Genomic DNA, 92,458 nt, shown 5'->3' with positions numbered 1-92,458 from the left:
CAGGGGCGCTTTCAGGCAGGCTCGACCAGCTTTGAGTCGTACGCCAGGATCACCGCCTGGATTCTGTCCCGGGAGCCCGTCTTGGCGAGGATGCGGCCCACGTGTGTTTTGACCGTGGATTCCGCCAGATGCAGGCGGGCGGCGATCTCGCTGTTCGTCCACCCCTTGCCGATGACCGTGAGGATCTCGCGTTCCCGTTCCGTGAGGGCGGAGAGCCTCGGGTCGACCTGGGAAGCGCCCTCCGCGGCGCCGCCCGCCGGCAGGTGGTGGGCGTACGCGTCGAGGAGGCGGCGGGTCAGGCTGGGGGCGACGACCGCGTCCCCGGTGGCGACGGAGCGGATGCCGGAGAGGAGCTCCTCCGGCTGGGCGTCCTTGATGAGGAAGCCGGAAGCTCCCGCACGGAGGCCCGCGTGGGCGTACTCGTCCAGGTCGAACGTCGTGAGGATGAGGACGCGGGTACGGTCCCCGGTGGCGACGATGCGGCGGGTCGCCTCGATGCCGTCCAGGCCGGGCATGCGGATGTCCATCAGGACCACGTCGGGGTGCAGCTGGGCCGTCATGCGGATCGCCTCGCTGCCGTTGGACGCCTCGCCCAGCACCGTGAGGTCGTCCTGGCTCTCCAGGAGCATGCGGAAGCCGAAACGCTGCAGGGGCTGGTCGTCGGCGATGAGGACGGTGGTCACTGCGGGTTTTCCTCCGGTAGGTGCAGGTGGACGCGCCAGCCGCGCTCGGGGTGCGGGCGTGGACCGGCCTCGAGTGTGCCGCCGTACAGGGCCGTGCGCTCGCGCATTCCGGGGATGCCACGGCCGTCGGACGGCACGCTGGGCCGTGTGGCACTCCCGGTGTCGGTGAGGGTGACCGTGACGGCGCCCTTGTCGCCGTAGGCGATGGCGAGGTCCGAGGTCGCGTCGGGGCCGGCGTGTTTGAGCGTGTTGGTGAGGGCTTCCTGGACGACCCGGTACACGGTGAGCTGACGGCCCGGGGCGAGGGCCGCCCGGCCCTCGACGCTGGTGTGGACGGGCAGTCCCGCGGTGCGGACGCCGTCGACGAGCCGGTCCAGGTCGGTGAGGCCGGGCTGGGGGGTTCGTGCGGCGGGGTGGGCGGTGTCGTCGTCGCGGAGGACGTCCAGGAGGCGGCGGAGCTCGGCGAGGGCCTGACGGCTGGTGGTGCCGATGGCGTCCAGCGCCTGGGCGGCGCGTTCCGGGGACTTGGCGGCCGCGTACCTGCCGCCGTCGGCCAGACCTGTGATGACGGACAGGTTGTGGCCGATGATGTCGTGCATCTCGCGGGCGATACGGGCGCGTTCGGCGGCGGTGGCGATGCGGGCCTGCTGGTCGCGTTCGATCTCCAGGCGACGGGCGCGGTCCTCCAGGGCCTCGGTGTAGTTCTGGCGGGTGCGGACCGTGATGCCGATGAGGACGGCCACGGCGACGGACGTCAGGTGGGAGCCGATCTGCTGGTTCCACTCACCCTCCCCGTGGCGGGCCGTGGAGACGACCACGGGGGCGAGCGTCAGGGCCGCCGCCCACCACAGAGTGCGCAAGGGGGTGCGCAGGGCGATGTGGTAGATGACGACGAGCTGGAGCAGCGCCGCCTGGAGTGCGGTGCCGGACCAGGCGTTGGCCAGGGCGAACGGGGTCATGACGAGCAGGACCGCCGCAGGGTCGGTGCGGCGGCGGAGGAGCGGGACGGAGAGTCCGAGGCTGAGGGTGAGCAGGAACCAGCCGGGGGCGTCGGGGTTGTGGGTGACGTTGCGCCAGCCGTCGCCGGCGTAGTCGATGAGGGCGGCGGTCACCCAGAAGGCGGTGAAGTGCAGGTCCCACAGCAGCGGGTGGCGCCGGTCGAAGGCGCGCACCCGCTGGTTGACGCGCTGCATGTACTGGGTGAGGGGTTCCGTCGTCCGTCCCGCCGGTGTCGGGGCCCCCTGGTCGTCTGCCACGGGGTCCATGGTGGTGGGTCGTTCCGGCGGGGGGAACACGGGGGACGGCATGGGTCAGACGTCCCGGCGGCGGAGCGTCGACGCGGCCGCCGCGAGGGACACCGCGGCCCAGAGGGCGAGGGTAAGCAGGGCCGCGCCGGGGGAGAGGGCGTCCGGGGCGGGACGGGCGGCGGTGAGGGACTGCAGGGCCTGGGCGGGGAAGTAGCGGACCGCGTCGTCGACGACGGCGTACGGGAGCACCGTGAGGACTTCCGGCACGATCATGACCAGGCCGATGTACGCGCCGATGGCGATGGGGATCGAGCGGGTGACGGCGCCGAGGCCGAGGGCCATGACCGTGAGGAGGGTGAGGGCGGCGGCGTTGCCCGCGAGGCCGCGCAGGACGCCCGGGTCGCCGAGGGCGGCCGACTGGTCGGTGTCGGTGAGGAAGGCCTGGGCCAGGGGGAAGGTGAGCAGGTTGGTCCACAGGCACAGGGGGAGGGCGACCGCGGCGAGGACGGCGGCCTTGGCCCACAGGACGGGCAGGCGGCGCGGCACGGCGGTCATGGTGGTGCGGATCTGGCCGGTGGAGTACTCGCCGGCGGTGGCGAGGATGCCCAGGACGGCCAGGTTGATCGTGGCGAACTGGGTGCCGAGGAGGACGAAGACGACCGTGTCGAGGCCGCCCTCGCCCGAGCCGTCGTAGGCCGCGCCGATGCCGACGCCCATGCCGAGGGTGAGGACACTGGTGGCGACGAGGTTGATCCAGGTGGAGCGGATCGTCCACAGCTTGTGCCACTCGGAGCGCAGGACGCGGGCGGGGGTGACCCGGTGGGGTCGGACGGCGGTGGCGGTGGTCATGCGGCCGCTCCTTCCAGGGTGGCGGGGTATTCGACCGCGTCGTGGGTGAGGTCCATGAACGCCTCCTCCAGGGAGGCGGTGCCGGGGGTGAGTTCGTACAGGGGGATGCCGTGGGCGGCGGCCGTGCGGCCGATGTGTTCGGCGTCGGTTCCGTGCACGGTGAGGTGGCCGGGCGCGTCGGTGGTGACCGTGACGCCGGGCGCGGTGAGGTGGCCGGGCGCGTCGGTGGTGACCGTGACGCCGGGCGCGGTGAGGTGGCGTACGAGGTCGGCGGCCCGGGGGGTGACGACCTTGACGGTGCCGGCGCCGGAGCGGCGTACGAAGTCGGTGACCGTGGTGTCGGCGAGGAGCCGGCCGCGGCCGATGATGACCAGGTGGTCGGCGGTGAGGGCCATCTCGCTCATGAGGTGGGAGGAGACGAGGACCGTCCGGCCCTCGGCGGCGAGCGACTTGAGGAGGGTGCGGATCCACAGGACACCCTCGGGGTCGAGGCCGTTGACCGGCTCGTCGAGGATGACCGTGGCCGGGTCGCCGAGCAGGGCGGCGGCGATGCCGAGGCGCTGGCCCATGCCGAGGGAGAAGCCCTTGACCCGGCGGTGGGCCACCTCGGTCAGGCCGGTGAGGCCCAGGACGTGTTCGACGCGGCTTCTGGGGATGCCGTGGGTGTGGGCGAGGGCGCGCAGGTGGTGGAAGGCGGTGCGGCCGGGGTGGACCGAGCGGGCCTCCAGCAGCGCGCCGACCTCGGTGAGGGGTGCGGGGTGGGCGGCGTAGGCGCGGTCGCCGATGGTGGCGTGACCGCGGGTGGGGGCGTCCAGGCCGAGGATCATCCGCATGGTGGTGGACTTGCCGGCGCCGTTCGGGCCGAGGAATCCGGTGACGGTGCCGGGGCGGACGGTGAAGGACAGGCCGGTGACGACGGTGCGGTCGCCGTAGCGTTTGGTGAGGTCCTGAGCCGTAATCATGGGTCGATGCTCGTCCGTGCGGGGGCGGCGGGCGTCGGACCGCGGGCCGTATTCGGGGTGAGGGGCGTGGTACCGCGGTACTACGGTGGCGGCCATGAGTGCGATGCCCTTCGAGGACTGTGTGATCCGGCCGGTGCGTGCGCGGGAGTGGAGCGCGGCGAAGGAGCTGCGGCTGACCGCTCTGCGGGATCCGGTGGCGCATCTCGCCTTCCTCGACAGCTACGAAGAGGCCGTGGCGCGGCCGGACGCGTACTGGCGGGAGCGCACGGCGAACGGTGCGGAAGGGGCGAGCGGGGGGCGGCAGTTCGTCGCCGAGGCGCGGGACGGGAGCTGGGTGGGCACGGTCGCCGTGCTGATCGAGGAGGCCGGTACGACGGACTGGGCCGGGAGCCCCGTTGAGCGGCGGCAGGGGCATCTGGTGGGGGTGTACGTGACGCCCGGGCACCGGGGGAGCGGGCTGACGAAGGCGCTGTTCGATGCCGCGCTGGAGTGGGCGTGGGGGCGTGGGGTGGAGCGCGTGCGGCTCATCGTGCATCCGGGGAACGCGCGGGCGCTGGGGTTCTACCGCAAGGCCGGGTTCGTGGAGAGTGGGGTGACCGTGCCGCTGGCGGGCAGGCCGGACGAGCGGGAGCTGGAGATGGTCGTCGGGCGCCCGGGGTCAGACCGGTAGTTCGTCGTGGGGCCAGCGTGCCCTGCCCTGTTCGCGGGACCGGAGCAGGGCCAGTGTGGGAATGCCCTGGTCGGTGCCGGTGGCGAGCAGCGCGGGCAGCTGGGGGAGCGGGGCGACGGCCGCCACGTCGTCCAGGACGAGGGTGAGTGGTGGGTCGAGCCGACCGGAGGATGACCGTTCGGCCATGCGCCGGCCGTGCTCGACCACGTGTGAGGCGAGCGCCGTCAGCAGGGGCATCGCGCCCGGGTTGGTGCGGGGATCCTCGATGGATTCGCCCACAACATAAAGCGTGCCCCCTTCGTGGATGAAGGAATCCAAGGCGAGGGCATCATTTCGGTGGGGGGTGCAGGCCTCGCGGACGTTGACCGTGGAGAGGGCGGACAGGGCGCGGGTGGTCACCTGCTGGGCCATGTCCCGGCGGTCGGGATGTGCCGTGAGGGCCGCCTCGAGTTCGCCGGCGGCTCCGGGGGCGGCCCTGGGGTGGGTGCGCAGGACGCGTACGGCGTCGTGCACCTGGATGCCCTGGGACCAGCGGTGGACGTGGCGGACGGTACGGCCGTCGACGGCGGCGGCGTGGAGGTAGCTGCGGAGCAGTGTCTCGGCGGTGTCGCCGACCGCCTGGTCGAGGCGGGAGGTGGGGCGTACGGGGGCGAGGAGTGCGGCTGCTCTGGCTCTGGCCGTGTCCTTGTCCTCGCAGCCGGCGGAGGGGGACCAGTGGAGGCGGGCCGGGGTGTCGCAGAGGTGCGTGGGGTCGTAGAGGTGGGTGGGGCCGAGTTTGGCGCGGGCGTCCTTGGTGTCGTGCCAGAGGGCGGGGTGGGAGGTGAGGACGAGGACGGGTCCCTCCGCGTCGCGTACGGCCTGGGCCGCGGTGGGGTGGCGGGTTGCGGGCGGGCCGAAGTGGACCCCCGCGCCGACGGGGCGGGGGGTTTCCGGTCCGCCCGCCGTTTCCCCGGCGGCGGCAGGTGCGGCCGGGGATTCGGGTTCATCCTTCGTCGGAGCCGTCTCCGCGGGCTCCCTCGGGGCCGGTACCTCGTGGGCAGGTTCCGGCGTCGGCTGCGGCTCTGGCTGGGGCAGGTGCTTCGGCTCCGGCCGCTGCCGCGTGACCGCCGTCGCCCGCTCCGCCCGGCGCCGTGCCCGTACCGCTCTCCAGCGGGCCACCGTGCCCACGACGAACACCGTCAGGACGGCGAGGACCATCAGCTGGCTGATGAACAGGCCCCAGAAGAGGCCGTACCCCGAGAGGGCGGCTTCCGGGGTGTCCGGCCAGGCGCCGGGGACGTCCCGCGGTTCGGCGACGAGGTGGCGCATGGCCACGGGGGTGCGGGCGAAGGTGACGCCGGGCGGCCAGTGGCCGTGGGCGAAGAGGCCGGCGAGTCCTGTGGCCGTCCACACCATCACGGTCACGCCGATGAGGAACGCGAGGATGCCGAGCAGCAGCCCGTCGGGGATGCCGCCCTGGCCGGTGCGGCCCTGCCCGCGGTGATCGTCCGGTCTCACCCGTACTCCCTCTACGCCACCGTCGATTCGGAGTCGCCGACGTGCTGCTCCACGAAGGCGGCCGCCCGCTCCTCGGCCTCCCGTTCGGCGGCGCGCAGGGCGTCGTCGGAGAGGTCGGCGGAGGACTCGGTCATCGCGCGGTCGGTGAAGACCAGCGGGCGTTCGGTCTCCGTGACCAGGTGCTTGACCACCTGGACATTGCCGTTGACGTCCCAGACGGCGATGCCGGGGGTGAGGGTGGGGATGATCTCCACGGCCCACCTGGGCAGGCCCAGGACCCGGCCGGTGGCTCTCGCCTCGTCCGCCTTCTGGGCGTAGATGGTCCGGGTGGACGCCATCTTCAGGATGGCCGCCGCCTCCTTGGCCGCCGCTCCGTCGACCACGTCGGACAGATGGTGGACGACCGCGACGAACGACAGGCCGAGCCGCCGGCCGAACTTCAGCAGGCGCTGGAAGAGCTGGGCGACGAACGGGCTGTTGATGATGTGCCAGGCCTCCTCGACCAGGAAGATGCGCTTCTTCCGGTCGGGGCGGATCCAGGTGTGCTCGAGCCAGACACCGACGATCGCCATGAGGATCGGCATGGCGATGGAGTTGCGGTCGATGTGGGACAGGTCGAACACGATGAGCGGCGCGTCGAGGTCGATGCCGACGGTCGTCGGGCCGTCGAACATGCCGCGCAGGTCACCGTCGACCAGGCGGTCGAGGACCAGGGCGACGTCCAGTCCCCACGCCCGTACGTCGTCTATGGCGACGTTCATCGCCTCCGCCGACTCGGGTTCGGGGTGGCGCAGTCGCTCGACGATGTCGGAGAGGACCGGCTGGCGTTCGACGATGGACTCGTTGACATAGGCGTGCGCGACCTTGAGGGCGAAGCCGGCGCGCTCGTCCAGGCCGTGGCCCATCGCGACCTCGATGATGGTCCTCAGCAGCGCGAGCTGCCCGGTGGTGGTGATCGCCGGGTCCAGCGGGTTGAGCCGGATGCCCTGGTCGAGCGCGGCCCTCGGGTCCAGGCGGATCGGCGTTATCCCCAGCTCCTGGGCGATGAGGTTCCATTCGCCGGCGCCGTCCTCGCCCTGTGCGTCCAGGACGACGACCTGGCGGTCGCGGAACCGGAGCTGGCGCAGGACGTAGGTCTTCTCCAGCGCGGACTTGCCGTTGCCGGACTCGCCGAGGACCAGCCAGTGCGGGGCGGGCAGTTGCTGGCCGTAGAGCTGGAAGGGGTCGTAGATGTAGCCCTTGCCGGAGTAGACCTCGCGGCCGATGATGACGCCGGAGTCGCCGAGGCCGGGGGCGGCGGTCGGGAGGTAGACCGCCTGCGCCTGGCCCGTGGACGTGCGCACCGGCAGCCGTGTCGTCTCGACCTTCCCGAACAGGAAGGACGTGAAGGCGTCGGTGACGACGGACAGCGGATCCCGCATATCGGCTCAGCCCCTACCTTCGAATGCCGGTGGCGAACGGGAGTGTGTTCACGAACGCGCGGTGGTGCTCGCGGTCGCACCACTCCAGCTTCAGGTACGACTTTCCGGCCGACGCCCGTATGGTCCGCTTGTCGCGGGCGAGGGCCTCGGGTGTGCGGGAGGAGACGGTGATGTAGCCGACGAGGTTGACGCCGGCGGCGCCGCTGGCGAGGTCCTCGCCGCGCTGGTCGAGGCGGCTGTGCGCGGCGACGTCGCGCGGGTCGACGGTGCGGTTCATCTTGGCGGCGCGGGACGCCTCCGCCTCGTCGTTGGTCTTCTCGGTCAGCATGCGCTCGATGGCGATCTCGGTGGGTTCGAGGTCCATCGTGACGGCGACCGTGCGGATCACGTCCGGGGTGTGGACGAGGAGCGGCGCGAGGAAGTTGACGCCCACCGGGGTCATCGGCCATTCCTTCACCCAGGCCGTGGCGTGGCACCAGGGGGCGCGGGTGGCGGACTCGCGGGTCTTGGCCTGGAGGTAGGTGGGCTCCATGGCGTCGAGCTCGGCCGGCCAGGCGTTGCGCTGGGTCATCGCCTGGATGTGGTCGATCGGGTGGTCCGGGTCGTACATGGAGTGGATCAGCGAGGACAGCCTGCTCTGGCCGAGCGGCTGCCGTACGCGGATGTCGGCCTCCTGGAGCCGGGAGCAGATGTCGGTCAGCTCACGGGCCATGACGACGGCGAGCCCCGCGTCCCGGTCGACCTTGCCGCCGCCCTGGCTGCGCATCGCGCGGGCCATGGCGTTGGCCTCGGCGGCCAGGTCGCGCGTGTAGTGCATGCAGGCGACGAGGTAGGCGCGGTGCTGCTCGCTGCTGGTCGACACCATCGACTGGAGCTGGTCGTAGGACTGCTGGAGCCACGGCGGTGACGTGTCGTCGCCGCGGACGGCGACGTCCTTGGCGTGGGCGTCGGGGTCGGCGGGCAGCGTACGGGCGAGCATCTGGATGCGGGTCACGAAGCCGTCGCCGTTGGCGACGTGCTTGAGGAGGGTGCCGAAGCGGTCGACGAGGGCTTCCTGGTCCTCGGAGTCGCGCAGGCCGACGCCCGGGCCCTCGATCTCGATGGCGGCGGTGACGGTCTTGCGGTCCGCGTGCAGCAGGACGGCGATCTCGTCCGGCCCGAAGGGTGCGGCGAGCCAGGTGATCCTGCCGATTCCGGGCGGCGGTCCGACCTCCACCTCGCGGCCGTCCAGCCGGGTGCCGGCCTCGACGACGCCGGAGCGGTAGGTGGCGCCGCGGCGCACGGTGCGCTTGTAGCTGCGGTTGATCTCGAACCACTTGTAGAAGGTGCGGCCCTTGTACGGCACGTACACCGCGGCCAGCGCCAGCATCGGGAGGCCCGCGAGCAGCACGATCCGCACGGACAGGACGGGGACGAGGAGCCCGCACATCATGCCGAGGAACGCGCCCACGACGATCAGCGCGATCTCTCCGGTCTCGCGATTGCGGCCGACGATCGCGTTCGGCCGGGCGCGGCCGATCAGATACGTACGGCGGGGCGTGACCGGATGGGACAGGTGGGACTCGGTCGTCAACGCCCTTCACCTCCCGTGCGGTTGGTACTGCTGTTGCGGGTGCTGCTGGCGTGGGGGGTGTTCACCGGGCTGCTCGTGCGGGGTGCGGGGGCGGCGGAGGGGACGGATCCGCCACTGTTCGACGTGCGCGAGCTGTGCGCGGCGACTCCGCCGGAGGCGGGGTTGGAGGCGCGGGGGCCGGAGGACTGGCCGCCACCGCCGCCGTTGTGGTCGGCGCGGGTGCTGTGGGTCTTGATGCCCTGGGCGACCAGGGTCGCCGGGGAGCTGATGACGGCGGCGGCCTTGCCCTCGGCGCCCTGCATGATGCGGTTGTTGCGGGAGCCGGCGATCTCGTCGCCGAAGCCGGGGACGAAGCGGTAGATCATCGCGGAGGCGAAGATGGCGAGCAGGATGATCGCCAGCCCGGAGACCACGGCGGAGAAGGCGTCGGGGCCGTCGTCGGCGGAGAGCGCGCCGGCCAGGCCGAGCACGATGACGATCACCGGTTTCACGAGGATCACGGCGATCATGATGCCCGCCCAGCGGCGGACGTGGCCCCAGAGGTTCTTGTCGACGAGGCCCGCGTAGACGACGGTGCCGAGGAGGGCGCCGACGTAGAGCAGGGCGGCGCGGATGACCAGCTCCAGCCAGAGGACGCCGGCGGCGAGGATGGAGACGAGGGAGACGACGATCAGCATGATCGGGCCGCCGCCGATGTCGTCGCCCTTCTCGAGCGCGCCGGAGAAGGTGCCGAAGAAGGTGTCCGTCTGGTCGCCGGTCGCCTTCGCCAGCACCTCGGTGACGCCGTCGGTCGCGGAGACGACGGTGTAGAGGATGAGGGGCGTGAAGGCGGAGGCGAGGACGGTGAGCCAGAGGAAGCCGATCGCCTCGGAGAGGGCGGTGGTGAGGGGGACGCCCCGCACCGCGCGCTTGGCGACCGCGAGCAGCCACAGGAGGAGCGTGAGGATCGTCGACGCGGCGAAGACGACGGCGTACTGCTGGAGGAACGTGTCGTTGGTGAAGTCGACGTTCGCCGTCTCGTTCACGGCGTCGCTGAGCTTGTCGACGGTCCAGGCGGCGGCGTCGGCGCAGCCCTGCGCGAGGGAGGCCAGGGGGTCGAGGGTGGAGCTGGGGTCGTTGAGCGTCCCGGCGTCGCCGCCCTCGCCTTCTCGGCCGCGTTCGCAGTAGTCCTTGGCGGGGCCGTGGATCAGGTCGCAGGGGTCGTTGCTGTCCGTGGGAGTGGGCGTGGGCGTAGGAGCGGCGACGGCCTGCGTGGCGAACAGAACGATCGTCGCCTGTACGGCGGCGACGGTTCCCGTCAGTGTCAGCAGGCGGTGGTTAGCGGGCATACGTGAACCCTCCGTACTCCTGGACGGCCTTCGCCATCTCGTCGGCGCTGGAGGCCCGCTCATCGCCGGGAACCGGCGCCGGGCCGTCCTTCTGAGAGTGGGTCACGATCTTCCAGTCATCGGTGGTCCACTCGAGCTGCATGGTGATGGTGAACCAGCTGCTGGTGACCGGGTTGGTGGAGCTTTCGCCCGCCAGACCCAGGAGGCCGCTGCACCAGACCTCGACCGTTGCGGTGTCTGCGGACGACTTGGTGACCTTGGTGCCGATCGGGCTCGTGCGTGAGACGAACGTGAAGCCCTTGGGTGTGGTGCCGTCCTCGTTGAGGCCCACGTTCTTGTTGAACTGCGGCGTGTACGCGTCGTCCAATGTTGTCTCGAAGTCCGATACCCGGGCCGGCACGATGATCGACTGGAGGATGGCATCACGCCGGGCCTTGTTGAACATCTCGCCGGAGCCCAGTGCCACCGCGTAGTTCGCCGCCGCGCTCTGCGCGCCCTGGCGGTCGTGGGGGAAGCCCGAGGGGATGCCTGTCGTCTGCGCGTCCACCGGCTTCCGCCCCGAAGGGGCCGTCGCCGCCGCCTTGGGGGAGTCCCCCGCGCTCTCCCCGGCGTCGGAGTCGCCGCCTCCACGGTTCGCGAAGGCGATCGCGGCGATGAGGAGGACCACCACGCCGACCACCGTGACGAGGCTGCGCGAGGACGAACGGCCGCCTCTGCGCGCGCCGCCGTACGGGTCGCCGCCTCCTTCCGGCAGGCGGGTGCGGGTCTGGCCCGTGTCGTCTCCGAGACTCATGCCGCGTACGCCCCCTCAGCGTCGTGCGGAAACACCTCGTACTCCGGGTACTCCACGTACGACGGTAGCCGTGTCGGCTCCCGTTCGGGCGCGGTGTGGTGACTGGACATCAGGGAGACGCAACCTCAGCCGGTGGGCACGACGGGCGGGTGGGATGGAGGGGAGCCGGGCGTGCCCGGTGGGGACCGATGGTGCGGAACCTATACGGCCATGCCGTACACGATGGTGAACAGCGTGCCGAGTGAACCGATGATGAAGACACCCGTCAGCCCCGCGATGATGAGGCCCTTGCCCTGTTCGGCACTGAACGTGTCCCTCAACGCGGTGGCGCCGATGCGCTGTTTGGCCGCCCCCCAGATGGCGATGCCCAGGCAGATGAGGATGGCGACCGCCATGACCACTTCGATCATGATCTTGGCCTCGTTGCCCAGGCTGCCGAAGGGGCCCCAATCCGGAGCGATCCCGCCGATAATGGTGTTGATGTCTCCCTCGTCGGCCGCGAAGAACATGTAAGTCACCGCCCCTGTATGGGTAGTTCCGCATCCCCTGCGGTGGTGCAGAGGTCAGGCCTCATTGTCGCCGACAATGACGCTGTCGTATGTCGACTTGGCGTCATCCGTTGGCGGGTTTCGTACAAATAGCTTGCCACCGGCGCGCGCCGGACTCCGGCAGGGGCGCGCTCCGAAGGGTGAAGAGTCGTATCGTCACTCTGTGTATCACGGTGTGTGACGTCGGGCAACGAGGCTCCGGCTGGGGGGAGGCGTGGCCGACCGCGCATCTCGTCGTACGTGATCACCCCGAATGGCCGGTGCCGCCTCTACACTGTCGGGCGGCGGTGGACTGCCGGACGGTGAGGGGTGGTTGACGGTGCGTAAGGTGTGGGTCGGCGCGACTCTCGCCGTCGGTTCCGTGCTCGCCTTCGTGATGGTGCTCGTCGTCGGGGTCTACGTCGTCGCCGGGAACCTGGTCAACGGGGTGGGCGGCGGGGCGGCCAAGGCGCTGGCCAAGGGGAGCGTGCCGGCCGCGTACCAGCAGCTCGTCTCGACGTGGGGCAATCTCTGTCCCGCCATCAACCCCGCTCTGCTCGCCGCCCAGCTCTACCAGGAGAGCGGATTCAACCCGAAGGCGCAGAGCCACGCGGCGGCGCAGGGCATCGCCCAGTTCATCCCCGGCACCTGGGCCACGCACGGGATCGACGGCGACGGGGACGGGGACCGTGACGTGTGGGACCCGAAGGACGCGATCCCGTCGGCGGCGAAGTACGACTGCACGCTCGCGTCCTATGTGAAGGACGTCGGCGGGAATCTGACCGAAAACATGCTCGCCTCCTACAACGCCGGGGCCTACGCGGTGATCAAGTACGGGGGAGTTCCGCCGTACGAGGAGACGCAGAACTACGTCAAGCGCATCCGTGCGCTGGAGGAGAGCTTCGCGGCGCCGGTGGGGCGGGTCGATCCGTCGGAGCAGGCCGCCGGGGCCATCGCGTACGCGCAGAAGAAGCTCGGCACCCTGTATCTGTGGGGCGGCAACGGCACCGCTGAGCAGGGCGGACGTTTCGACTGCTCCGGGCTGACGAAGGCGGCGTACGAGAGCGTGGGGATCACGCTGCCGCGGGTGGCCAACGACCAGTACAACGCGGGTCCGCACCCGAAGCGGGAGGAGCTGCTCCCGGGCGATCTGGTGTTCTTCTCGGACGACCTGACCAATTCACGGGCCATCCGGCATGTGGGCATTTATGTCGGAGGCGGGTACATGATCGACGCGCCCCGGCCGGGTGCCGTGATCCGATTCGACCCGATCGACACGCCTGACTACTTCGGTGCCACCCGTGTCACCGAAGATGGCGCGAAAGCGTTGCCCACGACCGTGTGAGCGCAGCGTTAACCCTCCCCCTGAGCTGCGGAGATGCATCTCTCTTCGATAACGTCTGCGTGATCATTCGGTGGAGTGTGGAACGTATCAGCGGGAGCCGTGCGTTCCTGTTGTGGTAGCCGAAACCACGGGGGTGGCAGCAGCGGCGTGCACACCGTGCGCCGAGAGAGATGACGAAGGGGCCGCAGCACCATGGCTGGACTCGCCGATTCCGGGTCGAACCCCGACGTCGACCTGCTGTACGACATCAACGGCCTCGCCAAGGCCGCCCCGCCGTGGTTCGACCACCTGATGGAGTTCGTGGGCGAGTTCGGCCTGCTGTTCGCCCTGGTGGCGCTGCTGGCGTGGTGCTGGTGGGGCGTCAGGAAGCGGGGCGGGGAGGACGCGGCCCCGACCGTGGCGGCCCTGGTGTGGGCCCCGCTCGCGGCCGGAGTGGCCGTCCTGGTGAACGTGCCGATCCGCGGATTCGTGGAGCGGCCACGGCCGTTCAACGACCACGAGGGGCTGGAAGTCCTCGTCCAGGGCAAGACCGACTACTCGTTCGTCAGCGACCACGCGACGCTCTGCATGGCGCTGGCGGTGGGGCTGTTCCTGGCCAACCGGCGGCTCGGGCTCATCGGCCTGGTGTTCGGACTGCTGGGCGGGTTCATCCGGGTCTACATGGGCGTGCACTACCCGACGGACGTGGTGGGCGGGCTCGCGCTGGGTACGGCCGTCGCGCTGCTGCTGTCGCCGCTCGCCATGGCGCTCCTGACCCCGCTGATGCGGGCGGTCGAGCGGTCGCCGCGCGGTGCGTGGCTGATCACGGCCCGGCCGCAGCACGAGGGGCGGAGGGTGGTCCAGGGGGCCCGGAACGGGACGGCGGGCGTCGGCGCGGACGCGGACGAGAGGGATCTGGCTGCCTGAGCCCGCAGCGTGTGACCACGGACGGTCCGCCCGGTCTCCCCGGGCGGGCCGTTCTGGCGTTCCGGGGGCCGGGTGGGGGCGTCGCCCCTGCCGGTTCCGTCACCCGCCCGTGTGGTTCTGGGCGTCCGTGCGGGCCTGGCTCCTGGCTCTTCTGGCCGGGCCCCGCCAGCCGCAGGTGCAGCGGGCCGTGCAGAAGGGGCCCTGCTCGGTGGTGGTCGTGAGGTGTCGGGCGGAAGGCTGCTCGTCGTCCTGGTGCGGCACGCCGACCACGGTAGCGCCCGGCGTGTCGGCGTGACGGGGTCACTTACCGGTCGTTGACCCCGACGACAGGCGGCCCGTGTCGGACGGAGCGGGGGTAGGCAGGCATGGCTCGACGACAGCAGCACTGGCGGATGCGCGGCGTGGTGGCCGGGGTCGGGGTCGTGTGCTGTCTGGGGTTCGGGGCAGCCGGGTGTGCGCGGAGTGACGCCGTGACCCACGGCGCGCCGGCCGGGGACCCGGTCCGGGTGCTGCGGGAGGCGGCCGGGGCTCTGGTGGAGGCCGGAAGTTCCAAGGCGCGCACGTCCCTGGAGATGGCCACCGGCGGAACCCGGGTCACCATCCGGGGCGAGGGGGTCTACGACTACCGCAGGGGGCTCGGGCGGCTGAAGGTGCTGCTGCCGCCGGATCCCGCGGGGGAGACCGTCCGGCTGCCCATCACCGAACTGCTCGCGCCCGGTGCGCTGTTCATGAAGAACCGGGGGGCGGGGGTGCCCGCCGACAAGTGGGTGCGGGTGGACACCGGGACGCTGTCCGACGGGAACCTCGTCACCGGCGGGGCCACCGATCCGTTCGCCGCGGCGGAGGTGCTGCGCGGCACGCGTTCGGCTACGTTCGTCGGGCGGACCGAGGTCGCGGGGGCGAAGGTGCGCCACTACCGGGGGACCGCCGACCTGGGGAAGGCCTCGCTGGCCGCCTCGGACGCGAACCGGGGGCCGCTGGGCGCGGCGGCGAAAGGGTTCGCCACCGCGCGGGTGCCGTTCGACGTCTACCTCGACGACCAGGGGCGGATCCGCAAGGTCCGGCACCGGTTCAGCTTCGTCAACGGCCGGCAGGACGAGCCCGTCGCGGTCGCCTCGACGACGCTGCTGTACGACTTCGGGGCGCCGGCCGACGTGCGGCTGCCCGGGGAGGCGGACATCTACGCCGGCCGGATCGCCGCGGGATGAGCCCCTGAGTGACCGGCGCGAACTAGCCCTTCCGTGCCATGCGCGGTGTGTGGGGCGCTCCCTACTCTAGGAAGTCGGTGACGACGGAGATGGGGTGAGGCGCGTGGCTCCGCTCAGGGGCGGGACGGTTCAGGACCACGTGGCGCTCGCCGAGATCGAGCTGTGCGGGGAGCTGATCATCGCCGCCTCGGCCGCCGAGGACCGGCTCAGTCTCGAGAGCATCGACGAAGTGCTGCGGGTGGCCGAGGCGCGGGCCGAGTCCGGCGGGGGCTGACGGCGCCGGTCCGCGCGGGCCGCCGCCCCCTGGTCAGGTGCGCAGCATGCGGGCGATGGCCTGCGTCGCCTCCTTCACCTTCGCGTCGATCTCGTCGCCGCCCTTGACGGCCGCGTCGGCGACGCAGTGGCGCAGGTGCTCCTCCAGCAGCTGCAGTGCGAACGACTGCAGGGCCTTGGTGGAGGCGGACACCTGGGTGAGTATGTCGATGCAGTAGACGTCCTCGTCGACCATGCGCTGCAGTCCGCGGATCTGGCCCTCGATGCGGCGCAGGCGCTTGAGGTGTTCCTGCTTCTGGTGGTGGTAGCCGTGGATGCCCCGGTCGTGGTCGGTCACGACCTCCGTGGAGGAGGGCGTGTCCGCGCCGGTCTCGGTGGTCGTCATCGCGTCCTCCTGATGATGGTGGCCGACATATACCCCTGGTGGGTATATGGTACCGAACTTCGCTGGGTATACGCCCGGTGGCCGCCGACATGCGCCACGGCCGGATACGGGCCTCGGGCCGCCCCCGTGCCCATCACTGTGCCCGATGGGCGACACTGGGGACGGCCCGTTACACGTGGCCGGATGGTGCGCCTAGCATCAGCCTGACCGACACCGATGCATACCGAGGACCCCACGTGCGCTTTCGTCTGACCCCCAGGGAGACGAGCTTCTACGACATGTTCGCCGCGTCCGCGGACAACATCGTCACGGGCTCCAAGCTCCTGATGGAACTGCTCGGGGCGGACACCTCCGCCCGGGCCGAGATCGCGGAGCGGATGCGGGCCGCGGAGCACGCAGGTGACGATGCCACGCATGCGATCTTCCACCAGCTGAACTCCTCGTTCATCACGCCGTTCGACCGTGAGGACATCTACGCCCTGGCGTCCTCCCTCGACGACATCATGGACTTCATGGAGGAGGCAGTCGACCTGGTCGTCCTCTACAACGTCGAGGAACTGCCCAAGGGTGTCGAGCAGCAGATCGAGGTCCTGGCGCGGGCCGCGGAGCTGACCGCGGAGGCCATGCCGCATCTGCGCACCATGGAGAACCTCACCGAGTACTGGATCGAGGTCAACCGTCTGGAGAACCAGGCCGACCAGATCCACCGCAAGCTGCTGGCCCACCTCTTCAACGGCAAGTACGACGCCATCGAGGTACTGAAGCTCAAGCAGATCGTGGACGTACTGGAGGAGGCGGCCGACGCCTTCGAGCACGTGGCGAACACGGTGGAGACCATCGCCGTCAAGGAGTCCTGAGCCCTTCATGGACACCTTTGCTCTGGTCGTGACCATCGGGGTCGCGCTCTTCTTCACGTACACCAACGGTTTCCACGACTCCGCCAACGCGATCGCCACGTCCGTGTCCACGCGCGCGCTGACGCCCCGGGTGGCGCTCGCGATGGCGGCCGTGATGAACCTGGCCGGCGCGTTCATGGGTTCCGGGGTCGCCAAGACCGTCAGTGAGGGTGTGATCCAGACCCCCGAGGGCTCCAAGGGGATGGGGATCCTCTTCGCCGCGCTGGTGGGGGCGATCGTCTGGAACCTGATCACCTGGTACTTCGGGTTGCCGTCGTCGTCGTCCCACGCGCTGTTCGGGGGCATGGTGGGGGCCGCGCTGGCCGGCGGGACGACCGTGTACTGGCAGGGGGTGCTCGACAAGATCGTCATCCCCATGTTCGTGTCGCCGGTCGTCGGTCTGATCGCCGGTTACCTGGTGATGACCGCCATCATGTGGATCTTCCGCCGGGCCAACCCGCACAAGGCGAAGCGCGGCTTCCGTATCGCGCAGACGGTGTCCGCGGCGGGTATGGCGCTGGGGCACGGTCTGCAGGACGCGCAGAAGACGATGGGCATCGTGGTGATGGCGCTGGTCATCGCCGACGTCGAGGACTACGGCGATCCGATCCCGGTGTGGGTGAAGATCGCCTGTGCGGTGATGCTGTCCGCGGGGACGTACGCGGGTGGCTGGCGCATCATGCGGACGCTGGGGCGGAAGATCATCGAGCTGGATCCGCCGCAGGGGTTCGCCGCGGAGACGACGGGTGCGTCGATCATGTTCGGGTCGGCGTTCCTGTTCCACGCGCCGATCTCCACCACGCACGTGATCACTTCGGCGATCATGGGTGTGGGGGCGACGAAGCGGGTCAACGCCGTGCGGTGGGGCGTTGCCAAGAACATCGTGCTCGGGTGGTTCATCACCATGCCGGCGGCGGGGGCGGTCGCCGCGTTGTCCTACGGGGTTGTGAATCTGGCGTTCCTGTAGCGGCGGGCGCCCCGGCGGCGCGACCGCCCGCAGCGACGCAGGGATGGGGAAGGGCCCGCCTCCGGACAGGGGGCGGGCCCTTCGGCCTCGCGGTGGCACCGCCATGCAGCACCGCGAGGGGATCGGTCAGCCGAAGCGGCCGGAGATGTAGTCCTCCGTGGCCTGGACGGACGGGTTGGAGAAGATGCGCTCCGTGTCGTCGATCTCGATCAGCTTGCCGGGCTGGCCGACCGCCGCGAGGTTGAAGAACGCGGTGCGGTCGGAGACGCGGGCCGCCTGCTGCATGTTGTGCGTCACGATGACGATCGTGAAGCGCTCCTTCAGCTCGCCGATCAGGTCCTCGATGGCGAGGGTGGAGATCGGGTCGAGGGCGGAGCAGGGCTCGTCCATCAGCAGGACGTTCGGCTCGACCGCGATGGCGCGGGCGATGCACAGGCGCTGCTGCTGGCCGCCCGACAGGCCCGAGCCCGGCTTGTTCAGGCGGTCCTTGACCTCGTTCCAGAGGTTGGCGCCCCTGAGGGACTTCTCGACGACGTCGTCCAGCTGGGACTTCTTGTACTTGCCGTTCAGGCGCAGGCCCGCCGCCACGTTGTCGTACACCGACATCGTCGGGAACGGGTTCGGGCGCTGGAAGACCATGCCGACCTCGCGCCGCACGGCCACCGGGTCGATGCCGGCGCCGTACAGGTTCTCGTCGTCGAGCATGACCTTGCCCTCGACCCGGCCGCCGGGCGTCACCTCGTGCATGCGGTTCAGGGTGCGCAGGAAGGTGGACTTGCCGCAGCCGGAGGGGCCGATGAAGGCCGTCACGGAGCGGGGTTCGACGGTCATCGAGATGTCCTCGATGGCCAGGAAGGAGCCGTAGTAGGCGTTGAGGCCGCTGACGTCGATGCGCTTGGCCATGGGTATCACTTCTTCTTTCGGGTCCGGGGAGGCCTTCAGCGACCGGTCTTGGGGGCCTTCCAGCGGGCGATGCCGCGGGCCGCCAGGTTGAGGATCATGATGAACGCGATGAGCGTCAGGGCCGCCGCCCAGGCACGGTCGTACGCGGGGTCGGAACCGGCGCCGAACTGCAGGTAGATGTACATGGGCAGCGATTCCTGCGGGTCCTGGAACGGGTTGGCGTTGATGAAGTCCGTGCCCCAGACCAGCAGCAGCACGGGGGCCGTCTCACCGGTGATACGGGCGATCGCCAGCATGATGCCGGTGATGATGCCGCCGATCGACGTCGGCAGGACCACCTTCAGGATCGTGCGCCACTTCGGCACGCCGAGCGCCAGGGACGCCTCGCGCAGCTCGTTCGGGACGAGCTTGAGCATCTCCTCGGTGGAACGGACGACGACCGGGATCATCAGGATCGACAGGGCCAGCGAACCGGCGAAGCCGGACGGGCCCATCTTCAGGATGAGGACCCACAGGCTCAGGATGAACAGACCCGCGACGATCGACGGGATGCCCGTCATGACGTCGACGAAGAAGGTGACGGCCCTGGCGAGCTTGCCGCGCCCGTACTCCACCAGGTAGATCGCGGTGAGCACCCCGACCGGCACGGAGATCAGGGAGGCGAGGCCGACCTGCTCCAGGGTGCCGAGGAGGGCGTGGTAGATGCCGCCGCCGGGTTCCGCGTCGGCGACCACGCCCATCGAGTGGGTGAGGAAGTAGCCGTCGAGCACCTTCACGCCGCGCTCGGCCGTCTCCCACAGGAGGGAGGCCAGCGGGGTGACGGCCAGCAGGAAGGCGACCCAGACCAGGCTGGTCGCGGTGCGGTCCCTGGCCTGGCGGCCGCCCTCGACCTTCGCGGAGACGGCGTAGGAGCCGACGACGAAGAGGACCGCGGCGATCAGGGCCCACTGGATGTCGCTGTGCAGGCCGGCCGCGGCGCTGATGCCGTAGCCCAGGGCGAGGGAGCCGGCGGCGACCGCCCAGGCGAACCACTTGGGCAGGGTCGCGCCGCGCAGGGAGCTGCGCTTGGGGGAAAGGGTTGCGTGGCTCATGCGTTGGCCCCCGAGTACTCCTTGCGGCGGGCGATGATCAGGCGGGCCGCGCCGTTGACCAGCAGGGTGATGACGAAGAGCACCATGCCGGAGGCGATCAGCGCGTCCTGTCCCATCACGGTGGCCTCGTTGAACTTGCTGGCGATGTTCTGGGCGAAGGTGCCGCCGCCCGCGTCGAGCAGGCTGGCGCTGATGTCGAAGGACGGCGAGAGCACCATGGCCACGGCCATCGTCTCGCCGAGCGCGCGGCCGAGGCCCAGCATCGAGGCGGAGATGACGCCCGAGCGGCCGAAGGGCAGCACCGACATGCGGATGACCTCCCAGCGCGTGGCGCCGAGAGCCAGGGCCGCCTCCTCGTGCATGCGCGGGACCTGGCGGAAGACCTCGCGGCTGACGTTGGTGATGATCGGAAGGATCATCAGGGCGAGCAGGATGCCGACGGTGAGCAGCGACCGCGCGGGGCCGCCTTCCCACGCGAAGACGCCGGTCCAGCCGAGGTAGTCGTCGAGCCAGCCGTAGAGGCCGTCCATGTGCGGCACCAGGACGATGGCGCCCCACAGGCCGTAGACGATGGAGGGGACGGCGGCGAGCAGGTCGATCACGTACGCGACGGTGCCGCCGAGCCGGCGGGGGGCGTAGTGCGTGATGAACAGGGCGATGCCGACCGAGATGGGAACGGCGATGACCATGGCGATGATCGACGACACGATGGTGCCGAAGGCCAGGACGGCGATGCCGAACTCCGGCGGGACGCCGGTGGGGTTCCACTCGAAGGAGGTGAAGAAGTTGGCTTCGTCCTTGCTGATGGCCAGCGAGGCGCGATAGGTGAGGAAGGCCGCGATGGCGGCCATCAGGACCAGGACGAAGATGCCGGATCCGCGGGAGAGCCCGAGGAATATCCGGTCACCGGGGCGGGTGGCACCGCGAGCGGCGCGCTTGTCCTCGGGCGCGGCCGGTCCGGGTGCGGGGGGAGCGGCGGGTTTCTGTGTGGTGATGTCCATCGGGTTCTCCGGTCTGCGGAGCCGCCGGGACGGACGGCTCGGTCGGAGCCTTCCGGGTCCGGGGGCTCCTGATGGCGGTGCACCGGACGGTGCGGACCGGCACCGTGGTCGGGGCCGGTCCGCACACTCGGGTCAGGCGAGGCTCGAGATGGTCTCGCGGACCTTGGTGATGATCTCCTCGGGCATCGGGGCGTAGCCGGCGTCCGCCAGCAGGCCCTGACCGTCCTCCGAGGCGATGTAGTTCAGGAAGGACTTGGTGGCGGGCAGGGTGTCGGCCTTGTTGCCCTTGTCGCAGACGATCTCGTACGTCACGAGGACGAGCGGGTAGGCGCCGTCGGCCTCCGGGGTGTAGTCCAGCTCCAGCGCGAGGTCCTTGCCGGTACCGACGACCTTGGCGGCGCCGATGGCGGCGGTAGCGTTCTCGATGGTGGCCTCGACCGGCTCGGCGGCCTCGGTCTTGAGGGAGACGGTGTTCATGCCGTCCTTGGCGTAGGACAGCTCCATGTAAGAGATCGCGCCCGAGGTCTGCTTCACCTGCTGGGCGACACCGGCGGACTGCGGAGCGGACTGGCCGCCCTTCGCCTGCCAGGCCTTGCCGCCCTCGTACTTCCAGTCGTCGGGCGCGGCGGCCTTCAGGTACTTGGTGAAGTTGTCCGTGGTGCCGGACTCGTCGGAGCGGTGGAAGGCCTGGATCTTCAGGTCGGGCAGCTTGGCGTCGGGGTTGAGCTTCGCGATCGCCTCGTCGTTCCATTTGGTGATCTTGCTGTCGAAGATCTTGGCGAGGGTCGGGGCGTCCAGGACGAGGGTGTCGACGCCCGGGACGTTGTAACCGATCGCGATCGGGCCGCCGACCATCGGCAGGTCGATGCCCTGGCCGCCGGAGCAGATCTTCTTCGAGGCCTCGATCTCCTCGGGCTTCAGCGCGGAGTCCGAACCGGCGAAGGCGGTCTGGCCCTGGGTGAAGGCCGTGATGCCGGCGCCCGAACCGGTCGGGTTGTAGTTGACCTGCACGCCCTTGCACGCCGCGGCGTACTGCTTGACCCAGGCGTCGATGGCGTTCTTCTGGGCGGAAGAGCCGGAGGCCTGGAGCTGACCCTTGGCGTCGCCGCAGTCGATGTTGCCGGCCTGCGCGGTGGCGGAGGCGTCGCCCCCGTTGCTGTTGCCACCGGTGTCGTCGGAGCCGCACGCCGTGAGGGCCAGGGCGCCCGAGACGGCGAGAGCACCGAGAGCGAGGGCCCGCCGGTTCTTGCGCTGAAGCTTCACTTGAGTTCCTTCCAGTGGCCGCCGTCCTGAATTCGGCGGCGTGCGAAGTGTGGGTGACGCGGTTGCCCCCTCTTTCATCGGGCGGTCCGCATCGCGTAAGGCCGAAATTAGGCAGAACAGGTGAAGCGGCCGATTGGCGTACATGAACGAGGGGTGAACCCCTGTGGACGGTGCGGTGAGGTCACGGAACGCTCACGTCGAGGACACGGGCTGATACCGGGCGGGAACGGGACACCTACTCCGCGGGGCGGAGGGAGGCGAGGAGGGCGTCCACGAGCTCGGCGTCCCTGTCCTCGGTGAGGAGGGAGCGGGCGGCGTCCGGGGAGAGCCAGAGGATGCGGTCCACCTCGTCGTTCGGGGTGAAGGCGCCGGAGACCGCTTCGGCCGCCCAGTAGCGGACGCGCTTGGGGCGGCCGTTCGCCAGGTAGTGCGCGCTCGGGAGCTCGGCGGCCGGCACGGCGGTGTGGCCCGTCTCCTCGGCGACCTCGCGCAGGGCGCCGGACAGCGGGTCCTCGCCGCGCTTGAGCTTGCCCTTGGGCCAGGACCAGTCGTCGTACTTGGGCCGGTGGACCAGGCAGAGCTCCAGCTCACCGGTCACCGGGGAGCCGCGCCACAGGACGCATCCGGCGGCCTGGACGGTGAGGGTGCCGTCCTTGGCGGAGTCCGGGGTGCTCACCGTGTGCCTCCCTACGACATGCCGATGGTTTCCTTCTGCCAGGCGCGCTGGAACGCGTACCGCGCTGCCTCCACCTCATGCCGCTGGTCGGCGTGGAGCACGCCCAGCGCGTACGCCGTGGCCGGGGCGATGCGCGGGGTGCGGGCCGCCTGCGCGGCGGCGCCCGCCGCCTCCGAGGCGTCGCGGTGCCGGTCGAGTGCCTCACCCGCGGAGAGCAGACGCGGGTCGGCGGGCGGGGTGGCGACCGCGCCGGTGTGGAGGACCTCGCGGGCGTAGCGGTGCAGGCGCAGCAGGAGGCGGACCTGGTGCCAGGGGGCGTCCTGCGGGTGCGGGGCGGGGTCCGGGGACAGCCCGTGGATCAGCGCCTCCGCGTTGTACGGGCTGCCGGCGGTGAGCAGGGGCAGCGCGGCGACGGCGTCGGCGAGCCGCTCGTGTGCGGCGTCGGCGAGCGGACGCAGGTCGGCGCCGGCCGCGGCCGGGGACAGCGGGACCTCGCTGGCCAGTAAGGCGACCTTGTCGGTGATCCCGTGGAACCGGGAGGACCCGAGGGCCTGGAGCGCGGTGGAGTGCGCCCGGGTCCTGGCCAGCGTGAGCTGCCGGTCCAGCAGGGCACCGGCCTTGGCGGCACCGACGGTGAGGTTGCCCCGGTCGGGCGCGGGTCCGGTCCTCGTGGCACGGGTGGCCTCGGCGGCGAGCACGGTGCGGGCTCCCGCGGGCGCGGTCGCGGTCGTGCCCCGCGTGCCCGCCGTCCCGTCGGCCGCGGCGACGGTACGGACCGGGCGCCCGCGGACGGCGGCCGTGCCGGTGGGGCGGGGCGGGCCCGGGTTCGCCGGTGCGGTGGCCGGGACCGCGCCGCGGACCGCCGTTCCCGGGCCGGCCGTCGTCTGCGGCGGGAACGACGTCGCCCCCGACAGACGGTGCAGGGCCAGGAGGAGCTGGTCCAGGCGGGAGGCGCAGGCGTGCTCCTGGGCCAGGGTGCCCGAGACCCACGCCAGTTCGGGGCGCAGGGCCTCCGACCAGCCGGGGTCGAGGACCGGCTGGAAGGTGTGCAGACTGGCGCTGATGCGGCGGGCCGCACGCCGCAGCGCCCGGGCCGCCTCGACGGAACCCTCCGACGCGGCCGCGCCCGCACCGGTCTCCCGGTGGAGGCGCAGCGCGCGGAGGAACTCGGTCGCCTGGGCCCGCAGATACCCGGCCAGGGCGTCCGCCGGAACGGGTCCGGCCGTCGGGTCAAGGTGTCGCTGTGCCACGCCGGCGCCTCCGGGCGTCTATGAGCATCTCCTGGACGTTGCGCAGGGGCTGGCCGTCCGCGTCCGTCGCGTGCCGGGTCCACTCGCCGTCCGGGCCGAGGTGCCAGGACGCGGTGGTGTCGGCCATGCCGGTCTCCAGCAGCCGGTTCAGCGCGGCCCGGTGGGCGGGGTCGGTGACCCGTACCAGCGCCTCTATCCGGCGGTCGAGGTTGCGGTGCATCATGTCCGCGCTGCCTATCCACACCTCGGGCTCACCGCCGTTGCCGAAGGCGAAGACGCGGGAGTGCTCAAGGAAGCGGCCGAGGACGGACCGCACCCGGACGTTCTCCGACAGGCCCTCCACGCCGGGCCGGATCGCGCAGATGCCGCGCACCCAGATGTCGACCGGCACGCCCCCCTGCGACGCCCGGTAGCAGGCGTCGATGACGGCCTCGTCGACCATCGAGTTGACCTTGATGCGGACGAAGGCGGGCCGCCCCGCGCGGTGGTGCTGGGCCTCCTTGTGGATCCGGGAGACCAGGCCGTCGCGCAGCGACTTGGGGGCGACGAGCAGACGGCGGTAGGTCTCGCGGCGGGAGTAGCCCGACAGGCGGTTGAACAGGTCGGACAGGTCCGCGCCGACCTGCGGGTCGGCGGTGAGCACGCCGAGGTCCTCGTAGAGGCGGGCCGTCTTCGGGTGGTAGTTGCCGGTGCCGACGTGGCTGTAGCGCCGGAGCGTCTCGCCCTCCTGGCGGACCACCAGGGACAGCTTGCAGTGCGTTTTCAGGCCGACCAGGCCGTAGACGACGTGGCAGCCCGCCTCCTCCAGCTTGCGCGCCCACTTGATGTTGGCGTGCTCGTCGAAGCGGGCCTTGATCTCGACCAGGACGAGGACCTGCTTGCCGGACTCGGCGGCGTCGATGAGCGCGTCGACTATGGGGGAGTCGCCGGACGTGCGGTACAGGGTCTGCTTGATGGCCAGCACGTCCGGGTCGGCCGCCGCCTGTTCCAGGAACGCCTGCACCGACGTCGAGAAGGAGTCGTACGGGTGGTGCAGCAGCACGTCCCGGCTGCGCAGGGCGGCGAAGATGTCCGGCGGGGACGCCGACTCGACCTCCGCCAGGTCGCGGTGGGTGCCCGCGATGAACTTCGGGTACTTCAGCTCGGGCCGGTCCAGGCCGTGGATGCGGAAGAGACCGGTGAGGTCGAGCGGGCCGGGCAGCGGGTACACCTCGGCCTCGCCGACCTTCAGCTCGCGCACCAGCAGGTCCAGCACCTCCCGGTCGATGGACTCCTCGACCTCCAGGCGCACCGGCGGTCCGAAGCGGCGCCGCATGAGCTCCTTCTCCAGTGCCTGCAGCAGGTTCTCCGCGTCGTCCTCCTCGACCTCCAGGTCCTCGTTGCGGGTGAGCCGGAAGGCGTGGTGCTGCAGCACCTCCATGCCCGGGAACAGCTCCTCCAGGTGCGCGGCGATGACGTCCTCGATGGGGACGTAGCGGCCGGGGGAACTCTCCAGGAAGCGGGACAGCAGCGGCGGCACCTTCACCCGCGCGAAGTGCTTGTGGCCGGTCACGGGGTTGCGTACGACGACGGCCAGGTTCAGCGACAGGCCGGAGATGTACGGGAAGGGGTGCGCCGGGTCGACCGCGAGGGGGGTCAGGACCGGGAAGATCTGGTGCCGGAACAGCGTGAACAGGCGGGCCTGCTCCTTCTCGGTCAGCTCGTTCCAGCGGACCAGGTGGATGCCCTCCTCCGCGAGCGCGGGGGCGACGTCCTCGTGGTAGCAGGCGGCGTGCCGGGCCATCAGCTCGCGGGAGCGGGCCCAGATCATCTCCAGCACCTCGCGCGGCTGGAGCCCGGACGCGGAGCGGGTGGCGACGCCGGTGGCGATGCGGCGCTTCAGACCGGCCACGCGGACCATGAAGAACTCGTCCAGGTTGCTGGCGAAGATCGCGAGGAAGTTCGCGCGCTCCAGCAGGGGGGTGGCGGGGTCCTCGGCGAGTTCGAGGACGCGCTCGTTGAAGGCGAGCCAGCTGCGTTCCCGGTCGAGGAAGCGGCCCTGCGGCAGGGGGGCGCCGTCGGACTGCGCCTCCTCGTACCCGTCGAGGTCGGCGTCGATGTCGGGTTCCAGGTCGGAGACCACTCCGGCCACGGTGTGCGGGCGGTGGGCGGCGATGGAGCCCACGGAGGGCTGCGGGTGCTGTACCTGTGCCTGGGCGTCGGGCTGGCTCATGACCCCATTGTTCCGCGCCGGCGGCGTCACGGGCGCGTCGGACAGCGCGGGTGGGAGCGGTGGTGGCCCTGAGGCGTCCCCGTTCCCCCCGTTCACCCGTCGGGGCGGTGCGGGCTCTGGCGCGGCGGGAGTCATTGGCCGAGCGTCGCAAGCCTGTCTGAATCGACGGTTACGGAGACATGACGTGCGGGATAGCGCGGGGCGGCCCACGGGGTGCGGCTCAGGGGGTCGCGGGCCCGCAGGGTGCGGTCACCGTCCCGGGCCCTCGGGGAAGGGTGCGCCGTACGTCCCCAGGGCAGGGACGTACGGGCAGGGACGTACGGGCGGGCCCGTCGGACCGTGCGGCGGCGCAGTACCGCGAACGCGGCGGCCGTGACCAGGCAGGCGACGGCCGGCACGATGCCCCGGTCTCCACCGGGTGCTGCCGACCGTACGGACCGTGCCCTGGCGGGCGATCGGCACGGCCGGTGCCCTGGCCCTGCTGCTCGCCGCCGTCCCGGGGCTGATGGGCGACCGGGCGTCCGGCTGGCTCGCGCTGTAAGCGCTGCGGGCGTCCGCCGTGGCCTTCGCGCTGGGAGCGGCCTTCCTGCTCGGCGACCCGGCCCGGCACACCACGGCCGCCGCCCCCGTCCGGCGGGCCGTATGGCACGGACTGCGCCTCCTCTGCCCGGCCCCGGTCGCCGCCGCGGCGGTCCGCCGGGGTGACGGCGCCCGGCCGGGTCAGGCGGTCGCCGGGTCCCTGCTCGCCCCGGCGGTGCCGGGCCCGCTGCCGGTACCCGGGAGCCGGGCCCTGTTCGTCACCCCGGACGACGCGAGGTGGGCGGTGCTGCTGTGCGCGGCGGTGGCGGTGGGCGCGGCGGAACCGGTACGGCGCGGAATCCCGCGGAGGCTCAGGTCTCCGTCCGGTACATCAGGTCCGTCTCGTACGTGACGAAGCCCAGCCGTTCGTAGACGGACACCGCGGCCTTGTTGTCGGCGTCGACGTAGAGCATGGCGGTCGGCAGGCCCCGGCCCGCCAGATGGCGCAGCCCGATCGTGGTGAGGGACTTGCCGAGGCCGCCGCCCTGGGCGTCCGGGCTCACGCCGAGGACGTACACCTCTCCCAGCCCTTCGGCGCCGTGCACCTTGGTCCAGTGGAAGCCGACGAGCCGGCCGTCCCGTTCGGCCAGGAAGAACCCCTCGGGGTCGAACCACGGCTCGGCCTTGCGGTCGTCGAGGTCGCGCTGGGTGAGTGAGCCCTGCTCGGGGTGGTGGGCGAAAGCGGCGGCGTTCACCGCGAGCCAGGCCGCGTCGTCCTGCCCGGGGGCGAACGTCCGTACGGTCACGCCCTCCGGCAGCACCGGGTCGGGCAGGTCGAGCCCGGCCAACGGCCGCCGCATCTGACGCAGTTCCCGGAACAGCGTCAGCCCGAGCACCTGCGCCAGGTGCCGGGCGGCGGAGTGACCGCCGTGCGCCCACACCCGCAGCCGCTTCCCGGAGGCGGCGAGCAGCGCCGAACCGAGCGCCCGCCCGTGCCCGTTGCCCCGGTGCGAGGGGTGCACCACCAGTTCGGCGGCCGGCGGCTCCACCGGATCGGTGTCCTCCAGCTGGGCGTACCCGACGAGTTCGTCGCCGACGGACAGCAGCAGGTGCGAGACGCCTTCCCGCTCCCCGCCGCGCAGTTGCAGGCGTCCCTGCTCGGACACCGCCTGCTGACCGTCGGCCCGGGCTGCCTCCGCGAGCAGGGCGAGCACCGCGTCGACCTGGTCCGGGTCGAGCGCGGCATGGGTCTGGAGCGAACGGGGTCGGCCGGGCCGTGCGAAGTCGTCGCTGGTCATGCCTACGAGAGTAAGGGGACGGCGCGGAGGGGCGCGGAAGGGCGGCACAAAACGGACGGCAACGGTGTCGGCGAAAGATAAACCAGGTCGTAACCAGGAAGCCTCTGTCGCGCTACGCGCGTTGACCCTAGGCTGCGCCGGTACCCACTCGGACCCACAGGGGGGCGCATGCCAGCCACATCCCCGGCGCACCACCAGCGCCGCAGACGCCGTACCAACCGCCTTCTCGCCACCGCCGCCGGTGTGCTCACCGCCGGTGCGCTGGCCGCTGCGGCCCTGCCCGGGTCGGCGAGCGCGGACGAGAGCCGCGGGAGCGAGGACACCTCGGGCGGTCACCACGGCCGCTACCAGGACGTGCAGTTGCTGTCCTTCAACGACCTGCACGGCAACCTGCAGCCGCCGTCCGGTTCTTCCGGCCGGGTCACCGAACTCCAGCCGGACGGCACGACGAAGACCGTCGACGCGGGCGGCGTGGAGTACCTCGCCACGCACCTGCGCGAGGCCCGCAAGGGCAACCGCTACTCCATCACCGCCGCCGGCGGCGACATGGTCGGCGCCTCCCCGCTGATCTCTGGGCTCTTCCACGACGAGCCCACCATCGAGGCGCTGAACAAGCTCGACCTGGACGTCACCTCCGTCGGCAACCACGAGTTCGACGAGGGCGCCGCCGAACTGGGCCGTCTGCAGAACGGCGGCTGTCACCCGGTCGACGGCTGCTACACGGACGAGGAGTTCGAGGGCGCCGACTTCCCGTACCTGGCGGCGAACGTCCTCGACGAGAAGACGGACAAGCCCCTCCTCGAGCCGTACTGGGTGTGGCAGCGGAACGGCGTCAACGTCGGCTTCATCGGCGTCACCCTCGAGGGCACCCCGGACATCGTCTCCGCCGAGGGCGTGAAGGGCCTGTCCTTCAAGGACGAGGTCGAGACGATCAACAAGTACGCCAAGGTGCTCCAGGGCAAGGGCGTGAAGTCCATCGTCGCGCTCATCCACGAGGGCGGCTTCCCGGCTTCGTCCGCCTACAACTACGACTGCGACTCCCCGGGCGCCGGTGACGGCATCTCCGGCCCGATCGCGGACATCGCCAAGAACGTCACGCCCCAGGTGGACGCGCTGGTCACCGGGCACACCCACGCGGCGTACGCCTGCACCATCCCGGACCCGTCGGGCAAGCCGCGCACGGTCACCTCGGCCGCGTCCTTCGGCCGCCTCTACACGGACACCACGCTGACGTACGACCGTTGGACGGGTGACATCGCCCGTACGGCGGTGAAGTCCGCGAACCACGTCGTCACCCGGGACGTCCGCAAGGCGCCCGACATGACCCGCCTGATCGACGAGTGGAACACCCTCGCCGCCCCCATCGGCAACCGCCCGATCGGCTACATCTCCGGCGACATCGTGAAGGACGGCACGGAGTCCCCGCTCGGTGACCTCATCGCCGACGCGCAACTGGCGTACGGCAGGACGCTGGACGCGGAGACCGACCTGGCGCTGATGAACCCCGGCGGCATCCGCGCGTCGCTCACCTACGCGGCCGGCGGCGGCGAGGGCGACGGCGTGGTGACCTTCGCCGAGGGGTTCACCGTCCAGCCGTTCGCCAACACGGTCAACCTCCAGGACTTCACCGGCGCGCAGCTGATCCAGGCCCTGAAGGAGCAGGTCAGCGGCCCGAACGAGGCGGCCCCGAAGATCCTGCAGATCTCCTCCGGCCTGACCTACACCCTGGACCTGACCAAGACGGGCGCGGACCGCGTGGTCACGGACTCCATCGAGCTGAACGGATCCGCGATCGACCCGGCCGCCACCTACCGCGTCGCGACGAACAGCTTCCTCGCGGGCGGCGGCGACGGCTTCCCGACGCTGGGTCAGGGCACCAACGACCGGGTCGGCGAGGACGACCTGACGGCCCTGGAGCGGTACCTGACGGCCAACTCCTCGGCCACCACCCCGCTCGCCCCGCCGGCGGCGGACCGCATCACCATCGTGCGGTAATCACGGCCGAGGGGGCCGGTACGGGGCGCGTCATCGCCTCGTACCGGCCCCGCCGCACGCCCGGCCCCCTACCCGCCCCACACGACGGCCTGCGCCACGATCACCCGCTCCCCGTCGAAGGTGACGGCAGGCCCCGCGTGGAGCCTGTACCCCATCTCCAGCGCCTCGCTGACGCGCCGGCAGAACGCGGCGTCGTCGGGCCCGGTCAGTACGCGGTACACGGGCAACCCGTCCGGTGGTGTCGACATGCCCCCACCGTCCCACAGGACTCACCCACGCGGGCGAACGAGTGCGCGGCCCCCGGTGTCAGAAGCGGAAGCCGATGACGCCGAGGCCCGGCTGGGCCTGCGCGTGCCGGCATCCACCCGATGCACTGCATGACCGCGTCCACGACATCGGGCTCGAGGGGCGGCGGGTCCTGGCGGGACTCGTCGACTGCCCGCTTGGTTGCTTCGAACTGTTCGAGTGCCTCGGCCATGCGTTCCGGCGTCCACTCACCACGGTCCACGACGTGGGTGGACGGCAGCGGGGCGGGCAGGCTGCCGAAGCCGAAGCTCTCGACGGTACGAGCCGGCGGGCGGGCCGGGGAGGCCGGGTCAGGACGCCGGGGGTGTCCAGCCCGCCGGCCAGTCCGCGATCTCCTGGGCCGCGGCCTCCCGGTGCGGTTGCGTGCGCACGGGGACGGTCCTGCCCTCCCGGCCCCCGTACGCGCCGTTCCGGCCGAGCGCGTCGACGGAGGCGAAGCCGTCGGCGGTGGCGGTGGCCCAGCGGTGGCGGCGGCCGCCTGCTGGGGGACGGCGCCGGTGCCGTACCAGGAACCGCCCGCAGCCCGGTGGGTCTAGGGCACCTCGGGTGGCGGTGTCGGGGCGCCCGGGAGGCGGATGGTGGCCGTCGTGCCGGTGCCGTCGGCCGGGGCCAGGACGACCTCGCCGCCCGCCTGCTGGACGGTGCGGGCCACGATGGACAGGCCGAGGCCGGAGCCGGGGAGGGCGCGGGCGGTGGGTGAGCGCCAGAAGCGGTCGAAGACGTGCGGGAGTTCGTCGGCAGGGATGCCGGGGCCGTGGTCGCGGACGGTGAGGACGCCGTCGGCGAGGCGGACGTCGACGGTGCCGCCCGGCGGACTGAACTTCACCGCGTTGTCGAGGATGTTGACCACCGCCCGTTCCAGGGCCGCGGGTTCGGCCCGTACGTACCAGGGGTGCACGTCGGCCGTGATGGTCAGGTCCGGGCCGCGCAGGCGGGCGCGGCGCAGCGCCGACTCGACGGTGTCCTGCCACGCGACGATCCGGGTCCGGCCGGCGTGCTGGCCCGTGTCCGGGCGGGACAGCTCCTGCAGGTCGCCGATGAGGGACGCGAGTTCCGTCATCTGTGCCTTCACGGAGGCGAGCAGGGCCCTGCGGTCCTCGGGGGGCAGCGGGCGGCCCGTGTCCTCGCTGCGGGTGAGGAGCTCGATGTTGGTGCGCAGCGAGGTGAGCGGGGTGCGCAGTTCGTGTCCGGCGTCCGCGATGAGCTGCTGCTGGAGGTCGCGGGAGCCGGCCAGCGCGGACGTCATGGAGTTGAAGGAGCGGGAGAGCCGGGCGACCTCGTCGTCGGCGTCGTCCTCCACCGGGATGCGGATGCCCAGGTCCTCGGTGCGGCCCACGTGTTCCACCGCCTCGGTGAGCCGGTCGACGGGGCGCAGGCCCGTGCGGGCGACGGCGAGTCCCGCGGCGGCGGAACCGAGGACGCCGATGCCGGAGACGAGGAGCAGCAGCAGGGCCAGTTCGTTCAGCGTGGAGCGGGTGTTGCTGAGCGGCAGGGCCGCGACGAACGCGTAGTCCTGTGCCACCGCCCGGCTCAGTGGCCCGGTCTTGACGGTGACGGCCGTCGTCAGCACGCGCACCCGCGTGCCGTCGCTGTCGGTGCCGTTGCGCAGGACCCCCTCGCCGGGGTCGGGGTTCGCGGCCACCTCCTTGTCGCCGCCGGTGACGTCGACCGCGGCCGCGGAGTAGGGCAGCACGCACACCCTGCCGTCCGAGCGGACGAGCTGCGCGTACTGCTTGCTGCGCGGGGTGATGGTGCCCGTGTCGGACGGCTCCCGGACACAGGCGTTGGTGAGCTGCTCGAACTCCTCCCGCTGGAGCGTGAGGACCGACGACCGCAGATCGTCGTCGATCTCGTCGTACAGCTTGCCCCGGACGATGAACCAGCAGGTCACCGACACCGCCGCCACCGCGAACGCCACCGCCGCGGCCACCAGCAGGGAGAGCCTCGCCCGGATCGGGAGCGAGCGGAAGCGGCGTACCGGTCCCGTCACTCCGCGCCGCCTTGCCGCAGCGCGTACCCCACCCCCCGCACCGTGTGCACCAGGCGCGGCTCGCCGCCTGCCTCGGTCTTGCGGCGCAGGTACATGACGTACACGTCGAGGGAGTTGGAGGACGGCTCGAAGTCGAAGCCCCAGACCGCCTTCAGGATCTGCTCACGCGTGAGCACCTGGCGCGGGTGGGCCATGAACATCTCCAGCAGGGTGAACTCCGTGCGGGTCAGTTCCACCGGGCGCCCGCCGCGCGTCACCTCCCGCGTGGCCAGGTTCATGCTCAGGTCGGCGAAGGTGAGGACGTCGTCCGACTCGGCGGAGGCGGCCACCGCCGCCGCGTACGAGCTGCGGCGCAGCAGCGCGCGGATGCGGGCGAACAGCTCGTCCAGCTCGAACGGCTTGACCAGGTAGTCGTCGGCCCCGGCGTCCAGCCCGGTCACCCGGTCGCCGACGGTGTCGCGGGCCGTCAGCATCAGGATGGGTGTGGTGTCGCCGGTGGCGCGGATGCGGCGGGCGGCGGTGAGGCCGTCCATGCGCGGCATCTGGATGTCGAGGACGACGAGGTCGGGACGGCACGCCGCCGCCTTCTCCAGGGCGTCCGTGCCGTCGACGGCGACCTCGGTGTCGTACCCCTCGAAGGCCAGGCTGCGCTGGAGCGCTTCGCGCACCGCCGGCTCGTCGTCGACGATCAGGATGCGCTGGGGGGCACGGTCGCCTTCTGCGGGGGTCATGGTGTGTCGGGTTCCTCTGTCTGCGACGGGAGCGTGGCCGCGGGAGCTCGTTCCGGGGTCTTCAGCCTGCCACGTTCCCCGGCGTGCGCGTCAGTCCGTCGCACCGGAGCGCAGGGCCGGCAGGTCCGCCTTGACCGTGTCGACCGGGATGGCGAAGCCCAGGCCCACGCTGCCCGCGGCGGACGCGTCCGCGCCGCTGGGCGCGTACATCGCGGAGTTGATGCCGATGATGGCGCCGTTCATGTCGATCAGCGCGCCGCCGGAGTTGCCGGGGTTCAGGGACGCGTCGGTCTGGATCGCCTTGTACGTGGTCGTGGAGCCTCCCGTGTCGCCGTTGAACTCCCGGCCGCCGTACTCGAAGGGCCAGCCGCCGCCCTGCTGGTCCTGCCCCCGGCCCTGGCTCTCGTCCGTCGAGACGGTCACGTCGCGGTCCAGGGCGGAGACGATGCCGCTGGTGACCGTGCCGGTCAGACCCTCGGGCGAGCCGATGGCCACGACCTGGTCGCCGACCTGCACCGCGTCGGAGTCGCCGAGGGTGGCCGCCTTCAGGCCGGACGCGTCCTCCAGCTTGATCAGCGCCAGGTCCTTCTTGCTGTCGGTGCCGACGAGCTCGGCCGTGTACGTCGTGCCGTCGTCCGTCCGCACCTTGATCGAGGAGGCCCCGGCGACGACGTGGTTGTTGGTGATGATCTCGCCGTTCTCGGTGATGATCACGCCGGAGCCGGTGGAGGAGCCGGAGTTCGAGGTCGCCTTGATCTCGACGATGCTCGGGCTGACCGCCCGGGCGACGCCGGACACCGTGCCCTTCTGGCTCGACGGTACGACCGCGGTGCCGGTGGAGCCGGTGGAGGCGACGGTGCCGTTGCCGGTCAGCTCCTGCACGCCGTAGGCAGTGCCGCCGCCCACGGCCGCCGCGACGATCGCCACGGCGGCGAGCAGGGTGGAGGGGCCGCGGGTGCGCCTGCGCCGCGCCGGCCGGGGGGCGGCCGGGTCCGAGGGCTGCGCGGGGGTCGGCGCGTACGCCGGCGGGGGCGGCCACTCCGGAGTCACCTGGTGGGGGCTGCTGCTCTCGTACGCGCCGCTGGGGCGGGGGCTCTCGGTCATGTTCATGAGCGTCGCGCCCGAGGATGAGAGCATCCTGAGCGCTCGCTGAGAAGCCCGACAGAACCTCGTATGCCCGATATAAGGGTTCGCCCGGTGGGGCGGTTACGCGCAGCCGCAGGACTGGCGTACCACCAGGCGGGAGGGGAACACCTTCAGGCGCTCGCGGCGCGAGCCCGCCACCCGCAGGCCGTCGTCGAGGACGAGGTCGACCGCCGCGCGGGCCATCGCCGGACGGTCGGAGGCGACCGTGGTCATGGGCGGGTCGGCGAGCGCCGCCTCCTTGATGTCGTCGAACCCGGCGACCGCGAGCTCGCCCGGCACGTCGATGCGCAGCTCACGCGCGGCACGCAGGATGCCGATCGCCTGGTCGTCGGTGGAGCAGAAGATGGCCGGCGGGCGGTCCGGGCCGGAAAGGATGTCCAGCCCCACGCGGTAGGCGTCGTAGCGGTTGTACGGGGCCTCGAACAGCCGGCCCTCGGTCGGTATGCCGGCCTCCTCCATCGCGCGCCGCCAGCCCTCGACGTGGTCCGAGACCGGGTCGCCGACGGCGGGGGTCTCCGCGGTGCCGCCGACACAGGCGACATAGGCGTTCCCGTGTTCCAGCAGGTGGCGCACGGCGAGCTGGGCGCCACCGAGGTCGTCCGTGACGACCGCCACGTCGTCGATCGCCTCCGGGCGCTCGTGCAGCAGGACGATCCGGGCGTCCCACGCCTCGATCTCCGCCGCGGCCAGGTCGTTCAGCGCGTGGCTGACCAGGATCAGGCCGGAGACGCGCATGCCGAGGAAGGCACGCAGATAGTGGACCTCGCGCTCCGCGATGTAGTCGGTGTTGCCGACCAGCACCATCTTCCCGCGCTCGGAGGCGGCCTGTTCGACCGCGTGCGCCATCTCGCCGAAGAACGGCTGGCGGGCGTCCGGGATGATCAGGCCTATGAGGTCCGTCCGCCGTGACGCCATCGCCTGGGCGACGCGGTCGGGCCGGTACCCCAGCTCCTTGATCGCGGCGAGAACGCGCTCGCGCGTGGCCGGGGCGACCGGCCGGGGTCCGTTGTTGATGACATAGCTGACGACGGCGGTGGACGTACCCGCCAGCCGCGCCACATCATCCCTGGTTACCTTGGCCACGCGCGGAGTCTACGCGGATATATTCCGCCCGGGCAGGGCGTGCGGAGGGTTCCGGGCGGCACGGAAACGGCTCGTATGTGCGAACGCAACGCTCATGCGTGCGGTTCTCAGGCCCGTGAGCGGGCGTCGGCGGCGTTCCTCGTGGTCGTCTCGTCCGTGTCCGACGCCTTTTGCCGGTCGGCCTTGGCCTTGGCCTCCTCGGCCGCACGGTCCACCTTTTCGGGCGTAACGAATCGATAACCGACGTTCCGGACCGTGCCGATCAGCGACTCGTGTTCGGGGCCGAGCTTGGCGCGCAGCCGCCGTACGTGCACGTCGACCGTGCGGGTGCCGCCGAAGTAGTCGTAGCCCCACACCTCCTGGAGCAGCTGGGCGCGGGTGAAGACCCGGCCGGGGTGCTGCGCGAGGTATTTGAGCAGCTCGAATTCCTTGAAGGTCAGGTCGAGGACCCGGCCCTTGAGTTTCGCCGAGTAGGTCGCCTCGTCGACCGACAGGTCGCCGTTGCGGATCTCCATCGGGGAGTCGTCGTTGACGATCTGCTGCCGGCCCGTCGCCAGGCGCAGACGGGCCTCCACCTCGGCCGGGCCCGCGGTGTCCAGCAGGACGTCGTCGATGCCCCAGTCCGCGGTGACGGCCGCCAGGCCGCCCTCCGTCACGACCAGGACGAGCGGGCAGCCGGGGCCTGTGGAGCGCAGGAGCTGGCACAGGCTGCGCACCTGCGGGAGGTCGCGGCGGCCGTCGACCAGGATCACGTCGGCGCCGGGGGTGTCCACGAGGGCCGGGCCCTCGGCGGGGGCCACGCGCACGGTGTGCAGGAGCAGGCCGAGGGCGGGGAGCACCTCCGTCGACGGCTGGAGCGCGTTGGTCAGGAGCAGCAGAGAGCTCATCGCACCCCACCCGCCCGGGTCGTCGTCGTCGGCTCGTGCACGGTTCGCTCGCCCATAACGTCTGGTTCCTCCTCGGTCCCTGCGAGGACGTTTACGGCATTGCTCGTGCGTTCGACGGCTCGTACACCGGCGGTTTCCCGCGTTCGTATACAACGCTTCCGAAAGCACAAAAGGACCCGGGGGCTTCGCTGCCCGAGTCCTCTTCGCAGCAGAATAGCCGACATGAGCACCGGCCCGGCAGGTCATGTGGCGCGATCCACCGCGCGCTCCGCCATCCGTCCGTATTCCGAGACGCGTGCGGTAACGCCCGGCGTAACACCGGGCGCGACGGGCGGGGCGATGCGCGGTGGTCCTTTACGGACGTTTCTGCGCACGGAGGACGGGGTGGCGATCGATTCCGTATACGAACCGGGTGCCGGGCGTTTCGGCGATCTCGTATTCGTCGTCGCACACGGATTCACCGGGGACGCGGACCGGCCGCACGTGCGGCGGGTGGCGCGCGTCCTCGCCCGGTACGGCGGTGTCGTGACGTTCTCCTTCCGCGGGCACGGGGCGTCGGGCGGGCGGTCGACCGTCGGGGACCGGGAGGTGCTGGATCTCGCGGCGGTGGTGGGGTGGGCGCGTGGGCTCGGGTACGCGCGCGTGGCGACCGTCGGGTTCTCCATGGGGGGCTCCGTGGTGCTGCGGCACGCCGCGAGCAGCCGGGACGCGGGGGTCGACGCCGTCGTGTCCGTGAGTGCGCCGGCGCGGTGGTTCTACCGGGGGACCGCGCCCATGCGGCGGCTGCACTGGCTCGTGACCCGGCCGTCCGGGCGGCTGGTGGGGCGGTACGGGCTGCGGACGCGGATCCATCACCGGCAGTGGGACCCGGTGCCGCTGTCACCGGTCGAGGCGGTGCCGCGGATCGCGCCGACACCGCTGCTGATCGTGCACGGGGACCGGGACGGGTACTTCCCGCTCGACCATCCCCGGATGCTGGCGGCCGCCGCCGGGGAGCACGGGGAGCTGTGGGTCGAGGCCGGTATGGGCCACGCGGAGAACGCGGCGCCGGAGCCGCTGCTGGGGCGAATCGCGGACTGGGTGGTCGCTCGGGCGGGCTAGCCTGACGGTGTTCACCGTCAACCGATCTCCGACGTGAGGAACCAGCAGATGGCAAAGGTCACGGTGCGGTACTGGGCCGCCGCCAAGGCCGCGGCCGGGGTGGCCGAGGAGGCGCACGAGGCGGACACGCTCGCCGAGGCGCTCGACGCCGTGCGGGGGCGGCACTCCGGGGAACTGGAGCGGGTGCTGCTGCGGTGCTCGTTCCTCGTCGACGGTGATCCCGTGGGTAAGCGCGCGCATGAGACGGTACGGCTGGCCGACGGCGGCACGGTCGAGGTGCTTCCGCCGTTCGCAGGAGGGTGAGCGATGACTAACCAGCCGTACGGGTACGGGCACGGGTACGGGCAGGGGGCTGGGCAGGGAGCTGGGGAGGGGTACGGGGCGTATCAGCAGCCTCAGCCTCAGGCTTGGCCCGGGCAGCAGCCGGCTCATGACGATCCGTACGCCGATCAGCAGTACACGCAGCAGTGGCAGGGGCAGACGTGGGAGACGCAGATGCAGCCGCCGGTGGCTGCCGCCGCGGCTGTCGAGGAGACGTCGTATCTGCCTCCGCAGCAGGCGCCTCCGCAGCAGGCGCCTTCACAGCAGGCGCCCGCACAGGACGGGCCCCCGCAGGGGGGCGGGCCCGAGTACGGGCCCGCCACGCTGGGCGGTAACGCACGCGTCACCGACGCGCAGCGGGCGCGGGCGGAGGGGCGGTCGCCGATCATCGAGCCCGGGACGCAGCCCGCGGTGCTCACGGCGCTGCTGGGGGTGCTGCTCGCGGGTGGGGCGGCGCTGGGGACGTATGCGCTGCTGGTGCCGTTGGTCGTGTTGCAGGGGGTCACAGCGGCGGGCTGGTTCCGGCTGAACGGCATGTGGCCGGCTCGGCAGGGCATCGCGCTCGGGTTCCTGGGCGCGCTGGCCGCGGACGCGGCGCTGTTGGCGTCGGACCGGTCGCCCGGGGCGATCCTGGGGACGCTGGGGGTGTGGGTGCTGCTGTCGCTGGTGCTGCAGCTGCGGTCCCACGCGGATCCCGACGAGCGGATGTACGGCCTCATGGCGACGGTCGCCGCTGCCGCGCTGGCCATCGCTGCGGGCGGGTATCTGGCGGCGGACGCGGACGCGGTGACCGTGGGAGCGGTTGCTGTGGCGGCGGCGATGGTGGCGCGGGCGCTGCCCCTGCCGACCGCGGCGTCCGTGGTGGTCGCGCTGCTGGTGGCGGCGGGCACGGGGTTCGCGGTCGGGGGGATGGAGGTCTCGGGTGCGGGGCTGGGCGCGGGGGCCGCGGTCTGTGCGCTGATCGGTCACCGGGTCGCGAGCTATGACTATCCGTCGAGGTTCGTGCACTTCACGGCGGGCGTCGCGCTGCCGCTGGCGGCGGCGGGGCCTGCGGTGTACGTGCTGGGCGGCATGGCCGCCTGATGCCTGCGGCGCAGCGGGCTGTGCGGTGGGGGTGCGCGTAGCGCCTTCGGGTGGTGGGTGGGTCGGGGTCGGGTCGGGGGTGTCCGTCCTCGGACCGGCGCGACCGGGTCGGCCGGTGGAGGTGCGGGGCGTTTGTTCGCACCGGCCGCTGCGGGCGCACACCCCCGCCCCGCCCCCTTCCCGCCGTAGGCGGCTGTCCCACGCCCACCGCACCCCGTGCTCCGCGCCGTACGCGCCTGCCGCCGCTTCCGCGCTCCGCGCCTGCGGCCGCTTCCGCGCTCCGCGCCTGCGGCCGCTTCCGCGCTCCGCGCCTGCGGCCGCTTCCGCGCTCCGCGCCTGCGGCCGCTTCCGCGCTCCGCGCCTGCCGCTGCTTCCGCGCTCCGCGCCTGCCGCTGCTTCCGCGCTCCGCGCCTGCCGCTGCTTCCGCGCTCCGCGGGCCGCGCCTGCCGCCGCTTCCGCGCTCCGCCGCCCCCGCTGTCTCCGCGGGCCGCCGCCTCTGCTGTCTCCGCGTTCCCGCATGCCGCGTTCCCGCGGGCAGTCGTGCCGCTGGGGTGATGGGGGTACCTCCCGCTCATGGGGGTCCCCCCGCTCGAGCGAAGCCGAGAGTGGGTGAGGAGCCGAGAGCGGGGGAGGGTGGGCGCGACGGCACCCCGTTGGCGCCGGGCTGCGTGACCTCCCCCCGCCCACACCCACGCGGAGCACCCCGCAGGCACCGGGAATGAGCAGCCGCCCGCGGCCCACACCTACGCCGGGCACCCCGCGAGGGGCAGCTGCGCAACACGCCCCGGCCCCACCTGTCACAGCTGATCCACAAATTCCCGGCCTCCGCACATGTGCGAGTTACCCTCGCGCAGGACGGCCGCCCGGTCGTCGGGGACCGCCGTCGTCACAGCCACGTGGGGGAAGCACCGCATGCGCGCACTGCGAATACTGCTCATCGTCGTCGTGATACTGGGCGGAATCTTCGTCATCGTGGACCGCGTCGCGGTGAACCTCGCCGAGAGCGAGGCGGCGGACCGCCTGAAGGCGACCGAGAACCTCGCGTCCACCCCTGACGTGTCCATCAAGGGCTTCCCCTTCCTCACCCAGGTCGCCGACGGCACCCTCGACCAGGTGCAGGTCGGCATCGAGGGCTACGAGGCCGACGCCGGCGACGGCGCCGAGAAGATCCGCATCGGCGACCTGCGCGCCGACATGAGGGGCGTCGACTTCTCCAGCGACTTCAGCTCCGCCGTCGCCGACAGCGCCACCGGGACGGCGACCGTCGCCTACGACGAACTGCTGAAGAGGGCCAAGGCCGAGCCCACCCAGGTGGCCCCCGGCGTCACCGCCGAGGTCGTCGGCCTTTCCGACGGCGGCAACGGGAAGATCAAGGTCGCGGTCGAGGCCACCGTGCTCGGCAACAAGCTGCCCGAGCCGGTCTCCGTGCTCAGTTCGGTGACGGTCGTGGACGGTGACACCGTGCGGGTGCAGGCCGACGCGCTGCCCGCGTTCGGCGGGGTGGAGCTCGCCGAGGCGCGGGTGCGGCGGATCACCGACTTCCAGCAGAAGATCGACGGACTGCCCGGCGGGATACGCCTGGACAAGGTCGAGGCGGACGAGAACGGCGTGGACATCAAGGTGAAGGGGTCCGACGTCCGTCTGGTCGGATAGGCAGGCATGTCCGTCAGGCGAGACGGGGGTGTCCGTAGGGCAGATGGGGCTGTGGCCGTCCGGGGCCACGAGGGCGCGGGGGGAGCGTGTTCGGGGCGTATGAGTCCCGTATCGCGGACGATCTCGTCTCAGTATGCGACACGTCGGTGACATGCCCGCCCTGTCCTCCCTACGATCGACCTCATGCAGTGTCGGACGAGCGTCCCCGTGCCGCGGGGACAGGCGGATCTCACGAAGCGGCGGGCAGTGGACCTGTGCCGTGTCGCCGCCATGCTCTGTCGCACCTTCTGAGCGGACGCGTCGACCGTCCGCATTCCCCCGCCCGATGAAGGGCACCCGTGCGCCCGCCCGTCCTTGGGCGCGCACTCCCTCTCACTCGCACGCCCCGCCGCACCTGCCCCGGAGGAGAAACAGCATGAGTCGCAGCGACGTCCTGGTCGACGCCGATTGGCTCCAGGAGCACCTGGACGACCCGACCATCGCCATCGTCGAGGTGGACGAGGACACGACCGCCTACGAGAAGAACCACATCCGGAACGCCATCCGGATCGACTGGACGCAGGACCTCCAGGACCCGGTCCGCCGCGACTTCGTCGACCAGGAGGGCTTCGAGAAGCTCCTGTCGGACAAGGGCATCGGCAACGACCACACGGTCGTCCTCTACGGCGGCAACAACAACTGGTTCGCCTCGTACGCCTACTGGTACTTCAAGCTGTACGGCCACGAGAACGTCAAGCTTCTCGACGGCGGCCGCAAGAAGTGGGAGCTGGACGCCCGCGAGCTGGTCCCCGGCGACGAGGTGCCCGAGCGCCCGAAGACCGACTACAAGGCCAAGGCGCAGGACACCTCGATCCGTGCCTTCCGCGACGACGTCGTGGCCGCCATCGGCAGCCAGAACCTGGTCGACGTGCGCTCCCCCGACGAGTTCTCCGGCAAGCTGCTCGCGCCGGCCCACCTGCCGCAGGAGCAGTCGCAGCGCCCGGGCCACGTCCCGACGGCCGCCAACATCCCGTGGTCGAAGAACGCCAACGACGACGGCACCTTCAAGTCGGACGAGGAGCTCAAGGAGCTCTACGCCGGCGAGGACGTGGACCTGGCCAAGGACACCATCGCCTACTGCCGGATCGGTGAGCGCTCCGCGCTGACCTGGTTCGTGCTGCACGAGCTGCTCGGCGTGCAGAACGTCAAGAACTACGACGGCTCCTGGACCGAGTACGGCTCCCTCGTCGGCGTGCCGATCGAGCTCGGCTCCGGCAAGTAGTCCCTCCCGACCGACCTTTCCAGACCCTTCAGGAGTAAGACATGTGCGGTGCGAAGGCCGGCGGCCCGGACGCCTCGACGATCAAGCCCGGTGAGACCACCATCCAGGGCCAGGTGACCCGCGACGGCGAGCCGGTGACGGGTTACGTCCGTCTGCTGGACTCGACCGGCGAGTTCACCGCGGAGGTTCCGACCTCCGCCACCGGACAGTTCCGCTTCTACGCGGCGGAAGGCACCTGGACCGTCCGCGCCCTGGTGCCCGGCGGCACCGCCGACCGTACGGTCGTCGCCCAGCAGGGCGGCCTGGCCGAGGTCGCGATCGCGGTCTGAGGACGCGAGGACGGCGGAGGGCCGCATCCCACGGGTTGGACGCCCGGGATGCGGCCCTTCCGCGTGCTCCGGATCTACGCTGGACGTATGTACGCGCGCAGGCGGCATGCCTACTTCGTCATGATGGGCACCTGTATCGTGCTGTTCGTCCTGGCGTGGGGCGTGGTGCGGCTCTGGTCGGTGCCGGCTGCCGTGGGGATGTGCCTGGTCGCGATGGTCATTCCGCCGCTCGCAGCGGTGGTCGCCAACCGGCGGGGACCGGACGACCGCTGGTGGGACGATCCTCCCCCGAGCTCTCGGCTCCGCTCGAGCAGGGGGGACCCCCATGGTGATCCGCAGTCCGACGAGTGGTGGGACGAACTCGACGGCAGGAAACGGCCCCGGTAGCGCCCCTCAGTAGACGAGCGCCTGCGTCCCCTCCGCCATCGCCTCCTGGACGAAGACCTGCGCGCCGGCGATGCGGACGCCCTCGATGACGTCCTTCTCCGTGATGTCGCGGCGGGCCGCGCACTGTGTGCACAGGGTGACCCGTCCGGCCGCCAGGACCGAGTCCAGCAGGTCGGGCAGCGGCGCGGCGTGCGGCAGGTCGAACTCGGCGGCACGGTCCGGCAGGGCGAACCACGCGGACTCCCCGGTGAGCCACAGGGAGACCTCGACACCGCTGGCCGCCGCCACCGCCGCCACCGTGAACGCCTGCGAGCAGCGTTCGGGGGCGTCGGATCCTGCGGTCACCTTGATCACGAGCTTCTTGGCCATGCCCGAATCGTAATCATGATCGCCACAACTCCGGTCGGCGGCCGTGGGTCTCCTGTGCACGCGCAAGAAGCAGCCGGCGCCCCGGATGCGCCGAGATCGACGGATGGCCGGCGACGTCCTAGCCGTCGTGCTGCGGTCTCGGGAGGGGGCCGCGCGCGCCGTGCCGTTCCGGCAGACGGTGGTGTGGCAGAGCCCGCTGCCGGGCTGACGGGCGTGAGGCGGCACCTCGCCCGCCGGGGGCCGGTCCCGGCCGCGTAAGCTGGGAACCGGCCCTGTGCACACCACCGCACCCCCCGCTCAAGGAGCACCCCGTGGTTATCTTCTTCGAAGCCCTGCTGGTCCTCGTCGCCATCGGCGTTCTCGCCTTCGCAGGACTGACCGTGAAGAAGCTGTACCAGGGCCAGCGCTGATCACCGACGCCAGGAAGTTCCGCTCATGATCGAGATCCCGTCCGACCTGCACAAGGACCTCGTCCCCCTCGCCTTCCTGCTCGGCGACTGGGCGGGCGCCGGCGTGCACGACTTCCCCGGCGCCGAGAAGTGCAACTTCGGCCAGGAGGTCACCTTCAGCCACGACGGCCGGGACTTCCTGGAGTACAGCTCCCGCACCTGGGTGCTGGACGGCGACGGCAACAAGACGCGGCCGCTGGAGTCCGAGCACGGCTTCTGGCGGATCGACGCCGCCCGCAAGATCGAGGTGACGATGACCCGCGACGACGGGGTCATCGAGATCTGGTACGGCGAGATGGCCGAGGGCAAGCCGCAGATCGACCTGGTGACCGACGCCGTGGCCCGGACGGCCGCCGCGCAGCCCTACAGCGGCGGCAAGCGGCTGTACGGCTATGTCAAGAGCGACCTGATGTGGGTCGGCGAGAAGCAGACCCCCGAGGTGGAGCTGCGCCCCTACATGTCGGCGCACCTGAAGAAGGTCGTCACGCCGGAGGAGGTCGAGCGCTGGGCCAAGGCCCTGCCCGACGACATGCCGGACGACGGGATCGCGTTCTTCAAGTAGGTCCTAGACTCGTGGTGTGGTGAGCACCGACTGGAAGAGCGACCTCAGGCAGCGCGGCTACCGGCTGACGCCGCAGCGCCAACTCGTGCTCGAAGCCGTCGACACCCTTGAGCACGCGACCCCCGACGACATCCTCGTGGAAGTGAGGAAGACGGCGTCGGGGGTCAACATTTCCACCGTGTACCGCACGCTGGAGCTGCTGGAGGAGCTGGGCCTGGTCAGCCACGCCCACCTCGGGCACGGCGCCCCGACCTACCACCTCGCCGACCGGCACCACCATCTGCACCTGGTCTGCCGCGACTGCACCAACGTCATCGAGGCGGACGTGGAGGTGGCCGCCGAGTTCACGGCCAAGCTGCGGGACACCTTCGGCTTCGACACCGACATGAAGCATTTCGCGATCTTCGGCCGGTGCGAGGACTGCGCCCGGAAGGCTCCATCTGCCGAGTCGTAGGCTTGGCATATGAAGAGCCCTCTGCTGACCCTTCCCGGCGCCGTCCCCGCCGAGGGCGTGGACGAAGGCGTGGCCGCCCACTACGGCGACCTGTTCCGCGAGCAGCGCGCCCTCGCCGACGGCACCGGTTTCGTCGACCTGTCCCACCGTGGGGTCGTCACCGTCACCGGTCCGGAACGGCTCGGCTGGCTGCACCTGCTGCTCACCCAGCACGTCAGTGACCTGCCGCCGCACCAGGCCACCGAGGCCCTGATCCTCTCCGCGAACGGCCACATCGAGCACGCGCTCTACCTGGTCGACGACGGGGAGACGGTGTGGGCGCACGTCGAGCCCGGCACGCAGGACGCGCTGATCGCGTATCTGGAGTCGATGAAGTTCTTCTACCGGGTGGAGGTCGCCGACCGCACCGCCGACATCGCGGTGGTGCATCTGCCGGCCGGGTCCATCGCCGAGGTCCCCGAGGGCGTCGTGGTGCGCGAGACGCCGTACGGGCGTGACCTGTTCCTGCCCCGCGAGGACCTGGAGTCGTACGCGGAGAAGGCGGGCCCGCCCGTCGGCATCCTCGCGCTGGAGGCGCTGCGGGTCGAGCAGCAGCGGCCGCGGCTCGGCTTCGAGACCGACCACCGCACCATCCCGCACGAGCTGGGCTGGATCGGCCAAGCGGTGCACCTGCAGAAGGGCTGCTACCGGGGACAGGAGACGGTCGCCCGGGTGCAGAACCTGGGGAAGCCGCCGCGGCGGCTGGTCTTCCTGCACCTGGACGGCAGCGAGGTGCACCTGCCCGTGGCGGGAACGGAGATCCGGCTGGCCGACGACGGGCCGGACGGACGGAAGGTCGGGTTCGTCACGACGTCCGTGCGCCACCACGAGCTGGGTCCGGTCGCGCTGGCGCTGGTGAAGCGGAACGTGCCGGTGGACGCGCGGCTGCTCGCCGGTGACACCGCGGCGGCGCAGGAGACCGTCGTCGAGCCCTGAGCCGCGGGGTTCAGATCTCCAGCAGGACGGTGAACGGGCCGTCGTTGGTCAGCGACACCCGCATCCGCGCGCCGAAGCGGCCCGTCGCCACCGTCGCGCCCAGGGTACGCAGCTGGGCGACCACCTCGTCGACCAGCGGTTCGGCGAGGTCACCGGGGGCGGCGGCGTTCCAGGTGGGCCGGCGGCCCTTGCGGGCGTCGCCGTACAGGGTGAACTGGCTGATCACCAGGAGCGGGGCGCCGAGGTCGCTGCACGACTTCTCGTCCTGGAGCATCCGGATCGACCAGAGCTTGCGGGCGAGCTGCGCCGCCTTCTCCTTGGTGTCCTCGTGGGTGACACCGACGAGGACGCACAGTCCCTCGCCCTCGATCGCGCCCACCGTCTCGCCGTCCACGACGACGCTCGCCCCGTCGACCCTCTGTACCACTGCACGCATACGACCATCATGCCGGTCGGCGAACAGACGGCCGACGGCGGCCCGCGCGGGACCCCGGTCGGGCTATTTTTACTCCTTAGCGCCCATCTGGGGCGGATCGGGACCACTCGCTCACATAGTGGCCGCTTGGGGTGGCACGATGCTGGCACATGCCGGTCGAGGGGACGGTTGAGGCACATGAGCACACCGGGAATCGGACAGTCCGCGACGGCTGTCCCGTTGGCCCAAGCGGTGATCGGGGACAGGGAGTTCCACCGGCCGCCCACACAGCGCACCGACAGCCCGGTGCTGCCCGAGGAGAAGCGGGCGGCCGGCCTGACGGCGCTCAGTCTGTCCGAGCTGCGCGCGGTGCGCCGTGACGCGCAGCGGGACGAGGCCGACCTCAGCTATGTGCGGCGGCTGCTCCAGGGGCGCATCGACATCCTGCGGGCGGAGCTGGCGCGGCGGGTCCCTCAGGGCGCGGCCCCGGTCGTCGCGCCGGGTGACGCGTCGGTGGTGGAGCGGCTGCCGGAGATCCTGCGGGACGGTCCGGCCCGCCACCGTTCCTCCGCCCGGCATGTGACGCTGGGCACACCACGGGGCGAGGAGTACCGGCGGCTGGCGGCGGAGACGCTCGGCGAGGTGGAGCTGTCGGACCTGGGCGCCCGTACGGACGGGGAGCTGAGCACCGCGATGGGGCGGCTGGTGCGGTACGAGCAGCAGGTCTCCCGGCGGCGGCAGCGGCTGCAGCGCACGGCCGACGAGTGCAGCGCGGAGATCGCGCGCCGGTACCGGGAGGGGGAGGCCCAGGTCGACGACCTGCTCGCGTGAGCCGGGCGGCCGCCGGGGGGCGGGGAAAACCGCGTCGACACCCGTCGGGCGGCCCACCTACCGTGAGCCCATGACCTCCCGCGCCGCCGTCGACGTACGTCCCCTCACCGAGCCCGAGTTCGCCGACTGGAACCGGGCCATGAACATCGGGTTCCTCCGGGAGCCCACCTCGTCCGAGGAGATCCTCGAAGCGCGCCGGGCGCAGTTCACGCCCGGCCGTTCGGTGGGGGCGTTCGACGGCGGGCGCTGCATCGCCACGTTCCGTTCCTTCGCGCAGGAGCTCACCGTGGTCGGCGGGGCGACCGTGCCGGCCGACGCCGTCACCAACGTCACCGTCGCCCCCACCCACCGCAGGCGGGGCCTGCTGACCCGCATGATGGAGCGGGACCTCGCCGCCGCGAAGGAGCGCGGGGACGTCGTCGCGACGCTGATCGCGGCCGAGTACCCGATCTACGGGCGGTACGGCTTCGGCCCGGCCACCTCGACGACCGAGTGGACGATCGACGTGCCGCGGACCGGTCTCGACCCGCGCCGGTCCGGCCCGGAGGACGGCGGCCGGATCGACCTCGTGGACGCCGAGGACGTCCGGCGGCTCGGCCCCGGACTGCACGAGCGGCTGCGCCGGGCGCAGCCGGGTGCCGTCAGCCGCGACGAGCTGTGGTGGCGGATCACCACCGGGGCCGTGCGCTTCCACTCGACGTTCCACGAGCCGTACTACGCGGTGTACCGCTCGGCCGGCGGCGAGGTCGAGGGCATGGCCGCCTACACGGCCGACGACCACTGGGGCGACGCCAAGCAGCCGCTGAACACGGCACGGGTGAAGTGGCTGATCGGGGTGACCCCGGCCGCCGAGCGCGCGCTGTGGCACTACCTGTGTTCGGTGGACTGGGTGGTGAAGGTGAAGAGCGGCTGGCGGGCCCCCGACGACCTGCTCCCGCACTTCCTGCCGGACCCGCGCGCCGCCGCCGTCACGACGCAGGCGGACTGGCTGTGGGTACGGATCCTGGACGTGGAACGGGCCCTCGGCGCGCGGACGTACGGGGCGGCGGGGTCGCTGGTGCTCGAGGTGACCGACGGCGGCGGGCTGAGCGGCGGGCGGTACCGGCTGCAGGCGTCGGCGGACGGGGCCGGGTCCTGCGCGCGGACCACCGAGCGCGCCGATCTGACGCTGGACGTGGCCGAGCTGGCCGTGCTGTGGCTGGGGGACGAGTCCGCGGTGCGGCTGGCGGCGCTGGGCCGGGTGCGGGAAGAACGAGCGGGCGCCGCCCGTCAGGCCGACGCCCTGCTGCGTACGTCCAGGCGACCGTGGTGCCCGGACATCTTCTGAGCGCGGTCCCGGTACGCGCCCCTGCTGCTGCCTCCTTCCGCCGACGACGGGTGAGCACTCATCCGTAGCGAGCTGTTCAGTTGTGGTGGTGGTGCGGGTGGTGCCTGCCGACGGGGCTCCCGGCTCCCCTCCGGAGGGGAGCCCGGCCGGCGGTCCGTGCGGTGTGCCGTCAGCCCGGCTGGGCGAGCAGCATCACGAGGATGACCGCGCCGATGCCGCTCATCAGGACGTTCCGTGCCCTGACGCCCACGGTGAGGGCGACGAAGGCGATGATGCCCATCGGTCCGTACTTCCACTGGACGAGCTGTTCGCACCCGATGGCCAGAGCGGCGAGGGCGATGGCGACGAGCGGCATGACGGTCCCCCTTTGTCCGTGGCCGCCCCATCGTCACCCTGGTAGGCCAACCCCTTGGTGAGTGAACCAGGTTGCACGAGTTGGTGACCAACTTGATTTCAGTTATCTCCACTTGGAAGAGGCTTATAACCATCTGTCGCTGAACTGCCGCAAGATGGCGCGAAGTTGTAGTGTTCAGATGTGGACCCGGAACACGCCTCCGTCACTGGGCGGAAGGAACCACCATGGCCACGGAGGACACCTCACGAGGTGGCCGACGCGCTGCGCGCACGGATCCGGTCCGGTGCGCTGCGGCCGGGCCAGCGCATGCCCACCCAGGCCCAGCTCGCCGCCGAGTTCGGCGTGGAGCGTCCCGCGGTGCGCCAGGCGCTGCGCGTCCTGCAGTCCGAGCAGCTGCTCACCAACGTCTCCAAGGGTGCCCCGGCGACCGTCGCGCCCCGCCCCGGCGCGGTGCCGACCGGCCCCGGGGCTCCCCCGTTGCCCACCACGGTCGCCCTCGCACCCAGGATCGCCGCGGCCTTCGGGGCCGAGCACGTGGAGATCGACGCCGTCTGCCTGACCTCCATCTCCCTCACCCTCGCCATCGGGGAGCCGCTGCGGCAGATCCACGCGGGACGACTGAAACCGGCCAAGGTCGACGTCCGCGTGCTGCTGCCCAGCCGGGACATCGACCTCGCCTTCCCGGTCCCGGTCGGGGGGCGGGAGGGCGCCGACGACCCGGTGCACGAGAGGTGGCTGTCGATGCGCAACGCCCAGGGCCAGGTGCTCCGCCACAATCTCCTCGCGCTGCGCGCCACGCACGGCATCGACGTGCGGGTGTCGTTCCGCGCGTTGCCCTTCACCCCGCCGGTGAAGCTGTATCTGCTCAATGGCGCGGAGGCGTTGTTCGCCTACTACACACTGGCCCGCAGCGAGGCATTGATCGACCAGGAGAGCCTTCAGACGTACGACGCGCAGGGCATACGGTCCATGCTGTTCGCCTTCGAACAGGGGGCGGGTCTGCGGGACACCACGTTCGTGGAGCAGTCGCACCTGTGGTTCAACGCGTTGTGGGAGACCATCAGCTCGGAGCTGGTGCTCACGAACTGACGCCTCCCACGGGAACGGGTGACCGAGCGGCTGCTCACAGGGCGGGTTTCCCCACCAGCAGGGCGAGCACCACCGCTCCGGCGGAGCTGACGCCCGGCCTGTTGGCCCGGATGCCGATCGTGAGCAGCAGGAGGCCGACGATGCCGGCCATCCCGTACTTCCACTGGACGAGCTGTTCGACGGTGACGACGACGACGGCGGAGATCAGAGCGAAGAAGTGCACGGTGCCCCCCTTGACGGTGGAGCCAACTTGGCGAAGTTGGCAACCAACTCTGACTAAGTTGTCCCCGATTGGCAGGGGGTTCCAAACAACTTTCAAACAACTCCCGTCAGATGGATCGAAGTTGTAGCGTTTGGTCGTGGCCCAGGAAAACGTGGCAGTGAACGGCAGCGGCAGGCACTCGCCCCAGGAGATCGCCGGCATCCTGCGGGAGCGCATCCGAGGCGGTGAGCTCAAGGCGGGCGACCGGTTGCCGACCCAGGCCGAACTGGCCGAGGAGTTCGGCGTCGAGCGCGGGACCGTCCGCCAGGCCCTGCGTACCCTCCAGGAGGACGGCCTGCTCACCCACGTCAGCAAGGGCAGCCCGCCGAGGATCGCCGAACCGGCTCCCGTGCGGGAGGAACCCCAGCCGACGATGGTGGGCCTCGCACCGCGCCTGACGGACGCGTTCGAGACGGCCCGGGTGCGGATCGACGCGGTGTGCCTGACCTCGGAGAGCTTCATGGTGGCGCTCGGCGAGCCGCTGCGGCACATCCACGAGGGCCGCACCCGCCCCGCATCCGTCGACGTCCGCGTCCTGCTGCCCTCCCGGAACATCAACCTGGCCTTCCCGGTCCCCGTCGAGGAGGGCAGCGGCGGTGGCAACCCGGTGCACGAGCGCTGGCTGGCGATGCGCAACGCACAGGCCCGCGTGCTCCAGCACAACCTCCTGGCCCTGCGCGCCACGCACGGCATCGACGTGCACGTCTCCTTCCGCGCGCTGCCCTTCACCCCGCCGGTGAAGCTGTACCTGCTCAACGGGGAGGAGGCCCTGCTCGGCTACTACCTGCTCACCCGGCGCGAGGAGGAGTGGCAGAGCCGCACCCTGGAGATGTACGACGCCCTGGGCTCGACGTCCCTGCTCTTCTCCTTCGCCAGACAGGCCGGCCGGCGCGACCAGGCGTTCGTCGACGAATCCCAGAAGTGGTTCGACGCCCTCTGGGAAACCATCACCACGGACCTGACACTCTCCTAGTGACTTCTGAGACGACACGGACTGATGCGGTGACGGCAGGGACCAAGACGGAACGGAACGAACTGCGGGCCCTGTGCGGAGGTGTCCGTGTCGTGCTGTGGGACTTCGACGGCCCCATCTGCCGGCTGTTCGCCGGACACTCGGCGGAACGGGTGGCGAACGACCTGGCGGCCTGGCTCGAGGGACGCGGCCTGCACGGCCTGCTCACGGAGTCCGAACGCGAGTCACTGGACCCGCACGTCGTCCTGCGCGCCGTCGACCGCCGGCACCCCGGCAGCGACCTGGTCGCGGAGCTCGAGGAGCGCCTCACCCAGGAGGAACTGCGGGCCACCGCCTCCGCCATGCCCACCCCGTACGCCGATCCGCTGATCCGCACCTGGACCGCGGTGGGCGCCCGGCTGGCCATCACCACCAACAACTCCCCGCGCGTGGCGCGCGAGTACCTCGCCTCCCGGCGGCTCGTTCCCTGCTTCGCTCCCCACATATACGGCCGCACCCAGGAGCTGAGCCACCTCAAACCCGATCCCCACTGCATCCACCGCGCCCTGAACGCGATGGGCGCCGCCCCCGCGTCGGCACTGATGATCGGCGACACCCCGTCCGACCTGCGCGCCGCGCGGGCCGCCGGTGTCCCGTTCCTCGGCTACGCCCGTAACGCGCGCAAGAGCGAACTCCTGCGCGACGCGGGAGCCTCAACGGTCGTGGACTCCCTGGAGCCCGTACTCCGCCTGGTCCGTGACCTGCATCAGGCCTGAATCATCAGCACGGTGAGCAGCGTCGCCGCGCCGACGGCGAGGCCGTCCCGGCGCGTCCGTACCCACACGCCGATGAGGAAGAGGAGCACCAGGCCGACCGGGCTCAGCCGTGTCCCCGACTCGGTCCGGCGCCCGCTCTCGGATGGAACGGCATGCTGTAGCCTGCGCGCACCGATGGAGCGACCGCTCGCCCCCGCTCGCACCACACAACACATCAGCGGACTCGGACGGGCTTCCGCAGCCTCGGGCAGGCGGGTGACACAGCGCCCGACGCGACCCGGCGTGCGGTACTTCGCGTGCGGGACGGCAGGCCGCATGCCTACCGTCAGTTGTGACTCCTCTCGGACCTCCTGGAGCGGCCAGTGGGCGCACCACCCCTTCCCCGACCCGCCCTCGGGGGGCCCGTCGCGCCGGACGTCCGGCTCCGGGATTTCGTGGAGCTCGCCACCCGGTGCGGGACGGCCAGCAGCGGTCATCACCACCAGAACCACGTACTGCCGCTGACCGAAGCGACGGCACGGCTGCTGGGCCGTGAGGCGGGAACCTCCGTGACGGTGCGGATCCGCCGGGCCGAGACACTGCCTGCCGTGATCAGGACCTGGGCCGACGAGGACGAGATCCTGGGCGCGGTCAGGGAGATCCTGCCGCACGTACCGCAGTGCCTGGCCAAAGGTGCCGGCTTCGCGGTCCACAGTTATGTGGAGGGCGTGCCGCTCTCCAGCGTCTGCGGGAACGACAAGCCCGTGGACACGCTGCTGATCAGGGCGCTGGCCGGACTGCTGGCCCAGATGGCCCAGGTGCGGCGCAGCGCGCTGCCGCCCCTGCCGGTGGGCTGGCCCCGTAACGACACCGACAGCCAGGGTTTTCTGCGCACGCTCGCACACCTGGCGGACCGGCAGATCCGTCAGCCCAATCGGGCCGCTTTCGGTGGACTGTTCGCGGCACTGGGCATCCCGGAGGACGCTCTGGTCAAGCTGGCCGAGCGGGTGCCCGCCATGGCGCGGCGCCCCTACAGCCTGCTCCACGCCGACCTGCACCGCGACAACCTCATCGTCGCCCACGGGGCTCCGCCGCTCATCTGCGTCGACTGGGAACTGGCGACCTACGGTGACCCGCTGCACGACCTGGCGACCCATCTGGTGCGCATGCGCTACCCCGCCCACCAGTGGTCCGAGGTGATCGACGCGTGGGAGGCGGCCATGCGGGGCATCCGCCCCGCCGCCGTCAACGGACTGGCCAAGGACCTGGGCCACTACCTGGCCTTCGAGCGCGCACAGTCCGTGTTCCCGGACGTGATGAGGGCCGCGCGGTCTCTGGAGGAATCGTTCTCCCAGGAGAACCTGCACGAGGTGACGGCGGAGGTGGGGCGGGCACTGGAGGTGGCCGCCCTGCCGCTGCGGCTCAGCAACGTGCCCGGTGCGCAGGAGATCGAGCGGGCGCTGTTCCGCTGGCTGGCATCCCGCCGTGACCGGGGCCGCGGCGGCCGTGGCCTCATCGCACAGGCCTTCGGCTGGCAGCCGGACCGGCGGCTGCCGCTGCCGGACGACTTCACCGAGACCGCTGTTCTGGGCGCACTGGAGGCGGAGGGGGCGGCCCCCGCGGGACGGGTGTTCAAGGGGACCGCCCATCTCAACACCGTGGTGCGGGTTCCGGGCGTCACGTGTCCCGTAGTGGTGCGACGGAGACTGCCCGAGGTCCTCAGACGGGAACCACGCCTCCTGAGTGAGCACGCCGTGCTGCGCGCCATCGAGGAGGCACCCGTCGCCGTGGCGGCGCCGAGAGCCCTGGCACTGGGCGAGACGTACCTGAACGACAGCTTCGCCATCCACACGTACGTGGGTCCGCACGACATCGACCGGCCGCCGGACCACCCCGTGAACGGCCTGCTGCCGCACGAGGCGGACGGGCTCGTGGACCAGCTCTGCGCGCTGACCCGGGTGGACTACAGGCAACTCGATCCGCTGGCGGGCGAGCGGGGCTTCCACCGGTGGCTCAAGGGCGAACTCGTCCGTCTGGTCGGGGAACTGCCGAAGAAGACGCAGCAACTGGCCAGGCGACTGGGCCTGCCGGATGCCGAGCGTCTGGACCAGATCCTGTCCCGCCAGGAGGTGAGCCACCGGGAGCCGTCCCTGCTGCACGGTGACCTCAATCCGTGGAACCTGGTGCGCCGCGACGGCTCCGACGCGCTCACCATCATCGACTGGGAGATGGCCCTGATCGGTGACCCCCTCTACGACCTGGTCCGGCACATGCACCTCACTCCGACCCGGCCGGAGATCCGGGAGCGGATGTTCCGCCGCTGGGAGGCCGGGCTGCCGTCCGGGTACACCCGTGACTGGCGCGCGGACTGGCAGGTGTACCGCCGGCTGGAGATCGTCCGCTCCGCCTACATCGATCTCGACCGCATCGTCACCGGCGCGAGCATGGACGCGCCCCATGTCCGCCGCGCCGTGGACTCCTACGCGGTGACCCTGGCCGTCGCCACGGGGGCGCTCGGTCTCCCGGTCCGCTCCACGGCGGACCCGTACCTCGTCCGGGCCCTGGTGCAGGAGGACCGCGGGCGTTCGGAAGCGGTGCGTAGGCTCACCGCATGAGCGAGATCGGGCTGCGTGAGCGCAAGAGGCTGCGGATGTACCGGACCGTGTCGGACATCGCGATCCGGCTCTTCCTGGAGCGGGGCTTCGACGCGGTGTCCGTGGCCGAGGTGGCCGCCGCGGCCGAGATCTCCAAGCCGACGCTGTTCCGGTACTTCCCGGCGAAGGAGGACCTTGTCCTGTACCGGATCGCCGATCACGAGGGTGAGGCGGCGCGGGTCGCCGGTGAGGGGACGGCGCCCGTCGAGGCGCTGCGGCGGCACTTCCTGGCGGGGCTGGAGCGGTGCGACCCGGTCACCGGGCTCAACGACGATCCCGAGGTGCTCGCCTTCCACACGCTGCTGTACGGCACCCCGTCGCTGGTCGCGCGGCTGTACGGCCATCTGGAGCGGGCCGAGGAGGAGCTGGCCGGGGCACTCGGGGGCGGGCTCGGCGCGCGGCTGGCGGCCGGGCAGATCATCGCCGTACGGCGGATCCTCGCGCAGGAGAACTGGCGGCGGATCGCGGCGGGGGAGCGGGTCGAGGAGGTGCGCGGCGACGCGGTGGCGGCGGCGGAGCGGGCGTTCGGGGTGCTGGCGGAGTGCCTGCCCCAACTACTGTGACTGAGTAATAAATGTAACTCGGTTACTTTATTCGGTACGCTCGGTGGAATGACCTCACCCGAACCCGCCCTCCGGCACGCCCTCGACCAGGAACGCGCCCACCACGAACGTTGCCGCTCCGCCCTCGCCCGCATGGCCGAAGACGCCGACGAGCAGGTCGTCACCGGAGAGGACGTCTCCGCTTCCGGCGCGGACGCCGAAGTCCTCGGCCGGCGGCTGCGCGGCCAGGCCGGGGAACTGCGTGAGCTGCCCCCGGGGCCGCTGTTCTTCGGACGGCTGGACTTCGGCCCGGACGCCCCCCGCCACCACGGGCAGAGCTACCACGTCGGGCGATTGCGGATCACCGAGCGGCCGACCGCCCCGCCCCTCGTCGTCGACTGGCGGGCGCCCGTCTCCCGCGCCTTCTACCAGGCCTCCGCCCGTGACCCGCAGGGCGTCGCCGTACGCCGGCGCTTCGGGTGGGCCCCCGGCAGCCGGGGAGACTCCGCCGACCTGACCGGCCTGGAGGACGAACACCTGGAGCGGGGCGAGGACCAGGCCGGCGACATCGTCGCCCGGGAGATCGAACGGCCCCGCGTCGGCCCCATGCGGGACATCGCCGCCACCCTCCAGCCCGAGCAGGACGACCTCGTCCGCGCGGATCCGGACCTCTCGGTGTGCGTCCAGGGGGCGCCCGGCACCGGCAAGACCGCCGTCGGCCTGCACCGGGCGGCGTACCTGCTCTACACCCACCCGCAGCGCATCCGGCGCGGCGGACTGCTCGTCCTCGGCCCCCACCGCGCCTTCCTCTCGTACATCTCCGAGGTTCTGCCCGCCCTCGGCGAGACCGGCGTACGGCAGTCGACCCTGCTCGAGGAGATCGCCCGGCACCCGGTGACCGGGACCGACGACGAGCGCGCGGCCGTCGTCAAGCACGACGTCCGGATGGCCGAGGTGCTGCGCAGGGCCCTGTACGCGCGGGTGCGCACCGACCGGACCGACTCCCTCGCCGTCCCCGACGGCTCCTACCGGTGGCGGGTCGCGGCGGAGGAGCTGGCGCGGATCGTGGCGGAGGTACGGGCCGGGGAACCGCCCTACGGAGTGGGGCGGGAGCGGGTGCGGGCCCGGATCGTGCGGGCCGTGCGGGAGCGGGCCGAGCGGCGCGGCGGGCCCCGGGGTGTTGCCTGGGTGCGCCGGATCGAGCGGGCGCGGCCGGTGTCCGCGTACGTCGACGCCGTCTGGCCGGGGGTGCGGGCGGAGGAGGTGGTGGCGGACCTGCTCGGTGACCCCGGGCGGCTGGCCGTCGCAGCCGGGGGACTGCTGGACGCCGAGGAGCGGAAGGCGTTGCTGTGGGCGAGGCCGCCGCGGTCGTGGAAGTCGGCGCGCTGGTCGGCCGCCGACCTGGTGCTGCTGGACGAGGTGGCCGGGCTGATCGGACATCCCGCGGGGTACGGGCACGTCGTGGTCGACGAGGCGCAGGACCTGTCCCCGATGGAGTGCCGGGCCGTCGCCCGGCGGGCCGCCTTCGGCTCGCTCACCGTGCTGGGCGATCTGGCGCAGGGGACCACTCCGTGGGCGGCCCGTTCCTGGCCGGCGGTACTGCGGCACCTGGGGAAGCCGGATGCGGCCGTGGTGTCGCTGACCACCGGGTTCCGGGTGCCGCGGGCGGTGGTCACGCTCGCCAACCGGCTGCTGGAACGGCTGGACGTCGACGTCCGGCCGTCCCGTTCGCTGCGCGGGGACGGCGAGGTGCGCGTCCGGGAGGTCCCCGGCGAGGGCGCGGTGCCCGGCGCGGTCGTCGCCGCCGTGCGGGACGCGCTGGAGCGGGACGGCTCGGTCGGGGTCGTCGCGGCGGACGCCGACGTGCCCCGGCTGCGGCGGGCGCTGGCCGGGGCGGGAGTGGCGGCGGCCGGGCCGGAGGAGCTCGGCGCGCGGGTCGCCGTGGTGCCGGCCGGCCTCGTCAAGGGGCTGGAGTACGACCACGTGGTGGCCGTCGAGCCGGCGGCGATCGCGGAGGCCGAGGAGCGGGGCCTGCACCGGCTGTACGTGGTGCTGACCCGGGCGGTGTCCCGGCTGGAGGTGGTACGGGCGCGGCCGCTCCCCTTCTGACTCCTCAGCGGTGGCCGATCACCTCCGCCACCCGGGTGTAGCCGTCCGTGCCGTGCCCCAGGGCGACGACCCGGCGGGCCTGGCCCTCGATCACGCGCATGAGGCTCGCGTCGATGCCGTGGGCCTCGGAGGCGTGGACGACGTGGGCCATGGTCGACACGGCCGAGGTGATCGGGTTCAGCTCGCCCGAGTAGGTGCCGGCGTCGCTGTCCGCCGCGAACTCGGTGAACAGCGGCGGCAGGATGGCGGCGATGCCCTGCGCGAACGGGGCGAGATCCGCGCCGCTGACGCCCTCCGCCCTGGCCAGGGCGAGGGCGTGCACGTAGCCGGCCATCGACGTCCAGAAGATGTCCAGGAGCGCGATGTCGTACGCGGCGGCCCGGCCGGCGTCCTCGCCGAGGTGGGTGTGGGTGCCGCCGAGCGCCGCCAGCACCGGCCGGTGCTCCTCGTACAGGTCCGCCGGGCCACTGTGCAGGAACACGGCGTCGTCCGTGCCGATGGCCGGCGTCGGGGTCATGATGGCGCCGTCCAGGTAGCGGATGCCGTGCCGGCCGGCCCACTCGGCGGTGTCCCGGGCGCGTCCGGGGGTGTCGGCGCTCAGGTTCACCACCGTGCGGCCCTTGAGCGCGGCGGTGACGGCGTCCTGACGCAGTACGGCGTCCGAGGCGTCGTAGTTCACCACGCAGACGACGGTCAGCGGGGCGGCGGCGACCGCTTCCTCGGGCGAGGCCGCGGGGACCGCGCCCCGCGTGACGAGGTCGCCGTCCCGGCCCGGTGTGCGGTTCCAGACGGTGACGCGCAGACCCGCGTCCAGGAAGGCGGCGGCCAGCGCGCGTCCCATGGGCCCGAGACCGAGGACGGTCACGGAGGCGGACGGGGCGGTGTTCTCGGGCATGCGGACAACTCCATTAAGGTAAAGGGCAATTGCTGAGGAAAGGGGCGCAGATGGTGCACCGACGCCACGACCCGGACGTCTGCGGGGTGACCGCCGCGATCGCCGTGATCGAGGGCAAGTGGAAGACCACGCTGCTGTGGCTGCTGGAGTCCGGTCCGCACCGGCCGGCCGAACTGCGCCGACGGGTGCCCGGACTCAGCGAGAAGGTGCTGACCGGCGCGCTGCGCGAGATGGAGGCGGACGGCCTGGTGCACCGGGAGGTGCACGACGTGCTGCCGCCGAAGACGGTCTACTCGCTGACCGCTTTCGGCCGTGAACTCTCCGAGGCGCTCGCGCCGCTGTCCGACTGGGGACACCGCCGTCTGGAGAGGCTCGCCGAGGCCGTCCCCCCGGCCTCCTGACGCATGTGCGCACCCCCTCCGTCCTCCGCGCGTCCCCGGCCGGCTCACCTCAAGGTTCGCCCGTGCGGCGCGGGCTGCCAAGTACGCACAAAAAAGTGGGTGGCCGCCGTCGGACGGGCCCTGACCGGGCTGTAGGAGCCGACGGCGAGCGGCAGCGTCAGGCGCCGGAACGCCGTCCGGCCTCCCGGGCCGCGTGCTCCAGGCGGTCCCGGTGGGCCTCCCACCAGGCCGGGTCGGCGGACGGCAGGCCGGCACCTGTTCCGCTCAGTCCCGCGGAGCCGTCGACGAGTTCGCGGAGGATGTCGGCGTGACCGGCGTGGCGCTGGGTGTCGGCGATCACCCGGACCACGGCGTGGTGCAGGGTCACCTCGGCCCGGTCGTCCGGCCACCACGGCACCCTGCCGACCGTGTCCAGCGGCAGGGCGTCGAGTGTGGCGTCCGCGTGCGCCCACGCCCGGCGGTACAGGTCCACCACGAGGGCGCGTGACTCGTCCGCGGTGGCCCACATGTCCGCGTTGCTCTCCGCGGCGTCCGCGAGCCAGGGCAGGGGCTCGCCGGACGGGCGGCCGAAGGTGTCGCCGAGGTAGCCCAGTTCCACACCGGCCGCGTGTTTCACCAGGCCCAGGAGGTTGGTGCCGGTCGGCGTCATCGGACGGCGTGCGTCGTACTCGGAGAGGCCTTCGAGCTTCCACAGCAGGGCGTCGCGGGCTTGCTGGAGGTAGCGGTGGAGGTCGGACCTGGCGGCATCGGCTGGTGCGGTCATGCGGGCCAGTCTGCCGCCCGGGAAAGCGCCCCGGCGGGTTCAGCACGATGCGTTTGCGGCCCGTGGTCGTCCACGTGCAGCGGTGCCGTATCGCTGGTTCCACCCAACCCCATGGACTTCACTGTCCAGAATCAACGGGAATCCACCAGAAGTTCTGGGATGAAACCCCTCAAGTGAGTGATGCTGCGAGCCAGCTCAGTCAGAGGTTGAGCGCGTTGAGTTCGCAGGTCACTTCAGAACGATTCGCCGGGCATCAGATACCGGTAGCCGCTGTCAGTCTCCTCGGCGAGCCAGCCGTTGACACTGCTGAGGCCGCGATCGTTGATTTGGGCGTCGTGTATCGCGAACGTCCGCTGCGGTTTGACCGCCTTGACGAAGTCGATCGCCTCCGCCATCTTCATCCACGATCCCTGGACCGGAACCAGAAGCGTCTCGATCGACTGCTCGGGGACATGCAGCGCGTCCCCGGGGTGATAGACCGCCTCGTCGACGATGTAGCCGAGGTTCGCGCAGTCCGGCTGGCCGCCGTAGATGAACGCGTGACGCCCACCGACCGCTCGTACGCGGAAGCCGGCTGCCGTGAACTCCGCATCGGAGGCAACCCCAGTGACCTCCAGCCGTGGAATATCTGCTTCGGCCGGGGCGTAGACCGGCACGCCGAGCCCAGCCAGGCGGAGGACATCGACGTGATCGGCGTGTTCGTGCGTCACCAGCACGGCGTCCGCGCCGGTCAGGGCAGCAGGCTCGCTCCACGTCCCGGGATCGATGACCAGCACCCGGCCCTCGTGTTCAAGCCGTACACACGCGTGGGTGTATTTCGTGATCCGCATGGTGTCCAAACGTACGCCGACCGCATCACTCCGCGCTCGCTAGTTCGGTTCGCAGTCGTGCGGTCCAACAGGTAGTCCCCAAGCCGATCTCGTAGGTGACACCCGACGGGAAACCGCGGGGGCCGGCCAGCTGTCCCGTCTCGCTCAAAGTGAGGCATGACGAAGCTCTGACCTGCGGTGCCTCAGATTGAGCGAGACGCAGAGATGCTGCCGGTCTCGCTCAATCTGAGGCATTCAGCCGAAACCCACCTGCTGTCCCATCGTGCGCCTGCGGCGGCGACGACGCGGGCGCCGAGTCGTCAGGCGGGCTGGACGGTGATGGTGCAGAGGCGCTTGGTGGCCCGGGTCAGGGCTACGTACAAGTCCCTCTCCCCACCGGGGCGGTTCGTGATGATTTCCTCGGGGTTCATGACGACGACCCCGTCGAATTCCAGGCCGCGTGCTTCGGACGCCGGCACGATGCGTGCGTGGTGAGCGACGCCCCGGGCCGTCAGCTCGCTCACCCTGGTGTCCGCGCAGATCACTCCCAGAAGCTCGCCCGGGTGCGCGGTGCTCTGGGCGCGGAGTTCCTGGACGACGGCGGTGACCAACCCGTCCGCAGGTGTGGCCACGGTGCGAGGGCTCTCACCGCTTCGCAGTGACCGTGTGGGCTTCTGGTCCGGAGCGATCCGCGTGAGCAGGTCCCGGACGCTCTCCAGGATCTCCTGCGTGGTGCGGTAGCTGACGGACAGGTGGTGCAGTTTGAACCGCGGTCCGACGTGGGGGCTCAGTGCTTCCTTCCAGTCGCGTGCTGTCGCGACCGGGCCTGCCTGGGCGAAGTCACCCACCAGCGTCATCGCCCTTGCCGGGCAGCGGCGGACGATCATCCGCCACTGCATGGCGGTCAGTTCCTGCGCCTCGTCGACGACGACGTGCCCGTACGTCCGCTCGGGGGGGCCGTCGACCAGGCTCGCCGCCTCGTCCAGCAACGGCACATCGGCATCGGTCCACGGGGCGTCCGCACCGCGCAGCAGAAGGGACCGCTCCTGCGCGGTCCGGCGGGGCAGGCGCTCGGCGAGAGCGTCGGCGTTCGTCAGGAGCGCCTTCACGAGGGCACCGGGTACCAGCCGCGGCCACAACACCTCGACCGCTCGGTCGACGCCGGCGTCCTCGAGGAGATCGGCTCGGATGGCGTCCAGGTCCAGCTCGTGGACCGGCCCCGGGTCGGCCGCACCTTCGGCACGGCGCTGGGCGACTCCCGTGAACCGGTCGAGGTTCAGACCTGTCATCCTTTCGGCATCGGCGTCGATCTGCTCCAGGAGGTCGCCCATGTCTCGTTGCATCGCGTCGGTGACGGCGTCGACCAAGAGCTTCTTGAACACCTGGCGCGCGGGGTTGTGCCCCGGTGCGGCTGCCGCGGCGGCATCGCGCGCCGCGGCGACTTTCTCGCCGGACAGGTGAACGAGTTCCTGTCCGACCCGCACGGTGAAGTCACCGGCGGGGGCTTGGTGGACGCGCAGCAGGTCGGCCAGGGCGTCGGCGAGGTCGGACCTGCCCTTGAGACGCGCCGTATCGAACGGGTCCACCGTGTCCGTGGACACTCCGGCCAGTTCCCGGCAGGTCGCCAGAACGACGTCGTTCTCTCCGAGCGAGGGAAGGACCTGGGAGATGTAGTCGAGGAAGCGGGCGTTCGGGCCCACCACCAGGACACCCTCCTCCGCGGCGCGCGGGAACGCGTACAGGACATAGGCCGCCCGGTGCAGGGCGACCACCGTCTTGCCGGTGCCGGGCCCGCCCTGCACCACGGTCACCCCGCGGTGGGCGGAGCGGACGATCTCGTCCTGCTCGGCCTGCAGCGTGGCGACGGCCGCGTGCATCCGGCCCGTACGCCGTGCCGACAGAGCCTCGGTCAACGGGCCGTCCCCCACGACGTCCTCGTCGGTCGGGGCGGTCCCGTCCAGCAGTTCGTCGCTCACCGAGATGACCGTGCGCTCCTCGAGGCGCAGGTGCCGGCGCCGCCGCAGGTTCATCGGGTGAACCGGTGTCGCCTCGTAGAAGGGCCGCGCCGCGTTCGCGCGCCAGTCCACGAGCAGAGGCAGGTCATCCTCCTCCGTGTGCAGTCCGATCCGCCCGATGCGCAGGGCCGTGCCGTCCGTCCAGTCGATGCGCCCGAAGACCAGCCCCTTTTCGGCGCCCTCCAGCCGGCCGATTTCATTGGCCAGACGCTCGGCGGCGATTTCCCTCTCGTATGCCTCACCGGCGCTGTCCGCCGGGGCCTTCAGCACATTCGCTCGATCTGCTCGCGCCTCGGAAAGCCGCTCGGTGAGCAACTCGTATAAGGAGGACACATAATCTTGCTCCGATGCAACGGCACGTGCAGCGGGATCATTCATTTTCGACAACAGGGGGCTCCTTCGATTCGAGCCACACCATACGGTCGAAGTTCCCTGAAGATAAGTCTTGACTTACTTGGTAAGCCATGGCCTTGCAGCTTAATTCATGAAGGCACACCGTGTGGCGTGTCTTGCATTTCGCCGTTCCGTATGTCGCTGGTTGCGCTCCCGATGCCCGACTGCTTATGGGCGAACCCGTCTTTGGGTGCCCTCAACCCGAGGTGCAGGTAGTTCCCCGAGGGTGAAGTCCCTGTACGTGAGCTTGCCTTCGAGCATGTAGTTGCCGCAGAACTCACAGCGCCCCCGGCGCGGACCCAAGCTTTCAAACGTTCTGTGTCCGAGATGGCCATACGCCCTCTTCTCGCGCATCTTCCCATCGAAGATAGAAGTACCTACAGAGAAGCACGCGCCACTGACAGTCGTGGCCCGTCGGCGTGATCACTCTCCCCTCACCAGGACACTTCTTGGGCTGTCGCCTCCACACGGATCGCTACGGGCCTCGAACCTCAAGGCGTGGCGCTTGATCCCCCACACCACGTCGCGGGCTGCGCCCCGGGTAGGCACGATGCGGAAGCTGTCGTGGTCGCCGAAATAATCGGCACAGACATGTCGGACCCGCGTGGTACGACTGCAACTCAGCAGAGTTCGAGCAGACGGGCGGTCAGCAATGGGGCGACAGGACGAAGCGATCCGTGTTGCGGACGAGCTCTTGGCCGACATCGAGCTCAAGCGGTTGAAGGCGTCCGAGATCGTCCTGAAGGCGAGTAGAGTCGCCCGACTGGTCGGCCATACCGAATTGACGGAGTTCCTCGGGTTCGAGCGCAACGGGTACCCGACCGACGGTTCCTCGACGGCGTGGATCGGACGGGCGGGCCGCTGGGCCGATAAGGAGAAGGAAACCTTCTACACCCAGCCGATCGCGAAGGTCGAGGCCCAGGTCGAGTCCAGCCAGCAGGCCATCGACGCCATGCGCGGTGGGGGCAACTATTCAGGTGACGTGGCCCTGCTTGCGTCGCGCGACCATGACACGCGGATCCTCCAATCCTCAGTCAACCTCAGCACGTGGGCCGGGATCTGCGGGCAAGTCGTCGCGACCGTCTATGGCATGGTTACCGAGATCTATCACGAGCTCCTGTTCAGCGAGCTCCAGGCGAGTCTGTTCGCGAGCACTCAAAAGAAGGTCGATGGGTCGTTGGCGGCGGCGAGCGGGAGCGCGCTCGAAAAGATCGAGCGCATCTCTGACCGCCTCCGGGACGGCGACCCTGAGTCTGTCAGCCAGGCCCTCACCACCTGCCGCCGGTTGATCGACTCCTGTGCGGACTACGTGTTCCCGTCCCGGGACGAGCTGTACAAGATGGGGGACGAGGTCGACCTGAAGGTCGGACCGCAACAGGTGCTGAACCGACTCCAGGCCCACACCCACGTATGCGGGGCGTCCAAGAGTCGCAGGGACCGCCTACGCCGGACCCTGTCCGATCTCTATGCCCGGTGCTCCGCAGGCACTCACGCCGAGGTCACCATCGACGAGGCCCGCTTCATCTTCCTGCAGACCTACATCGCCCTCGGCGAGATTCTGACGCTGAGCGCGGCGCCAGAGAACGGCGACTCCTGAGTCCGGCTGCCCGCCACGTGGCATGCGCAGGACCACTGGTGACAAGAATCGCTGGAAGGTGACACCTATCGAGTGAAGTCACAGTTTCCCGGTCTGTGCCGTGGCGCACTCTTGCAAGCAGATGCTTGCAATAGTTAGCGGAGTGGGGCAGGGTGGAGGCATGGCATCGCTCAACGTCGGCAATCTCGGTGAGTACCTGCGCGAGCAGCGGCGCAACGCGCAGTTGTCGCTGCGGCAGCTCGCCGACGCCGCCGGGGTGTCCAATCCGTATCTCAGCCAGATCGAGCGCGGGCTGCGCAAGCCGAGCGCGGAGGTGCTGCAGCAGGTCGCCAAGGCGCTGCGGATCTCCGCCGAGACGCTCTACGTCCGGGCCGGCATCCTCGATGCGGAGCGGGACCGGGACGAGGTGGAGACCCGGGCCGCGCTGCTCGCCGATCCCACGCTGACCGAGCGTCAGAAGCAGGTGCTGCTCCAGATCTACGAGTCCTTCCGCAAGGAGAACGGGTTCGGAGGCACCGACGACGGTGAGGCGGCGGTGGATCCCGGGGTGGCGGCGGCCGAGGTCCGTGAGGTCGTCGACGCGCGCGACCGCGCGGTGAACGCGCCGGACGGCGGTGCCGTGATACGCCGGACCGGTAAGGCCGGCGGCGGCCCGTCCGACCGTGGTACGCCCGACAGCGGGACGTCCGCCGAGCACCGCCCCCGTGCGAGCGGCGGCAGTGACAACGGTCCGCGGCGGACGGCCGGCTGAGCCGGACCAGGGCACCGGCCGCCCGCCGCGGACCACAGGAAAAGACCCTCAGCCGAAACGAATTCCGGGAGGACCATCACCATGGCCATCACCGACGACCTGCGCAAGACCCTCAGCGACCCGACCCCGCTCTACTTCGCCGCCGGCACCGCCGACCTGGCGCTGCAGCAGGCCAGGAAGGTGCCGGCTCTGGTGGAGCAGCTGCGCGCCGAGGCCCCGGCCCGCATCGAGGCCGTCCGCAACACCGACCCCAAGGCCGTCCAGGAGCGGGCGACCGTCCGGGTCCGGGAGACGCAGGAGACCCTGCAGGCCAAGGTCGGCGAGCTCATCGGCTCGCTCGACACCGATCTGAAGAAGCTCGGCGAGAACGCCCAGGACCTCGCGCTGCGCGGCGTCGGCATCGCCGCCGAGTACGCGGTCAAGGCCCGGGAGACGTACGAGAAGGTCGCCGAGCGCGGCGAGCAGACCGTGCGGACCTGGCGCGGCGAGGCCGCCGAGGGCATCGAGGACATCGCCGTGGCCGTCGAGCCCGAGCCGGCGCCCAAGCCCGAGCCGGTCGAGGTCACGAACGGCAAGCCCGTCGAGGCCGCCACCACGAACGGGGACGCGACGGTGCAGAAGCCCGCCGCCGTCAAGAAGGCCCCGACGCGCAAGGCCCCGGCGAAGAAGACGACCCCGCCGGCCCAGTAGGCGCCGGGCGGAACGAAGGCACGGGCCGGGCACTCTCGTGGTGCCCGGCCCGTTCTCAGGGTGTCCGGACCGGGCATGCGGGTACGGTGACGGCGTGAAGACGGCGTAAGAGACGAGCCGAATCGGGTGGTGGACGTAGTGCTGATGCAGGGCTTCGCGGGATTCATGTGGCTGCTGAGCATGGCCCTGATCATTTTCAGCGGCTTCGCGCTGATCGACGCCGCCACCCGCCGTGAGGACGCCTACCGCGCGGCCGACAAGCAGACCAAGCCGTTCTGGCTGATCATCCTCGCCATCGCCTTCGTGGTGAACCTGATCTTCAACATCCTGTCGTTCCTGCCGATCATCGGGCTGATCGCGACCATCGTCTACATGGTCGACGTCCGCCCGGCCCTGCGCGGCCTGCCCGGCGGCGGCCGCGCCCGCAGGGGCGGCTCCAGCAGCGACGGCCCCTACGGCCCGTACAACGGCGGCCGCTGACCCACCGCGGTCCGGCCCCGCGCCGCACGGGGGCGGGGCCGGCTCACACCGCCCGGTCCAGCAGCAGGACCGCCACGTCGTCCGTCAGCTCGCCGCCGTTGAGGTCGCGCACCTCGTTCACGGCGGTCCGCAGCAGTTCCTCGCCGCGCAGCCCCTCGGAGAGCTGGCGGCGGATCATCTCGACCATGCCCTCCTGGCCGAGCCGTTCGCCGGTGTCGCCGATCCGGCCCTCGATCAGGCCGTCGGTGTAGAGCATCAGGCTCCACTCGGCACCCAGCTCCACCTGCATCCGCGGCCAGCGGGCGCCCGGCAGCAGTCCGAGCGCCGGGCCGTTGTTGTCGTACGGCAGCAGGCGGGCCGGCACACCCGGGCGGGCGAGCAGCGGTGACGGGTGGCCGGCCAGGCACAGGCCCGCCCGGCGGCCGTCGGGCGCGATGTCCACCGTGCACAGGGTCGCGAAGATCTCGTCGTCCGGGCGTTCGTGCTCCAGCACCTCCTGCAGGGTGCCGAGGAGCTGGTCCCCGCACAGTCCCGCCAGGGTGAGCGCGCGCCAGGCGATGCGCAGCTCCACGCCGAGGGCGGCCTCGTCCGGGCCGTGCCCGCAGACGTCGCCGATCATGGCGTGCACGGTGCCGTCCGGGGTGCGGACGACGTCGTAGAAGTCGCCGCCGAGCAGGGCGCGCGAGCGGCCGGGGCGGTAGCGGGCGGCGAAGCGCAGCGGGGAACCGTCGAGCAGCGGGGTCGGCAGCAGGCCGCGTTCCAGCCGGCGGTTCTCCTGGGCGCGCACCCGGCCCTCGGCGAGCCGCCGCTCGGCGGAGTCGGACCGCTTGCGCTCCACCGCGTAGCGGATCGCCCGGCTCAGCAGCCGGCCGTCGAGCTCGTCGCGGACGAGGTAGTCCTGGGCGCCCACCCGTACGGCCTCGGCGCCGCGCTCGGTGTCGTCGGCGCCGGTCAGGGCGAGGACGGCGTGCCGGGGCGCGAGTTCCAGGACGTGTTTGAGCACGGCGAGCTCGTCACCGTCGCCGGTGCGGCCGGGCGCGGGCAGGGCGAGGTCCAGCAGGATGCAGTGGACGTCGTCGGTCAGCAGCCGCTCGGCCTCGGTGAGATTGCGGGCGGTGCGGACGCGCATCGGCTTGCCCGACTGGTCGAGCAGGTCCGGCACGATCGGCGAACCGCCCGGATCGTCCTCGATCAGCAACAGGGTGAGGGTGGTGTGGGCGGCCGTCTCGGAGCGGTCCGGCGCGGTGCCGGTCCGGCCCTGGGTGCCGCTCTCGGACGGGTCCGCCGCGCGGGGGGCCGTCGTCCGGGCCTCCGGGGAGTCCGGGGCGGAGCCTGGGCTCTGTGCGGCGGCCGGCGCCTGACCACCTTCCGCGGCCGGGATCGCTCTCTGCCGCGGTATGGGTGCGGGCATTGTTCCGGGTTCCTTCCCTCCCCCCGAGGGCATGGCACGGGCGACGGATCTCGGCCCTGTCCCCGGCTCCCACCTCCGTGTGCGAGCAGGGGATGCCCCTTCGAACGGGGACCATAGCGGTTGACCGCGCCGCAGCGGAATGGTGTGAGCGGCGCGGCTCCGGCGTCGGCCTCTGTCATATGCCGCTTTTGCTATCGCAGTTGGACAGGCCGGAGACGCCGCGGGGATGACGAACGTCACGTCCGCACGGAGTTCGGCGACGGGAGCCAGGTGTGATGGGTCACGTGGCTCATGTCACGGGGGTGTTCGTGGACGGGAGCGGGGCCCGCCCGCCGGTCAGTCCGCGGCCGCGTCCGGCCGTACGACACCGAGGATCGGCATCGATCCGGCCCCCGCGAGCGTCACCGACCGTCCGGGACGCGGGGCGTGCACCATGACGCCGTCACCGACGTACATCCCGACATGGCTGGCGTCGCCGAAGTAGATGATGAGGTCGCCGGGCCGCATGTCCCTGACGTCCACGCGCTTCAGCTGCCTCCACTGCGCCTGCGAGGTGCGCGGGATGCCCTGTCCGGCCGAGAGCCAGGCCTGTGAGGTGAGTCCGGAGCAGTCGTACGTGTTTGGTCCCTCCGCGCCCCACTGGTACGGCTTTCCGATCTGTGCGGTGGCGTACGCGACGGCCTTCCTGCCCTGCTTCGTCGCCCGGCCCTCGATGTCGTCGAGGACGCCGGAGCTCAGCCAGCTCGCCTGTGCCCGATCGGCGGCCCGCCGTTCCAGCAGGGCCAGGCGCTCCTTCTCCACCTGCTCCAGCTCCGACTCGACCTTCTCGGCCGCCTCGATCTGCTTCTCGATCTTCTTCTGCGCCGTGGCCTTGGCCTTGCGGCCCGCCTCCAGCTTCTTCCACTGGGCGTCCGCGTCCCGCGCGTACTGCTCCAAGTCCTGCTGGGTGCGGCTCATCTCCCCCAGCAGTCCCTTGGCCGCGTGCTCGCCCTGCCGCACCCGGCCCGCGCCGTCGAGGAAGTCCTGCGGATCGTCGCTCAGCACGAGGTGGGCCTCGGGCGGGAGCCCTCCGCCGCGGTACTGGGCGGCGGCCGCGGCGCCCGCGCGCTCCTTCAACTCGTCCAGCTTCTCCCGGCCCTTGACGATCTTCTTCGCCAGCCGGACGATCTCGGCGGACTGCTGCCGGGCCTTCTCCTCGGCGGCGTTGTACTCCTCGGTGGCGACGGCCGCCGCACGGTAGAGCCGGTCCAGCTTCTTGCGTACGGCTTCGAGTTCCTCGTCCTGGTCGCCGACCACGGTGACGCTCGCGGTCGTGCCCGGGGGCGGCGGGGGAGTGGGGGCCGCGAACGCCGTACCGGGAACCGCCAGTACGGTGACCGCGCAGACCACGGCCACGGCCGCCGCCGGCAACCCGCGCTTGCCCGTCCCCATCACGCCACCCCCGCCTGTTTAACCGTCAGTAACATGCAGTCGCCGGGTGGATGCTGCCATGCCGGCGCGCGAAACGACAGGGGGAGCGCTCCGCGCCTCTCCCGGCCGGGCGTTCACCGGCACGACGATCGCCCCGCCGGTGTGACGAACGACTCACGGAGATCGTTCCCGCCGCCGGGTCAGCCCCGCGGCGCCAATGCCGCCCACCGCACCGTCACTTCCCCCTGCCGCCACCGCGCCGGTCCGTCCGTCACCGGCCAGCCGGCCGTGAGGTCCCGTACCGCCCGGATCCAGCGCTGCCGGGCGCCGTACGCGGCGTAGGGCGCGGCGGCGGCCCAGGCGCGGTCGAAGTCGCGCAGGAAGGCGTGCACCGGTTCGCCGGGGACGTTGCGGTGGATGAGCGCCTTCGGGAGCCGTTCCGCCAGGTCCGAGGGGCGGTGCAGCGAACCGAGCCGGGTCGCGAAGGTGACGGTGCGCGGCCCCTCGGGGCCGAGCGCGACCCACACGTGCCGGCGCCCGATCTCGTCGCAGGTGCCCTCGACGAGCAGCCCGCCGCGCGAGCCGGTCGCCGGGTCGGCCGGTGCGAGCCGCGCGCACAGCCTCCGCCACACGGCGGCGACCTCCGCCTCGTCGTACTGGCGCAGCACGTTCGCCGCGCGGATCAGTACCGGCCGTCCCAGGACCGGCACCTCGAAGCCACCGCGCAGGAAGACCAGCCCTTCGCGCTGGTACGGCCGCGCGGCCGCGACCCGGGCCGGTTCGATCTCGACGCCCGCCACGCGCGTGCGCGGCGCGACGGTGCGCAGCCGGTGCAGCAGCTCGACCGGTGTCCAGGGGGCCGCGCCGTAACCGAGGTCGACGGCGACGGGATCCTCCGCGCGGCGCAGTTCCGCGCCGTGCGCGGCCGCGATCCAGCGGTCCATGCGGCGCAGCCGGTTGGGGTGGGTGGTCCCGCGCGTCACCGTGCCGACGACGGCACGGGGAACGGCGCGGAGGGTCATGGGAACGAGGGTAAAGGGGGCCTGGCGCGTTCCTCACGCGGTGTTCCGATACCGGTACCGGTACCCGTATCGCCGCACGGGGAGACGCGTCGCTCGCTCGAACGGTTGAGCGAACGCGGGTAATGGTTCGGCAAAAACCCGCATCGGGGAGGTCGTCCGGAAATGGGAGCACCGCCTTCCGCTGTTGACGCCCCCCGAGGGCACGCACACCCTCCGCATGCCATGCCCGCAGCGAGGAGGAACGCCACGTGAGCCAGTACATCGCGAGGCTCGGGCGGCGCTCCCCCGCCGCACCGCCGAGGCTGCGCCTGCACCGCAGGCCCCGCCGCGTGGCGATGCTCTCCGTGCACACCTCCCCGCTCCACCAGCCGGGCACCGGCGACGCCGGCGGCATGAACGTCTACATCGTGGAGCTCGCCCAGCGCCTCGCCGCGATCAACATCGAGGTCGAGATCTTCACCCGGGCGACCTCCGCCGCCCTCCCGCCCAGCGTCGAGCTCGCCCCCGGCGTCCTCGTCCGGCACGTCGACGCCGGCCCCTACGAGGGACTCGCCAAGGAGGAGCTGCCCGCCCAGCTGTGCGCCTTCACCCACGGCGTGATGCAGGCCTGGGCCGGACACCGCCCGGGCCACTACGACCTGGTCCACTCCCACTACTGGCTCTCCGGCCACGTCGGCTGGCTGGCCGCCCAGCGCTGGGGAGTCCCCCTGGTCCACGCCATGCACACCATGGCCAAGGTCAAGAACGCCAACCTGGCCGACGGCGACACCCCCGAGCCCGCCGCCCGGGTCATCGGCGAGACCCAGATCGTCGCCGCCGCCGACCGGCTGATCGCCAACACCGAGGAAGAGGCCGATGAACTCCTGCGGCACTACGCCGCCGACCCGCACAAGGTCGCCGTCGTCCACCCCGGCGTGAACCTGGACCGCTTCCGCCCCGCCGACGGCCGCGCCGCCGCGCGCGCCCGCCTCGGCCTGCCGAGCGACGCCCTGATCCCCCTCTTCGCGGGCCGCATCCAGCCCCTCAAGGCCCCCGACGTCCTCCTCCGCGCGGTGGCCGCCCTGCTCGACGAGCGCCCCGAACTGCGCTCCCGGATCTGCGTCCCCGTGGTCGGCGGCCCCAGCGGCAGCGGCCTCGCCAGGCCGGAGGGCCTGCAGAAGCTCGCCGCGCGGCTCGGCATCGCCGACGTGGTCCGCTTCCACCCGCCCGTCGGCCAGGAACAGCTCGCGGACTGGTTCCGCGCGGCGTCCGTGCTCGTCATGCCGTCCTACAGCGAGTCCTTCGGCCTGGTCGCCATAGAGGCACAGGCCGCCGGCACCCCGGTGCTCGCCGCCGCGGTGGGCGGGCTCCCGGTCGCCGTCCGGGACGGACGGACCGGTTTCCTCGTCCAGGGCCACGATCCACGCGCCTACGCGCGCGTGCTGCGCGACTTCGCCGACCACCCGCACCTCGCCGCCCGCATGGGCGAGGCCGCCGCCCGGCACGCCCAGTCCTTCGGCTGGGACACCGCGGCCGCCGCCACGGCCGACGTCTACACGGCCGCGACCCAGGCCCACCGCCGTCACGTACGCTCGCACCATGGCTGACAACGCAGCGGAAACGGAGCGGGCGGCGCAGGTCATCGAGGGCGTGGTGAAGGACGCCGGACTGGAGTGGGAGAACCCCGCCCCCGGCAACTACGTCGTGAAGCTCCCCGGCACCCGCAAGCTCTCCACGACCGTCTCCCTGATCGCGGGCCGGCACACGCTCTCCCTCAACGCCTTCGTCATCCGTCACCCCGACGAGAACGAGGCCGGCGTCCACCGCTGGCTCCTGGAGCGCAACCTCAAGCTGTTCGGCGTGAGTTACGCCGTCGACCCGCTCGGCGACATCTACGTCACCGGCCGCCTGCCGCTCTCCGCCGTCACCGCGGAGGAACTCGACCGCCTCCTCGGCCAGGTCCTCGAGGCCGCCGACGGCAGCTTCAACACCCTGCTGGAACTCGGCTTCGCCTCCGCGATCCGCAAGGAGTACGACTGGCGGGTCGCACGCGGCGAATCCACCTGCAATTTGGACGCGTTCACGCACCTGCTCCAGCGCCCGTCGCCCGGTAACGACCCGGGGTGACCCCCACCAGCTTCCGGAAGTGCCGGGTGAGATGCGCCTGGTCGTAGAACCCGGCGGCGACCGCGGCGCCGCCCGGTGACCGCCCCTCCAGCAGCAGCCGCCGGGCCCGCCCGACCCGGCGGGACGTCAGGTACTGGTGCGGCGCGATGCCGTACGCCCCGCTGAACGCCCGTACGAGATGGGCCGGATGGGCGGACAGCAGCCTGCCCGCCTCCTGAAGCGTGAGGCCGTCGACCACCCGCTCGTCGAGCAACTCCCGCAGCCGGCGGGCGAGTACCGGGTCCCGCCGGGGCGACCGCGCGGCTTCCCGCGACCGCAGATGCTCCCGCAACCGCTCCCCGACCAGCGTCAGCCTGCTCTCCGCCTCCAGTTCGTCCCCGGGCCGCAGGAGCGCGGAGTGCACCTGCCCGACGCGCCGCCGCAGCAGGGGGTCGCGCAGATCGGGCCGGTCGACGGCGGCCCCGATGAGATCGTCGCCCAGCCGGCTGGTGTCGAGGTACAGCACCCGCTTGCGGAAGCCGCCGGCGGTGGCGGGGGCGCCGTTGTGGGGGACGTGCGGCGGCAGCAGGGACACCGTGTCGTGCGGGGTGCCGTGCTCGTGCCGGTCCAGGTCGTACCGGACGGCGCCGTCGTCGACGATGAGCAGCGTCCAGGCGTCATGGACGTGCATCGGGTAGGCGTACTCGGTGAAGCGGGCGTGGAACACCTCGACGACGCCCGGCACCCGGGGCCGCCAGGCGGACACCGTCGCCCCTGAGGTCGCCTGGGAGGGCATGCAAACAACGTACAAGACGCCGGCGCCGCCGGGTCGGCAGTCTCACCCCATGAGCACGAGCACCCGCTTCGACACGAAGATCGCCGTCCTGCTGCGCGAGGACCTGGAGCCCTGGCAGCGCCTCAACGTCACCGCCTTCCTGGTCAGCGGCCTGGGCACGCAGTTCCCCGAGGTGATCGGGGAGGCTTACGAGGACGCGGACGGCGAGCGGTACCTGCCGATGTTCCGCCAGCCGGTCCTGGTCTTCCAGAGCACGAAGGAGGTCCTGAAGGCGGCCCACGCGCGTGCGCTGAGCCGCGCCGTGCCGCGCGCCGTCTTCACCGGCGACCTGTTCGCCACGGGCCACGACGAGGCCAACCGCGCGGCGGTACGCGCCGTCGGCACGACGGACCTGGACCTGGTCGGCCTGTCGGTCCACGGCCCGAGGAACACCGTGGACAAGATCCTGAAGGGCGCCAGGATGCACCCGTGACACGGGTTCCGGCTCAGGCCTTCCTGACGGCGATCGTGTCGGATACCAGTCTTTCGAGCGTTCCCCTCGACGGGCGATCAGTGCGAAACGGACGTAGCGTCGGAGCGGACACACGGTCGAGCGGTGCTGTGCCACAGGCGCAGTCTCCGTATCCCGTGTCCGTCGGTTCCCCTTCCCCACCGACAGGAGAAGACGGCCCATGGCCACAGCATCTGAGACCCCGGTACTGGACACCCTCGTCGCGATGACGGTCGACTCGGTCGAGCGGTGCGGGCTGGACCAGGAGACGTTCATGCTCACCCGCATCGCGGCCCTCGCCGCGTCGGACGCCCCGCCGATCTCCTACATCGCGCACATCGACCCGGCCATCCAGTCCGGGATGACGGCCGAGAAGGTGCAGGACGTCCTGGTCGCCATCGCCCCCGTGGTGGGTACGGCCCGCGTCATGACGGCCGCGGCGAACATCGCCAAGGCCCTCGGCATCACGATCGCCGTCGCCGACGCCGAGACGGAGGGCCGCGCGTAGGGACGCACGGCAGTACGGCGGCCGTCGCGGATCCCGCGGCGGTCGCCGTGTCAGCGTGCGCAGACCACGCTGATCAGCGTGAACGACGCGTAGAACGGCCCCTCGGAGAGACCGGCGAACCAGTCACGGCCGCGGGCCGGGTCGATGTGGCCCCCATCGATGGCCTTCTGCAGATTGCGCCCCAGGCCCAGCATGTGGTCCGCCTCCCGGAAGTCCAGGAAGACAGGGGTCACGGCACTCACGTCCTCGACGCGGAAGCCCGCCCGTCCGGCGAGGCGGGCGAGGCGGCGGCCGATGGTCGCGTGACGGACCACCTCCGCCGTGGTGAAGCGGGTGAAGGCGCGGCTGGTGTCGAGATCCTCGGAATCGACCACCAGCGTGTCCCAGTCGGGTTCCGCGAGGCCGATCCGCGCGCCGGGCCGGGTGGCGCGACGCAGTTCCGCGAGGACGCCGGACGGTTCGGCCACGTGCATGAGCACGCGGTCGACCTTGGCGCGGTCCACCGTCCCCGGCTCGACGGGAAGCGTGTGGGCGTCCCCTTCGCGGACCTCCACCCGCCGCAGCTCCGCCGTGCGCGCCCGGGCCTGCTCCAGCATCGCCGGGTCCCGGTCCACACCGATCACGGTCCCTGTCTCACCGACGCGTTCCGCCAGCGCGGGCAGATCGGTGCCGGGTCCGCATCCGACGTCCAGGACGGTGAGCCCTGTCTCGATGTCCAGGGCTTCGAGGAGTCGCTGCTTGTAGGCACGGCCGGTGTGGCCGGCGGCCGCTCGCAGCATGTAGGCGGCCTGATCGGGGCGGGGTACACCGAGAGTCGTCGACATGCGCGCAAGTCAACCACCTGCTTCATCCCTGTGCTCAGCCGTGACGAAATCAGCCCGAGGGGCGCTTGAGGAGGCCCAGGCCGGAGGCGCCGTCCTCCGATACGGCTCGCAGGCGGGTGCGTGCCTGTGCGCGGTGCCGGCACTCCAGCACCTCACGCAGCGCGGCGTTCACCGTCTCCGCCTTGGTGCCCGTGCCGAGTGCCTTGGCCACGTCGCACACGAGCTCATCGTCCAGTTCGAGCACGGTACGACTCACTGCTCCCACCTCCTGGACCGCCCGTCAGGGCCACGTTCGTTCAATACGGTCGTGCCGCACGGCGTAGGCCGCTGGTCCGCCCCTCGCGACGGCCCGGTGGATCGCGTCTTCGTGCGCGACGAGCCGTTCGACCATGTCGAGGGCGCGTAGTTGCTGGTTGTCGAGGTAGAAGAGCACAGCCTGGCGGTCCAGCACGGGCCGGATCTCCAGGTCCCGGGTCTTGATGCGCCCGTCCTTCGAAAGCGGTACCCAGGACCGATCGAGGCCGTGAGCGATCCACACCTCGTCCGCGATGTCCTGCCCGTCATCCGGGAAGACGTCCCCGATGCGGTGGACCTCCCACCCGGCGGCCTTCAGCCCTTCCGCGACACGACGCCCGAGATTGCGGTCGAGGAAGAACTCAGGCGGCAAGGTGCACCACGGCCCGGCACAGTTCGTCCACTTGCTCAGGCGTCATGTCGTAGTCGTACGCGATGTCCTCGACGCTCTCCCCGGCCTCCCACAGGTCGCTGATGGCCTTGACGGCGACCCGGTTGGCGGCGACCACGGGCAGACCGTGTCCGAACCTGGGGTCGATCACGACGGGGACGGAGTCCGGGTACTGCCTCAACCGCAGGCTGGAGGGGAAGTCGTCGCCCGGCTCCCATGTGAGGTAGCGGAGGTAGTCGGAGACTACTTCCTGGATGGGGACTTGGCCGTCACGGGCTCTGCGGAGGTCCCCCCAGCCGTGTTCGATGAAGATGTCCACGCCGTCCGTGGCTACCCTCTTGGAGACGAGGCCGTACGGAGTGTCGAAGGCATCCCGCACGGCAGCGGCCGCCTCCCTGATCTCGCTCATGCGCAGCCCAAGAGAGCGCAGCGACCGCAGAACGTGTGCCTCGGCCACCGCGATGAAAGGCACGGAGGGCTGTCCCTTCCGTACCGGCTCCACCTGGTGGACCAGCGGTGCTCCGGCGGCCTGACCCCTCAGCCACGAGGTGAGAGTCGACTGCGGGATCTCGAGGTAGGAGGCCGTCTCCGCGGGCGTCAGAAGGCCGTCCGTGAACCTGTCGACCATGCCCCACCTCCTCTTGACGCCGGGTTTTGCATCGTCGCATACCCAGCCTCCCAGCTGAGGGCGCATCGCACACCCGGCCACTGGCTCAGGCCGCCGCACGGAAACGGACCTCCGATCGGCAGTCACGGCAGTGGCCGGGGGCCGGGGCGCGGAACGCGCGGTCGCAGCCGTCGCACGTCTGGAAGGGCAGGACGGCCGGGGGCACCTCGCGGTGTGTCGGCGCGGGAGGCGGGGGAGCGGGCAGTGGTGTCTCGCGCAGGCGGAAGGCGAGGATGGCTGCCGGGCGGGCGTGCAGCCGGTCGGGGAGGCTCGCGGTCAGCAGCTTGATGATCTGCACCGGCGCCATGCCCGCCGCCAGCCACTCGGACACGGCCGGCGCCAGCCGTGCGGCCTCCTGTACGGACAGGAGGAGACGGGGGTCGATCCGGCGCAGTGCGGCGAGTACGGCAACGGCCTCGGGATCGGCGTCGTCGAGCGACACTGGCGGCTCCGGATCGGGCTCCGGCTCCGGCTCGGGCTGTGGCGTCCGTGGCACGGTCGGGGCGGGTTGCTCCTGCGGCCCCTCGCGGTCCGTGCGCGGAGCATCGCCCGGTACGTCGTAGAAGTACGTCCGGGTGCGGATCTGCCCGGAGGGCAGGCGTTCGCGGCGGCGTTCCAGGTAACCGGCGGCCTCCAGCTCCCTGAGCGCCCGCGAGATCAGGATCTCGCCCTCGGTGAAGTGCGCGCACAGGGCGGCGATGCTGACGGGGGTGCCGGTGGGCAGGGAGAGGATGTAGACCGCGACGCCGATGGTGACCGCGCTGCCGCGTCGCTGTGCGAGGGCGTTGGAGATCACGGTGAAGTCGGCGGTGAGCCGGGTGCGGACGTGGATCACGCCGGAGGTCGGTGCTCCGGCGTCGGCGCGCAGGCGCGCGTTAGACTGCGGGTCAGCCATTGGGAAGGGTGTTCTTCCTGATCGGTCAGGCCCTCGATCGGGACGGCAATCCCGGCCGGGGGCCGTATTCGTTTGTGGTGGTTGCCGCGAACGTAGCCGTCCGCGTCCCGCGCCTGCAAGCCGGTCACCCGCACGAGTGACGCGGGCCTTCCGGCCGGGAGGGTGGGTGGGCGGGTAGTTCTTTCTCCCGGTTCTCTGGGGAGGTCAGTGGCCCACCGGACCCTCGCGGACGAGGAACCGGCGGGCCGGGACGACGCAGCCTGACCGGTGCCCGGCGGGCTCAGATCCGGTGCTGGCCGGACGCCTTCAGCTCGCCTATGAACGCGGTCCAGGCGCTGCCTCCGAAGCGGAGTGCGGGCCCCTGCGGGACCTTGCTGTCACGGACGGGGACGGCGCCGGGGAGTCCGTCCGCCACTTCCACGCAATCGCCCCCCGCCTGATTGCTGTAGCTGCTCTTGCGCCAGGCGGCGCCGCTCGGATCGGGTCGGTACTTTCGCGCCACGGTAGTTGCCCTCCATCGCGGACCGGATCATGTCGAGGGACATGAGCGGGGGCAGCGCCACTGCCCTGAGCCGATCGTAAATCACCTTGTACCGGGCGACGTTGGTCGGTTCCTCGATGAGTTGTCCGTAGTCCGAGCCCTCCGTGTAGGCGGTCTCCGAGCCGTCCGGGAGGGTCAGAACGGTCAGTGAGCCGCCCATGGCTTCATGGCCGCCCTGGTCGAACGGCAGCACCTGCACGGTGATGTGGCGCTCCGCCGCTGCCTCGACCAGTCGGTCCAACTGCGCCCGCATTACGACGCGTCCGCCGATCGGTCGTTTCAGCACCGACTCGTCGAGGATCACGCACAGCTCCGGTCGGCCGGGCGAGCCGAGTCGTGTCTGGCGTGCCATGCGGGCGGTGACGCGCTCCTCCAGCTGATCCTCGCCGTCGAGCAGGGCGTCCAGACTCAGCACCGCTCGTGCGTAGTCCTCCGTCTGCAGCAGGCCGGGCACGACATGGGCGGCGTACTGCCTGATCGACACCGCCCGTTCCGAGTACGCCATGAACTTCCGCGACCAGTCCGGAAACGTCTCCCGGTACACGTACGGCCACAGCTCCACGAGCAGATCGTCCGCACCGAGGACCGCGTCCAGCGCCCGCGCCAGTTCCAGCGTCGGCTTTGCGCCGGACGCCCGCTCGATCTGGGTGATCCGCGTGCCCACCACATGAACCCGCGCACCGAGTTCCGCCTGCGTCAGTCCGGCCGCCGTACGGAGCTTGCGCACCCGTGTGCCGAACAGCGCCGCCATGGACGTACTGGGGTCAATTCCGTTGGCCAAAGGGTCACTTCCATCCCTTACGAACCGAAAGGTAAGGCTGTGTCACCTTCCGAGCGTAGGACGCTCCGACGACGCTTGAGCACGGAACGTGATGACTCGCGCACGTCGCGAGACGACGACAGGCAAGGGCGGAACCACCGTGCTCCCAGGAATGACGACGACCACCACCACGCGCGAGGCGCAGTTCCCCTCGACACCCCGTGGCGCCCGACTCGCGCGGCACCTGGCCGTGCGGTGGATGGAGGAGTGGGGATACCCGCAGGTGTCGGACGCGTCCTGCGTGGTCGCCCTGGTCGTCGGTGAACTCGCCGCGAACGCCGTTCAGCACGGCCGGGTACCGGGACGGGATTTCCGCCTCGCACTTGTCCACGGCGAGCCGTCGGGACTGGTCCGGGTCGAGGTCGCCGACGCCGCGTCCGGCAAGCGGCGGCCGCCGGTTGCCCCGCCCACGGTCTGCCCCGAGGGCGAGTCGGGCCGCGGCCTGTTCCTGGTGGACGTCCTGGCCGCGCGCTGGGGCTGGGAGCCACGGCATCCCGTGGGCAAGACGGTGTGGGCGGAGGTGCTGTGTCAGCAGGAGTGAGAACTCACGTACAACCATTGGTGGTTCATGCGCGTCGAAGATCGCAGTTCAAGTGTCCACGCACAGGACGCTTCTGGGACCTCGGAGAACCATGCCCTCCTCACGCACCGTCCTCGCCGCCGCGGCGGCCCTCGCGACGGCCCTCTGCACTCCGCTCCTCGTCGCCCCCGCGGCGTCCGCGGCACCCGCCAAGCTCGCCGACGACTTCAACGGCGACGGCTACCGTGACCTGGTCATGCTGGGCGGGACACACGGCAAGGACGGCCGGGTCACCGTCGTCTACGGCACGTCGACCGGCCCCGGCACCCGCGTCCAGACCATCCACCAGGACTCGGCCGGCATACCCGGCGCGGTGGAGGAGGGCGACCAGTGGGGCTTCGCGGCGACCACCGCCGACCTGGACCGCGACGGCTACGCCGACCTGGTCGTCGCCTCGCCCGGTGAGGCCGTCGGCGACGTGCAGATGCGCGGCGGACTGACGGTCGTGTGGGGCGGGTCCAAGGGGCTGGGCTCCGGCACCGTCTTCCACTCGCCCATCGCGCCGGAGTACGCGGGCTCGGGCGACTCGTTCGGTGAGGACGTCGTGGCCGGCGACTTCGACGGTGACGGCGACCAGGACCTCGCGGCGGTCAGCCACAGCCGCGCCGGTGTGGTCCTGTTGGAAGGACCCTTCACCCGCACCGGCGGGAAGGCCGGCTGGCAGCGCCTCGGCGAGGACTACGGCTACCTGAACGCCTCCCAGCTCACCGCGGGCCGGGTCACCGCGGATGCCGCCACGGACCTGTACATCCTCGGTTCGGACCTCGGGGTCGGCGACGGGGACATGGGTGCCTTCTTCCACCGCGGAGGCGCGGGCTTCGCCCGGGTCGCCGGCCGGCTGCCCGTACCCGACGACCTCGGCCACCAGGTCGGCGGCGGAACGATCACCACCGTCGGCGACTTCGACAAGGACGGTTACGGCGACCTCGCCATCGGCCGCGGTTACGAGCAGCCGGACGCGGAGCGGGGGTACGTCACCGTCCAGTACGGCGGTCCCTCGGGTCCGGACACCGCGCGCAAGCCGGTCAAGTTCACGCAGGACACGGCGGGCGTGCCCGGCGGTGTGGAGAACGGGGACCACTTCGGTTCCTCCGTCTCGGCGGGCGACGTCAACGGCGACGGATACGCCGACCTCGCCATCGGCGCCTCCGGCGAGGACCTGGCGGGCAAGCGCGACGCGGGCATGGTCACCGTGCTGCTGGGCCGGGCGGGGGGCCTGTCCGGCACCGGTGCCAAGGCGTACGACCAGGACACCTCCGGTGTCGCGGGCGGCATCGAGCACGACGACTACTTCGGCTGGAGCGTCAAGCTCACCGACTACACCCGCGACGGCCGCGCCGACCTGCTCGTCGACACGAACGACTGGCTGGACAACAGCCGTCACGGCATGATCCACCTGCTGAAGGGCTCCTCGGCGGGCACCACCGGTACGGGCTCGAAGACCTTCACGGTGAACACCCTCAAGCTCTCCTACACGACGCTGTTCGGCCCCTTCCCGCACTGAACCGAGGACATCCCTTGCGCAGCAGAACCACGACGATCACTCTCGCCGCGGCCGTCCTCGGCTGCGGTCTCGTCCCCCTCACCGCCGCCACCCCGGCCGCCGCCGCCCCCGCCAAGTACGCGGACGACTTCAACGGCGACGGGTACCGCGACTACGCCTACGGCGACAGCGTCACCGACGCGGGCTCGGACGGCTCCGGAACCGTCGGCATCATCTACGGCACCGCCACCGGACCCGACGGGCGCAGGCAGAACATCACGCAGAACAGCGCGGGCGTTCCCGGCGCCAACGAGTGGGACGACGGTTTCGGCAACGCCATGGCGGGCGCCGACTTCAACCGTGACGGGTACGCCGACCTGGCCGTCGGCGTCTACGGCGAGGACGTCGGCACCGGCAAGGAGCAGGGTGCCGTCATGATCCTCTGGGGGTCCGCGTCGGGTCTGTCCGGCGCCACCTCCGTCCCGAACAAGGCGCCCCAGAGGTACGGCCAGATGGGACTCGACCTCGCCGTCGGCGACTTCAACGGCGACGGGAAACCCGACCTGGCCACGCTCAACAACCACACGGCCCACGTGTACGTCGGCTCCTTCACCAAGTCCGGCTTCACCGGCAAGGTCACCAAGCTCACCAACGACGGCATGTTCGCCGAGCACCTGGCCGCCGGGAAGGTCACCAAGGACGCGGCTGCCGACCTCGTGGTCATCGGCGCGGTGGACGGAACCGAGCACACCGTCAGCGGGGCCTGGTTCATCCGCGGCGGAAGCACCCTCACCCGGGGCGCGACGTACAAGCTGGGCACCGGCGAGGACACCAGCTGGGAGGTCGACGCGCAGATCGCCGACTTCAACAAGGACGGGTACGGGGACATCGCGCTCGGTCACCCCAACGCCAACGGCAAGGGCGGCGTCCTCGTCTGGCGCGGCGGCTCCAGCGGCCCCGGCAGCGTCACCCGTATCAACCAGAACACCGCGGGCGTCGCCGGCGGCATGGAGGTCGGCGACCGCTTCGGTGAGCGGATCTCCGTGGGTGACGTCAACCGCGACGGATATCCGGACCTCGCCGTGGCCGCCCCCGGAGAGGACCTGGGCGGGTACGCCGACGCGGGCGCCGTCCACATCCTGCGCGGCAGCGCCTCCGGGCTCACCGGGGCGAAGTCGCAGTTCTTCGACCGCACCAGCTCGGGTGTGCCGGGAGGTCTGGAGGAGAACGCGAGCTTCGGCCAGTCGCTGCGGCTGCGCGACTCCGACCGCGACGGTTACGCCGACCTCTTCACGGACGACCTGCGTCTTCCCGGTTCCCCGGGCGGCATCACGACGTCCGGCATCCAGGGGACGGTCTCCTCCGGCTTCATGCAGTAGAGGGCGGTCCTTCCTGCGCCCCGCCCCCCGATCGCCGTCCGTCGGCCTATTCTGAGCCGCGGGCGGCGAGGGCCAAGTCGGTGGGCGAGGGACGGGGCGGGCATGTCGTTTCGTGGAGCGAATCCCGAGGATCTGGAGCAGTTGGCGAAACTCCTGGACGGGCGCGGTGGTGTGGAGGACCGCCTCGACGAGGCCTTCACCCGGGCCGCCCGTCTGGGGGTGAGCGGGCAGCTGGCGCCGCTGAAGCCGATGCGGTCCTGGACCCGCGACGAGGCCGCGGACCTGCGTAAGCGCGCGGTCCTCCTCCGCCTGGAGAACGGCGACCCGACGGCCGGGCTGCTGTGGGCGGGATTCACCGCGAAGGACCTGGAGAAGTACCAGGGCGAGGGGATCAAGCCGGAGACGTTACTGCTGGCCAACTCGGTTGCGGCGAGCGGCGATCCGAACGCGAAGGACCTGGCACGGCAGCCGGGGGAGAAGCTCGGCGACTGGATCATCCGGCTCGAGGCGCACGCCCTCGCGAAGATCCCGGGTCTGGAACCGCACGAAGAGACCCTCACCGAGTTGATCAAGTTCGGCAGCGACGCGTTCAACGTGGCGGCCGCGGTCCAGGTCTCGGTGGCGAGCGGCTTCGCGGGCACGAAGGTGCTGCTGGGCAACGCGGTGAAGACGGGCAGACTCGGGCCGATGAAGGACGCCCTCGCCGCACGCTGGACCGCGGCCGGGAGCAACCCCATCCTGCGCTGGGCGGGCACCAGGCTCGGCAACTACAACCCGCCCATCCGCTCGCTGGCCGCCCCCGGAAGCTGGCTCCCCGGCCAGCTCGGCAACATGGCCTCCCGCAGTCAGAGGTACCAGCGGGTCGCCAACGTGCCCTTCAGCTCGGGCTTCCTGGGCGACCGTTGGGGCGGCGGATGGGACGCGCTGCGCCGGCGCGGCTTCATGAACGCGAAGCTGCTGGGCTTCACGCCCAACCAGGCCATCAACTTCTTCGCCGGGTCGGACGACGTGGCCCGCATGTACGGCGGCCTGACGCACTCAGGGCAGGCGGTCGTCCGCGCGGGACAGGCCAACCTCCTGACGGTCGGCAAGGCCGGTGGATTCGGCGCGGCAGCGAAGACCGCCGGGCTGTGGCGTGGGGCCGGCATCGTCGGCTCGGCGGGTGCGACGGCCTTCTCCGTGGCCAACATCGCCACCATGGACCACGCCAAGGAGTGGGAGAAGAGCAAGGCCGGCTACCTGGCCAACTACGCGGAGGCCGGCTTCAACGCCTCCCTGACCGCGGCGATGGTCGCCCCCACCCCGCTCACGATCGGCCTCGCCGTGGGCACCGGCCTCGTCTACGGCGGGCTGAAGGTCGTAGAGCACTGGGACGACATCACGGAGGGCGCCGACAAGGCGGCCGAGTGGGTGGGCGACAAGGCGAGCGACCTCGGCAACGACATCGCCGACGGCGCCAAGAAACTGGGCAGCGCGCTGAACCCGTTCGATTAGCAGACGCGAGAGATGAGAGCCTTCGTCGTCATGGATACGAGCAGTGAGTCCCTGCACTTCGAGTTGTTGCCGTACAGGACCGCACCCAGGAAGCAGCTGCCCACGGCCGGGATCAAGGGCGACGTGGGGCACTTCGGGTCCGTCCTCGTGGAGCGCTGCCCGCTCCATCGGCCGCTCGACAAGGGAATGGACACCGCCCGGCTGAGCGGTCCCGCCTTCCCGGAGACGGTCTTCCGGGGGAAGCGCCGGTCGGGACGGCCGTCGCTGTTCAAGGCGGAGCTCACCCTTGACGGACGGGCGGCGGAGCTGCGGTTCAACGCCAGGGCCTTGAAGCGTGAGGACCGCGTGCTGCGCATCACGTACGACGGTCGGGAGTACGTCTACTCCTCAGACGGCCTGGGCAAGGCGAAAGTCCTGGAACGAGAAGGGATCCGGGTCTCCATGGCACTCGGTCGCCACATCCCACCGGCCGATATCGCCAGCGCGGGTACGGCCACCGGCCCGGTGGACGCCGTGGACCTGGCGATCGCCATCGTGCTGGAGGAGGTGGACACCGACGTGCTGACCCTGACCGGCGCCGCACTGTCCTCCCCCTTCGCCCTCATGCAGCACTTCTCGGACCGGGCGGAGTAGCGGGCCCCTCAGGGCCGCACACCCGACTCCCCCTTCTCCGGGATCAGCGCGGTCAGCTTGCGCCAGATCTCCCCGGCGTCCGAGCGGACCAGCTCCAGGGGACTCTCCGGTGTGACCTGGCCGGGCAGGATCGGCTCCTCCGGCTGCTCGCGTATCCAGTAGCCCCGGGAGCCGCAGTCCCAGACGGCGAGGCTGCGGAGCATCGGGGCGTGGGCGCCGTCGTGCTCCCCGTCCCAGGCGACGGTGACCCGCCAGTACGCGTTCAGGGCGAGGACCAGTTCCGTCAGAGGGGCCGCCGCCTCCGCGGAGGTACCGGCGCCGGAGAGCGCCGTGTGCACCGCGCCCCGGTCCTCGTCGAGTTCCCCGGACGGAGCGGCCAGGACCCCGAAGGCGGCGTCCAGGGCCTTCATGGTCGATACGACGCGCGGCGTCGCCGGCTGCTCGTCGGCGCCGCGACGCAGATGGACCATGCGGGCGAGCTCGAAGACGAGGGTGCTCGGCTCGACCGGGATGTACTCCGACTCCTCCTCGCCCGGCCATCCTTCGTGGACCATCACCGTGTTCGGCCCGACGACGACCCCGTGGTGCACGGGACCGGCCTCGCCGGTGATCTCGACACCGATGGTCAGGACGGGAGCGTCGAGAGCTTCGACCAACTCCCTCAGGAGCGGCGAGAGCTGCCCCTCCTCGCCGACGAGCCCCAGTTCCTGCAACTCCCCGAGAGACGGAAACAGTTCGGCGTCCGGAGTCTCACCCGCGGCGAGCCGGGCGATCACCCGGACATGACGATCAGCCAGCCGCAGCCGTGACCGGGAACTGTCGTAACTGGGCATGAACGCATCCTCCGTACGGTGGGCCGGCACGAGGCTAACCCAGGCGGAGTGACGTGTGCGGTCCTCAGGCGGCGCCGGGGAACGCGGAGCCGGGACCAGGTGCCTCCTCGGGCACGAAGGTCTCGTCGTCCCCGAAATCAGGGGACTGGAAGGGGTTGGTCGCCGGAGGCGGCGACGCCGCGGCGGAACGCCGGGGCTGCCCCTCCGGCGAGGAGAACAGCGAAGTCAGTTCGATGAGAGGTCTCTCTTTCGGTACAGGTCCCCGAAGGGGCCTGGTGTGCCGTGTCCGGGCACAGCGGTGCTACAGCTTGGTCATCTTGGCGTACGGGCTCAGGATCCGCGTCTGCGTCGAGCCGAAGTCGACGAGTGCCGCGATCCCCTCTTCGAGGGCGACGACCCGGCCGAGTCCGTACACGTCGTGGGTGACCTGGTCGCCCACGGCGAAGTGCTTGGGAGGAGGTGCCACAGCAGCCTTGAAGGGGCTGGTGGGCAGATGGCGCTTCGGAGCAGCAGATTTTGTCATTGAGGCCAGTATGCGCCCCCGGGAGCCCTGCGCGCTGTGGTCGCGGTCTCTTTGTTCGCGCCACCGGCGGCGCGACAGCGGGCGTGACGCTCGCCGTCCCCCGATACCCAGCAACAATCTCCTTGCGCCGACGAGAAGCGAGGCTGGAAGATCGCGCCAGCATCCTGACCGTATTTTTCACAGGGGGGTTCATGTACGACAGATACCGTGGCGCGTTAGTGGGGCTGGGCGCCGTCGCACTCTCGTTGACACTCGGTGCGCTCCCGGGCACCGCCCACGCGGCCGACACGGGGCAGACTTCCCGGGCCGCCGAGACACCACTGAGCCGGGAGGGCTACTGGCCCCTGGAGGCGGCACCCGGCGGCATCGCTCCCAACGTGCAGGCCGACGGGCTGCCGCTGACACTGAACGGCGACGCCTGGATCTACCACAACGAGGACATCTTCGGGGACGCCGCGCTGGTCGACCAGGGCGACCTCAGGCTCGACGGCGACGGTGACTGGGCGGCGACCTCGGCGGCCCCGGTCGGCGGGGACGGGAGCTTCACTCTCGCCGCGCGCGCCCGCCCGGCCGCGGCCGACGACCGGACGCAGACCGTCCTGTCCCTTCCCGGCTCCCACGCCGACCGCCTCGCGATCCGCTATCAGGCGGCGACCGGGAAGTGGGAGGTCGTGGTGTCCACCAAGGACAAGGCAGATGCTCCGCAGGTGGTCGTCACCGAGGAGCAGGCCCTGCCCGACGACGACCCGTACGGCGTGGGCGACCACCTGGCCGTCGTCTACGACGCCCCTGCCCATGAGCTCCGCTTCTACGTGAACGGGCAGCTGGCCAACACGTCCACCGCGGCGGACACGACCTCCTGGACGGCCTCGGGCGGACTTCAGGTGGGCCGCTCGGCGATCCGCGGTGAGTACTTCGAGGGCACGGTGGACGAGGTACGCGCCTACTCCGGCGTCGCGAACACGACGATGATCAGCCAGATGTCCGCCCTGACCGGACTCCCCGACCTCTGAGCACCAGGCGGGCCGAGCCTCCCGCCCGCGGTTTCGCCGCAGGCGGGAGGCTTGACCCGTTCAGGTGTGCGTGCCCTCAGGCCTGCGCGTAGGTGAGGCAGTCGACCGACTCGCGCTCGTAGCCGACGGTGATGGACGGGGCATGGCATTCCAGCCCGGTGTTGTGCCGGCAGTCGGCCATCTTGCAGGCGCCGACCCGGCCGGTGACGGACGGCTCGCCGCCCTCCATGTCCGCGCTCATGAAGGTCTCGCACACGGGGTCGCTGAGGTCCCCCACGGTGATCGCCACGGCGTGGCAGGTGTGGTCGTTGTTGTAGGCGCAGCTCTCGGCCGCGCATTCGCTGATGACCGGCAGTTGCATGACGGGTGTGGCTGCCACGGCAGGGCCTTCCTTCTCGAGGTGTCCGACGGACGGCTCACCGCGCCGACGTCCCTCCCCGAGCACCGTCACACGGCGCCACCGTCTGCTCACGGTGTGCTCCGCCCCCGCCTCCCACTGTCCGCGAGATCAGCCACGGCCGCACTCCGACGGCTTCGCCGATGAGCCAGGACTCGAGGCCGGGATCAACGACGCGGGAGTCGTCGAGGTGCACGGACTGAGGAAGATCCGCACAGCGCGGCTGGGCGCACGCCCCGGGGCCGGTGGACACGAGATCTTCGATCCCGGTCCCGTCCGGCGGAGACGGTTACTCGTCGTCGCACCGCTGGAGTACGTGCCTGTATTCGCCCGAGTCGATCAGACCGGCGAGCACTTGGGCCATGTTCTCGATGCCGGGGTCCCGGACGATGAGGCCATCGGAGCACCAGAAGTAGCGGCCGCCCAGGTTCTCACCGGTCTGAGCCCTCTCCTCCATCAGGCGCGCGACCTCCGCGACGGTGAACACGGTCGCTGTCCAACGCGAGCCGTCCGCCAGCCTGACGTCGACATCGACGTCGCAGACGGCTTCCAGGTCCTCATCCGGCTCAGGCAGGAAGGCCGCTTCGAACCGGTCCGTGCGGAAGCGGTACCAGGGTGCATCCCAACCCTGTTCCATGCCCTCGGGCTTCGCGCTGTCGGTCATCCGAGGAGTATTCCGACCCGCCCCGGAGGGCTCAACCAGGTTTCCCGGCAGGCGGCTACGCCGTGCCCACAGGAGGGCAAAGCGGCTCCTGGCTTCAGGAGCCGTGGTGTTCGGCGAGCAGCCGCTTGCGATGGCTTCTGCGGCGGTAAGCGGTGACGAGGGTGATCGCGACGCCGATGCCGACACCGAGCACCGGGAGAGAGACGGCCGGCACGAGCCATCCTCCGAACGTGACGAAGCCTTCGGGATCCCCGATGGCGTACTGGGACGGCACTCCTTGAGAGGAGCAGGTGACCTCGTAGTCGCCTGCCCGCGGCACGTCGATGTCGTGGAGCGGGTTCCAGGTCTCGTCGCGGGTGAGGAACACGTCGATTCCGGGACTGGTGAGACGGGGGTCGCCCGGACCGGTGATGTCGCACGCCCGGTGAGACGACGCAGCTTGATCCCTGATCCAGATCGCCTTCTCGTGTTCCGGATCGAGCCGCAGAGTGACGGTGTCGCCGTCGGCGAACCGGTTGTCCGTATCCACCGCGTTCAGGACGTTCTTGAACCGGTGCACGCCGATGGCCAGGCCCAGCACGATCAGCACGACGGAGATCGCGGCCGCCGTCGCATACCAATGACGCCCGGGCCGGAGCTTGTTCGCCGGTATTCGCGGCGACGGGGAGGGCTGCATCGACCCAACTTAGATCATCCGTGCTGACCGACACTCACGCGTCCTGGGCCGCTCCCAGCCCGGAATCCTGAGCGGGCACGACCTCCTCGACTGCAAGATCGTCATCGTGGCCGAGGAGTCCCTCGACGCCTCCTTCGTGGTGACCCTCCTCCCTGAGGACCTGGAGGACTGGGAGGAGACTTCGGCAGGGCTGGAGGCCCGACGGTTGGCCACGTGGCTCGACTCCGGGCGGACTCCTTCCCTGACGTTCCCCCCCGGGAGAGCGGTGGCCTCTCGGTGTCCGTGCACGACGGGCCGTCGACCGGAATCACGGTCACTCTCCCGTTGTCCGTACTGCCGCTGACGTGGGCCGTTGAGCAGCGCCACCTTCTCGCCCGGGTACGTGATGTCTACCCCCGTGAGGTGGTCGAGACGTCACCCCGTGCGTACGAGTGGCGGCGTGACCGCCACGTCTGACGGCCAGAGACAGCCCCGGGACAGCCATAAGCCCCCTACTAGCGAAGAAGTCGCAGGTAGGGGGCTTGCAGCGGGCGGGCTACTTCTTTTTGCCCTGGGTCTTGTCGGGGATCTTGGTGACCTGCGTTTCCCCTGCTCAGAGACGGCAAGGCTATGCGTCTGGTGGTCGTCGTTGGTCGTCGTTGGCTCCTGATGAGCGGCCTCGGACGGCCCAGGGACGGCCCAACTCTGTCGCATTCGACTGACGGCCGACACGCTCGATGCTCCCCGTCTGAACCTCAGCCGACGACAGTCAGCCACGACGGCGGGCGCGTCGACCGACGAGGCACGCGTGTGCCTCGCTACACCCCCACCCGCTCGGGCCACGCTGTCATGCCGTCGTCCAGAGCAAGCCGCGTCGGCGGAAGCGTGGCGGGGAGACCTTGGGTGATGACCTCTTCGTTTCGAAGCAACTTGGGCGTTGGTGCTGCACTACACTGGTGAGGCTCTCACCTGCGCCGATGGTTCGCTGACGTTCGCGCTCGTCCGCCGTTGTTCGTCGGCGTTGTCACGCAGTTAGACACTCACCGCGGATCGCGCGATGCGGCACAGCCGTGGCCGAGTCGGGGCTGGCTCAGTTGAGAATGGCACGGTGGACGTAGCTGCGGAACTGCGCGCTCTTACTGGCTCTCTGTCGCGAGAGGACGGAATCTTCGGCCGCGTGGTCGGCCATGCCGGCGGATCCGTTCCGGGACTCGTTCGACAAGTGGCCGCCGAGGCTGAAGAGGGTTGGAAGCAGTATGCAGTGGAAGGTGCAGTCGGCCCGGACACACCAGTAGAGATTGACGACGCACTCTTGCAGATCGACGCTGAGCGCGCAGCGGAGCTCTTGACCTACCTGGCGACCTACGACCTCGTGTTCCCGGGCCCAGCACGCCGGGACCGCGCCCACGCCCGTAGAGCCGCGGAACGTGTTGTCCGTCTGCTGGGCTACGAGGCCGCCTGGTACACAAACATCATTGACCTCTCACCCGGAGCACGAGCGTGGAACCCGATCACCCGGCATACCTTCGATGGGGTCGTTGCCGGGACCGGCGCGGCCTTCACCGTGGTGTTGCTGCAGGTAGGCGAGGACTGAGACCCGCTGACACCCTGCAGCTGCCATGTCAGACCGCGCGACGCCGCCGCTGTCCGCTGTCGTTGGTGTCAGCCATGGATGTCACCTCGCACCGGTTGGGTCACTTGCGACGCTTGCGTGTCTTCGCCTTGCGTTCGGCTTCCTTGCGCTTATCGATGGTGTACGACGACCACTCGCCACGGTGCAGGTTGCATCGCGATGCACCGATCATCGCCAGCCGCCGGCATCGAGTGCCCTTCTCCGTGAGAGCTCCACACCTGGACTGCGTACGAGCCACGTTTCCCACCCCCGGTCTCGACCGTCGTGCGGACCAGTGCAGGATTGCCGGGCACATGCCTCTGTGGAAGGCGCATTGCTCCGCGCAGCGATGCACGGTGGCCCAAGGCAGTTGCTCGGGAGCGCACGCTGCCCAACTCTGTGGTGGTGGGGCGGTGGGCCGCGTGCAGGGGCGCTCACTTGGGTTCATGGGAGGTCGCTCTTGGGTTGCAGCCGACTCGTGGTCTCGCCTGAACGGTCGTGAACGGCGCTGAATGAGACGGAGCGTGGGCCGACCCTTACGCCCTGGTGGTGTCGGTCCCTCGCGCCATCATCAATTGGAGAGCGGGGCACGTCGCGACGGAGTAGCTTAGTCCCGTGATCTCTCGCTATCACCTCAAGTGCCACGGATGTGGCGAAGCATTCGTTGCCCGGCTGGGCGTGGAACCGACCCGCAGAACCCGCTTCTATCTTCCCTGCCCGCATTGCGGACTGCCGATAAGAGGCTCAATGTCGGGCACTGAATTCCAGAACCACCGTGTCGACATTGAGTGCGAGGTGCTGAACGGCTCCGCGCCAGAATCTCCAGGCACACGCGTCGTGACTATCAATCCGTTTGTGCCATCGCGCTACGACGCCGACACGTTCACCCCGAACGGTGCCTTTCCAACGCTGACGCTCGTCCAGGCCCTCGGCGACCACACCTTTATGGAGTTCGAGTCCGAACGGCGTGCGGCGCTCGAGACGAGCCAAGTCATGTGGCCCAAGGTCCGCATGCTGTTTCAGTACTACCTCCAGGGCAACACCGATATGTTCGCTCGCATCGCACAGCAGCAGCTTGGGCTCAAATGGCAACCGAACACGAGCCACGAGCGAACGACTGTTGCTTACCAGGCCATGGGAACAGCGACGACGGTGATCACAGGGACCACGGGGACCACCAGCGCGCAGGTGATCAGCCGATTTTCGCGGAAGCACTTGGCGGCGATCGAACGACACAGAGATCACCTTCTGACCTTTCGACGCCGAGGGAAATCCTCGGCGATCCTGGAGCGAGATGTATTCACCGAACTGAACCGTTTCGTAGAGCATCACGAGTCCTGGGAGATGGGGCTTCTCGGGAGGTTCTTCGGGCCCAACGACAAGGGTTCCTTCGATGAACTAGTGCTCTACCGCGACGAGTTTTCGCTGGTGAGGGACCTCTACCAGCACGGATTCGAGCTCGCCTGTAAGTGCCTTTGGTCGCTCGTCGCAGCTCAGAACTCGGTGAAGCGCGGCAACCCTGACGACTTCGGCGACGTCCACCCCGACCGCGTACCCGAGAAGCAACGCCCCGGAAGCCTCGATAAGTTCGACAAACTATCCAATGCCTACAAGATCGCATATGTGGCACAAGTGCCAGGATGGGAGTCATTTGAGAGCTTGCTCAACAATCGTCGCCGGAACACGATTGGGCACGCGACAGCACATCACGACCTCCAGACAGGCCGCATCGTCAGCGATGAGAGCCCCTCAGGGATGACATATCTGGAGTTCCTCAGCGAGGTCCTTGGTGTCTTCGAAGCGCTTTCGACCCTTGCCCAGGTGCTCCGTGCCAGCCGTGTTGCTTCCTCGCCAGACTTCGACTCCTGACGCGAAAGATCATTCCGTTAGGAGTTCCAACTGATCATCTCAGGATCGACGGGCCGATGAATGGACGGGGCCTTGATGCCGGCAGGGTGTCAAGGCCCCCGCTCCATAATGTAACGCAGCTTGCGCCCCGAAAAGCTACTCAGAAAGCGTCACGGGCTCTATCTTGCAAGCGAAGCGAAGAATCTCCGTCGCTACATCTTCGAGTAGCTTGTCAGCGCCACTTGATAGATATGCAAGCCTCGACTGCTCATTGTCGAAGCCGAGAAAGATCTTTTTCCCTGCTGCACCTACAGGTTTACAGTCATGAGATAGTAGGTACCAGAAAGTGCGTCGACGCTTTCCTATCTCATCCAACACCTTGGGCCAGAGTTCTTGAATTCGTTGAAAGTCCTCTGGAGGTGGCGGCTTGCGTACGGGTGGCCAGGCAATTGGAACCGGTTGAGGTTCCTTGTTCTGGCCCGTTGCGGGCTGCACAGCCCCACTGTTCACGGACAGGGCAGGCCACTCTCCAGGACGTCTCGTCTTAGAAGGCGACCCCAAAATTTGCTGGCCGAGCTTGGGGTCGAGGGCGACGGATACTTTAACCTTCCATTCCAGCTTCAGGTCGTCGTTAATCACATGGTTGAGGAGTTCATCAATACCGGTCGAGCGGTAGGAATCCCTAGCTGCCTCGTTAGTGAAAGAGAGCTCCAAGGTCTCGCCATTAAAGGATGAGATCTTGGCATTTTGGGCAAGGATTATCCAGGCGAAGCGGCGCCGCTCCTTTACTCTTTCCAGAATGCCTTGCCACAAGATTTCAACGTATCTCGCATGCTGAGAATTTGGCGACGTCTCTACTGTCGACCGAGGGTGTCGCGCGGTTGGCCAAGTGACGGATCCGGCAGGTGCAAGGGGAGTAGACGCTGGATCGGTTGCTGCGGCTTTTCCGACCAGGCTGACTGTGGGCTCACTAGGCGCTGACGCCAATCCGGCCGACGCCACGAGAGGCGGTGCTGCACTAGTCTGCAACTGTGCAACGGTCTGAGTGAGTGGTGTGCCAGACGGTTCGGAAGGATCTAAGTGCTCACTACGTTGACCGCCTCCAGGGAGGAGGGTGCCTTCACTCTGAGATCGGGAGATACCGGGGAATGTTACGTGATTTTCCTCCGTGATGGTCCATTTTCTCGCGTGTCTGAATGAGTTCCTAGCCAACGCGAGTTTGCCGAGGGAGTTACGCACTCGCTTATGCGGCAGAGGGCGGGATTTGGAGCGGAGCGTGCTATATAAGTAGCTGAATACGGTATCCAGATCCAACAGATCGTGTGTAGAATCTGGAATTCCTTCACTGAGGAGCCGGATGAGTTCACCGGTGAATACCGTAAACCCGCTGCCGTCTTCTGCCATGGCAGCTTCTGTTTCTCCTGCGGCGGCGATGAGATACGTTCCCTCGATAAGGGCGTCATCGGCGATGCTGCTAGCAGGGTCCGTCATGGTACCGAGAGCACTGGCGGCATAGCAACAGTCGAGGATCACAATGCGACGGCTTGCTGTCGATCCCAACAATGTTTCTCGAATGTCGTTGTAATCGGTGGAGGTGTGTGGAGCCCCTGCGCGAGAGGTCGACCGAGTAAGGCGTAGTTCTCCCCTATTCGGCCCCTTTAAACCATGACCGGCATAGTAAACCAGGAGAGTATCTGATGCTTCCTCGACCCCATGCAAAATGGGGTCCACTAATTCCTCTGGTGTGCGAGGGTCATGCACGACAGTGCAGTGCTCCGGCGAAAGGTTCCATGAAGCGGAACAGGTGAGAATATCCCTCAGTGTCTCGATGTTGTTTCGCACTGCAGCGAGTTGCGGCAATTGCGTGTAGCTGCTCACGCCAATTAGTACTGCACGGGAGTCTTCAGGGCGAGGTAGGGCCACGGAATGACTACTCCTCGCCCAGTGAGCGGATGATGCGCTCAAGTGTTTCTGCGTCACTTCCCTCAATCGTCACGGATTTACCGTCGTGTTCGATTGTCACGCGAGGTGCACGGGCCCGAGTTTTCCTCCAGGCAGCGTACGTAACTGAGAAGGTAGTGATTTGCCAGAAGTTATCTGTGACCAATTGAAGCACGGCAAATGCGTCGGCTCCCATTGTTCCGGGTTGGGGTTGCGACGTCTCCCAAGACACCTTCGCATGCCGGCGAACGTTTGGATCCTCGAGAAGCCATGCGCGGAGTGAGCGCAGCTCTTCTTCAGCGCCCTGGCCAACCATACTGATCCGCATCACGGCCTCGG

General features: G+C 70.6%; 98 protein-coding genes and 1 pseudogene. 46 read left to right on the top strand and 53 right to left on the bottom strand.

The window, feature by feature from the left end:
* Nucleotides 1-11: 11 nt before the first annotated feature.
* From BU52_RS09160 to BU52_RS09145, 4 genes are read right to left on the bottom strand one after another with little or no spacing between them, the layout of a single operon-like run.
* Entirely contained in the window at nucleotides 12-683 is a 672-nt protein-coding gene (locus tag BU52_RS09160) for a response regulator (RefSeq protein WP_037931016.1), read from the bottom strand.
* Complete coding sequence (locus BU52_RS09155) at nucleotides 680-1,948, bottom strand: sensor histidine kinase (protein WP_235216295.1); 1,269 nt, start codon at nucleotides 1,946-1,948, stop codon at nucleotides 680-682. Before BU52_RS09155 ends, BU52_RS09160 begins: the two co-directional genes overlap by 4 nt.
* Before the next feature lie 45 nt (nucleotides 1,949-1,993).
* A complete protein-coding gene (locus BU52_RS09150) occupies nucleotides 1,994-2,779 on the bottom strand; it encodes an ABC transporter permease (RefSeq protein WP_037931011.1) in 786 nt (261 codons plus the stop codon).
* Nucleotides 2,776-3,741, bottom strand: a complete 966-nt coding sequence (locus BU52_RS09145) for an ABC transporter ATP-binding protein (RefSeq protein WP_037931008.1) — start codon at nucleotides 3,739-3,741, stop codon at nucleotides 2,776-2,778. Before BU52_RS09145 ends, BU52_RS09150 begins: the two co-directional genes overlap by 4 nt.
* Nucleotides 3,742-3,844: 103 nt before the next feature.
* Here BU52_RS09145 and BU52_RS09140 point away from each other — a divergent pair, with 103 nt between their 5' ends.
* Complete coding sequence (locus BU52_RS09140; protein ID WP_107061117.1) at nucleotides 3,845-4,411, top strand: GNAT family N-acetyltransferase; 567 nt, start codon at nucleotides 3,845-3,847, stop codon at nucleotides 4,409-4,411.
* Here the strand turns inward: BU52_RS09140 and BU52_RS09135 are convergent.
* The 6 genes from BU52_RS09135 to BU52_RS09110 all read right to left on the bottom strand — a co-directional run bounded on the left by BU52_RS09135 (nucleotide 4,400) and on the right by BU52_RS09110 (nucleotide 11,532).
* Nucleotides 4,400-5,908, bottom strand: a complete 1,509-nt coding sequence (locus BU52_RS09135; RefSeq protein WP_037931005.1) for a type IV secretory system conjugative DNA transfer family protein — start codon at nucleotides 5,906-5,908, stop codon at nucleotides 4,400-4,402. The two genes, BU52_RS09140 and BU52_RS09135, sit on opposite strands and share 12 nt — an antisense overlap.
* A gap of 11 nt (nucleotides 5,909-5,919) precedes the next feature.
* The gene (locus tag BU52_RS09130) at nucleotides 5,920-7,329 is read right to left on the bottom strand and encodes an ATP-binding protein (RefSeq protein WP_037931003.1); all 1,410 of its coding nucleotides are present in this window, start codon (nucleotides 7,327-7,329) and stop codon (nucleotides 5,920-5,922) included.
* 13 nt (nucleotides 7,330-7,342) lie between these two features.
* Complete coding sequence (locus tag BU52_RS09125; protein WP_037931000.1) at nucleotides 7,343-8,902, bottom strand: SCO6880 family protein; 1,560 nt, start codon at nucleotides 8,900-8,902, stop codon at nucleotides 7,343-7,345.
* Nucleotides 8,899-10,230 (bottom strand): hypothetical protein, encoded by a 1,332-nt coding sequence (locus BU52_RS09120; RefSeq protein ID WP_037930997.1) that lies wholly within the window; start codon nucleotides 10,228-10,230, stop codon nucleotides 8,899-8,901. Before BU52_RS09120 ends, BU52_RS09125 begins: the two co-directional genes overlap by 4 nt.
* The gene (locus tag BU52_RS09115; RefSeq protein WP_037930994.1) at nucleotides 10,220-11,023 is read right to left on the bottom strand and encodes a hypothetical protein; all 804 of its coding nucleotides are present in this window, start codon (nucleotides 11,021-11,023) and stop codon (nucleotides 10,220-10,222) included. The genes BU52_RS09120 and BU52_RS09115 overlap by 11 nt, the downstream gene beginning before the upstream one ends.
* A gap of 200 nt (nucleotides 11,024-11,223) precedes the next feature.
* Nucleotides 11,224-11,532: a hypothetical protein gene (locus BU52_RS09110; protein ID WP_030829533.1), complete on the bottom strand. Its 309-nt coding sequence runs from the start codon at nucleotides 11,530-11,532 to the stop codon at nucleotides 11,224-11,226.
* Between the two features lie 292 nt (nucleotides 11,533-11,824).
* On the opposite strand from BU52_RS09110, the gene BU52_RS09105 reads away from it, so the two are divergent.
* Both BU52_RS09105 and BU52_RS09100 read left to right on the top strand, forming a co-directional pair.
* Nucleotides 11,825-12,895, top strand: coding sequence for an NlpC/P60 family protein (locus BU52_RS09105; RefSeq protein ID WP_200881167.1), 1,071 nt, complete (start codon nucleotides 11,825-11,827; stop codon nucleotides 12,893-12,895).
* 192 nt (nucleotides 12,896-13,087) lie between these two features.
* Nucleotides 13,088-13,801, top strand: coding sequence for a phosphatase PAP2 family protein (locus tag BU52_RS09100; protein ID WP_037930988.1), 714 nt, complete (start codon nucleotides 13,088-13,090; stop codon nucleotides 13,799-13,801).
* 99 nt (nucleotides 13,802-13,900) lie between these two features.
* Here BU52_RS09100 and BU52_RS35595 read toward each other — a convergent pair whose 3' ends face one another.
* Nucleotides 13,901-14,062, bottom strand: a complete 162-nt coding sequence (locus tag BU52_RS35595; RefSeq protein ID WP_167343508.1) for a hypothetical protein — start codon at nucleotides 14,060-14,062, stop codon at nucleotides 13,901-13,903.
* Between the two features lie 104 nt (nucleotides 14,063-14,166).
* Between BU52_RS35595 and BU52_RS09095 the strand changes: the two genes are divergently transcribed.
* Both BU52_RS09095 and BU52_RS09090 read left to right on the top strand, forming a co-directional pair.
* Nucleotides 14,167-15,009, top strand: a complete 843-nt coding sequence (locus tag BU52_RS09095) for a hypothetical protein (protein WP_037930985.1) — start codon at nucleotides 14,167-14,169, stop codon at nucleotides 15,007-15,009.
* A gap of 94 nt (nucleotides 15,010-15,103) precedes the next feature.
* Entirely contained in the window at nucleotides 15,104-15,283 is a 180-nt protein-coding gene (locus tag BU52_RS09090; RefSeq protein WP_037930982.1) for a hypothetical protein, read from the top strand.
* 33 nt (nucleotides 15,284-15,316) lie between these two features.
* Here BU52_RS09090 and BU52_RS09085 read toward each other — a convergent pair whose 3' ends face one another.
* Nucleotides 15,317-15,667, bottom strand: a complete 351-nt coding sequence (locus BU52_RS09085; RefSeq protein WP_037930979.1) for a metal-sensitive transcriptional regulator — start codon at nucleotides 15,665-15,667, stop codon at nucleotides 15,317-15,319.
* A gap of 236 nt (nucleotides 15,668-15,903) precedes the next feature.
* On the opposite strand from BU52_RS09085, the gene BU52_RS09080 reads away from it, so the two are divergent.
* Both BU52_RS09080 and BU52_RS09075 read left to right on the top strand, forming a co-directional pair.
* The gene (locus tag BU52_RS09080; RefSeq protein WP_037930976.1) at nucleotides 15,904-16,524 is read left to right on the top strand and encodes a DUF47 domain-containing protein; all 621 of its coding nucleotides are present in this window, start codon (nucleotides 15,904-15,906) and stop codon (nucleotides 16,522-16,524) included.
* Between the two features lie 7 nt (nucleotides 16,525-16,531).
* A complete protein-coding gene (locus tag BU52_RS09075) occupies nucleotides 16,532-17,530 on the top strand; it encodes an inorganic phosphate transporter (protein ID WP_037930973.1) in 999 nt (332 codons plus the stop codon).
* Nucleotides 17,531-17,656: 126 nt separating this feature from the next.
* On the opposite strand, the gene pstB is transcribed toward BU52_RS09075, so the two are convergent.
* The 7 genes from pstB to BU52_RS09040 all read right to left on the bottom strand — a co-directional run bounded on the left by pstB (nucleotide 17,657) and on the right by BU52_RS09040 (nucleotide 26,061).
* Nucleotides 17,657-18,433: a phosphate ABC transporter ATP-binding protein PstB gene (gene pstB, locus BU52_RS09070; protein ID WP_037930971.1), complete on the bottom strand. Its 777-nt coding sequence runs from the start codon at nucleotides 18,431-18,433 to the stop codon at nucleotides 17,657-17,659.
* A 35-nt stretch (nucleotides 18,434-18,468) separates the two neighbouring features.
* Complete coding sequence (pstA, locus tag BU52_RS09065; protein ID WP_037930967.1) at nucleotides 18,469-19,524, bottom strand: phosphate ABC transporter permease PstA; 1,056 nt, start codon at nucleotides 19,522-19,524, stop codon at nucleotides 18,469-18,471.
* Nucleotides 19,521-20,525 carry a phosphate ABC transporter permease subunit PstC gene (pstC, locus tag BU52_RS09060; protein ID WP_037930965.1) on the bottom strand — a complete coding sequence of 335 codons (1,005 nt, stop codon included), beginning with the start codon at nucleotides 20,523-20,525 and terminating at the stop codon, nucleotides 19,521-19,523. Before pstC ends, pstA begins: the two co-directional genes overlap by 4 nt.
* A gap of 132 nt (nucleotides 20,526-20,657) precedes the next feature.
* Nucleotides 20,658-21,788, bottom strand: a complete 1,131-nt coding sequence (pstS, locus tag BU52_RS09055) for a phosphate ABC transporter substrate-binding protein PstS (RefSeq protein WP_037930963.1) — start codon at nucleotides 21,786-21,788, stop codon at nucleotides 20,658-20,660.
* A gap of 235 nt (nucleotides 21,789-22,023) precedes the next feature.
* On the bottom strand, nucleotides 22,024-22,464 hold the full coding sequence (locus tag BU52_RS09050; protein WP_037930960.1) for an NUDIX hydrolase: 441 nt from the start codon (nucleotides 22,462-22,464) through the stop codon (nucleotides 22,024-22,026).
* 11 nt (nucleotides 22,465-22,475) lie between these two features.
* Nucleotides 22,476-23,714 carry a CHAD domain-containing protein gene (locus BU52_RS09045; protein WP_037930957.1) on the bottom strand — a complete coding sequence of 413 codons (1,239 nt, stop codon included), beginning with the start codon at nucleotides 23,712-23,714 and terminating at the stop codon, nucleotides 22,476-22,478.
* Nucleotides 23,695-26,061 carry an RNA degradosome polyphosphate kinase gene (locus tag BU52_RS09040; RefSeq protein ID WP_107061116.1) on the bottom strand — a complete coding sequence of 789 codons (2,367 nt, stop codon included), beginning with the start codon at nucleotides 26,059-26,061 and terminating at the stop codon, nucleotides 23,695-23,697. The genes BU52_RS09045 and BU52_RS09040 overlap by 20 nt, the downstream gene beginning before the upstream one ends.
* Nucleotides 26,062-26,485: 424 nt before the next feature.
* Between BU52_RS09040 and BU52_RS33370 the strand changes: the two genes are divergently transcribed.
* Entirely contained in the window at nucleotides 26,486-26,857 is a 372-nt protein-coding gene (locus BU52_RS33370) for a hypothetical protein (protein ID WP_235216294.1), read from the top strand.
* Here BU52_RS33370 and mshD read toward each other — a convergent pair.
* Nucleotides 26,817-27,743, bottom strand: coding sequence for a mycothiol synthase (gene mshD / locus BU52_RS09035; RefSeq protein WP_037930950.1), 927 nt, complete (start codon nucleotides 27,741-27,743; stop codon nucleotides 26,817-26,819). The two genes, BU52_RS33370 and mshD, sit on opposite strands and share 41 nt — an antisense overlap.
* 168 nt (nucleotides 27,744-27,911) lie before the next feature.
* Here mshD and BU52_RS09030 point away from each other — a divergent pair, with 168 nt between their 5' ends.
* Entirely contained in the window at nucleotides 27,912-29,738 is a 1,827-nt protein-coding gene (locus BU52_RS09030) for a bifunctional metallophosphatase/5'-nucleotidase (protein WP_037930948.1), read from the top strand.
* Between the two features lie 68 nt (nucleotides 29,739-29,806).
* Here BU52_RS09030 and BU52_RS09025 read toward each other — a convergent pair whose 3' ends face one another.
* From BU52_RS09025 to BU52_RS09000, 7 genes are all read right to left on the bottom strand, one after another.
* Complete coding sequence (locus BU52_RS09025; protein ID WP_037930945.1) at nucleotides 29,807-29,986, bottom strand: DUF1737 domain-containing protein; 180 nt, start codon at nucleotides 29,984-29,986, stop codon at nucleotides 29,807-29,809.
* On the bottom strand, nucleotides 29,944-30,246 hold the full coding sequence (locus tag BU52_RS37270) for a DUF7691 family protein (protein WP_435857071.1): 303 nt from the start codon (nucleotides 30,244-30,246) through the stop codon (nucleotides 29,944-29,946). Before BU52_RS37270 ends, BU52_RS09025 begins: the two co-directional genes overlap by 43 nt.
* Before the next feature lie 330 nt (nucleotides 30,247-30,576).
* Nucleotides 30,577-32,034 (bottom strand): sensor histidine kinase, encoded by a 1,458-nt coding sequence (locus tag BU52_RS09020; RefSeq protein WP_037930942.1) that lies wholly within the window; start codon nucleotides 32,032-32,034, stop codon nucleotides 30,577-30,579.
* The gene (locus BU52_RS09015) at nucleotides 32,031-32,765 is read right to left on the bottom strand and encodes a response regulator transcription factor (protein WP_037930939.1); all 735 of its coding nucleotides are present in this window, start codon (nucleotides 32,763-32,765) and stop codon (nucleotides 32,031-32,033) included. The genes BU52_RS09020 and BU52_RS09015 overlap by 4 nt, the downstream gene beginning before the upstream one ends.
* Before the next feature lie 90 nt (nucleotides 32,766-32,855).
* On the bottom strand, nucleotides 32,856-33,875 hold the full coding sequence (locus BU52_RS09010) for a S1C family serine protease (RefSeq protein ID WP_037930936.1): 1,020 nt from the start codon (nucleotides 33,873-33,875) through the stop codon (nucleotides 32,856-32,858).
* A gap of 96 nt (nucleotides 33,876-33,971) precedes the next feature.
* Nucleotides 33,972-34,994 carry a LacI family DNA-binding transcriptional regulator gene (locus BU52_RS09005; RefSeq protein ID WP_078903168.1) on the bottom strand — a complete coding sequence of 341 codons (1,023 nt, stop codon included), beginning with the start codon at nucleotides 34,992-34,994 and terminating at the stop codon, nucleotides 33,972-33,974.
* Between the two features lie 107 nt (nucleotides 34,995-35,101).
* Complete coding sequence (locus BU52_RS09000) at nucleotides 35,102-35,881, bottom strand: winged helix-turn-helix transcriptional regulator (protein WP_037930930.1); 780 nt, start codon at nucleotides 35,879-35,881, stop codon at nucleotides 35,102-35,104.
* A gap of 222 nt (nucleotides 35,882-36,103) precedes the next feature.
* On the opposite strand from BU52_RS09000, the gene BU52_RS08995 reads away from it, so the two are divergent.
* The 8 genes from BU52_RS08995 (at nucleotide 36,104) to BU52_RS08965 (ending at nucleotide 42,016) form a co-directional block, all read left to right on the top strand.
* Nucleotides 36,104-36,982, top strand: coding sequence for an alpha/beta hydrolase (locus BU52_RS08995; protein ID WP_051858051.1), 879 nt, complete (start codon nucleotides 36,104-36,106; stop codon nucleotides 36,980-36,982).
* A gap of 48 nt (nucleotides 36,983-37,030) precedes the next feature.
* Entirely contained in the window at nucleotides 37,031-37,285 is a 255-nt protein-coding gene (locus BU52_RS08990) for a MoaD/ThiS family protein (RefSeq protein ID WP_037930926.1), read from the top strand.
* Between the two features lie 3 nt (nucleotides 37,286-37,288).
* Nucleotides 37,289-38,386 carry a hypothetical protein gene (locus BU52_RS08985; protein ID WP_037930924.1) on the top strand — a complete coding sequence of 366 codons (1,098 nt, stop codon included), beginning with the start codon at nucleotides 37,289-37,291 and terminating at the stop codon, nucleotides 38,384-38,386.
* 912 nt (nucleotides 38,387-39,298) lie between these two features.
* Nucleotides 39,299-40,039: an LmeA family phospholipid-binding protein gene (locus tag BU52_RS08980; RefSeq protein WP_037930922.1), complete on the top strand. Its 741-nt coding sequence runs from the start codon at nucleotides 39,299-39,301 to the stop codon at nucleotides 40,037-40,039.
* 183 nt (nucleotides 40,040-40,222) lie between these two features.
* Nucleotides 40,223-40,330 carry a putative leader peptide gene (locus tag BU52_RS37115; RefSeq protein WP_362265443.1) on the top strand — a complete coding sequence of 36 codons (108 nt, stop codon included), beginning with the start codon at nucleotides 40,223-40,225 and terminating at the stop codon, nucleotides 40,328-40,330.
* Nucleotides 40,331-40,454: 124 nt separating this feature from the next.
* Nucleotides 40,455-41,300 (top strand): sulfurtransferase, encoded by an 846-nt coding sequence (locus BU52_RS08975; protein ID WP_037930920.1) that lies wholly within the window; start codon nucleotides 40,455-40,457, stop codon nucleotides 41,298-41,300.
* 41 nt (nucleotides 41,301-41,341) lie between these two features.
* A complete protein-coding gene (locus tag BU52_RS08970; RefSeq protein ID WP_004986406.1) occupies nucleotides 41,342-41,629 on the top strand; it encodes a DUF1416 domain-containing protein in 288 nt (95 codons plus the stop codon).
* Nucleotides 41,630-41,716: 87 nt separating this feature from the next.
* A complete protein-coding gene (locus tag BU52_RS08965; RefSeq protein ID WP_037931089.1) occupies nucleotides 41,717-42,016 on the top strand; it encodes a DUF3099 domain-containing protein in 300 nt (99 codons plus the stop codon).
* A gap of 6 nt (nucleotides 42,017-42,022) precedes the next feature.
* Here BU52_RS08965 and BU52_RS08960 read toward each other — a convergent pair whose 3' ends face one another.
* A complete protein-coding gene (locus BU52_RS08960) occupies nucleotides 42,023-42,385 on the bottom strand; it encodes a DsrE family protein (protein ID WP_037930918.1) in 363 nt (120 codons plus the stop codon).
* 435 nt (nucleotides 42,386-42,820) lie between these two features.
* Between BU52_RS08960 and BU52_RS08950 the strand changes: the two genes are divergently transcribed.
* The 3 genes from BU52_RS08950 to ygfZ are packed head-to-tail and all read left to right on the top strand — an operon-like array spanning nucleotide 42,821 to nucleotide 44,825.
* Complete coding sequence (locus tag BU52_RS08950; protein ID WP_037930914.1) at nucleotides 42,821-43,396, top strand: FABP family protein; 576 nt, start codon at nucleotides 42,821-42,823, stop codon at nucleotides 43,394-43,396.
* A gap of 16 nt (nucleotides 43,397-43,412) precedes the next feature.
* Nucleotides 43,413-43,850, top strand: a complete 438-nt coding sequence (locus tag BU52_RS08945; protein WP_037930913.1) for a Fur family transcriptional regulator — start codon at nucleotides 43,413-43,415, stop codon at nucleotides 43,848-43,850.
* A gap of 9 nt (nucleotides 43,851-43,859) precedes the next feature.
* Nucleotides 43,860-44,825: a CAF17-like 4Fe-4S cluster assembly/insertion protein YgfZ gene (ygfZ, locus tag BU52_RS08940; RefSeq protein ID WP_037930911.1), complete on the top strand. Its 966-nt coding sequence runs from the start codon at nucleotides 43,860-43,862 to the stop codon at nucleotides 44,823-44,825.
* 10 nt (nucleotides 44,826-44,835) lie between these two features.
* On the opposite strand, the gene dtd is transcribed toward ygfZ, so the two are convergent.
* Nucleotides 44,836-45,261, bottom strand: a complete 426-nt coding sequence (dtd, locus tag BU52_RS08935) for a D-aminoacyl-tRNA deacylase (RefSeq protein ID WP_037930909.1) — start codon at nucleotides 45,259-45,261, stop codon at nucleotides 44,836-44,838.
* A gap of 177 nt (nucleotides 45,262-45,438) precedes the next feature.
* Between dtd and BU52_RS08930 the strand changes: the two genes are divergently transcribed.
* A complete protein-coding gene (locus BU52_RS08930) occupies nucleotides 45,439-46,071 on the top strand; it encodes an RsiG family protein (RefSeq protein ID WP_037930906.1) in 633 nt (210 codons plus the stop codon).
* 70 nt (nucleotides 46,072-46,141) lie between these two features.
* The gene (locus BU52_RS08925) at nucleotides 46,142-47,398 is read left to right on the top strand and encodes a GNAT family N-acetyltransferase (RefSeq protein WP_037930903.1); all 1,257 of its coding nucleotides are present in this window, start codon (nucleotides 46,142-46,144) and stop codon (nucleotides 47,396-47,398) included.
* A 169-nt stretch (nucleotides 47,399-47,567) separates the two neighbouring features.
* Here BU52_RS08925 and BU52_RS08920 read toward each other — a convergent pair whose 3' ends face one another.
* Entirely contained in the window at nucleotides 47,568-47,753 is a 186-nt protein-coding gene (locus BU52_RS08920) for a hypothetical protein (protein WP_037930900.1), read from the bottom strand.
* 249 nt (nucleotides 47,754-48,002) lie between these two features.
* Here BU52_RS08920 and BU52_RS08915 point away from each other — a divergent pair, with 249 nt between their 5' ends.
* Nucleotides 48,003-48,842: a winged helix-turn-helix domain-containing protein gene (locus BU52_RS08915; protein ID WP_037930897.1), complete on the top strand. Its 840-nt coding sequence runs from the start codon at nucleotides 48,003-48,005 to the stop codon at nucleotides 48,840-48,842.
* Between the two features lie 34 nt (nucleotides 48,843-48,876).
* Here the strand turns inward: BU52_RS08915 and BU52_RS08910 are convergent, their stop codons facing one another.
* Nucleotides 48,877-49,065: a hypothetical protein gene (locus BU52_RS08910; protein WP_037930894.1), complete on the bottom strand. Its 189-nt coding sequence runs from the start codon at nucleotides 49,063-49,065 to the stop codon at nucleotides 48,877-48,879.
* Between the two features lie 130 nt (nucleotides 49,066-49,195).
* On the opposite strand from BU52_RS08910, the gene BU52_RS08905 reads away from it, so the two are divergent.
* The 5 genes from BU52_RS08905 to BU52_RS08880 all read left to right on the top strand — a co-directional run bounded on the left by BU52_RS08905 (nucleotide 49,196) and on the right by BU52_RS08880 (nucleotide 56,116).
* Nucleotides 49,196-50,077, top strand: a complete 882-nt coding sequence (locus BU52_RS08905; RefSeq protein ID WP_078903166.1) for a GntR family transcriptional regulator — start codon at nucleotides 49,196-49,198, stop codon at nucleotides 50,075-50,077.
* A gap of 29 nt (nucleotides 50,078-50,106) precedes the next feature.
* The gene (locus BU52_RS08900) at nucleotides 50,107-50,832 is read left to right on the top strand and encodes an HAD family hydrolase (RefSeq protein WP_037930888.1); all 726 of its coding nucleotides are present in this window, start codon (nucleotides 50,107-50,109) and stop codon (nucleotides 50,830-50,832) included.
* 362 nt (nucleotides 50,833-51,194) lie between these two features.
* Nucleotides 51,195-53,426, top strand: coding sequence for a phosphotransferase family protein (locus BU52_RS08890; protein WP_051858047.1), 2,232 nt, complete (start codon nucleotides 51,195-51,197; stop codon nucleotides 53,424-53,426).
* On the top strand, nucleotides 53,423-54,028 hold the full coding sequence (locus tag BU52_RS08885) for a TetR family transcriptional regulator (protein WP_037930885.1): 606 nt from the start codon (nucleotides 53,423-53,425) through the stop codon (nucleotides 54,026-54,028). The genes BU52_RS08890 and BU52_RS08885 overlap by 4 nt, the downstream gene beginning before the upstream one ends.
* A 48-nt stretch (nucleotides 54,029-54,076) precedes the next feature.
* Nucleotides 54,077-56,116, top strand: coding sequence for a HelD family protein (locus BU52_RS08880; protein WP_037930881.1), 2,040 nt, complete (start codon nucleotides 54,077-54,079; stop codon nucleotides 56,114-56,116).
* A 4-nt stretch (nucleotides 56,117-56,120) separates the two neighbouring features.
* Here BU52_RS08880 and BU52_RS08875 read toward each other — a convergent pair whose 3' ends face one another.
* Complete coding sequence (locus tag BU52_RS08875; RefSeq protein WP_037930878.1) at nucleotides 56,121-57,011, bottom strand: NAD(P)-dependent oxidoreductase; 891 nt, start codon at nucleotides 57,009-57,011, stop codon at nucleotides 56,121-56,123.
* Between the two features lie 50 nt (nucleotides 57,012-57,061).
* Between BU52_RS08875 and BU52_RS08870 the strand changes: the two genes are divergently transcribed.
* Nucleotides 57,062-57,412, top strand: coding sequence for a winged helix-turn-helix transcriptional regulator (locus BU52_RS08870; RefSeq protein WP_037930875.1), 351 nt, complete (start codon nucleotides 57,062-57,064; stop codon nucleotides 57,410-57,412).
* A 157-nt stretch (nucleotides 57,413-57,569) separates the two neighbouring features.
* Here BU52_RS08870 and BU52_RS08865 read toward each other — a convergent pair whose 3' ends face one another.
* From BU52_RS08865 to BU52_RS08855, 3 genes are all read right to left on the bottom strand, one after another.
* Nucleotides 57,570-58,175 carry a DinB family protein gene (locus BU52_RS08865; RefSeq protein ID WP_037930872.1) on the bottom strand — a complete coding sequence of 202 codons (606 nt, stop codon included), beginning with the start codon at nucleotides 58,173-58,175 and terminating at the stop codon, nucleotides 57,570-57,572.
* Between the two features lie 233 nt (nucleotides 58,176-58,408).
* Nucleotides 58,409-59,005, bottom strand: a complete 597-nt coding sequence (locus tag BU52_RS08860) for an MBL fold metallo-hydrolase (protein WP_037931082.1) — start codon at nucleotides 59,003-59,005, stop codon at nucleotides 58,409-58,411.
* A 299-nt stretch (nucleotides 59,006-59,304) separates the two neighbouring features.
* A complete protein-coding gene (locus BU52_RS08855; protein WP_200881168.1) occupies nucleotides 59,305-61,332 on the bottom strand; it encodes a HelD family protein in 2,028 nt (675 codons plus the stop codon).
* 754 nt (nucleotides 61,333-62,086) lie between these two features.
* Between BU52_RS08855 and BU52_RS08850 the strand changes: the two genes are divergently transcribed.
* From BU52_RS08850 to BU52_RS08835, 4 genes are all read left to right on the top strand, one after another.
* On the top strand, nucleotides 62,087-62,989 hold the full coding sequence (locus BU52_RS08850; RefSeq protein WP_235216292.1) for an AbiTii domain-containing protein: 903 nt from the start codon (nucleotides 62,087-62,089) through the stop codon (nucleotides 62,987-62,989).
* A 160-nt stretch (nucleotides 62,990-63,149) separates the two neighbouring features.
* Nucleotides 63,150-63,740 (top strand): helix-turn-helix domain-containing protein, encoded by a 591-nt coding sequence (locus tag BU52_RS08845; RefSeq protein ID WP_037930862.1) that lies wholly within the window; start codon nucleotides 63,150-63,152, stop codon nucleotides 63,738-63,740.
* A gap of 81 nt (nucleotides 63,741-63,821) precedes the next feature.
* On the top strand, nucleotides 63,822-64,430 hold the full coding sequence (locus BU52_RS08840) for a hypothetical protein (protein WP_037930860.1): 609 nt from the start codon (nucleotides 63,822-63,824) through the stop codon (nucleotides 64,428-64,430).
* A gap of 144 nt (nucleotides 64,431-64,574) precedes the next feature.
* Nucleotides 64,575-64,910, top strand: a complete 336-nt coding sequence (locus BU52_RS08835; RefSeq protein ID WP_078903172.1) for a DUF2516 family protein — start codon at nucleotides 64,575-64,577, stop codon at nucleotides 64,908-64,910.
* A 43-nt stretch (nucleotides 64,911-64,953) separates the two neighbouring features.
* Here BU52_RS08835 and BU52_RS08830 read toward each other — a convergent pair whose 3' ends face one another.
* From BU52_RS08830 to BU52_RS08820, 3 genes are all read right to left on the bottom strand, one after another.
* Complete coding sequence (locus BU52_RS08830; RefSeq protein WP_037930858.1) at nucleotides 64,954-66,321, bottom strand: PP2C family protein-serine/threonine phosphatase; 1,368 nt, start codon at nucleotides 66,319-66,321, stop codon at nucleotides 64,954-64,956.
* Between the two features lie 336 nt (nucleotides 66,322-66,657).
* Nucleotides 66,658-67,752, bottom strand: a complete 1,095-nt coding sequence (locus BU52_RS08825; RefSeq protein ID WP_037930855.1) for a C40 family peptidase — start codon at nucleotides 67,750-67,752, stop codon at nucleotides 66,658-66,660.
* Between the two features lie 179 nt (nucleotides 67,753-67,931).
* Nucleotides 67,932-68,753 (bottom strand): hypothetical protein, encoded by an 822-nt coding sequence (locus tag BU52_RS08820; protein WP_037930852.1) that lies wholly within the window; start codon nucleotides 68,751-68,753, stop codon nucleotides 67,932-67,934.
* Nucleotides 68,754-69,001: 248 nt separating this feature from the next.
* Between BU52_RS08820 and mshA the strand changes: the two genes are divergently transcribed.
* Both mshA and BU52_RS08810 read left to right on the top strand, forming a co-directional pair.
* On the top strand, nucleotides 69,002-70,339 hold the full coding sequence (mshA, locus tag BU52_RS08815) for a D-inositol-3-phosphate glycosyltransferase (protein WP_037930849.1): 1,338 nt from the start codon (nucleotides 69,002-69,004) through the stop codon (nucleotides 70,337-70,339).
* Nucleotides 70,332-70,859 (top strand): type III secretion system chaperone family protein, encoded by a 528-nt coding sequence (locus BU52_RS08810; RefSeq protein WP_037930847.1) that lies wholly within the window; start codon nucleotides 70,332-70,334, stop codon nucleotides 70,857-70,859. The genes mshA and BU52_RS08810 overlap by 8 nt, the downstream gene beginning before the upstream one ends.
* Here BU52_RS08810 and BU52_RS08805 read toward each other — a convergent pair.
* Nucleotides 70,813-71,634, bottom strand: coding sequence for an AraC family transcriptional regulator (locus BU52_RS08805; RefSeq protein ID WP_037930845.1), 822 nt, complete (start codon nucleotides 71,632-71,634; stop codon nucleotides 70,813-70,815). The two genes, BU52_RS08810 and BU52_RS08805, sit on opposite strands and share 47 nt — an antisense overlap.
* 49 nt (nucleotides 71,635-71,683) lie before the next feature.
* Between BU52_RS08805 and BU52_RS08800 the strand changes: the two genes are divergently transcribed.
* On the top strand, nucleotides 71,684-72,106 hold the full coding sequence (locus tag BU52_RS08800; protein WP_037930842.1) for a DUF2000 domain-containing protein: 423 nt from the start codon (nucleotides 71,684-71,686) through the stop codon (nucleotides 72,104-72,106).
* 199 nt (nucleotides 72,107-72,305) lie between these two features.
* Complete coding sequence (locus tag BU52_RS08795) at nucleotides 72,306-72,632, top strand: carboxymuconolactone decarboxylase family protein (protein WP_037930839.1); 327 nt, start codon at nucleotides 72,306-72,308, stop codon at nucleotides 72,630-72,632.
* Nucleotides 72,633-72,682: 50 nt separating this feature from the next.
* Here BU52_RS08795 and BU52_RS08790 read toward each other — a convergent pair whose 3' ends face one another.
* From BU52_RS08790 to BU52_RS08765, 7 genes are all read right to left on the bottom strand, one after another.
* Nucleotides 72,683-73,456 (bottom strand): methyltransferase domain-containing protein, encoded by a 774-nt coding sequence (locus BU52_RS08790; RefSeq protein WP_037930836.1) that lies wholly within the window; start codon nucleotides 73,454-73,456, stop codon nucleotides 72,683-72,685.
* Between the two features lie 49 nt (nucleotides 73,457-73,505).
* Complete coding sequence (locus BU52_RS08785; protein WP_037930833.1) at nucleotides 73,506-73,712, bottom strand: type II toxin-antitoxin system VapB family antitoxin; 207 nt, start codon at nucleotides 73,710-73,712, stop codon at nucleotides 73,506-73,508.
* 24 nt (nucleotides 73,713-73,736) lie between these two features.
* Nucleotides 73,737-74,123 carry a PIN-like domain-containing protein gene (locus BU52_RS08780; RefSeq protein ID WP_037930829.1) on the bottom strand — a complete coding sequence of 129 codons (387 nt, stop codon included), beginning with the start codon at nucleotides 74,121-74,123 and terminating at the stop codon, nucleotides 73,737-73,739.
* Complete coding sequence (locus BU52_RS08775; RefSeq protein WP_037930826.1) at nucleotides 74,113-74,769, bottom strand: DUF433 domain-containing protein; 657 nt, start codon at nucleotides 74,767-74,769, stop codon at nucleotides 74,113-74,115. Before BU52_RS08775 ends, BU52_RS08780 begins: the two co-directional genes overlap by 11 nt.
* 85 nt (nucleotides 74,770-74,854) lie before the next feature.
* Nucleotides 74,855-75,703, bottom strand: coding sequence for a hypothetical protein (locus tag BU52_RS08770; protein ID WP_063829999.1), 849 nt, complete (start codon nucleotides 75,701-75,703; stop codon nucleotides 74,855-74,857).
* 280 nt (nucleotides 75,704-75,983) lie between these two features.
* Nucleotides 75,984-76,118 carry a DUF397 domain-containing protein gene (locus BU52_RS36220; RefSeq protein WP_235216291.1) on the bottom strand — a complete coding sequence of 45 codons (135 nt, stop codon included), beginning with the start codon at nucleotides 76,116-76,118 and terminating at the stop codon, nucleotides 75,984-75,986.
* Nucleotides 76,081-76,995, bottom strand: a complete 915-nt coding sequence (locus BU52_RS08765) for a helix-turn-helix domain-containing protein (RefSeq protein WP_037930822.1) — start codon at nucleotides 76,993-76,995, stop codon at nucleotides 76,081-76,083. The genes BU52_RS36220 and BU52_RS08765 overlap by 38 nt, the downstream gene beginning before the upstream one ends.
* A gap of 181 nt (nucleotides 76,996-77,176) precedes the next feature.
* Between BU52_RS08765 and BU52_RS08760 the strand changes: the two genes are divergently transcribed.
* The 5 genes from BU52_RS08760 to BU52_RS08740 all read left to right on the top strand — a co-directional run bounded on the left by BU52_RS08760 (nucleotide 77,177) and on the right by BU52_RS08740 (nucleotide 82,633).
* The gene (locus tag BU52_RS08760) at nucleotides 77,177-77,605 is read left to right on the top strand and encodes an ATP-binding protein (RefSeq protein ID WP_037930819.1); all 429 of its coding nucleotides are present in this window, start codon (nucleotides 77,177-77,179) and stop codon (nucleotides 77,603-77,605) included.
* A gap of 91 nt (nucleotides 77,606-77,696) precedes the next feature.
* Nucleotides 77,697-79,148: an FG-GAP-like repeat-containing protein gene (locus BU52_RS08755; RefSeq protein WP_037930817.1), complete on the top strand. Its 1,452-nt coding sequence runs from the start codon at nucleotides 77,697-77,699 to the stop codon at nucleotides 79,146-79,148.
* Nucleotides 79,149-79,162: 14 nt separating this feature from the next.
* On the top strand, nucleotides 79,163-80,506 hold the full coding sequence (locus BU52_RS08750; RefSeq protein WP_037930814.1) for an FG-GAP-like repeat-containing protein: 1,344 nt from the start codon (nucleotides 79,163-79,165) through the stop codon (nucleotides 80,504-80,506).
* A 102-nt stretch (nucleotides 80,507-80,608) separates the two neighbouring features.
* A complete protein-coding gene (locus tag BU52_RS08745) occupies nucleotides 80,609-82,000 on the top strand; it encodes a PE-PGRS family protein (RefSeq protein WP_037930811.1) in 1,392 nt (463 codons plus the stop codon).
* Nucleotides 82,001-82,030: 30 nt separating this feature from the next.
* Entirely contained in the window at nucleotides 82,031-82,633 is a 603-nt protein-coding gene (locus tag BU52_RS08740; RefSeq protein ID WP_235216290.1) for a hypothetical protein, read from the top strand.
* 8 nt (nucleotides 82,634-82,641) lie between these two features.
* Here the strand turns inward: BU52_RS08740 and BU52_RS08735 are convergent, their stop codons facing one another.
* On the bottom strand, nucleotides 82,642-83,466 hold the full coding sequence (locus BU52_RS08735) for a hypothetical protein (RefSeq protein WP_037931074.1): 825 nt from the start codon (nucleotides 83,464-83,466) through the stop codon (nucleotides 82,642-82,644).
* Nucleotides 83,467-83,767: 301 nt separating this feature from the next.
* The gene (locus BU52_RS08730; RefSeq protein ID WP_037930805.1) at nucleotides 83,768-83,989 is read right to left on the bottom strand and encodes a hypothetical protein; all 222 of its coding nucleotides are present in this window, start codon (nucleotides 83,987-83,989) and stop codon (nucleotides 83,768-83,770) included.
* A gap of 191 nt (nucleotides 83,990-84,180) precedes the next feature.
* Between BU52_RS08730 and BU52_RS08725 the strand changes: the two genes are divergently transcribed.
* Nucleotides 84,181-85,002 (top strand): LamG-like jellyroll fold domain-containing protein, encoded by an 822-nt coding sequence (locus BU52_RS08725; protein ID WP_107061113.1) that lies wholly within the window; start codon nucleotides 84,181-84,183, stop codon nucleotides 85,000-85,002.
* Nucleotides 85,003-85,078: 76 nt separating this feature from the next.
* On the opposite strand, the gene BU52_RS08720 is transcribed toward BU52_RS08725, so the two are convergent.
* The 3 genes from BU52_RS08720 to BU52_RS08710 all read right to left on the bottom strand — a co-directional run bounded on the left by BU52_RS08720 (nucleotide 85,079) and on the right by BU52_RS08710 (nucleotide 86,739).
* Nucleotides 85,079-85,363: a DUF1540 domain-containing protein gene (locus BU52_RS08720; protein ID WP_037930799.1), complete on the bottom strand. Its 285-nt coding sequence runs from the start codon at nucleotides 85,361-85,363 to the stop codon at nucleotides 85,079-85,081.
* A gap of 325 nt (nucleotides 85,364-85,688) precedes the next feature.
* On the bottom strand, nucleotides 85,689-86,063 hold the full coding sequence (locus BU52_RS08715; protein WP_037930796.1) for a hypothetical protein: 375 nt from the start codon (nucleotides 86,061-86,063) through the stop codon (nucleotides 85,689-85,691).
* A 94-nt stretch (nucleotides 86,064-86,157) separates the two neighbouring features.
* On the bottom strand, nucleotides 86,158-86,739 hold the full coding sequence (locus BU52_RS08710; RefSeq protein ID WP_157847839.1) for a hypothetical protein: 582 nt from the start codon (nucleotides 86,737-86,739) through the stop codon (nucleotides 86,158-86,160).
* 13 nt (nucleotides 86,740-86,752) lie between these two features.
* Between BU52_RS08710 and BU52_RS37110 the strand changes: the two are divergent.
* The 3 genes and pseudogenes from BU52_RS37110 to BU52_RS08695 all read left to right on the top strand — a co-directional run bounded on the left by BU52_RS37110 (nucleotide 86,753) and on the right by BU52_RS08695 (nucleotide 90,199).
* Nucleotides 86,753-87,195, top strand: a pseudogene (locus BU52_RS37110) (DUF5959 family protein).
* 631 nt (nucleotides 87,196-87,826) lie between these two features.
* A complete protein-coding gene (locus tag BU52_RS33355) occupies nucleotides 87,827-88,312 on the top strand; it encodes a hypothetical protein (protein ID WP_157847837.1) in 486 nt (161 codons plus the stop codon).
* A gap of 765 nt (nucleotides 88,313-89,077) precedes the next feature.
* Entirely contained in the window at nucleotides 89,078-90,199 is a 1,122-nt protein-coding gene (locus BU52_RS08695; RefSeq protein WP_157847835.1) for a hypothetical protein, read from the top strand.
* Nucleotides 90,200-90,334: 135 nt separating this feature from the next.
* On the opposite strand, the gene BU52_RS33350 is transcribed toward BU52_RS08695, so the two are convergent.
* Both BU52_RS33350 and BU52_RS37105 read right to left on the bottom strand, forming a co-directional pair.
* Nucleotides 90,335-92,101, bottom strand: coding sequence for a caspase, EACC1-associated type (locus BU52_RS33350; RefSeq protein ID WP_268747600.1), 1,767 nt, complete (start codon nucleotides 92,099-92,101; stop codon nucleotides 90,335-90,337).
* Nucleotides 92,102-92,108: 7 nt separating this feature from the next.
* Entirely contained in the window at nucleotides 92,109-92,435 is a 327-nt protein-coding gene (locus BU52_RS37105; RefSeq protein WP_362265447.1) for an effector-associated constant component EACC1, read from the bottom strand.
* Between the last annotated feature and the right edge of the window lie 23 nt (nucleotides 92,436-92,458).

The organism is Streptomyces toyocaensis, from assembly GCF_000725125.1.
In the GTDB taxonomy this organism is placed as follows: domain Bacteria; phylum Actinomycetota; class Actinomycetes; order Streptomycetales; family Streptomycetaceae; genus Streptomyces; species Streptomyces toyocaensis.
The sequence above is the reverse complement of the archived record's forward strand: the minus strand, read 5'-3'. Positions and strand labels throughout refer to the sequence as shown.

What these genes read in the sequence shown, in the direction of transcription:
- BU52_RS09155 (WP_235216295.1), bottom strand. Translation starts at nt 1,948, where the DNA reads ATGGACCCCGTGGCAGACGACCAGGGGGCCCCGACACCGGCGGGACGG.
- BU52_RS09150 (WP_037931011.1), bottom strand. Translation starts at nt 2,779, where the DNA reads ATGACCACCGCCACCGCCGTCCGACCCCACCGGGTCACCCCCGCCCGC.
- BU52_RS09145 (WP_037931008.1), bottom strand. Translation starts at nt 3,741, where the DNA reads ATGATTACGGCTCAGGACCTCACCAAACGCTACGGCGACCGCACCGTC.
- BU52_RS09140 (WP_107061117.1), top strand. Translation starts at nt 3,845, where the DNA reads ATGCCCTTCGAGGACTGTGTGATCCGGCCGGTGCGTGCGCGGGAGTGG.
- BU52_RS09130 (WP_037931003.1), bottom strand. Translation starts at nt 7,329, where the DNA reads ATGCGGGATCCGCTGTCCGTCGTCACCGACGCCTTCACGTCCTTCCTG.
- BU52_RS09120 (WP_037930997.1), bottom strand. Translation starts at nt 10,230, where the DNA reads ATGCCCGCTAACCACCGCCTGCTGACACTGACGGGAACCGTCGCCGCC.
- BU52_RS09115 (WP_037930994.1), bottom strand. Translation starts at nt 11,023, where the DNA reads ATGAGTCTCGGAGACGACACGGGCCAGACCCGCACCCGCCTGCCGGAA.
- BU52_RS09110 (WP_030829533.1), bottom strand. Translation starts at nt 11,532, where the DNA reads ATGTTCTTCGCGGCCGACGAGGGAGACATCAACACCATTATCGGCGGG.
- BU52_RS09105 (WP_200881167.1), top strand. Translation starts at nt 11,825, where the DNA reads ATGGCCGGTGCCGCCTCTACACTGTCGGGCGGCGGTGGACTGCCGGAC.
- BU52_RS09100 (WP_037930988.1), top strand. Translation starts at nt 13,088, where the DNA reads ATGGCTGGACTCGCCGATTCCGGGTCGAACCCCGACGTCGACCTGCTG.
- BU52_RS09095 (WP_037930985.1), top strand. Translation starts at nt 14,167, where the DNA reads ATGGCTCGACGACAGCAGCACTGGCGGATGCGCGGCGTGGTGGCCGGG.
- BU52_RS09085 (WP_037930979.1), bottom strand. Translation starts at nt 15,667, where the DNA reads ATGACGACCACCGAGACCGGCGCGGACACGCCCTCCTCCACGGAGGTC.
- BU52_RS09075 (WP_037930973.1), top strand. Translation starts at nt 16,532, where the DNA reads ATGGACACCTTTGCTCTGGTCGTGACCATCGGGGTCGCGCTCTTCTTC.
- pstB (WP_037930971.1), bottom strand. Translation starts at nt 18,433, where the DNA reads ATGGCCAAGCGCATCGACGTCAGCGGCCTCAACGCCTACTACGGCTCC.
- pstA (WP_037930967.1), bottom strand. Translation starts at nt 19,524, where the DNA reads ATGAGCCACGCAACCCTTTCCCCCAAGCGCAGCTCCCTGCGCGGCGCG.
- pstC (WP_037930965.1), bottom strand. Translation starts at nt 20,525, where the DNA reads ATGGACATCACCACACAGAAACCCGCCGCTCCCCCCGCACCCGGACCG.
- BU52_RS09040 (WP_107061116.1), bottom strand. Translation starts at nt 26,061, where the DNA reads ATGACTCCCGCCGCGCCAGAGCCCGCACCGCCCCGACGGGTGAACGGG.
- mshD (WP_037930950.1), bottom strand. Translation starts at nt 27,743, where the DNA reads ATGACCAGCGACGACTTCGCACGGCCCGGCCGACCCCGTTCGCTCCAG.
- BU52_RS09030 (WP_037930948.1), top strand. Translation starts at nt 27,912, where the DNA reads ATGCCAGCCACATCCCCGGCGCACCACCAGCGCCGCAGACGCCGTACC.
- BU52_RS09025 (WP_037930945.1), bottom strand. Translation starts at nt 29,986, where the DNA reads ATGTCGACACCACCGGACGGGTTGCCCGTGTACCGCGTACTGACCGGG.
- BU52_RS09015 (WP_037930939.1), bottom strand. Translation starts at nt 32,765, where the DNA reads ATGACCCCCGCAGAAGGCGACCGTGCCCCCCAGCGCATCCTGATCGTC.
- BU52_RS09010 (WP_037930936.1), bottom strand. Translation starts at nt 33,875, where the DNA reads ATGAACATGACCGAGAGCCCCCGCCCCAGCGGCGCGTACGAGAGCAGC.
- BU52_RS09000 (WP_037930930.1), bottom strand. Translation starts at nt 35,881, where the DNA reads ATGAGCTCTCTGCTGCTCCTGACCAACGCGCTCCAGCCGTCGACGGAG.
- BU52_RS08995 (WP_051858051.1), top strand. Translation starts at nt 36,104, where the DNA reads ATGAGCACCGGCCCGGCAGGTCATGTGGCGCGATCCACCGCGCGCTCC.
- BU52_RS08990 (WP_037930926.1), top strand. Translation starts at nt 37,031, where the DNA reads ATGGCAAAGGTCACGGTGCGGTACTGGGCCGCCGCCAAGGCCGCGGCC.
- BU52_RS08985 (WP_037930924.1), top strand. Translation starts at nt 37,289, where the DNA reads ATGACTAACCAGCCGTACGGGTACGGGCACGGGTACGGGCAGGGGGCT.
- BU52_RS08980 (WP_037930922.1), top strand. Translation starts at nt 39,299, where the DNA reads ATGCGCGCACTGCGAATACTGCTCATCGTCGTCGTGATACTGGGCGGA.
- BU52_RS37115 (WP_362265443.1), top strand. Translation starts at nt 40,223, where the DNA reads ATGCAGTGTCGGACGAGCGTCCCCGTGCCGCGGGGACAGGCGGATCTC.
- BU52_RS08975 (WP_037930920.1), top strand. Translation starts at nt 40,455, where the DNA reads ATGAGTCGCAGCGACGTCCTGGTCGACGCCGATTGGCTCCAGGAGCAC.
- BU52_RS08970 (WP_004986406.1), top strand. Translation starts at nt 41,342, where the DNA reads ATGTGCGGTGCGAAGGCCGGCGGCCCGGACGCCTCGACGATCAAGCCC.
- BU52_RS08965 (WP_037931089.1), top strand. Translation starts at nt 41,717, where the DNA reads ATGTACGCGCGCAGGCGGCATGCCTACTTCGTCATGATGGGCACCTGT.
- BU52_RS08960 (WP_037930918.1), bottom strand. Translation starts at nt 42,385, where the DNA reads ATGGCCAAGAAGCTCGTGATCAAGGTGACCGCAGGATCCGACGCCCCC.
- BU52_RS08950 (WP_037930914.1), top strand. Translation starts at nt 42,821, where the DNA reads ATGATCGAGATCCCGTCCGACCTGCACAAGGACCTCGTCCCCCTCGCC.
- ygfZ (WP_037930911.1), top strand. Translation starts at nt 43,860, where the DNA reads ATGAAGAGCCCTCTGCTGACCCTTCCCGGCGCCGTCCCCGCCGAGGGC.
- dtd (WP_037930909.1), bottom strand. Translation starts at nt 45,261, where the DNA reads ATGCGTGCAGTGGTACAGAGGGTCGACGGGGCGAGCGTCGTCGTGGAC.
- BU52_RS08930 (WP_037930906.1), top strand. Translation starts at nt 45,439, where the DNA reads ATGAGCACACCGGGAATCGGACAGTCCGCGACGGCTGTCCCGTTGGCC.
- BU52_RS08925 (WP_037930903.1), top strand. Translation starts at nt 46,142, where the DNA reads ATGACCTCCCGCGCCGCCGTCGACGTACGTCCCCTCACCGAGCCCGAG.
- BU52_RS08920 (WP_037930900.1), bottom strand. Translation starts at nt 47,753, where the DNA reads ATGCCGCTCGTCGCCATCGCCCTCGCCGCTCTGGCCATCGGGTGCGAA.
- BU52_RS08885 (WP_037930885.1), top strand. Translation starts at nt 53,423, where the DNA reads ATGAGCGAGATCGGGCTGCGTGAGCGCAAGAGGCTGCGGATGTACCGG.
- BU52_RS08880 (WP_037930881.1), top strand. Translation starts at nt 54,077, where the DNA reads ATGACCTCACCCGAACCCGCCCTCCGGCACGCCCTCGACCAGGAACGC.
- BU52_RS08875 (WP_037930878.1), bottom strand. Translation starts at nt 57,011, where the DNA reads ATGCCCGAGAACACCGCCCCGTCCGCCTCCGTGACCGTCCTCGGTCTC.
- BU52_RS08870 (WP_037930875.1), top strand. Translation starts at nt 57,062, where the DNA reads ATGGTGCACCGACGCCACGACCCGGACGTCTGCGGGGTGACCGCCGCG.
- BU52_RS08865 (WP_037930872.1), bottom strand. Translation starts at nt 58,175, where the DNA reads ATGACCGCACCAGCCGATGCCGCCAGGTCCGACCTCCACCGCTACCTC.
- BU52_RS08860 (WP_037931082.1), bottom strand. Translation starts at nt 59,005, where the DNA reads ATGCGGATCACGAAATACACCCACGCGTGTGTACGGCTTGAACACGAG.
- BU52_RS08845 (WP_037930862.1), top strand. Translation starts at nt 63,150, where the DNA reads ATGGCATCGCTCAACGTCGGCAATCTCGGTGAGTACCTGCGCGAGCAG.
- BU52_RS08840 (WP_037930860.1), top strand. Translation starts at nt 63,822, where the DNA reads ATGGCCATCACCGACGACCTGCGCAAGACCCTCAGCGACCCGACCCCG.
- BU52_RS08835 (WP_078903172.1), top strand. Translation starts at nt 64,575, where the DNA reads ATGCAGGGCTTCGCGGGATTCATGTGGCTGCTGAGCATGGCCCTGATC.
- BU52_RS08830 (WP_037930858.1), bottom strand. Translation starts at nt 66,321, where the DNA reads ATGCCCGCACCCATACCGCGGCAGAGAGCGATCCCGGCCGCGGAAGGT.
- BU52_RS08825 (WP_037930855.1), bottom strand. Translation starts at nt 67,752, where the DNA reads ATGGGGACGGGCAAGCGCGGGTTGCCGGCGGCGGCCGTGGCCGTGGTC.
- BU52_RS08820 (WP_037930852.1), bottom strand. Translation starts at nt 68,753, where the DNA reads ATGACCCTCCGCGCCGTTCCCCGTGCCGTCGTCGGCACGGTGACGCGC.
- BU52_RS08810 (WP_037930847.1), top strand. Translation starts at nt 70,332, where the DNA reads ATGGCTGACAACGCAGCGGAAACGGAGCGGGCGGCGCAGGTCATCGAG.
- BU52_RS08805 (WP_037930845.1), bottom strand. Translation starts at nt 71,634, where the DNA reads ATGCCCTCCCAGGCGACCTCAGGGGCGACGGTGTCCGCCTGGCGGCCC.
- BU52_RS08800 (WP_037930842.1), top strand. Translation starts at nt 71,684, where the DNA reads ATGAGCACGAGCACCCGCTTCGACACGAAGATCGCCGTCCTGCTGCGC.
- BU52_RS08795 (WP_037930839.1), top strand. Translation starts at nt 72,306, where the DNA reads ATGGCCACAGCATCTGAGACCCCGGTACTGGACACCCTCGTCGCGATG.
- BU52_RS08790 (WP_037930836.1), bottom strand. Translation starts at nt 73,456, where the DNA reads ATGTCGACGACTCTCGGTGTACCCCGCCCCGATCAGGCCGCCTACATG.
- BU52_RS08775 (WP_037930826.1), bottom strand. Translation starts at nt 74,769, where the DNA reads ATGGTCGACAGGTTCACGGACGGCCTTCTGACGCCCGCGGAGACGGCC.
- BU52_RS08770 (WP_063829999.1), bottom strand. Translation starts at nt 75,703, where the DNA reads ATGGCTGACCCGCAGTCTAACGCGCGCCTGCGCGCCGACGCCGGAGCA.
- BU52_RS08765 (WP_037930822.1), bottom strand. Translation starts at nt 76,995, where the DNA reads ATGGCGGCGCTGTTCGGCACACGGGTGCGCAAGCTCCGTACGGCGGCC.
- BU52_RS08760 (WP_037930819.1), top strand. Translation starts at nt 77,177, where the DNA reads ATGACGACGACCACCACCACGCGCGAGGCGCAGTTCCCCTCGACACCC.
- BU52_RS08755 (WP_037930817.1), top strand. Translation starts at nt 77,697, where the DNA reads ATGCCCTCCTCACGCACCGTCCTCGCCGCCGCGGCGGCCCTCGCGACG.
- BU52_RS08745 (WP_037930811.1), top strand. Translation starts at nt 80,609, where the DNA reads ATGTCGTTTCGTGGAGCGAATCCCGAGGATCTGGAGCAGTTGGCGAAA.
- BU52_RS08740 (WP_235216290.1), top strand. Translation starts at nt 82,031, where the DNA reads ATGGATACGAGCAGTGAGTCCCTGCACTTCGAGTTGTTGCCGTACAGG.
- BU52_RS08735 (WP_037931074.1), bottom strand. Translation starts at nt 83,466, where the DNA reads ATGCCCAGTTACGACAGTTCCCGGTCACGGCTGCGGCTGGCTGATCGT.
- BU52_RS08730 (WP_037930805.1), bottom strand. Translation starts at nt 83,989, where the DNA reads ATGACAAAATCTGCTGCTCCGAAGCGCCATCTGCCCACCAGCCCCTTC.
- BU52_RS08725 (WP_107061113.1), top strand. Translation starts at nt 84,181, where the DNA reads ATGTACGACAGATACCGTGGCGCGTTAGTGGGGCTGGGCGCCGTCGCA.
- BU52_RS08720 (WP_037930799.1), bottom strand. Translation starts at nt 85,363, where the DNA reads ATGCAACTGCCGGTCATCAGCGAATGCGCGGCCGAGAGCTGCGCCTAC.
- BU52_RS08715 (WP_037930796.1), bottom strand. Translation starts at nt 86,063, where the DNA reads ATGACCGACAGCGCGAAGCCCGAGGGCATGGAACAGGGTTGGGATGCA.
- BU52_RS08710 (WP_157847839.1), bottom strand. Translation starts at nt 86,739, where the DNA reads ATGCAGCCCTCCCCGTCGCCGCGAATACCGGCGAACAAGCTCCGGCCC.
- BU52_RS08695 (WP_157847835.1), top strand. Translation starts at nt 89,078, where the DNA reads ATGTCGGGCACTGAATTCCAGAACCACCGTGTCGACATTGAGTGCGAG.
- BU52_RS37105 (WP_362265447.1), bottom strand. Translation starts at nt 92,435, where the DNA reads ATGGTTGGCCAGGGCGCTGAAGAAGAGCTGCGCTCACTCCGCGCATGG.